Source organism: Gemmatimonadetes bacterium SCN 70-22, from assembly GCA_001724275.1.
GTDB lineage: Bacteria > Gemmatimonadota > Gemmatimonadetes > Gemmatimonadales > Gemmatimonadaceae > SCN-70-22.
This window is the reverse complement of sequence record MEDZ01000025.1, coordinates 1-85,826: the sequence shown is the minus strand read 5'-3', so window position 1 is coordinate 85,826 and position 85,826 is coordinate 1. Positions and strand designations below refer to the sequence as shown.

Genomic DNA, 85,826 nt, shown 5'->3' with positions numbered 1-85,826 from the left:
AGGATCGCGTTGCCGAAGGCGGTGAGCCCGCGCTCGATGGTCTCGGGGTCGAAGCCCTCGGGGTGCTCGGCGTGGCGCGCAATGCTCGCCTTGGCGTCGGCCCAGAGCGACGCACTGAACTGGCGCACGGTGTCGGCGTGCAGCAGGTCCTCCTTGATCTGCTCGGCCTTGAGGATGACCTCGGGCGACGCCTGCAGCTTGACGATGAACTCGTCGATGGCGGCGTCGAAGCGTTGCCGCAGCGGATGGTTGGGGTCCGCGTGGACCGCCTGCATCGTGTTCTCGAGGGCCCGCACGATGCGCCCGGCGATCTTGTCGTCGATGGCCCCCGGAATCCACCACGGACTCTCCTGCTCCACCCGCTCGCGGATCAGGTCCTGGTTCTCGCTGATCCCTCGGGCCAGGAGGCGGATGGCGTCGTCCAGGAGGGCCTGGTGCCGGTTGCCGGCGGTGAGCACCGACAGCGCCTTGCCAAGCAGCGGGGCGACCTGCGTCGTCCGGACGCGATTCACCACCGCCTTGCTGATGAACTCCTGCACGTCCTCGTCGCGCAGCACGTTGGCGGCGGCCGCCAGCGCACGCGCCAGCTGCCGGGCGATGCGGCGCGCGTTCCCCGGCTCCACCATCCACTGCGCCATGCGCTCGGCGGCATTCAGCGTGTGCAGCTTGGCGACGATGACGTCGCGGTTGAGGAAGTTCTTCTGGACGAAGGCGCCGAGCGTCTGCCCCACCCGGTCCTTGCGCGCCGGGATGATGGCCGTGTGCGGGATGGGGATGCCTAACGGGTGACGGAAGAGCGCCGTGACGGCGAACCAGTCGGCCAGCCCGCCGATCATCGACGCCTCGGCGGTGGCGCGCACGATCCCGAGCCACGGGTACTGCGCCTCGTAGTACCGGGCGACGGTGAAGACGACCGTCGCCAGGACGAGCAGGGCCAGCGCCCACGCCTTCATCCGGCGCAGGCGCGCCACCCGCTGCGCCTCGTCCTCGGGGCGCAGCGGCTGCGGGACGGCGAGGGCCGCCGCGTCCGGCACGGGGCGACGGGGCGCCACGGCCACCCCTACTCCTCGAGCGCGACCTTCTTGAGGTCGAGCACGTCGGCCGTGGCCCCCGAGGGGACGTCGACGTAGAGCACCACCGGACGCCCGCCGATGTCGCTCGCGGTCACCGCGATCGTCCGTCCCCCGGCGCTGTACACGCGCGTCGTCTCGGTGGCGCTGGTCGGCTTCACGGCGCCGAAGCGCTTGAGGATCGCCGTGTCCAGCAGGTCGAAGAACTCGGCGGCATCGACCGAGGTGTCCCAGACGGTGACCCAGGCCAGGCCATCGCCCTTCCCGCTCTCGAACAGGACGTATCGGTCACCGTCCCACCCCGCCGCCCCGCGATACGCGGCGTCGCGGTCCTTGAGGTGCTCATACAGGAAGAGCCGCGTCTCGAACTCTCCCAGGTCGTTCTCGTAGATCACCTTCCCGCGCGGCGGGGGGAGGGTCACGACGGTGGGCGCGTCGCGATTGCCGAAGAAGCGGTCGTCGTGCATCACCTGCTCGGTCGACACCGGCATGTCCCCGAACGGGGCCTTCCCCGGGTGCTTCTCCTTGTACAGGCGCATGAACTCCGCCCCCGAGAGGTACGGGAAGAGGAGTGTCTCCTGCACGAGCGTCGGTGCCGTGGAGAAGACCGGCATCGACGCGTTGTTCTCGCGGATCATGGCCCGCACGCGCTCCCACCCGCCCGGGAGGTTGGCGACCATCGTCCCGCCGCCAAGCATGCTGGCCAGCTGCTCGAAGGTGGCCTGCCCCTCCACCACCGCCTGGGCCGCCAGCTGCCGGTCGTTGCGCCGCTTGACCTTCTGCAGCGAGTCGAGGTTGAAGTGCTGGTCCTGCAGTGCGTGCACGAGCTCGTGCGACACCGTGACGCCGACCATTTCGTCGCTGGTCCCCTGCACGATGTACAGGACCTTGGTCGCGGGGTCGTAGTAGCCGGCGACCTGCTCGGTGAGGAGGGCGAGCATGAACTTGCGCAGGTCGAGCGTGTCGGGGAGGAGCCCGAAGCGCTTGTACGAACGTTCGCTCCCCGTGATCTCCTCGTCCGGCATGTCCTCGGCGAAGCGCCGCTCCAGGAACTGCCGCACCTCGTCCTTGCTGCGCATCTCGAACTTCGGGGGCGTCGTGAACTTGAGCCCGGTCGCCTGTTCGATGCGCGGGACGGCGTCGGCCACGCGGGCCGCCACCGGGTCCTTCGGCGTGCGTTCGCCGCAGGCGACGACCGCCAGCAGCAACAGGATCGTGCCAAGTCGTGCCATCACTCGCTCCATTGCACCTGTTGACCGGTGGCCAGCGCCACCACCCGCACCACGTCGAGGCCGCGCACCACGATCCCGTCCGCGATGAGGCGGGTCCGCAACTCCACGTCCAGCACCGCCAGTCCCGGTTCCGGCGTGGCGGCGACGACGGCATCGCCCGCCGCTTGGGCCGGGGGCGCGGCGCGCCCCTCCGGGCCGGCCCCGTGGGGGGCAATGAACATCGCCTCCAATTCGGCCCCGAACCGTTGCAGCGCCGACAACCCGTCGCGCGCCATCGTCCCGAAGTCCTCACCTGATCCTAACGAGTCCCGCCCCGCAGGGCCACCGGGCGCCGCGCGGCCGTGGGGGCCTTGCCCCTGCCGCCGCAGCAGCTCGCGCCGGCGCAGGATCAGCGCCTCGGCGCCGGGGGAGTACCGGGTGACCGCCTGCGCATGGGCGCACGCCTCGTCCAGGACGTCGATGGCCCGGTCCGGGCGCCGCCGGTCGAGCATGTGCCGGTCGGTGAGGACCACGCTGGCCTGCAGCGCATCGTCGGCGATCACCACGTTGTGGTGTCGCTCCAGCCGGTCGACGCGCGCCCGCAAGACGTCCAGCGTCTCCTCCGAGGTCAGCTCGCGCACCACGACGCGCTGGAAGCGGCGCTCCAGCGCCGGGTCGCCACAGATCCAGCGCTCGTATTCCTCGCCGGTGGTGGCCCCGATCACCCGGAAGTCGCCGCGCACCAGCGACGGCTTGAGCATGTTGGCGGCGTCCATCGCCACGCCGATCGCCGTCCCCTGGCCAATGAGGTTGTGCAGCTCGTCGACGAAGAGCACCACCTCGGGGTCGGCCGAGGTCTCGTGGACCAGGGCCCGGATGCGCTCCTCGTACTGCCCGCGGTAGGCGGCGCCGGCGAGGAGGGCGACATGATCGAGGGCGAGCAGGCGCGTGGAGCGGAGCGCGAGCGGGACGTCGCCCCCAACGAGGCGCTGCGCCAGCCCCTCGACGATGGCGGTCTTCCCCACCCCGGCGGGGCCGACGAGGGCCGGGTTGTTCTTCCCGTGGCGCAGGAGGATGTCGATGACCCGTGCGATCTCCTCGTCGCGGCAGCGGACGGGGTCGAGACGCCCCTCCCTGGCCTCGTGGGTGAGGTCTCGCGTGTAGCGCCCCAGCGCTCCCGACATCGGCCGGTCGAGCTCGTCGTCCGTCATGGGCCGGGGAGGAACCGGTCGAGGTACCAGGCCACCATCCGCTCTCCCCAGACCAGGGCGACCACCGCCGCCGGGGCGAGGAAGACGCCGAAGGGGACTTCGGGCAGGGTCCGGACGGGGGCGTCGAGCTCGAGGTCGATCTGCTCCCCCTGCGCCGCCCCCCGCAGCCGCGTATAGGGGTACACCACCAGCAGGAACGTCAGGGCGCCTAACGCGGCACCGACGAAGATGACGAGGAGGGCACGCCCCGGCCCCACGGCGGCGCCGACGACCGCCATCAGCGTCACGTCCCCGAACCCCATGGCCTCGCGCCTGAGGGCGACCTCGCCGAGCCAGCCGACGATGGCGATCGCCCCCGCGCCGGCGCAGGCGCCCACGACGGCGTCCCACGGGGTCGCGAACGGGGCGGCATCGCCAAGGAAGGACGCCACGATGGACGTGACCAGGGTGAAGACGAGCCCGAAGACGGTGAAGCCGTCGGGGATGAGATAGTGCCGGGCGTCGGTGACGGCGATGCCGAGCATGACGGTCGCGAAGACCGCCACCCGCAGCGCCGCGAAGGTGGGGCCGAAATGCCAGGCGACGACGAGCCAGAGCAGGCCCACCACCAGCTCGACCACCGGATACTGGATCGAGATCGGGAGGGCACAGCCGCGGCACTTCCCGCGCAACAGGAGCCAACTCAGGATGGGGATGTTGTCGTACCAGCCGATCGCGTGGCCACACCGCGGGCAGCGCGACCGCGGTGAGACGACCGACTCGTCATGCGGCCACCGCCCGATGCAGACGTTGAGGAAGCTCCCCACGCTGGCGCCAATGACGAAGGCGAAGGTGCCAAGGAAGGCGTCGATCACGGGGCGTCGGGGCGAAGCTTGTAGAGGAGGATCCCGGCGGCGACCGCGACGTTGAGCGACTCGACGACCGGGCTGATGGGGAGCGAGACGCACTGCGCCAGCGCCGCGCGCACCCGCGGCGAGAGCCCGCTCCCCTCGTTCCCGACCGCGAGGGCGCAACGCGCCGGTGCCCGCAGGCTGGCGACGTCGGCTCCCCCCATGTCCGCCCCCCAGAGGGCGAAGTCGCGGCGGGTGCAGAAGTCGCGCAGCGCCTCCCACGACGCGTGCACGACCGGGTAGTGAAAATGGGCCCCCATCGCGCTACGGACGACTTTGGCGTTCCACACGTCAACGGTGCCCGGCAGGGCGACGGTGGCCCACGTGCCGAGCGCCGCCGCGGTGCGGATCAGCGTCCCGACGTTGCCGGGATCCTGCACCGCGTCGAGGACGAGAATGCGGCTGGCGTCCGGCGGCACCGGGTCGAGCGAGTATCCCGGGGCGCGCGCCACGGCGAGGACGCCCTGCGGCGACTCGGTCTGTGCCGCGCTCTGGAACTCGCGATCGGTGACGTCGGTCACCGCGATGCCGCGGCCGGCGAAGGCGCTCCGAAGCCGAGCCCCGCGCTCGCCCTCCGCGAGCTGCGGCGCCGCCAGCACGCCGATCACCTCGAGCGGCGAACGCGCCAGCTCCTCGCCGGCACGCACCCCTTCCACCACGAACAGTCCCTCCCGTTCCCGCGCCTTCCGGCGGGAGAGGTCGCGGGCGAGCGTCAGGAGACGCATCGATTTCCCCGGTGGCGGTGTATCATCGGCCGTACCCATACGGCGCGCCGCGCGCGCCCGTTTCGCCAGACCTCGTCATGAAGCTCCGACCGCTCCTTGCCATTCTCGTGATCCCGCTCGCCAGCTGCATGGTCTCCACGCAGCAGGAGGTCGAGCTGGGCACCGACTACTCGCGTCAGGTCAACGCACAGCTTCCGCTGGTCACCGACCCGGAAGTCGTGCGGTATGTCAACGTGCTCGGCGACTCGATCGCCCGGGTCGCCGATGACCGTAATCTCGACTGGCGCTTCTACATCGTCGATAGCCCCGAGGTGAATGCCTTCGCCATCCCCGGCGGCTTCGTGTACGTGAACCGGGGGCTCATCGAGCGCACCACGCAGATGAATCAACTCGCCGGGGTGCTGGGGCACGAGATCGGGCACGTGGTGAAGCGGCACAGCATCAAGCAGATGCAGGCGGGGCAGCGGCTGAACTTCGGGGCGGTCCTGGCCTGCGTCCTGACGCCGGTCTGCACCAACGGCGGCGACATGGCGGTGGGGCTGGCCGGCCAGGGGATCATGGCCTCGTTCAGCCGGGGTGACGAGGCGGAGTCGGACCAGGAGGGGATCAGATATGTGATGCGGGCAGGGATCGACCCGCGCGGGATCCCCGAGATGTTCCGCCTCCTCATCAAGGAGCGCCAGGAGCGCCCCACGAGTGGAATCGACGCCTGGTTCCGGACCCACCCCATGGAGGAGGACCGGGTGCGGGCCACCGAGGCGACCATCCGGCAGTTCAGCACGGCATCGCTCAATCGCCTCACGCGCGACACGCCGCGCTACCAGGCGTTCAAGGCGCGCCTCGCGCACCTCCCGCGCACGCCGGCGCGGCGGCAATAGGCGGGGGCGGCCGGCGCGTCACAGGGTACGCACCAACTCCTCCACCAGCCGCTCGAAGTCGGCGGCAGCGCGGCGCGTGACCTCGATGACGTCCGCGTGGCTGATGGCGTGGGGCGAGGTGCCGGCCGCGGGATTGGTGATGCAGCTGACGGCAGCACAGCGCATCCCCATCGCCCGGGCGACGATGACTTCGGGGACGGTCGACATGCCGACGGCGTCGGCCCCCAGCCGCTCGAGCATGCGGACCTCGGCGGGGGTCTCGTACGACGGCCCGAGGAGCCCGCCGTAGACCCCTTCCTCCAGGCGGATCCCCCCCTCACGCGCAATGGCGTGCAGCCGGGCGCGCAGTGCCGCGTCATACGGGGCCGACATGTCGGGGAAGCGCTCATCGCCCGCCACCGGCGCCCCGATGAGCGGGTTGCGGAACATCAGGTTCAGGTGATCGGCGATCACCATCAGCTGGCCGGGGGCGAAGGTCCTCCGAATGCCGCCGGCGGCGTTCGAGAGGACGAGGGTGCGCGCGCCTAACGCGTGGAGCACCCGCACGGGGAAGGCCGCGCGATCGGCCGGGTGCCCCTCGTACATGTGAAAGCGCCCGGCGAGGGCGAGCACCTCGCGCCCGCCGAGGACCCCGTGAATCAGCTCGCCGGCGTGCCCGGCGACGCCCGGCTCGGCGAAGCCGGGGATGTCGCGATACGCAATCCGGGTCGCGCGGGCGATGCGGGCCGCGAGCCCGCCGAGCCCCGACCCGAGCACGATCGCGGCGACGGGCGTGGCGACGCTGGCACGCGAGCGGACGAGGGCAACGGCGGCGTCCAGGAGGGCGGGGCGAGCGGCCGCGTCAGCCATCGCGCAGCGCCTCGATGTCGGCCCGCGCGCGCTGCACCAGGCGGTCGCGCTCGACGGGGGAGAGGAACGCCCCCTCGAAGCCGTTGAGGGCGATGCGCGCCAGCTCGTCGAAGGTGAAGTCGAGCGCGCGCGCGGCGTGCTGGTACTCGTCCACGAGCGTCACCCCGCTCATGAGGCGGTTGTCGGTGTTGAGCACGACATGGAGCCCCTGGTCGTAGTAGCGGCGGAGGGGGTGGGCGTCATACGAGGCGGCGGCGCGGGTCTGCACGTTGCTCGTGAGGCAGATCTCGAGTGTGATCCCCGACGCGCGCACCTCGTCGGCGAGTGCCGGGTCCTCGTAGAGCCGGGTGGCGTGACCGATGCGCGTGGCGCCGCACGCATGCATCGCCTGGCGAATCGAGTGCGCCCCGTCCCCTTCCCCGGCGTGGCAGGTGCAGGCGAGGCCATGCGCCAGGGCGTGGCGGAAGGCGTCGGCGTGGTCGGCCGCCGGGTGCCCCGCCTCGCCGCCGGCGAGGTCGAAGCCCACGACACCGTTGCCCTTGAAGTCGACCGCGAGCCGAGCGAGGTCGAGCGACGTGGCAGGGGAGAGGTGGCGCAGGGCGCAGACCAGGACGCGCGCGACGATGCCGTACTCGCGCTCGGCCCTGGCGAGCCCCAGGAGGGGGGCCTCCACCGCCTGGGCCAGGGACAGCCCGCCGCGGGTGTTGAGGATCGGGGCGTAGCGGACCTCCAGGTAGCGCACCCCCTCGCGGGCCGCATCCTCCGCCAGCTCGTAGGCGATGCGCTCGAGCGACTCGCCCGTCTGCATGACGGCGAGCGTGGTGTCGAAGCGCGCCAGGTAGTCCTCGAGGTTCCGGGCGTCGCGCACGAGCATGTAGTCGGCGAGCGCCTCGGCGTCGTCGCGCGGCATCGGCACGTGCACGTCGCGCGCCAGCTCGAGCATCGTCGCCGGGCGCAACGAGCCGTCGAGATGGCAGTGCAGTTCGGCCTTCGGGAGCCGCTCGAGCAGCGTCCGGGTGATGACGGGAGGCATGCCGGTCAGGCGTCGTCGCCGGCGGCGGCGCGCTGCCGGTTGGCCACGACCCGGAAGATGGCGCCGTGGTACAGGGGGACTCCCGCCTCGACGGGGAGGCCGCGGGAGTCGGTGACGAGGCGTTCGCCGGCGACGATCGCATCGGCGAGGGCGGGGTCGGCGACGCGGACGGCGTCGACGGGCGAGCCGCCGGCCGGGGCGTCGACGCCGCGGCCGTTGACGTACACGCGCACGGTGGCGCTCATGGCTTCTGGGGGATGAGGCGCGCGTCGGTCGGCGCGCGCACGGGTGAGGGGCGCGAGCGCAGGTAGTCGGCCAGCGCATCGACGTCCACGGTCGGGAGTTCCTCGACGCCGAGGGCCCGCTCGGTGAGGCCGAGCCCGTAGCCGCCAGCCGCAAGGAAATCGGTCATCACGAGGCGGTAGACGCGCCGGGGATCGTACGGGCGGGCGTCGGCGAATTCCAGCCGGGTGATGCGCGTCCCGGCCGGGCGCGCGGGATCGTAGTGCACGTGCACGCCGCTGAGGTGGAAGTTGACTTCGTCGCGCGCCACCAGGCGCTCGAGGTAGTCCCGCAGGTCGGCCCCCCGGAGCCGGATGCGCACCAGGACGTTCCCGAAGGGCTGCACCTCGAACAGCGCCCCGCGGGTGGCGGTGCCGGCGCCGAGCGGGGCGCGAACCCCGCCGCGGTTCATCACCGCCACGTCGCCGGCGGCCGCGTACCGCTGCGCGTCGGCCACCAGGTTGCCTAACGTTCCCCGCAATCCCGGCTCCATGCGCTCGGCGATGGTCGCCACCGGGGCGCTGAATCGCTCGGCCGTGCGGGCGACGACGGCGGCCGTGAGGGCCGAGGCCACGGAGTCGGCGGCGACGCTCCCGCGTCCCACATCGCGAACCTCCACGGCCGGGGTGCCGGCGCCCCCGACGGGGAGGTCGATGACCCCGATCGCCATCCCGCGCGACCGGGCCTGCACGATCGGGATCCCGCGCACGACCGTGGCCACGCGCGAGTGGGTGTGTCCGCTGACGATCGCGTCGACCTTCTCCGTGACCCGGTTGGCGAGGTCGACGATCTCGCCCTCGCACCCCGTGGCGGTGCCGCGGTCGCAGAAGGCCCCCGCGTGGGCGATCACGACCACCACGTCGGCGCCGCGCGCGCGGAGGGCGCGCGCGTGCGCATCCACCACCGGCACGGGGTCGACGAAGCGGAGCGCGGCCACGTTGCTGGCGCGGGTGACCCGCGGCGTCTCGACCGTCGCGATCCCGATGACGCCCACACGGACTCCGGGCAGCTCGATGAGCGTGTCGTTGCGGATCCACGGGACGTCTCGCCCCGCGGTGTCGCGCACGTTGGCCCCCAGGATGGCGTAGGGGGCCTGGCGCATGCGCGCACGGAGCGAGTCGACGCCCCAGTCGAACTCGTGGTTGCCCAACGCCGAGGCCGAGAGGCCCAGGCGCGAGAAGAGGTCCACCACCGAGGCGCCGAAGGTGAGGTTCGATGCCGGGGTCCCCTGGAACTCGTCGCCCCCGTCGAGCCAGAGGGAGACGCAGGCGGGGGGCGTGCACTCGGCGCGTGCGGCGACGATGGCCCCGGCGAACCAGGGAGCCCCGCCCCACGCCACGCCATTGCCATCGGCGCGCGCCTCGAAGGCCCCGTGGAAGTCGTTGCTGCTGATGATGCGCAGCCAGCGTCCGGCCGCAAGCCGGGCCGGGGCGGCGCGACGTGCGGCCCCGCTGGCGTCGAACGTCGCGCCCTGCATCGCCCGCCAGGCGGCGGCGCCCGCCTCCGCCGGCCGCAACTCCCAGTTCCGCACGGCGAAGTCCTCAGGGCGCAGCGTGCCACGGCGGCGGACCTCGGCGATCAGGAGCTCGCGGATCTCCTCCTGCCGGTCGTACACCACCGGCGCCCCGCGCAGCATGGCGTAGCCACCGCCGCCCGTCTGCCGATAGTTGTTGAGGGCGAGGGTGAAGGTGTCGCCGTCGGCCACCGGCCGCCCCTTGACCTCCAGCCTCGTCACCCGGCTCCCGAGGGGGCGTGAGATGTCGAGGGTGTAGTCGGCGCCGGCGACGATGTCGAAGTTGTAGCCCGGGACCGACGGGTCGACGGGGGAACGGGCGGCCTCGGGGGTCCCGGCGGTACGATAGTAGCGGGCGCTGTACTCCAGGTAGTCGCGCAGTTGCCGCCCCGTGATGCGCACCGCGCGCAGGGTGTTGTCGTACGGGTACAGCCGCGCCACCTCGGCCACCGTGATGGGGCCGGCGTCGAGCGAGGCCCCGATGTCGAAGGCGGCCGTGGAGGCGAGGTCGGCGCCGGCGGCGGCGCGCTGGACCTCGAGCATGAAGTCGATCAGGGGGACGTCGCTCACGCGCGCCGAGTCGGCATGCCAGGCGACGGGCGTGGTGCCTAACGTCTGGTTGACCCAGCGGACGGTCGCCTCGTGGGCGCGCTGCGTGGCGGCGAGGACCACGGGGGACTCGGCGTGGCCGGCGGCAGGGACGATGCGCCCGTTCGTCCCCGCGACGTGCCACCGCCCGTCGCGGCGTGCGAAGCGCAGGGTGGCGAGCGCCACCGACGTCGCCCAGTTGCGCGGCTGCACGATCGTGACGCCATTGACCACGCTGTCGGCCATCTCGCGGTGCGAGTGGCCGATCACGATGAGGTCGACGCCCGGGACCTCGCGCGCCACGCGGGCCCCGACGTTCTCGCTCGGCAGCCCCGTGGCGACGGTGTCGTAGCTCGACGCCTCGCCGAGGCCGGAATGCATGACCACCACCACCGCGTCGGCCCGCTCACGCACGGCGCGCACCTCGCGCGCGACCTCGCTGACGATGTCGCGGACCTGCAGCCGCCCCGCGAGATTGTCGCGGTCCCAGACCATCGCCCCGGGGTTGGTGGCCCCGACGATCGCGATGCGGACGCCCCCCCGCTGCACGATGTGCGAACCGTTCCAGGCGCGTTGGCCATTGGGGAGGTAGGCATTGGCGGCGAGGAAGGGAAAGCGCGCCTGCGCCAGCGCCCGGGTGAGGGTGGGGAGTCCGTAATTGAATTCGTGATTCCCGATGGCCGCGGCGTCGTACTGCATCGCGTTCATGGCGGCCATGACGGGATGCGGCGCCGCGGAATCGACGCGGGCGGCCACGTAGGTGAGCGGGTTCCCCTGCAGGAGGTCGCCGGCATCGACCAGCACGACGTGCCCCGGACGGGACTGGCGCACGGAGTCGATGATGGTCGCGGCACGGGAGAGCCCGCGCAGCGTGTCGGCGGCGTTGGCGTAGTAGTCCCATCCGCGCAGCCGACCGTGCACGTCCGTGGTGGCGGCCACCACGAGTTCGGTCGAGTCGCCGTCGACGGGGGAGGCGGCAGCCGCCCGTCCGGAAGGCGCCGGCGGGGCGCACCCCCAGGCGAGGAGGGCGACGGCCGCGAGGATGGAAATCGTCGGGGAACGCATGGTCAAAAGCTAGCGGCCACGGGAAGTCGGGGGGAACCGCCGACGAGGGTCGATTGACCGGACGGAAGCCCCGCGCAAGCTTCCAGTCGGCGCAAGTGACCGGTGCCGTCGCTCGACGCGACATCCGGGTCGCGCTCCCTGGCCCGCCACCGTTCGATACCAAACCGTGACGCCCTCTTCGCTTCACTTCCGCCCCCGGATGGGTGAACATCCTGTCCGCGAACACATTGCCGTGTTAGTCCCGTGAAGCCGCTCATCATCGGCATTGCGGGGGGGACGGGGTCGGGAAAGTCCACGGTGGCGCGGCGCGTGGCCGAGCAGTTGACGCACGCCTCCGTCGCCTTCATCGACATGGACGCGTACTACCGCAACCACGCGCACCTGCCGATCGAGGAGCGGCGCCAGGTCAACTGGGATCATCCGGACGCCTTCGACACCGAACTCATGGTGGAGCACCTCAGGACGCTCGGGGCGGGACGAGCGATCGAGAAGCCGGTGTACGACTTCGTGACGCACACGAGGAGCAGCACGACGCGGCACGTCCCGGCAGCGGACGTGATCGTGGTGGACGGCATCCTGCTCTTCGCCGACGAGCGCCTGCGGGAGCTGTTCGACGTGAAGGTGTTCGTCGACGCCGACGCCGACATCCGGCTGGTGCGCCGCATTCGACGCGACATGGCCAGGCGGGGGCGCCCGCTGGAGGAGATCCTGGATCAGTACCTCACCACGGTACGACCGATGCACCTGCAGTTCGTGGAGCCCAGCAAGCGCTACGCCGACGTGATCGTCCCGCGCGGCGGGCACAACGCGGTGGCGATCGAGATGATCATCGCCAAGATCCACCGCCGGTTCGAGGCGGTGCGCCCATGACGACCCCGCCTGCCACGGCCGGAGAGCGCATCCTCGTCGTCGACGACGAGCCCGACATCGTCGCCCTCGTGGCCTACCACCTGGTGAAGGCCGGATACCGCGTGTCGACCGCGAGCACGGGACCGGACGCGGTGACGCAGGCCAGGCAGGAGCGCCCCGCCGTCGTGGTCCTCGACCTCATGCTCCCGGGGATGTCCGGCTTCGAGGTCCTCGAGCAGTTGCGCGCCGACGCCTCGACGAAGGATGTGGCCGTGCTGATGCTGACGGCGCGCAAGGACGAACCCGACCGCATCAAGGGGCTGTCGCTGGGCGCCGACGACTACCTCACCAAGCCCTTCTCGCCGCAGGAACTGACGCTGCGAGTGGCCGCGATCCTCCGGCGCATCCAGCAGGGGCAGCAACCGGCGGGCGACGTCCTCCGGGTGGGGCCGATCGCCATCGACCGTGCGGCGCACAAGGTGCAGGTCGACGGGCGGGAGATCGAGCTGACCCCCACGGAGTTTCGCCTCCTCCTCACGCTGGCCGAGCGGCGCGGACGCGTCCAGGCACGCGCTCACCTGCTGGAGACCGTCTGGGAGGCCGCCCCCGACATCCAGACGCGCACCGTCGACATGCACGTGCAACGCTTGCGCACCAAGCTGGGGGCTGCGGGAGACCTGATCGAGACGGTGCGCGGCTTCGGATACCGACTGAAGGCGGCCCAGCCGCGCAGTGCGTGAGGCTCTCCCGACCGCTCTTCGCAGGCTCGCTCCTCGTCATCGCGGTCATGGTGGCGCTGGTCGTCGTGGCGCTCGACTGGCGCCTCGGCGTGCGGCTGCGCGACGAGACCGCCAACGAACTGCTGCGCGAGGCGCGCCTCATCGCGGGTGCATGGCGCGACGGGATCGACCCTGACTCGCTCGCCGACGTCTCGGGCGAGGCGCTCGGCCATCGCGTCACCCTGATCGCCCCGGACGGCGTCGTCATCGGCGACTCCGAGTTCGACCCGCCGGCGCTCGGGACGCTCCAGAACCACGCCACGCGCCCCGAGGTGGCCGCGGCGATGGACAGTGGCCACGGGGCCTCGGTGCGATCGTCGCCATCGGCGGGCGACGAGGAGCTCTACGCCGCCCTGCGCACCCCGTTCGGGGTGGCGCGCGTCTCGCTCTCGATGACCGCGCAGCGGATCATCGTCCGGCGGGTGCAACGCGACGTGCTCTCCGCGGCATTCCTGGCCACCGGCGTCGCCTTGCTCCTGGCGGCCCTGTTCGCGCGGTCGGTCACGCGCCCCATCCTCGAGTTGCGCGACGATGCGCGGGCCATCGCCGCGGGCGACCTGTCCCGCCGCCCCTCCCTGGTCGCCCCCGGCGAGGTGGGGGAGCTGGCCTCGGCCTTCCACCGCCTGGCCGAGCAGCTGACGGCCCGCGTGCGGGCCCTCGAGGACGACGACGCCCTGCTGCGCGCCCTCACCGAGGCGCTCAACGAGGGGATCATCGCCCTCGACCAGCGGCAGCAGGTCCTGCACATGAACGCCGGTGCCCGGCGCCTTCTCGGCGTGAAGGACCCCCTCCCCTTCCCGGCCGACCGCCTCCCGCGCGACCGCGTCCTGCGCGACGCCCTCGCCGCCGCCCTCGCCGGCACGGCGACCGACGCGCTCGAGACGCAGGTCAACGACAGCACGGTGGCACTCACCGCCCGCCCGCTCGAAGGCGGCGGCGCGGTCCTCGCGATCCTCGACGTCACCCCCATCCGGCGCCTCGAGACGGTGCGCCGCGACTTCGTCGCCAACGTCTCCCACGAGCTTCGCACCCCGCTCACGGTGGTGAGCGGCTTCGCCGAAACGCTGCAGGATCCCTCGCTTCCGCCGGAGGAGCGCGCGCGCTTCAGCGCCACGATCCTCACCAACACGCGGCGCATGCAGCGCATCGTCGACGACCTGCTCGACCTGACGCGCATCGAGTCGGGCGGGTGGCGCCCCAATCCCGTCCCCGTCGAGCTGCGGGGCGTCGTCCACGAGATCTTCGGCAGCGCGCGCCCAGTGGCGGACCGCAAGAACATCGCCCTCGTCTCCGCCCTCCCCGACGAGCTTCGCACGGTTCACGCCGACCCGACGGCGCTCCGTCAGGTGCTCTCGAACCTCGTCGACAACGCCCTCCGGCACACCTCCGCCGGGAGCGTCACGATCACCGCGAGGCGCACGGCCGAAGGCGTCACGATCGGCGTGCGCGATACCGGTGCCGGGATCGCGGCCGAGCACCTGCCCCGAATCTTCGAGCGTTTCTACCGCGTGGACGCGGCTCGCTCGCGACAGGAAGGGGGAACGGGGCTCGGACTGGCGATCGTGAAGCACATGGTGGAGGCGCACGGCGGGCGCGTGGGGGCCGAGAGTGCCATGGGCGTCGGGACCACGGTGAGCGTGACCTTTCCCGACGCCGACACCGGTGCCGCCGACGCCACGGACGGCGCGACGCCGCGTCCGTGACGCATTCGTTGCAGCGCCTTCGCTGATCCGAGACCCGGCGTTCGCATTGTAACGGAGCGCCGGGCGCACAGAGCGCCGCGCAGCTCCCTTTCGTGCGATACGCTCATGATCACGATCATCTCCGGACTCCTCGTGCGCTCGCGCCGGCTCGGCCTGGCGCTCGCGGGTTCGCTCTTGTTCACCAGCCCCACGCTCGCGCAGCAGCCCACCGGGCGCATCGTCGGACGCGTCCTCGACGCCGCCTCCGGCCAGGGGCTTTCCGACGTCGGGATCCAGGTCGTCGGCACCACGTTAGGCACGATGTCCGGCGTCGAGGGGCGCTTCACGCTCCCGGCCGTCCCGGCCGGGACGGTGACGATCCAGTTCCGGCGCATCGGGTACACGCCCAAGACGGTCACCGGGATCCTCCTGGATGCCGGCAAGACGCTCGAGCAGGACGTGACGCTCGCGACCGCCACCATCACCCTCACGGCCCAGACGGTCACCGCGTCGGCGGAGCGCGGGTCGGTGGCCGATGCGCTCGATGCGCAGCGCACTGCCACCGGGGTGGTCAACACGATCACCGCGGAGCAGATCGCGAAGAGCCCGGACTCCGACGCGGCGCAGGCCATGCAGCGCGTCAGCGGCGTCACGGTGCAGAACGGCCGCTTCGTCTTCGTGCGCGGGCTGGGCGAGCGCTACACCACCACGCAGCTGAACGGGACCCGCGTCCCGAGCCCCGAGCCCGAGAAGCGGGTGGTCCCGCTCGACATGTTCCCCTCCAGCCTGGTCGAGGCGGTGACGACCTCCAAGACGTTCACTCCCGACCAGCAGGGCGACTTCTCCGGGGCGCAGGTGGAGATCAAGACGCGCGAATTCCCGGCGCGCCTCACCTTCTCGATGCAGTCCACCGTCGGCTACAACAGCGGGGCCACGGGCCGGCAGGTGCTCGCCGGTCGCAACGTCGGCGGCGAGGTGTTCGCCCTGGCCGGCACCGCGCGCAACCTTCCGTACCTCCTTTCGGTCGTGCGCAATTTCCAGGGGATCAACCTCACGCAGGCCGACAAGAACCTCCTCATCTCGCAGTTCCGCAACGCCTGGACGCCTGACTCGCGCACGGGCGCCCCGAACACCTCGACCGCCATCTCGCTCGGCGGCAACGAAGCGCTGTTCGGGCAGCGGATCGGCTTCCTGCTGAGCGGGACCTACGCCCTCACGCAGGACGTCAAGGACAACCAGGTGCGCGCGCTCGCCAACCGTGGGACGACGCCCGGGAGCACGATCGAGACCGACCGCTTCACGGGGACGACCGGGAGCCAAGGGGTGCTCTGGGGGGGGATGGCGAACTTCAGCACGCTGCTCGGCGGTACCTCCCGCATCAGCGTCAACAACACCTACACGCGCACCGCCGACAACGACGCCCGCGTCGAGCGCGGCGAGTTCGAGAACGAGGGGGTCCGGGCGCAGATCGAGCGCATGCAGTACGTGGAGCGCGCGGTGCGCTCGAACCAGCTGGCCGGTGACCACCAGTTCGGGGAGCACAAGCTCGACTGGGCAGTGACCTCGTCGGCGGTGACGCGCAACGAGCCCGACCGCTCGGAGTTCGTCTCGGTCATCGAGCAGGACGCGCCGGGGGGAGCCGAGGTGCTGCGCTGGAACGGCGCCAGCAACGCGGGGGCGGTGCGTACCTTTTCCGCGCTCGAGGAAAAGTCGTTCGAGGGACGCGGCAACTACCAGTGGCGGGTGAGCATGGGCGGGCGCGACCACGCCATCAAGGTCGGCGCGCTCTCGCGCCGCACCGACCGTGACGCCACCACCAGCGCCTACGCCATCTCCGGACAGGCCTCGAACGCCATCCGCGAGCTGCGCCCCGAGCAGCTGTTCGCAGCACCATTCACCGGCGATCGCGCCGGCGTCTTCAACATCTTCCCCCTGTCGCAGGGCGGGTCATATGGCGCCGCCGACCGGCTCACCGCCGGCTTCCTGATGGCCGACATCGCGATCGCGCCGCGCATGCGCCTGATTACCGGCGCCCGCGTGGAGAACGATCGGCTCACCGTGAACGCGCAATCGACGCTGGGCCAGCCGGTCGACGTCTCGCGCGACTGGACCGACGTCCTCCCCTCGCTCGCGCTCAACATGGCGCTGGGCGAGTACACCAACCTGCGCCTCTCTGCCTCGCAGACGCTGGCGCGTCCCGAATACCGCGAGCTCGTCCCGATCAAGAGCCGCGACGTGCTCAATGGCGACGACCTGGAGGGGAATCCCGACCTGCAGCGCACACTGATCCAGAACGTGGACGCGCGCTGGGAGTGGTACCCGAGCGGCGGCGAGGTGCTGAGCGTGGGACTCTTCGCCAAGCGCTTCGACAATCCCATCGAGCGTGTCTATCGCGCCGCGGGCGCCTCGTCGCGATTCATCGGCTACGTGAACGCCGACAAGGCCACCAACTACGGCGTGGAGCTGGAGGCCCGCAAGGGACTGGGATTCCTCGGCGACGCCTTCCAGTCGCTGCTCGCCTTCACGAACGTGACGGTGATGCAGTCGCAGATCACGCTCGGCGCGGGGCAAGCGGCGGCCACGAACGCCAGGCGCCGGATGGTGGGGCAGGCCCCCTACGTCGTGAATGCAGGGGTCACGTACGCCAACACCAATGGCTCGCTCAGCGCCACCGCGCTCTTCAATCGGACGGGTGAGCGGATCGACGCCGCCGGCGACCAGCCGCTCCCCGACGTGGTGCAGCGCCCGCGCAATGCGCTCGACCTGTCGCTTCGCTTCCCGGTGTGGGGGGCGCTGCAGGGGCGCATCGACGCCCGCAACCTCCTCGACGAGCCGTTCCAGACCGTGCAGGGGAGCGTGACGCGCGAGTCGTGGACGACGGGGCGCACGTTCCAGCTCGGCTTCGTGTTCCGACCCTGACCCTTCCCCGTCGCAGCCGCGCCCCCGTCGCCCCCAGGCGGCGGGGGCGCTCGGCATCCACCGCCGCCGCCGGAGGAAACGTCGCGCCCGCCGATGCCCGCCGATGCCCGCCGATGCCCCGGCGGCCGTGACAGGCTCGTGACCGCCGTGACACGTGGCCGCGACGGGCCCCCGTTTGCTTCCACCGTATCGGGGCGTCGCCGAGTGCGAGGGTCCCGCGGGCACCAGCCTCTCCTCATGACCCATCCCGCGATACACATCATGTCATTCTCCAAGCGTTTCCTCACTGCGGTCGTCGCGCTGTCGGCGTTAGGCATCGCCGCCTGCGGCGACGACAACGGCGGCACCACCGCCCCCGTCCTCACGCCGCCCCTCGGCGTGCAGGCCACGGCCACCGGGCTCACGTCGATCCGCGTGCAGTTCAACGGAACCGCCGGCGACAACAGCTACGAGATCGAGCGCGCCGAGGGGGCAACCGGCGCCTTCGCGATTGCCACCACCGTCCAGGCCCCCGCCGCAGGCGGCCCAGTCACGTACGACGACACCGGACTCAAGGTCCAGACGCAGTACCGCTACCGCGTGACCGCGGTGCGCGGGTCGCAACGCAGCTCGGCCTCGGGAGAAACCATCGCCTCGACGCTCGCCTTCGGCGCCGCCGGCCGCATCGACGTCACGACCGACATCACCGCCAACACCACCTGGACGGCCGACAAGGTGTACATCCTCAAGGGCTTCATCCACGTCGCCAATGGCGCGACGCTCACCATCGAGCCCGGGACGCGCATCGAGGGCGACTTCAACACGCTCGGCGCCTCGCTCTTCGTGCTCCGCGGCGCGAAGATCAACGCCGTCGGGCGCGCCGACGCCCCCATCGTCTTCACCTCGTCGCGCCCGGCCGGCCAGCGCCAGCCCGGCGACTGGGGGGGATTGATCATTGTCGGCAACGCGACGCTCAACCGCACCGGGGTCGAGATCGAGCTCGAAGGGACCAACACCGCCGCCGGCACCACGTCGGGGACCAACTACAAGGTCACCTACTCGGGCGGGACGACCGATACAGACAACAGCGGCGAGCTGCGCTACGTGCGCGTCGAGTTCGCCGGCTACGCGCCGTCGCTCAACAACGAGCTCAACAGCTTCACCTTTGCGGCGGTCGGGAGCGGGACCAAGCTCTCGTACCTGCAGTCGATGGCAGGGCTCGACGACTCCTTCGAGTTCTTCGGCGGCGCGGTCGACGCCAGCTACCTGGTGTCGTACGAGGCCGGCGACGACCACTTCGACATGTCCGAAGGCTACCGCGGGCGCCTGCAGAACGTGATCGCGCTGCAGACCACGCAACTCACGCCGCGCACCGGGGCGGGGGCGCCGTCGAGCGACCCGCAGGGGATCGAGAACGACGGCTGCGAGGGGGCCGGGTGCCAGCTGGGACGCAACTCCACCCCCTTCACCACCCCGCTCGTGGCGAACTTCACCCTGGTCGGCACCGGGAACACGGCGACGTCGGGGAGCTCGGGCGGCGTGGGGATGATGCTCCGCCGCGGCGTCGGCGGCTGGTACGTGAACGGGATCGTGGCGCGCTGGGCCCGTGCCGCCGTCTCGCTCCGTGACGCCGAGACGTACGTGCGCGCCGGCTCCACGGCGACTCCGGACCTGGCGACCGCCGACCTGGCCGTGCGCAACATCCTGATGGTGGAGAATGCCGCGACCTTCCAGGCCCAGTCGGGGAGCACCGTGCAGAACGCGCTCGACCTGGCGGCCAACGCGCTCGAGGCCCCGGCCGGGGTGACGACGGCGGCGACCTTCACCGCCTTCCCGGCCACGGTCGATGCCTCGACCACGGCGAGCGCCTTCGACTGGGCGCCGGCCGCAGGATCGGCCGCCGCGTCGGGCGGGCTGGCGACGTTCACCGGGAGGCTGGCGACCGTCGCCGGGGGCGCCGTGAGCGGAACGGCATACCGCGGCGCCGTCAATCCGGCGGGACCGAAGTGGTTCCAGGGATGGACCACCTACGCCCGCAACTAGATCATGACGCGTGAACCGCGGCTGGCGTCCGTGCGCGGGCGCCAGCCGCGGCTCTCGTCCCACTACTCGTGCGCCTCCCCTCCCGCATGCGCCGTGTGCGCCTGATGCGAACCCCGCTCGCCCTCGCGCTTCTCGCCGCGCTCGCCAGTGCGTGCACGCCTCGACCGCAGGACGGCGTCGGCGACGAGGCGAGCGACCCACTCGCGCACGTCGCCACGGCGGCGGCAGCGGCACGAGCGCGGCAGGACTCCATCGATCGCGCGCAACCCGGCTACGTCGTGGACTCGATCCTCCCGCCCGACGAGGAACTGCGCCGCTTCACCGCCGACCTCCGATCACGGCCGACGCGACTTGCCCACGGCCTCCCATCACGCGACGCGCTGGTGCGACGTTGGATCGCCGCGGTCGAGCAGGACGACTCGCTCACGCTCATCCGTCTGGCCGTCAATCGCCCCGAGTTCGCACTCCTCGTCTACCCGTCGTCGCCCTACACGAGGGCGCCGATGCGCCAGCCGCCAGCCATCGTCTGGCAGCAGCTCTCCGACGCCTCGATCCAGGGCTTTCGCCGGACGCTCGGTCGCCTGGGGGGCAAGCCGCTTGGCGTGGTCGGCTGGTCATGCCCTGCACCGGTCGAGCTCCAGGGGAAGAACCGGATCTGGCGGGATTGTGCGGTGCGACGGGTACGCTCGCCGGGCGATACCGCATCGCAGCGGCTGTTCGGCCCCATCATCGAACGAGACGGGGTCTACAAGTTCGTCACGCTGGCGAGCGAGATGTAGCACCAGCCCGGGGAGCGTCAGCGGGCGGACGTTCCCCGTCGCCGCCGGACTCGTCCGTCGCGTCGGGGACAGGGCGCGCGCGAATCAGGCCCCCCCCGATCCCCGCCCGCATCTGTGACCGCGACGTTACACAGCGGCCGCACGCCCCGGAGCCGGAGGATGTGATCTTACAGTCACTACTGCACTTACCCGGAGACACTACCGTGTACGCTCGCGCACTTGCCGCGCTCGCCATTGTAACGATCGCCGCCTGCGGCGGCGGTGAAACGAAGTCCAGCGACTCCGCTGCCGCCCCGGCGATGTCCTCGTCGGTCGACCTCAATGGCGCGGGCGCGACCTTCCCATATCTGATCTACTCGAAGTGGTTCTCCGACTACGCCACCTCGAAGGGGATCAAGATCAACTACCAGTCGATCGGCTCGGGCGGCGGCATCAAGCAGCTGTCGGAGGGGACGGTCGACTTCGGCGCCTCCGACGGCCCGATGACCGACGAGGAGCTGGCCGCGGCAAAGGGAGGCACGATCCTCCACTTCCCCACTGTCCTCGGCGCCGACGTGGTCACCTACAACCTTCCCGAGGTCACCGCCCCGTTGCGTCTGACGGGCGAACTGGTCGCCGACATCTTCCTTGGCAAGGTGACCAAGTGGAACGATCCCCGCATCGCGGCCGAGAACGCGGGGGTGACCCTGCCCGCCAAGGACATCCTGGTGGTGCACCGCTCCGACGGCAGCGGGACGACGTACATCTTCACCGACTACCTCTCCGCGGTCAGCAAGTCGTGGGCGAGCGGCCCCGGCAAGGGGAAGTCGGTCCAGTGGCCGGTCGGGCTGGGAGGCAAGGGGAACGAAGGGGTCGCCGGAACGGTGAAGCAGACCCCGGGCACCATCGGCTACGTGGAGCTGGCCTACGCCAAGCAGAACCGCCTCCCGGTGGCCCACATCAGGAATGCCGCCGGCACGTACGTGGAGCCGACCATCGAGAGCATCACGGCCGCCGCCGAGGGAGCGATGTCGCGGCTGGGACCCGACTCCGACTATCGCATCTCGATCGTGAATGCCGCCGGCGCGAACGCCTATCCGATTTCCTCGTTCACCTGGCTCCTCGTGTACGAGCAGCAGACGGACGCCACCAAGGGGCAGAAGCTGGTCGACTTCATGAAGTGGATGTACGCTGACGGGCAGCAGAGCGCGGCATCGCTGGATTACGCTCCGCTCCCGGCGACCCTCGCCTCGCAGCTGGCGACCCGCGTCGGCACGATCCGGGTCGGCGCCACCCAGTGAGCCAGCCGCTGCAGGACGCCGCGTCGAGGGCCGCCCCGCACGGGGCGGTCCGTGCCGCGGGGGATGACGGGATCGTCGGGGCGTCCGTCGGCGATCGCGTGTACCGGGTGATCACGACCGCATTCGCCTGGGCGGTGCCACTCCTCCTCGGCCTCATCGCCCTGGAGGTCGTGCTGGCCGCCTGGCCCGCGCTCCGCACGTTCGGCGTCGGCTTCCTCACCTCGAGCGATTGGGACGAGGTGCGCGGCGTCTTCGGGGCGGCGCCGATGATCTACGGGACCGTCGTTTCCTCGGTCCTCGCCCTCGTGCTCGCCACGCCGCTCGCGTTAGGCGTGGCCATCTTCCTCTCCGAGTTCGCCCCGGCCTGGCTGCGGCAGCCGGTCGCCTTCCTGGTCGACCTGCTCGCGGCGATTCCCAGCGTCGTCTATGGCCTGTGGGGGATCTTCGTCCTCCTCCCGGTCCTGCGCGGCACGGTGATGCCCTTCCTCGCCGACACGCTGGGGCTCGGGAACACCGCGTTCTTCAGCGGGCCGGCCTACGGGCCGTCGATGCTGGCGGCGGCGGTGATCCTCGCGATCATGATCCTCCCGTACATCTCAGCGGTGTCGCGCGAGGTGCTGTCGGCGGTCCCGCGTTCGCAGCGCGAGGCGGCGCTGGCGCTCGGGGCCACCAAGTGGGAGATGATCCGCGACGCGGTGGTCCCCTACGCCAGGTCGGGGATCGTGGGCGGGATCGTCCTCGGCCTCGGGCGCGCGTTAGGCGAGACGATGGCGGTCACGATGCTCATCGGCAACCGCCACGAGATCTCGTCGTCGCTCTTCGCCCCCGGATACACCTTGGCCTCGGTCATCGCCAACGAATTCGCGGAAGCGACGAGCGCGCTGCACACGTCGGCGCTGATGGCGTGCGGCGCGGTGCTCCTGGCGGTGACCCTGGTGGTGAACATGATCGCCCGCTGGCTCGTCTGGCAGGTCGCGCGGGAGGGGCGATGAGCACGACGGCCCAGCCACGCGTCGCGCGTCCCTCGGGCATCCAGCGGGCGGCCGCCCAGCGCACCGCCCGCTCGCTGGGGCGGCGGCGCGTCGTCAACGCGCTCATGCTCGGCGTCATGTATCTCGCCGCCATCGCGGCCGTCCTTCCGCTGATTTTCATCCTGTGGCACCTGGCGCGCGAGGGGGCCTCGTCGATCTCGCTTGACTTCTTCACCAGGATGCCGAAGCCAGTGGGCGAGGCGGGGGGCGGGATGGGGAACGCGATCGCCGGGACGCTCCTCCTGCTCGCGATCGCCTCGGTCATCGGGCTCCCGATCGGGATCGGGGCCGGGCTCTACCTCGCCGAGCAGCGGACGTCGCGCCTGGCGACGACAGTGCGCTTCCTCTCCGACGTGCTGAACGGCCTCCCGTCCATCGTGATGGGGATCTTCGCCTGGCAGTTCCTGGTCCGCCCCATCGGGCACTTCTCGGCGGCGGCCGGCGGAATTGCGTTAGGCGCGATGATGATCCCCCTCGTCACGCGGACCACCGAAGAGATGATCCGGCTCGTCCCGGTGTCGCTGCGCGAGGCGGCGCTCGCGCTCGGGTACACCCGGTGGCGCACCTCGCTCAGCGTGGTGCTGCGCACGGCGCTCCCCGGGATCGTCACCGGGGCGCTGGTGGCGGTGGCCCGCATCGCCGGCGAGACGGCGCCGCTCCTGTTCACCGCGTTCGGCAACCAGTTCTGGTCGCTGGCGCTCGACCAGCCGGTGTCGGCGCTCCCGCTGCAGATCTTCAACTACGCCATCTCCCCGTACGACGAGTGGCATCGCCTGGCCTGGGCCGGCGCCCTCGTCCTCATCGGGATCGTCCTCGTCATCTCGCTCATCTCTCGCTTTGTTACCCGTTCACGTTTCGGAGGGGGCGGTGACTGACCTCGACTTCATGAGCCCTCGCCCCACGCCTCCGCGCACGATCGTCCCCGCCGCGACGCCGGCAGTGTCGCCTCCCGTGCCGACGACCGCGGTGCCCGCCGACCGGCCGTCGGCGGCGACGACGGCCGTAAATGCTGCGGGAACCGTTCCTGCAACCCTCTCTGGACGCGTCGTGGAAGCCGCGGCGCCAGCGGTCGCGGCGGAGCGCATCGCGGTCCACAACCTCGACGCGTACTACGGCGCCACGCGCAGCGTGCGCGGGGTCGACATCGCCTTCCACGAGGGGACGGTGACGGCGATCATCGGGCCGTCGGGGTGCGGGAAGTCGACGCTGCTCCGCTGCCTCAACCGCATGCACGAGACCGTGCCCGGGGCGCGCACGGAAGGCGAAGTACTCCTCGACGGGCATGACATCTATGCGCGGGGGACCAACCCCATCCAGGTGCGCCGGCGCGTTGGGATGGTCTTCCAGCGCCCCACCCCCTTCCCCACCATGTCGATCCGCGACAACGTCGCGGCCGGCTTCAAGGGATTGGGGGGCGAGGCGCCCGCGCGGCGCGAACTCGACGAGATCGTCGAGCGTTCGTTGCGCGGGGCCGCCCTGTGGGACGAGGTGAAGGACCGACTCAAGGACTCGGCCATTGGCCTCTCGGGCGGGCAGCAGCAGCGCCTGTGCATCGCCCGCGCCCTCGCTACCGGCCCGAGTGTCCTCCTGCTGGACGAACCGACCGCCTCGCTCGACCCCATCAGCACGCAGCGGGTGGAGGAACTCGTGTACGACCTGCGCGGTACGGTGACGGTGGTGATCGTGACCCACAACATGCAGCAGGCCGCCCGCGTCTCGAACCGCACCGCGTTCATGCTGTCGGGCGAGCTGGTGGAGGTCGCGCCGACCAGCGAGCTGTTCACCACCCCGAAGGACCCCCGCACCGAAGCCTACATCACCGGAAGGTTCGGATGACCGCCGAGACGATCGACACCCCCGCCTCCCGTCTCCCGTCTCCCGACTCCACGGGCACCATCGAGGCCAGGCGCTTCTCCTTCTGGTACGGCGAGAAGCAGGCGCTGCACTCCATCGACCTCACGATGCCGGCGCGCTCGGTCACCGCGTTCATCGGCCCGTCGGGGTGCGGGAAGTCGACCTTCCTGCGTTCCATCAACCGGATGAACGCCCTCATCCCCGGGACGCGGCACGAGGGGTCGATCCACCTGGACGGCGAGGAGCTGTACGGGCGCGCGATGGACGTGGTGCAGCTGCGCCAGCGTGTGGGGATGGTGTTCCAGCGCTGGAACCCCTTTCCCAAGTCGATCTACGACAACGTGGCGTACGGCCCGCGCATCAACGGGACCGGGCGGCGGAGCGAGCTCGATGACCTCGTGGAGTCGGCGCTCCGCCGCGCCGCGCTCTGGGACGAGGTGAAGGACCGCCTCAAGCAGAGCGCCCTCGGGCTCTCGGGGGGGCAGCAGCAGCGGCTGTGCATCGCCCGGGCGCTGGCCAACCAGCCCGAGGTGCTCCTCCTGGACGAGCCGGCGTCGGCGCTGGACCCCATCGCGACGCAGAAGATCGAGGAGCTCCTGTACGAGCTCAAGTCGGAATTGACCATCGTCATCGTGACCCACAACCTGCAGCAGGCCGCCCGCGTGTCGGACCAGACGGCATTCTTCTATCTCGGACGTCTTGTCGAGGTGGACGCGACGGAGCGTATTTTCACCAGCCCGCGCCAGGAGCGCACCGAGGCGTACATCACGGGGAGGTTCGGATGAGTCCCGCCGAGACGGCCAGCGGATTCCGCCATTTCCACGAGCAGCTGGCGACGCTCAAGCAGCGCCTGCTCGACATGTCGGCGCGCGCCGAGGAGCTGGTGGACCTCTCGGTCGACGCCCTGCTGACGCAGGACCGGGAGAAGGCAGAGGTCGTGATCGAGGGTGACCGCGAGATCGACCTGCTCGAGAACGAGGTGGAGTCGCTGGCGGTGCAGCTGCTGGCCCTGCAGCAGCCGATGGCGCGCGACCTGCGCTTCATCATCAGCGCCATCAAGGTGTCGAGCGACCTCGAGCGGGTGGGCGACCATGCGGTGAACATCGCCCAGTCGGCCTTGCGCCTGATCGCGCTCCGCTCGCCCATCATCCTCAATCCCGAGATCGAGGACATGGCGCGGCGCGCGCGCCGGATGCTGGGCGAGGCGCTGGACGCATTCATCCGCGGCGACGGGATGCTGGGACGCGAGGTGTGCAAGGCGGACGACGCGGTCGATGCGCTGCACAACTCGCTCTTCCGCATCCTGCTCACGCACATGATGGCCGACGCCCGGACGATCAACCCGTCGCTGGAGCTCCTTCTCGTCAGCCGCAACCTCGAGCGGGTCGCCGACCTGGCCACCAACATCGGCGAGGACGCGGTGTACCTGGCGGAGGGGAAGCAGATCAAGCACCACGCCGAAGCCGGCGAGCGGGCGCCGGCGGCCGCGTCCTGACCGATGAGCGCTCCCGTCCGTCCGCGCGTCCTCCCGCTCCGCGCCGCGGCGCCGCAACCCGGCGAGGGGGTGCGGCTGGCGGCGATCGACGTCGGGAGCAATTCCATCCGGCAGATCATCGCCGACGTCTCGCCCGAGGGACGCATCCGCGTCCTCGACGAGATGAAGGCGGCGCCGCGCCTGGGGACGGGACTCGACCGGGCCGGCCGGCTCGGCGAGGACGCCATGGGGCACGCCCTCGAGGCGCTGCAGCGCATGGCGACGCTCGCGCGCCAGTACGGCGTGGCCAAGGTGGAAGCGGTCGCCACCAGCGCCGTCCGTGACGCCGCGAACGGCCGGACCTTCCTCGACCTCGTCCGGCGCGAGACCGGGCTGCGCATCCGCCTCCTGCACGGCGAGGAGGAGGCGCGCCTGGCGTACCGCTCGGCCCTCGCCCACTTCGACCTGGCGCGGGGGCGTTCGGTCGTGATGGACGTGGGCGGGGGGTCCCTCGAGCTGGCGATGGCCGCCGACGGGCTGGTGGAGCGTCTCGTCTCCCTCCCGTTCGGGGCCATCCGCATGACGGAGCAGTACCTCGGGCTGGCCCCCAGCCGCAAGGACGTGCGCACGCTTCGGCAGGCCGTGCGCGACGAGATCCGCAAGGCGCTCCCGCTGCGCGACTGGCGAGGGGCGCAGCTGATCTGCTCCGGGGGGACCTTCACCAACCTGGCGGGGATCTTCCTGTACCGGCAGGGATCGCCCAGCGCGGCCGGACGCGTGCACGGGACACGCGTCCCGCGCGAGGAGCTGGAGCACATCATCGACCTCCTGCGGGCGTGCTCGCCCGAGGAGCGGGCGCATGTCCGCGGGCTCAACGTCGAGCGATCGGACATCATCCTGGCCGGCCTGGTGGTGGCGGCCGAGGTGATGGCGCGCATCGAGTCCCGCGAGCTGCAAGTCTCCGCCTACGGCATCCGCGAGGGGCTCCTGCTGGAGAGCGCCCACGTCCCCACCATTCCCGCCGACCGGGGCGAGGCGCGCGAGCGCTCGGTGCGCACGTTCGCCGAGCGATGCCACTACGAGGCGCCGCACGCGCAACACGTCCGGCAGCTGGCGTTGCAGCTGTTCGACGCCGTGGGCGCGCGGCTGGGGTGCGGCGCCGGCGACCGGCAGACGCTGGCCGACGCCGCCCTGCTGCACGACGTGGGCTACCACATCAACTACGACAAGCACCACAAGCACTCGTACCACCTCATCCTGCACGCCGATCTCCTGGGGATGTCACCGGTGGAGCAGGTGGTGGTGGCGAACGTCGCCCGGTATCACCGCGGGGCCGCGCCCCGGCGGAAGCACCCCACCTTCGGGCGGCTGGACCGCGCCACGCGCGACCGCATCGCGCGCCTGTCGGCGATCCTGCGGGTGGCGGACGGCTTCGACCGCGGGCACGTGGGCGCGGTGCAACGGGTGAAGGTCCGGTGGACCGACCGTGCGTTGCGCCTCACCGCCGTCCCCGACCCTCGCGCGCGCGTCCTGCGGCTGGAGCTCTGGGGGGCGAGCCGGAAGTCGGCCCTCCTCTCCGAGCTGGCCGGGACCCCGGTGGAGATCGTGTCCCCCGACGGTTCCGTGGTCGAGGCGCGGGACGGCGACGACGGCGAGTGACGCGCGTGCCCCGCGCGCCCCGGGTGCCCCGTGCCCTCCCCGGGGCACCCGGAGCGCCGCGGCCAGGCGCCTAACGCCTGGTGGCCCGCTTTCCCTTGGGGCGAGCGCCCAACGCCGCGTGGCCGTTGCCGTCCGCGTCCAGCGCGGGAGGCGGGGGGACGAGGGCGCGGATCTCGGCCGTCGTGTAGCGCGACTCGGCGCGATCGAGCCCCCACGGGTCACGCAGCAGCTTGCGATGCGTCGCCAGCTCGTCGGCCTCGCCCGGCGCGCTCTGCACGTAGCGCCCGTCGGGATGCAGCTCCCAGGCCTGGCGGTTGTCGGCCAGCCACGTCTCGATCAGGCTGAACATCCGCTGCCGCATCACCGGATCCTCGACCGGGACCACGACCTCCACCCGCCGCTCCAGGTTGCGCGGCATCCAGTCGGCCGACCCCACGTAGTACTCCTCGGCCCCGCCATTGGCGAAGTAGAAGAGCCGCGAGTGCTCGAGGAAGCGCCCGACGATGCTGCGCACGCGGATCCGCTCGCTCACCCCCGGCAGCTGCGGGCGCAAACAGCAGATGCCGCGCACGATCAGGTCGATCTCGACGCCGGCGTCCGATGCGTCGTAGAGCGCCGCGATTATGTCGGGTGACACGAGGGCGTTGATCTTGGCGACGATGCGCGCGCGGCGGCCGGCGCGGGCGTGGGCGGCCTCGCGCCCGATGAGGTCGAGGAAACGCGCCTTCATGTTCGCCGGCGCCACCAGGAGCTTGCGATACTCGCGCTGGCGCGAGAAGCCGGTGAGGAGGTTGAACACCTCGCTGATGTCGGCGCCGATGTCGGGGTTGCAGGTGAAGAAGCCGAAGTCCGTGTAGACGCGCGCCGTCCGGGAGTTGTAGTTCCCCGTCCCGATGTGCACGTAGCGGCGAATGCCGTCGGCCTCGCGGCGCACGACGAGGGCGACCTTCGCGTGCGTCTTGAGCCCCGACAGCCCGTACGCCACGTGGACGCCGAAGTCCTCCAGCGTGCGCGCCCACGAGATGTTGTTGGCCTCGTCGCCGCGCGCCCGCAGCTCCACCAGCACCGCGACCTGCTTGCCCCGCTGTGCCGCGTCGGTCAGCGTGCGCACGATGGTGCTGTCGCCCGACGTGCGGTACAGCGTGGTCTTGATGGCCAGGACGTGCTCGTCCTGCGCCGCCGCCTCGAAGAACCGCTCCACCGAGGTCGCAAACGACTCGAACGGGTGGTGCACGAGCACGTCGCGCTCGCGGATGACGTCGAAGATCGGGCGCGCCGTGTCGCGCAGCTCCGGCGGCGTGAGCGGGGTGAACGGCGGGTCGCGCAACTCGGGAACGTCGAGCGAGGCCAGCGACAGCAGGTCGCCCAGTTCGAGGAGCGGACCCGGCTCGTGCACTTCCCGGTCGGTGAGCGGGAGGACCTCGGGATCGCTCACCTCGCGCAGCTCGTCGAGGAGCAGCTGGCGGATGTGCGGCGGCATCCCGCTCTGCACCTCGAGGCGCACCACCTCGCCGAACCGTCGCGCGAAGACCTGCTCCTCGATGGTCGCCAGGAGATCCTCGGGCTCGTCGGCCGCGGGGACGTCGAGGTCGGAGTAGCGCGTGATCTTGAAGACGTGCCACCCCAGGATCTCCATCCCGGGGAAGAGCGTCCCCAGCTGGGCGCCGATCAGGCGCTCCAGGGGGACGAAGTGATTGGGACGCCCGATGGGAATCCAGCGCGGGAGGCTGCGCGGCACCTTGAGCCGGGCAAAGTGCTCCCCCCCGCGCGCCGGGTCGCGCAACTCCACCGCCAGCGAGATGGACAGGTTGGAGATGTACGGAAAGGGGTGCCCGGGGTCGACCGCGAGCGGCGTGAGCACGGGAAAGACCTCGCGCTCGAAGAAGCCATTGAGCGCCACCGACTCGTCAGGCGTGAGCTCGTGCATCTCGACGAGGCGGATCCCCCGGCGCTCGAGCTCCGGCAGGAGCACCTGATGGAAGCACGCGTGCTGCCGGGCCACGAGCTCGCGCACCTTGCCGTCGATGGCCTCCAGCTGCGCGGCCGGCGACATCCCGTCGGGCGGCGCCTGCTGCACCCCGGCCGCGACCTGGCGCCGGAGCCCTGCCACCCGCACCTGGTAGAACTCGTCCAGGTTGGTGCTGAAGATGGCCAGAAACTTGAGGCGCTCGAGCAGCGGGGTGCGCTCGTCGACCGCCTCGTGCAGCACGCGCGCGTTGAACTCGAGCCAGGAGAGCTCGCGGTTCAGGAAGAGGCCGGGCGCGACGGCGTGTTCGATCATGAAGGCGGGGGCTGCGGCCGCGCGGTCATCGCGCGAAGGGTTCCGTCGTTCAAGCTAACGACGGAACAGCGACCGGCGTGTCACAAAGGTGCCACGCCGGCCGAGGGCGCGTCCAGCCGGGAAGGGCGCGCCCAAGCGCCGGAGTGGTCGCCCGCGAGGCGCCGGGGCGCCCCGAGGGTTCCCCGCGCCGCGCGACCGTCGCGGACTACAGCGGATGCACCCGCTCGAGGAGCACGAGGCACAGCGCCGATATCGCCGCCGCCGCCGGAATGGTCATGATCCACGCCCACACGATGCGGCCGGCGATCCCCCAGCGCACCGCGCTCAGGCGCGAGGTCGCCCCCACCCCCATGATCGCCCCGGTGATGGTGTGCGTGGTGCTCACCGGAATGCCGAACATCGTGGCCAGGAGGATGGTGAACGCGCCCGCCGTCTCCGCCGCGCTCCCCCCCACCGGGCGAAGCCTGGTGATGCGACTCCCCATCGTGGGGACGATCCGCCACCCCCCAAAGAGCGTCCCCAGCGCGATGGCGCTGTAGGCCCCCATCTCCACCCACAGGGGGACGTGGTCGCCGTCGGGGAGGTACAGGTGCCGCAGCCACCCGGTCTCGCCGGCGAAGGCCGCGCTGCTCGAGACGAGGAGCCCCACGATGATTCCCATGGTCTTCTGCGCATCGTTGGCCCCGTGCGACAGCGAGAACAGGGCGGCGCTCCCCAATTGCACCTTGCGGAAGATCGAGTCCACCCGACGCGGCGAGACGTTCCGGAAGGTCCAGTAGATCGCCGTCATCAGCAGGAACCCCGACACCATCCCGATGATCGGCGACAGGAAGATGAAGATGACCGTCTTGGTCCACCCGGCGACGATGATCGCCCCGGACCCCGCCTTGGCCGTCGCCGCCCCGGCGTAGCCGCCCAGGAGGGCGTGCGACGAGCTGCTCGGCAGCCCGAACCACCAGGTGATCAGGTTCCAGACGATCGCCCCCAGCAACCCGCCGAGGATCACGTTCGGCGTGACGACCGAGATGTCGATCATCCCCTTCCCGATCGTCTTGGCCACCGCCGTCCCCACCGTGAAGGCAGCCACGAAGTTGAAGAACGCGGCCCAGACGACGGCCGTCAGCGGACTCAGGACGCGCGTCCCGACGATCGTGGCGATCGAGTTGGCCGAGTCGTGGAAGCCGTTGATGAAGTCGAAAACGAACGCGATCGCGATGATCGCGACGATGTAGGTGACCACGGCCTACGAATTCTTGAGGGAGATGCTCTCGAGCACGATCGCCACCGTCTGGCACCGGTCCAGCGTCTCCTCGATCGTGTCGTAGATCTCCTTCCACTTCATGACGTCGAGCGGGTCGGGGCGCCCCTTGAACAGCTCCCCCATCGCATTGTGGTAGATGGTGTCGCCCTCGGCCTCCAGCCGCTTCACCTCGCGCGTGCTCACCGCCACCGCGCGCGGATTCTTGATCTCCACGACCGCCTTCTCGATCTGGCGCACCGACTCGACCACGAGCTCGCACAGCTTGCGCGCCGGCTCCCGCGTCTCGGTCAGGTGGAACATGCGCGCCCGTCGCGCCGTTCCGTCGATCAGGTCGACGACGTTGTCCAGCTCCTGCGTCAGGCGGTGGATGTCCTCGCGGTCGAGCGGCGTGATGAAGCTCTTGTCGAGGCGGGTGCTGACCTCGTAGGCGATATGGTCGGCCTCGTGCTCCACGTCCTTGATGGCCGCCACGAGCTCGTCGACACGCTCGGGCTGGGTGAACAGGTCGCGGAGGAGCGCCGCGGAAGTGATGAGCTTGGAAGAGAGCTCGTTGAAGAGGTCGAAGAACCCCTCGTCACGGGGAATCAGGCGGAATGCCACGGGAGATCTGTTGCTGGTGACGACACCGTGCGGATGGTCCCCCCATCCGCCATGGCCCGGGTCGTTACGAAGTCCTGCTGCGGCCGTGACAAAAAACTACCCGCCGGTGGATGGCGGCGGCAGGAGCGACTTCGGTCGACGGGGGCGGACATTACCCGACATCGCCGCGGGACCCGACGCCCCCGTCCCCGAGGCGGCGCGGCGCTCAGTAGAGGGCGGGGGCGCCACCGCCCTGCGCACACGTCACGCACCCGGTGGAGTGCTGCGAGGCCAGGGAGAGGAGGTCGTTCAGCGGCAGCGGTCCCTGCCCGAGACACTTGGCCATCGAGACCCCGCTCGACGTCCCGATACGGGTGGCACCGTTCACGATCATCTTCAGCGCGGCCTCGCAGTCGCGTACCCCGCCCGACGCCTTCACCCCCATGCTGTCCCCGACCACGAGGCGCATCAGCGCCACCGCCTCGGCGCTCGCCCCGCCAGCGGCGTGAAAGCCGGTCGAGGTCTTCACGTACTGGGCCCGCATCTCCTTCGCGATCGCGCACGCCTTTATGATCTCGACGGGCGACAGCGCGGCCGATTCGATGATCACCTTCACAAGCGTCCCCGCCGCCCCCTCCACCACCGCGGCGATGTCATCGGCGACGTGGTTCCAGTCGCCGCTCTTGAGCGGCCCGAGGGCGACGACCATGTCGAGCTCGGTCGCGCCATGCGCCACCGCCTGCGCCGCCTCGTAGCGCTTGACCTCCGGCGTGTTCGCCCCCAGCGGGAAGCCGATCACCGTCGCCACCTGCACCGATGTCCCCCCGAGGCGATTGGCGGCGCGGCGCACCCACACCGGGTTGACGCAGACGGCGGCGAACCGGTGCTCCTTGGCCTCGTCGCAGAGCTTGTCGATCTCCCGCGAGGTCGCCTCGGCCTTGAGGAGGGTGTGGTCGATGAAGTCGGCGATGCGTGCGTTCTCGCGCACGAAGGTGACCCCCGGCGGGGGGCCGACCGGTGCCGCAGGACGCGATGCTGCGGAAACGATTCGGTCGGCGATGGAGTGGTGGGGGGTGGAGGAGGGTGATGCGCTATCGTGCTTCGCGGGGGGGGCCCCCCGCGGCGAAGCGCCCCTCGCCGAATCCCCCATCGCCAGTTCCCGCGCGATCTCCCGCGCCAACTCCTGTAGCCTGTCTGTCACCGTCCCTCCTCCGGGACCTCGCCATCTGCCAGATCGACCCGCTCCACCACGCCCACCACCACGGCCTGCGCGGGGATGCGCGCACTCCCGGAGAGCGCACGCGCCGCCCCCCCCTCCTGCACCACCAGTACCCGCTCCCCCACCCCGACCCCAATCACGTCGAGGGCGATCACCTCGCCCCCCTCCTCAGCCCCCTCCGCCGTGAGACGGCGGACCAGGAGGAGCTTCCGCCCCCCCAGCTCGCCATGCCGATGGGTCGCCACCACGTCGCCAACCACGCGGGCCAGGAACACCGCTCCCCCTTATCGTCCCGACAGCGCGCTACGCATCGAGCGTCCGCTCCTGTCCCAGGTTGCACCAGTCCACCTTGGCGACGATCCCGGCGTCGACCGCCGCGAACGGCTCGTCGAGCGTCATCGCCGCCTCGCGCGAGGTGATGTAGACCACCACCTCACCCGGTCCGGCTCCGATGCGGTCCACCGCCACGAGCGCTCTCCCCGCCGCTTCACCGGACGCGGAGATCGGCTGGATCCACTGCAGCGGAATCGCCGCCAGCGTCTCCTGCTTCACGGTCGATACGAGGCGTCCGAGGACGCGCGCGAGATGCATGCGGCAAAGGTGGGGGCGACCGACGCCTCGGGGTAGTGGGGTGAGCCCATCACCCCCAGGTGCCGCGCGCGTCGGCCACCGCACGCCGACGTCGCACCAGCTCGCGGTCCTCGAACAGCCGAATCAGGACCACCCCCGCCACGAAGCCCCCCACGTGCGCCCAGACCGCCACTCCCCCCGACACCTCCCGCCTTAGCGACATCAGCTGCGGGAGTCCGCTCAGGACCTGCAGCCCGAACCACCAGATCAGGACGATCCACGCCCGCATGTGGGTGATCCACGGGTACAGGAAGATCGGGATCAGCATCTTCACGCGCACGTTCGGATAGAGCAGGAGGTACGCCCCCATGATCCCCGAGATGGCCCCCGACGCCCCAACCGTCGGGATCGGGGAGGTCGGGTCGAGGAGGATGTGGGATCCCGCGGCAGCCAGCCCGCACAGCAGGTAGAACGCCAGGAAGCGCAGGTGCCCCATGCTGTCCTCGACGTTGTTCCCGAAGACCCAGAGGTAGAGCGAATTGCCCAGCAGGTGGATCCAGCTCCCGTGCAGGAACATCGAGGTGACGGGGGTGAGGACGTTGATCGGGTAGTCGTCCACGATGCACGCCATCCCCGGGCCGATGGGGATCCCCGACCCCAACGGGGCGCGGTGGGTCAGCTCGCCCGGTACCATCCCGAGATTGCAGACCGTCGCGGCCAGGGTCGCCGAGTCGAGCCCCGCCCCCTGCACCAGCACCCACGTGGCCAGGATCGCCCCGAGGATGACGTAGGTCATGTAGGGCGTGTGGAGCGTCGGGTTCTCGTCGCTGAGCGGGATCATGGCTGCGGAGTGATGGGAGCGCCCGGACGCTCGCGCCCCCGATCGGAATGCGCAAGAACCGACAGTCGCCGTGCTGTTCCGTCAGGGTTCTCTGCCAAAGTGACGCCGTTCTGCGGTCCCGGAATTGCCCTGAGGCAGGAGGGAGCATCAGCGCCCGGTCCATCTACTCATTCGGAATCCATCATGGCAGACAAGGTTATTGGCATCGACCTGGGGACCACCAACTCGGTCGTCGCGGTCATGGAAGGGGGCGACCCGGTCGTGATCCCCAACTCGGAGGGTGGGCGTACCACCCCCTCGGTGGTCGGCTTCACGAAGGACGGCGAGCGCCTCGTTGGCCAGATCGCCAAGCGTCAGGCCGTCACCAATCCCAAGAACACCGTCTTCTCGATCAAGCGCTTCATGGGGCGCAAGGCGAGCGAAGTGACCGAGGAGTCGAAGCGGGTGCCGTACGCGGTCCAATCGGGCCCCAACGACCTCGCGGCCGTGGAAGTGGGGGGCAAGCGCTTCACCCCACCCGAGATCTCGGCGATGATCCTGCAGAAGATGAAGCAGACCGCCGAAGACTACCTGGGGCAGACGGTCACCAAGGCCGTCGTCACCGTCCCGGCCTACTTCAACGACTCGCAGCGCCAGGCCACCAAGGACGCGGGGAAGATCGCGGGGCTCGACGTCCTGCGCATCATCAACGAGCCCACCGCGGCGGCGCTCGCCTACGGCCTCGACAAGAAGAAGGACGAGAAGGTGGCCGTCTTCGACCTCGGCGGCGGGACGTACGACATCTCCGTCCTCGAGCTCTACGACGTCGAGGGGACGCGCCAGTTCGAGGTGAAGTCCACCAACGGCGACACGCACCTGGGGGGCGACGACTTCGACCAGCGCGTCATCGACTGGCTCGTGACGGAGTTCAAGCGCGACCAGGGGATCGACCTGTCCAAGGATCCCATGGCGCTCCAGCGCCTCAAGGAAGCGGCCGAGAAGGCGAAGTGCGAGCTGTCGTCGACCATGTCGACCGACATCAACCTCCCCTTCATCACCGCCGACCAGTCGGGGCCCAAGCACCTCAACTACCAGCTGACGCGCGCCAAGTTCGAGCAGCTGGTGGATGACCTCATCCAGCGGACGCTCGAGCCGATGAAGAAGGCGCTCACCGACGCCGGGCTCAAGCCGTCGGAGATCGACGAGGTCCTGCTCGTCGGCGGCTCGACGCGCATCCCGAAGATCCAGGCCGCGGTGAAGGACTTCTTCGGCAAGGAGCCCAACAAGGGGGTCAACCCGGACGAGGTCGTGGCCATCGGCGCCGCCGTCCAGGGCGCCGTCCTCACCGGCGAGCAGAAGGACGTCCTCCTGCTCGACGTCACCCCGCTCTCGCTCGGCATCGAGACGTTAGGCGGCGTGATGACGGTGCTCATCCCGCGCAACACGACGATCCCGACGCGCAAGACCGACGTCTTCTCCACGGCCGACGACAACCAGACGACGGTCGAGATCCACGTCCTGCAGGGCGAGCGCGAGCTGGCCATCCACAACAAGACGGTCGGAAAGTTCCAGCTCACGGGGATTCCCCCCGCCCCGCGCGGCATGCCGCAGGTCGAGGTCGGCTTCGACATCGACGCCAACGGCATCCTCCACGTCTCGGCCAAGGACAAGGCGACCGGCAAGGAGCAGAAGATCCGCATCGAGGCCTCGAGCGGCATCTCGAAGGACGAGATCGACCGCATGGTGAAGGACGCGGAGAAGAACCAGGCGGAGGACAAGAAGCGCCGCGAGGAGATCGACACGCGGAACCGCCTGGACTCGCTCTCCTACGAGGTGGAGAAGAACTCGAAGGAGTGGGCCGAACGGCTCGCGCCGGAGATGAAGTCGCGCCTGGACGGCGCCGTGGAGCGTGCCCGCAAGGCGCACCGGGGCGACGACATGGCAGAGATCACGGCGGCGCTGGAGGAGCTGTCCACCGCGTACCAGGAGGCCGGCCGCTCGCTCTACGCGCAGCAGCAGGCCGAGGGGGGGGCGGCGGGTGAGCCCGCGGCGGGCGGGGCGGAAGCCGGCACCGGCAAGGCCGAGGACGTCGTCGAGGCCGATTACGAGATCGTCGACGACAGCAAGAAGTCGTAATCGCCCGTTCAGGAAAGGCGCGGCATCATACCACCGCCGCGCCCCCTCGGCGGGCCCAGAAGCACCCGGAGGTCGGGCCCAGTGGAACCGGGTACCGACCTCCGACACTTATTGATAGTGTAGGGGTAGCAACCATCCCGGGCGCGACCGGTGACTAGTGTCGTAGGCCGGCGATGTTCGCGGGCATCCGGCAGCCGATGTCGCGCGTCACGCACCACACCGTCCGGCGTCGTGGCCGCTCACCCCGCGACATCGACCGTCCCCCCCCGCGTCTTCTCGTCTTCTCGTCTTCTCGTCTTCTGCCCCTCTACCATGTCCACTTCGATTGCCTCTCGCCTCAAGCTGGTTGGTGCCGTCGCGATCGCGTTCGCGTGCGGCCTGGTGTTCGCGTCGGGCTTCGATCTCACGCCGTTCGGCTACGCGCAGCAGGCGCGGGGCCTGGTGCGCCCGGCCAGCGACGTCAAGGCATACACGCCGCCGGCCAACGTGGAGTCGCTCAACGCCTCGTTCGTGGGCATCGCCGAGCAGGTGACGCCCGCCGTGGTCTCCATCGAGGCCGAGCGGAGCGAGCCCCGGCGTGTCCAGCGGAGCCCGCAGCGGCGCCAGGCGCCGCCGGGGCTCGAGGACTTCTTCCAGCAGTTCGATCCGCGACAGCAGGAGCCCATGCAGTCCAGCGGATCGGGCTTCATCGTGTCGGCGGACGGCTACATCCTGACCAACAACCACGTGGTGGCCAACTTCGACCGCCTCCGCGTGCGGCTGACGGACAACCGCGAGTTCAAGGCGCGCCTCATCGGGCGTGACTCGACGACCGACGTGGCGGTGATCAAGATCGACGGCGCCTCCGGCCTCCCGGTCGCCGCGTTAGGCAGCGACGACCAGACGCGCGTCGGCGAGTGGGTGCTGGCCATCGGCAACCCGCTGGGCCTGGAGCACACCGTGACCGCGGGGATCATCAGCGCCAAGGGGCGCGGCACCTCGGACATCGACGTCCTCCGCAACCAGTACGCCATCTCCGACTTCATCCAGACCGACGCCGCGATCAACCCCGGCAACTCCGGCGGCCCGCTGGTCAACATCCGCGGCGAGGTGGTCGGGATCAACAGCGCCATCGCCACGCGCACCGGCTACTACCAGGGGTACGGCTTCGCCATTCCGATCTCGCTGGCGCGCGACGTGATGAACGACCTCATCAAGCACGGGCGCATTCGCCGCGCGGTCATCGGCGTGAGCATCAGTGAGGTGACGGCGGCCGTGGCGGCCGCGGCCAAGCTCCCCGAAGTGTCGGGGGTGCTGGTCGGCGGCTATACCTCGGACGACTCGCCCGCCCGCAAGGCGGGGCTGCAGGAGGGCGACATCATCCTCAAGGCCGACGGCAAGCCGGCCGCCCGCGTGGGGGCGCTGCAGCGCATCATCCGCTCGCACGAGCCGGGTGAGGTGGTGGAGCTCGAGGTCTTCCGCTATGGCCAGCGCAAGACGTTCAAGGTCAAGCTGGCCGAGGCGCCGAGCGAGCCGACGCAGCTCGCGAGCGCCGACCGGGGCGATGACGACTCGGCCCCGTCCCGCGGCGGGACGAACGCGAGCAAGCTCGGGATCACGGTGGAGCCCGTCTCGGCGGAGTTCGCACGCCAGGCACGGGTCCCCGAGGAGCGTCGCGGGCTCCGCGTCGTCGACGTCGACCCGCAGGGGACCGCCCGACAGCAGTTCGTCCCCAATGGAATCGACATCATCGTCGAGGTGATCTACCCCGCCCCGCGCAGGGCCATCCGGACGACCGACGACCTGCAGGGCGTCCTGTCCAAGGTGCGCGACGGGGAGTACGTGAGCCTGCTGGTGTACAACGCCCAGACGCAGAGCACGCGGGTCGTGAGCCTGAAGGTGGGGGCGGAGTAGGTCTCGGCAGGGCGTGGGGGCGGCAGCGAGCGAGGCCCGATGCACCGGCGTGCATCGGGCCTCGTGCTGTCGCCCTCCTCCCCCCACCGTTAGCTTCTCGCCGGCTTCCCCGCTGTCGGGGAGGGATGGTGGATGGCGTGTCGCGGGAGTGGCGGAATTGGTAGACGCACTGGACTTAGGATCCAGTGGGGAAACCCGTCCGGGTTCGAGTCCCGGCTCTCGCATCGTCTCGAAGGCCCTCAGGGTATTGGAACGTCGGAGGAGTGCGTGCGTCGAATTGCGCCGGTTGTCGTCCTTGGCCTCAGCGTCGTGACGGGCTGCTACCGCTATGTCGCGACCCCCCTCACGTCGCTGAGCCCGGGCGCGCACGTCGCCGTGGAGGTCACGACCCGCGGCGCCGTGAGCCTGGAGCCGCGCCTGGGGCGAAACGTGAGCCAGGTTGAGGGGACGGTGACCTCGTCCGACGCCACGGGGGTGACGCTGGCCCTCCTCTCCGTGCGCCGGCGCGGCGAGGTGCAGCCCTCGACCTGGGAAGGCGAATCCTTGCACCTGACTGGTGACGACATCGAGCAGCTGCGCTCGCGACAGCTCTCGCGTGGACGGACGATCGTCGCGTCGACCGCGCTCGGTGCAGCGGCGGTGAGCATCATCGTCGCGATTGCCCGCTCGACGGGACAGGCGAGCACCGGAACCGGCCCGCGCCCGACGCCGAACCCCTAGCGCTGCGCGCGCCCGACATGAGGAGAGGGGGTGACCCGGCAGGCGGGCCACCCCCTCTCTTCATCTCATGGTGCCGTTCAGGTCACTGGCACACGGGCGTTCCGGTGATCTCCCGGTTGGCCTCGCGCTCGAGGAGCGGGATGGGGAGGAGGCACCCCGGCTTGCGCACCGCCACCGAGGTGGAAACCCAGCGCGGGTCCTTGATGCCGAAGCGGTACATGTCGTTCAGGCGCCGCCCCTGGAAGATGAGCTGGACGCGCCGTTCCCACTGCAACAGCTGCAACCTGGTGGGGCCCGTTCCCGTGTACGGCACCTTGCCGTCCAGGGCCCGGAGCGCGTTGATGTTGGTGTCGAAGGCCGCGTTGTTCCCCTGCGCCAGCGCCGCCTCGGCGAGGATGAGGTACATCTCGCGCTTCGAGACGACGGTCATGGGCGGGTGATTGATGTCGTCGGCGAAGATGAAGCGACCGAGCTGCTTCACCGCCGCGGCATCGAGCTGCCCGGTGACCGGGTCCTTGGCGATGATGGCCGTCGGCTTCTTGTTCGTGAGGTTGATCGTCACGAACGCGGCCGTGTCGGGGGTGTGCTCCACCCGCGAGTTCATCTCGAACCCGACGCCGCCCGACGCGTCGTCGCCGGAGTTGGAGTTGTCGACCAGGAGGTCGAAGCGGTAGTCGCCCGCCATCGCGGCAATCGCCGCCGCCGCATCGGCGTTGGCGCCGGCGTCGTTGATGAGCGGGTTGGCCGGCGTGGTCCCCGGCGGGTTGAGCTTGAGCCACACGGCGCGGTCGAACTTCACCCGCGCGCGGAGCCCAAGGAGGTCCGCCCGGTTGTCACCGGTGGCGATGGTGGCGCCGGCGTCGAGCCACTTCAGCGCCGAGTCGTACAGCTGCACCATCCCCATCTCGCCGAGGTTCTTCCCCGCCACCGTGCGATCGGAGATCGCGGCGTCGTCGAACATGTTGGCGAGTTCGTCGTAGATGAGCGCGCCCATCATGTACGCCCTCACCAGCAACTGCTGGTCGAGCAGCGTCCCCTCGGCCTTGAACTTGTTGACCTTGGCGATGGCCTGCTCGGACATCCAGCGCGCCCGCATGGCGATCAGGTACGACGCCTGCAGGTACTCGTTGGTGTTGACCTCGATGCCCCCGGTGTCGAGCAGGCGGTAGTCGTCGCGCGACCCCGTCTGGAAGGTCTCGTCCGAGATGATGTTGTAGGCATTGAGGAGCGACGACATCGCGTTGGCGTTGGTGTTGATCGCCCCGTTCACGATGGCGCTGGCCGCCGTCGGCACGTCGAGCGCGCCGGCGGAGACGTTGTTGGGATTGTCGACTTCCAGGATGCTGGTGCAGCCGCCCAGCAGGACGGTGCCCGCCCCCAGCAGGAGCGTCCGCCGAATTCGAGGCGAGACGTCGCGTGCGATGAGCTTGATCATGGGCATCATGCGTATTCGTCTCGGTTAGAAGCCAATGCGGACGGAGAGCCCGAAGCGCCGGGGGAGCGGGAAGCCGAATGCGTCGATGGACTCGACGAAGTTCTCGTCGACCCCCGAGGAGCCACCGCCGCCCGAATAGGTCACTTCCGGGTCCACGCCCTGGTACTTGGTCCAGAGCATGAGGTTGCGTCCGGTGAGCGTCACCGACATTTCGCGCCCGCCGAAGCGTTGTGTCACGCTGGGTGGTGCGGAGTACGTGAGGCTGAGCTCGCGGAAGCGCAGGAAGTCGCCGTCGGAGACCTCGTTGAGTCCCTGGTACGGCGTGAGCGACGCCAGCTCGGTGGCCCAGGTCTTGGCCGCCGCGAGGCGCTGCTGCGCGGTGCTGGCCGGGTTGAGGAGCGTGGCCCGCGTCTTGGCGAAGAGCTCCGAGTTGGTTCCCACCGGCGACGCATTGCGGAAGCCGCAGATGAGGCACCAGTAGGTGTAGTTCCCCCCCTTGTACTCGAAGAGTGTCGACAGGCGCCAGTTGCGCATGAACGAGAGCGTCCCGCCGAACGAGCCGGTGTAGTCGGGGGTGGGCTTGCCCAGGTCGGAATTGAGCCCGTTCTCGGTCATGATGACCGAGCCATTGAACAGCGCCGTGTAGTCGCGCGGCGTCGCGAGGAAGGCGAGCATCTGCGCTTCCGTATCCGGCACGCCGTCCTTGTTGAGGTCGTACGGGAGCGAGCCGGCGGGCACCGTCTTGAGCTTGGCGCCGAAGAACTCGCCCGGGGCATAGCCGGGCTTGATGTAGCCGCGGATACGCGCGTACGACCCGCCGGTCTTGAGCTCGGGCGCCGTACCTAACGAGACGACTTCCTGCTTCAGGAAGGCGACGTTGGCGAAGAGGTCGAGGGAGAGCCCCGGCCGCTGGATGATGAAGCCCTTGACGCCGATCTCGGTGCCATGGGCGTCGAGGACGCCGACGTTGGTCAGCTGGGCGTTGGTGAAGCCGCCGGACGGCGGATACTGCAGGTTGAAGAGCAGGTCGTCGACGCGGCGCTTCCAGTACGTCGCCTCGATGCCGAAGCGGTCGTTGAGGAAGCCGACTTCCGTCCCGCCCTCGATCTCCGTCGCGACCTCGGGCTTGAGATCGGGGTTGCCGAGGTTGTCCGGGCGGAGGCCGGCGCCGGCGGGGCCGGTCTGGGCGGAGAAGGTGGTGAACTTGGCGAAGGCCGAGGGCTGGCGTCCGGACTGTCCCCAGGCGGCGCGCAGGCGCCAGGAGGAGACGGGGCCGAAGCCGTGGCCGACGAAGTCGGTGGGAACGAAGGAGACCGACACCTTCGGGTAGAGGACCCCCGCCGCCGTCTTGCCGAAGGCGCTGGAATAGTCGTAGCGCGCGCCGCCGGTGACGAAGAGGTAGTTCTTGTACCCGACCTGCTCCTGGGCGAAGTAGCCGCCGTTCACCGTCTCGAGGATGCCGTCAGACGCAAACTGGTAGCCGGCGGCGTCGGTGCGGGCAATCCCCGGGCCGGGGAAGTCGTAGCCGAAGCTCCCGGGGTACTTCGCCTTGGTGACGAAGCCCTGCAGGCCGGCGACGAAGGCGGAGTTGAAGTTCCCCCAGTCGCGCGTCCAGTTCGCCTTGACGTCGAGCGTGACCTGCCGGTTGTTGGTGTCGTAGATCCCCTTGTCGCCGAAGACGTCGTCGCCGATCACGCCGTCCACGTTGTAACCGAACGGCTGGAACTGGTTGATCGTCTGGCTGGTGTAGTCGACGCCGAAGGTGGCCGTCAGGTTGAGCGACGGGACGGGGGTGTACAGCACGTCGACCGACGAGATGAAGCGGTCGGCGAAGATCTCGTTGAGCTTCTTGGCCGTCTCGCGCGGCGTGCCGAAGGCGTTGGGCGACCCGGTGGGGTTGCCCGCGATCTTGCAGACGCCGGGCGACTTGACGCCGAGATCGGGATCGGTCCCCGTCGGGTCGGAGTTGCGGCACTCGCCCAGTTCCGGCTTCGAGAACTCGAGGAGGGTGACGGGCGAGTAGATGTTGTTGCCGTATTGCGGGCGATTGGCGTAGGTGTTGACGTAGCTCGCGGTGGCGCCGATGCGGAGCTTGGGGGTCGGGAAGAAGCCGACCGTGGAGCGCCCGCCGCTGCGCCGCACGAGGTCATTGGCGAGGCCCTGGAGGCGCTGCGCGGCCCACGGCCCGTCATCCTTGTTGAAGTTCCCCGAGGCCAGGTAGTTGAGGTTCTGGGTGCCGCCGGTGACCGACACGTTCACGGTCTGCGCCGAGCCGGTCTCGAAGTAGTTGCGCTGGAGCGGCTCGCTGAAGGGGGTGAAGAGCGCGAGGTCGTTGCGCCCCCACAGCTTCTTGAGCGAGTCGAGCTGCCCCTGGCGGGTGGGAACCCCCCAGTTGTCGTCGATGCGGTTGGTGGGATAGCGGGAGAAGTCCTGGCCGATGGTGATGTCCCACTTCGGCGCCCCCGCCGACCCCTTCTTGGTGAAGATCTGGATCACGCCGTTCGACGCCTCGGTCCCGTACAGCGTGGCCGCCGCCGCGCCCTTGAGGATCTCGACCCGCTCGATGGTGTTGGGGTCGATGGCGTCGAGGTTGGAGAGCGTGGCGCCGCCGCCGCTCGTCCCGCCGGAGCTGACGCGGATGCCGTCGACGAAGACGATCGGCTCGTTGGACTGCGTGAGGGAGGCGTTTCCGCGGATGCGGATCTTCATCGCCTCGCCCGTCAGCCCGCTGGACGAGATCCCCACCACGCCGGGCTCACGCCCCTGCAGGAGCTCGGTGGCGGTGCGGATCGGGGCGAACTTGGGCGGGTCGATCGTGGCGACCGTGTTCCCGAGGCGCTTGACCTCGGTCGCGCCGGCGGTGCCGGTGGTGACGACGGCTTGCAGCTGCAACGCGGACTGCGAGATGGCGAAGTCGAGCGTCGCCGAGCCGCCCGCGGTCACCGTGACCGACTTGGCCATCGGGGAGTAGCCGACCATCCGGACCCGCACGTCGAGGGTGCGCGCCGGGACGTTCTGCAGCCGATAGCGCCCTTGCGCGTTGGTGAGCGCGCCGATGCCGACGGCCGTCGCCGCGACCTGCGCTCCCTCGACGGGGCGACCGGTCCCGGCATCGGTGACGGTCCCTTCGATTGTACCGACGCTCGCGCCCTGGGCGAGCAGCGTCGTGGAGTGCACGCTCATCGACGCCACGAGCGCGGCGACGAGCATTCCTCCCCAGCGAACGATTCTTGTCATGCGACCTCCCGCATGCGGTGGTTTGGGGCAACCGATTGAGAGTGGGGTTTTCGCGACGAGCCACGGAACGACGTGGGCCTTCATTGGCATCGCACGACCGGCCTCCCGTTCCGGCGGTCGTTCCAAACCCGGGCGCGAACGCCCTTGAATACGGGCGCCAGGCGTCACTGTCAATGAAGGCGCCAAAGGCCCCGCCGTCCGCACGCCCGGCCGACTCCTCCGCTCTCGTCCTCGGCCCGTAGTGCCGTGGCACGCGGTCCGGAGGCGGGCGGCCCGGCTGGGGGGTGCCTCGGCCACGCCCCACGGGCTTGCTGTTGCGCAAGTGCTTCGACTACAACGGGATAGGCAGGCGGCGTTCGCGCCGTCCGGGGTGGGGGTGCCCCGCTCCAAGGGCCGATCGGAGCCGCGAAATCTCGCGCGGGGGACGAGGCGGCCTTTACGTCTTCTTCACCCTAACCGAATGGCGCATCTCCCACCCGTCCGGGTAGGGAGGGCGATGGTGCCGAACGCCGCACGCGGCACGCCGACGCCGTCGCGCCGGTGTCCCGCGAAACGCGCGTCCGGGTCCCGCGACGCGCGCGTCCGTGTCCTGCGACGCGCACGTCCGTGTCCTGCGACGCGCACGTCCGTGTCCCGCGACGCGCGCGTCGCTCGCAGCTGCAACGCGATCGCCGCCGTGCTCACGGCCGCGCCGAAAGGTGCAGCGCACGCGGCACGCGGGCGGGACGGCGCGACGCCCCGCGCGAGCGACACGGCATCGCGCGCCGCCCCAAACTGCCCCATGCATCCCGCGAAACGGCCGACAGCGGGCGGCGGCGCGCTCCCGCCGCCCGGCCGGTGGCGCTGGTGTCGCACCCGCGGGCGGACCAGCGAAGGGGCTCCCCCTCCCGCGGTGTGCCGGGCGGCGCCTCCACCCCTCCATATGAAAGGCGTGCCCCCCCGCCGGCGGGATACCGGGGGGATCGCTCGCGCCGTTCCCCCTGCCCCGCCCGCCTTCGTGGCACGCAGTTCGCCATGTTTTCGGCACACACGGCCGGAACTCCCGGCCGCGCCGCGCGTTTTCCACGCAGAAGCCGTCCGACTCCCCGTACCAGACCTGCATGCCCGTCGCCGACGCCCAGTACTGCGAACGCATCCTCCGGTCGCACTCGCGGACGTTCCATCTCGCCAGTCGCTTTCTCCCGCCCGAGAAGCGCCGCGGAGCGATGGCGCTCTACGCCTTCTGCCGCCTGGCCGATGACTTCGTCGACGATGTGACGCTGCGGGGGACGGCGCTGGCGCACGCACGGGAGCGGCTCGCCGGGCACCGGCGCGGGCTCGACGCCGCCTACCACGGACGCCCGGCCTCACCGGTCTTTCGCGAAATCGCGTGGACGTCGCATCGATTCGGCGTCCCGCGCACCTCGCTCGACGAGCTGCTCGACGGGGTAGCGCGCGACCTGGACGGCTGCCGCTACGTCTCGTGGCCCGCCCTGGAGCGCTATTGCGAGGGCGTCGCCTCGTCGGTGGGCGAGATGTGCACCTACGTGTGGGGAGTGCGAGGGGACGCGTCGCTGGCGTCGGCCATCGCCTACGCGCGGACGCTGGGAACGGCCATGCAGCTGACGAACATCCTCCGCGACGTGGGAGAGGACGCGCGCCGCCAGCGCTGCTACCTCCCCGAGCAGGAGCTCGCCGACTACGGCTTCACCCCCACGGACGTGCTCGGCCGGCGCGTGCTCGAGCGCCGGGAACGCTGGATCGCCTTCACCCGGATGCAGATCGACCGGGCGCGCTCGCTCTACCAGGCAGCCGCCCCGGGGATTGCCCTCCTCTTGCCCGACGCGCAACGCTGCGCCAACGCCTGCGCCATCGGATACGCCTCGATCCTGGACGCGATCGAGCGCCACGACTGTGACAACATCACCCGGCGTGCGAGCGTCGGGTGGATCGGGCGGGCGGGCGTGCTCGCACGGGCGTGGCTGGGGCCGGTGGCACCGGCCGCCCTCGCGCGCGAGCGCCACACCGCGACTCCGTCCGTTGCCTGACCACCGATGCACTCCGCCATGACTGACTCCCCGTCGCTCCGCTGGGCCCGCCGCGCCGCCCCGGGCTTTCTCGTCGCGCACGTGGCGTTGATCGCCTTCTCCACGATCGCCCTCACCACGTTCCTCAGGGGGCCGATGCCGGCGTGGCTGGCGCAGGAGCCCAACGCCACCGTCTATCGTCTGGCCTGGAAGTTCTCGGGCCCGACGTACGTCGTCCTCGGCGCCATCGCCGCGCTGCTCCACTTGGCGGGGCGCATCGGGTGGCGCCGCTCGCTCCCGATGTTCCTCGTGGCGTCGGGAATCGCCCTCGGCTCCGAACTGCTCGGCACCAGTACCGGGCTTCCGTTCGGGGAATACCAGTACACCGCCCTCCTCGGGACACGCATCCTCGGACTGGTCCCGTTCCCGATCCCGATCTCGTGGTTCTACATGATCATCGGGTCGCTGGCCATCGTCGGGCGACTGATGGCGGCGCGCGACGACCGCATGACCAAGTGGAAGTGGTCGCTGGCCGCGGGGCTCGTCCTCGTGGCGTGGGACGTCTCGATGGACCCGGCGATGGTGAAGACGCTGCACTGGATCTGGGGTGACGGCGACGTGTTCACGCGCAGCGCCCTGCCGGCCCCCATCGTCGCCTTCTTCACGAAGGACGTGTTCTACGGCATGCCGCTCTCCAACTGGGTCGGGTGGTTCGTGACCGGGGTGATCATCGCGCGCCTCATCCTGGCGTTCGCGCCGCCCTCGCTGCTGGCGGCGCGCCTGAGCCCGAGCTCGCTCCCGATCGTGCTGTATGCCGTCAACGGGATCATGCCGGTGGCCATCTGCGCCCGCGACGGGATGGTATGGGCGGCCGTGTTCGGCACGCTCGCCATGCTGGTCCCCGTCGCCCTCGCCGTGCGCGCCGGATCGTTAGGCACCCAGCGCCTCCCCGACCAGCCCGAACCCGCCCTGGCCTGAGTCCGTCTTCCCGCCTTCTCGTCTTCTCGTCTTCTCGTCTTCTCGTTCGTACGTGAACATCCTCGTCATCGGCGCCGGCTTCGGCGGACTGGCCGCCGCCATCCGGCTGCGCGCGCAGGGCCACGACGTCACCATCCTCGAAAAGCGCGACAAGCCGGGCGGGCGCGCCTACGTCTTCGAGCAGGACGGCTTCACCTTCGACGCGGGGCCGACGATCATCACCGCGCCATGGCTCGTCGACGACCTGTACGCCCTGTGCGGGCGGCGCACCGCCGACTACGTGCAGCTGGTCCCGCTCGATCCGTACTACAACGTGCGATTCGAGGACGGCTCCGTCTTTCACTACAGCGGCGACGTGGACGCGCTCGTGCGCCAGGTGCGAGCCTTCGACCCGGGGGACGTCGAGGGCTTCCTGCGCTTCAGCGCGTCGACGGAGCGCATCTTCGAGAAGGGGTTCGAGCTCATCGACCAGCCGTTCCACCGGGTCGGCGCCATGCTCAAGGTGATACCCGACCTGGTGCGGCTGCAGGCGCACAAGTCGGTGGCCTCGTACGTGAACCAGTTCATCCGCGACGAACGGCTGCGGCAGGTCTTCTCCTTCCATCCCCTGCTCATCGGGGGGAACCCGTTCTCCAGCACGTCCATCTACGCGCTCATCCACCACCTCGAGAAGAAGTGGGGCGTCTGGTTCGCGATGGGCGGGACGGGGGCGCTGGTGCGCGGGCTCGCGACGCTCTTCACCGGGATCGGCGGCGACTTGCAGCTGGAGCGCGAAGTGCAGGAGATCGTCGTCGACGATCGCACCGGGCGGGCGACGGGGGTGCGGCTGGCCGGGGGGGAGTTCCTCCCCGCCGACGCCGTGGTGAGCAACGGCGACGTCGCCTTCACGTACATGCGCCTGGTCGCACCGCGGCACCGCCGGGTGAACACCGATGCCAGGCTCTCGCGCAAGCAGTACTCGATGTCGCTCTTCGTCAGCTACTTCGGGACCGACCGGAAGTACGAGGACATCGCACACCACGAGATCCTGATGGGGCCACGGTATCGCGAGCTCCTCCACGACATCTTCGACCGCAAGGTCCTGAGCGACGACTTCTCGCTCTACCTGCACCGCCCGTCGGCCACCGACCCCTCGCTCGCCCCGCCGGGGGGCGACTGCTGGTACGTGCTCTCCCCCGTTCCGCACCTGGGCGGGACGACGGACTGGCGCACGACCGCGAGCGCGTACCGCGAACGGATCTTCCGCTACCTCGAGGAGCGTTACCTCCCGAACCTGCGGCGGCACATCGTGACCGAGCGGCACATCGACCCGCTCTACTTCCGCGACACGCTCAACTCGCACCTCGGGAGCGCCTTCTCGGTGCAGCCGACGCTGCTGCAGTCGGCCTGGATGCGCCCGCACAACGTCAGCGAGGACATCCCCAACCTGTACTTTGCCGGGGCAGGGACGCACCCGGGGGCCGGTCTCCCGGGGGTGCTGTCGTCGGGCAAGATCGTGGCCGACCTCATCGGGGGCGCCGCCGGCCTGGACGTGGCGCAGCCGGCAGCCAACGCGGCGCGCGCCGAGGTGATCGCCGTGGCGCGCGCGGGTCGGCGAGGCGACGGCTAGAACAGGACGCCGACCTGGAAGCGGAGCGTCGGATAGGCGAAGTTGACGTCGCTGAACCCCGCGTCGTCGCCGAAGATGCGCTTGGCCCCGACCCCGGTCCCGACGAGGACGCGCTCGGTCTTGCCGAGCAGCCAGTTGTAGTCGGCGATGACCGCGATCGTGGGAGCCGACTCGGAGCGGTCCTGTGCGTTCGAGAACGACTCCGCCACGCGCGAAATGCCGGCGGCGATGCCGATCGAGAATCCCTTGAACGCCTGCTCGTTGGGGTAGAGCCGGAACTTGGCCTCGAACGACGAATAGGACCCGTCGCCGATGTCGAGGTACGAGGCGGAACCGCCGATCGTGGCGATGGCGCTCACCTTCTGCTCCACCTCTCCCGAGACGTACTTGAACGGGAGGCCAAGGGGATTGAGGGAGACGAGCGTGCGCCCCTCGCGCGGGGCCTGGCCCTGGAGGGTGGTGGCCGCCGGGACGGCGAGCGCGGCGGAAAAGACGAGGGGGAAGACGGCCTGCTGCAGGGTGCGTCGCAGGAAGGTCATGGGCGAGTGGCTGGTGAGTGAGTGGAGGGGGGTGGATGCCTTTGACCCGCCCTCCGCTGAGGTTACCTTTCAGCTTCGATTTCGACTTGTACTCCGCGGCCGGTCGACCGATCCCGAAGGATCGTCCCGGCCGTCACGCACTCTACGATGAACATCGCCATCGAATCCAAGAAGGCCGAGGGGGCCGAGCGCCTGTTGCAGGTGACCATCCCCATCGAAGCAGTGAACGAAGCCAAGGAGCGGGCCGCGCGCAAGCTTGCCGGCCGCGTCTCGATCCCCGGCTTCCGCCCCGGCAAGGCGCCGGTGGGGATGGTGATGAAGCGCTTCGGCGAGGCGATTCGCAGTGAGGCGATCGAAGTCCTCGTGCAGGACGCCTACAAGGAAGTCCTCGAGCGCGAAAAGCTGCAGGTCGCGACGCAGCCGCACATCCACGACCTCAAGTTCGAGGACGACGCCCCGGTCACCTTCGACCTGCACCTCGAGCTCCGCCCCGAGGTCAAGCTCACGGCCACCTCGGGCTTCAAGATCGCCCGGACCGATCGCGTGGTCACCGACGACGACGTGCAGCAGCAGATCGAGCAGATCCGCGAGCAGCGCGCCACCTGGTCGCCGGTGGAAGACAAGCCGATGGAAGGGGACATGGTCACCGTCCTCCTGGCCACCGCGGAAGACAGCGGCGAGATGCCCGAGGGGCGCGAGTACCGCATCGTCCTCGGCGGCGGGCAGGCCATTCCGGGCATCGAGGAAGTGATCATGGAGCTCAAGCCCTCGCAGGCGGAAGAGCGCCCGGTGAAGTGGCCGGAAGACTTCCCCGACGAGGCGCAGCGCGGCAAGACCAAGAAGGTCCGGGTGGAGCTCACGGACGTGAAGCGGAAGACGCTCCCCGACCTCGACGACGCCTTCGCCCGCGAGATGGGCGATTTCGAGTCGCTCGACGCGCTTCGCGCCGCCGTGCGCGAGGACATGGAGGAGGCGGCCAAGCGCGAGTCGGACGCCGAGGTGCGCCAGAAGCTCCTCGACGAGATCATCGGCGCCAACCCGTTCGACGTCCCGCCGAGCTGGGTGGCCCAGCTGGTCCACGGCTACGCCGAGATGTACAAGATCCCCGAGGAGGAGCACGATCGCTTCGCGCAGGGATTCCGCCCCACCGCTGAGCGCCAGGTCCGCCGCGACATGGTCATCGACACCATCTCGGAATCCGAGCAGCTCAAGGCGACCGAGGGCGACATCGACGACAAGGTGACCGAGATGGCCGGGAAGCGCGGGGTCAATCCGGGGCAGCTCTACGCGCAGTTGCAGAAGGCGCAGCGTCTTTCCGAGCTCGAGCGGGGTATCACCGAGGACAAGGTCTTCGCGTGGTTGTTCGAACGAAACACGATCGAGTAGGATAAGTCGGACGGGAGACGGGAGTCGGGAGACGGGAGTGGGATGCCCCGCGGGCATCCCGATTGCCGGATCGGTCGACTCTTCGCCTCCCGCCTGCCAAGTACCTGAGGAAGCACCGGGGTCCGGCGTGCCGCGCAGCGGCGCGCCCTCCCGTCTCCCGTCTCCCCTCTCCCGTCCCATGAGCATCTACCCCCCGTACGTCATCGAGCGCTCCAGCCGCGGCGAGCGCTCGTACGACATCTTCAGCCGCCTGCTGATGGATCGCATCGTCTTCCTGGGGACCCCGGTGAACGACGACGTGGCCAACATCATCATCGCCCAGCTCCTCTTCCTGGATGCCGACAACCCGGGGCGGGACATCAGCCTGTACATCAACTCCCCGGGCGGGAGCGTGTCGGCGGGGCTGGCCATCTACGACACGATGCAGTTCCTGCGGTCGCCGGTCAGCACGATCTGCATGGGAATGGCGGCGAGCATGGGGGCCTTCCTCCTCTCGGCCGGGGCCCCGGGGAAGCGCTCGGCGCTCCCCCACTCGCGCGTCATGATCCACCAGCCGTCCCAGAGCGGTGGCGGGGGGACGGCGTCGGACATCGAGATCCAGGCCAAGGAAATCCTGTACCTTCGCCAGAAGCTCAACGGCTTGATGGCCAAGCACACGGGGCAGCCGATCGAGCAGATCGAGAAGGATACCGATCGTGACCGCTGGATGTCGGCCGAGGACGCCAAGGCGTACGGGCTGATCGACAACATCGTCGCCCACCGCGTCGAGATCGGCGACGGGGCCAAGGGGCCCACGGTCGCCGGCTGACCCGCCGGGCTCCGGATGGGGCCGCTGGTGGCTTACGTCACCAGCGGACCCGCCGCTTTTTGCTTGACCAGCCCGAAACCCGTCTACTACTTATCGGAGGCCCGGATCCCCGGGTCTGGCTCCCCCCGTCTCTTACGCCAGCGCCATGTCGCACGATAAACACCTGCGCTGCTCCTTCTGCGGAAAGTCGAAGGACTCCGTCCGGAAGTTCATTTCCGGGCCGTCCGTCTACATCTGCAACGAGTGCATCGCCCTCTGCAACGAGATCCTTGCCGAGGACGATGAGCGCGAGGTCGCGGAGGCGATCACGCAGGTCCCGACGCCCAGGGAGCTCAAGGACGTCCTGGACCAGTACGTGATCGGGCAGGAGCAGGCGAAGAAGGCGCTGTCGGTGGCGGTCTACAACCACTACAAGCGGATCAACTCGGGAGCGTCGCGCGACTCCGACGTCGAGCTGGACAAGTCGAACATCCTCCTCATCGGCCCCACGGGGGTCGGCAAGACGCTCCTGGCGCAGACGCTGGCCCGCATCCTCGACGTCCCGTTCACCATCGCCGACGCCACCACGCTGACGGAGGCGGGGTACGTGGGGGAGGACGTGGAGAACATCCTGGTCCGCCTGCTGCAGGCCGGTGACTTCAACGTGGCCGAGTGCGAGCGCGGGATCGTCTACCTGGACGAGATCGACAAGATCGCCCGCAAGAGCGAGAACCCGAGCATCACGCGCGACGTCTCGGGCGAGGGGGTGCAGCAGGCGCTCCTCAAGATCCTCGAGGGGACGGTGGCCTCGGTCCCGCCGCAGGGGGGGCGCAAGCACCCGCAGCAGGAGTACATCCAGATCAACACCAAGGACATCCTGTTCATCTGCGGCGGCGCATTCGACGGGCTCGAGAAGATCATCGAGGCCCGCACCGGGCGTCGGCAGATCGGCTTCGGCAACAGCGAGGGTGGAGGGGCGAGCGAGGAGGAGGTCCAGAAGACCCCGTTCGGCGAGGTGGAGCCGGACGACCTCCTGCGCTACGGGCTGATCCCCGAGTTGGTGGGGCGCATGCCGGTGGTCGTCCCCCTCGAGGCGCTGGACGAGGAGGCTCTGGTCAAGATCCTGAAGGAGCCGAAGAACGCGCTCACCAAGCAGTACCACAAGCTCTTCGAGCTGGAGGACGTGAAGATCACGTTCGAGGAGTCGGCGCTGCGTGCGGTGGCGCAGAAGGCGCTCAAGCGTGGGACCGGGGCACGCGGACTTCGGGCGATCCTCGAAGAGACGCTACTCGAGATCATGTTCGACCTCCCGAGCCGCGAGGACGTGGTCGAGGTGAAGGTCACGGAGGCTTGCATCGTGCACGGCGCACCGCCCCTTCTCGAGATCCAGCCGAAGCGGCAGAAGAAGGAAGCGTGAGGCGCCCAACGTGAGGCTCACCCGCGCCTCCGACAGCTACGACGTTCCCGACCGCCTCCCCGTCCTTCCGTTGAAGGACGTGGTGGTCTTCCCGTACGTCGTGATGCCCTTCCTGGTGGGGCGAGCGGGGTCGCTCGGGGCGGTAGAACAGGCGTGGCGCGCCGACCGGTACGTGGTCCTGGTCGCGCAGAAGTCGGCCGACGTGGCCGATCCGGTCGCCGCGGACGTCTATCGCACCGGGGTGGTGGCGCGGATGACGCAGGCGTCGCGCCTCCCGAACGGGACGGTGAAGGTGGTGGTGGAGGGGCTGGCCCGCGTTCGCCTGACGCGCATCACCGCGAAGGACGGGGTGCTCAAGGCCGCGCTCTCCCCCGCGCCGTGGGGGGGCCAATCGCTCCCCGCCGAGCAGCGCGGAGTGGCGCGGCAGGCGCTCGAGCGCTTCGAGGAGTACGTCGCCCTCCAGCGCCGCATCCCGCAGGAGGTGTTGCAGGCGGCGAGCACCCCTGGCGACGACGAGCGCACGGCGTGTGTCGTCGCCGCGCACCTCGCGGTCCGTCACGAGATCCGCCAGCGCCTGCTGGAGTCGCTGACGCTCGCCGAGCTGTACGACGGGCTGCTCGAGGTGATCTCGGGCGAGTTGGAGATTCTCCGCCTCGAGCGGAAGATCGACGACGACGTGCGCGGCTCGATCTTCCGGAACCAGCGCGAGTTCTACCTGCAGGAGCAGCTGCGGGCGATCCATCGCGAGCTGGGGGAAGACGAGGGCGACGACACGGAGGAGCTGGAGGCGAAGGTCGAGGAGAAGGGGCTGCCCGAGGCGGTGAAGGCGCGGGCGCTGCGCGAGGTGCGCAAGCTGCGGCGCATGGCGGCGATGTCGCCCGAGGCGACGGTGGTGCGCAACTACCTGGACTGGGTCCTCGCGCTCCCGTGGGGCGAGCGGACCGACGACGTCCTCGACGTGGCCCATGCCCGGCAGGTGCTCGACGAGGACCACTTCGGGCTGGCCGACGTGAAGGACCGGATCCTCGACTACCTGGCGGTGCTGGGGCTGGTGGGGCGGCTCGAGGGGCCGATCCTCTGCCTGGTGGGGCCGCCGGGGGTGGGGAAGACCTCGATGGGACGGTCGATCGCGCGGGCGATGGGGCGGAAGTTCGTGCGCATGTCGCTGGGCGGGGTGCGCGACGAGGCGGAGATCCGCGGCCACCGGCGCACCTACATCGGGTCGCAGCCGGGGCGCATCCTGCAGGCGATGCGGCGCGCCGAGACGGTGAACCCCGTGCTGTTGCTCGACGAGATCGACAAGCTGGGGCAGGATTATCGCGGCGACCCGGCGGCGGCGCTGCTCGAGGTCCTCGACCCCGAGCAGAACCGGGCGTTCAACGACCACTACCTCGAGGTGGACTACGACCTGTCGCAGGTCCTGTTCATCACGACCGCGAACTCGCTGGCGACCATCCCGGAGCCGTTGCGCGACCGGATGGAGATCCTGCGCATCCCGGGGTACCTGGACCACGAGAAGCACGCGATCGCGCGGCAGTTCCTCTTCCCGCGCCAGCTGCAACGCAACGGGATCGACCCGGCCGCGGTGCACGTCCCGGCGGAGGTGCTGGCCGCCATCGTGCGGCTGTATACCCGCGAGGCGGGGGTGCGGGAGCTGGAGCGCCGCATCTCGCGCGTGGCGCGCAAGCTGGCGCGCCGGCGGGTGGAGCGCGCGGCGGTGGGCGCGGCGGTGGGCGCGGCGGTGGGTGCAGGGGGAGGCGGGGCGGCCGGCGGGGGGGAGCCGGAGGGCGCGCCGCTCCCGCTGACGCTCGCGGACGTGCGCGAGTTCCTCGGGGTGGCCCCGTACGACCCGGAGGACCTGTCGCGCGAGGACAAGGTGGGGGTGGCGACCGGGCTGGCCTACACCAGCGTCGGCGGGGAGGTGCTCGAGATCGAGGTGGCGGTCCTTCCCGGACGCGGGCGTGTGCAGCTGACGGGGGCCCTCGGCGACGTGATGAAGGAGTCGGCCGGCGCCGCCATCAGCTATGCCCGATCCCGTGCCGCGGCGCTCGGGATCGACCGCGACTTCCACAAGACGCGCGACATCCACGTCCACATCCCGGCGGGGGCCACACCCAAGGACGGCCCGTCGGCCGGGATCGCGATCGCCACCGCGATCGTGAGCGCGCTGAGCGGGATCCCCGTCAAGGGGACGGTCGCGATGACGGGAGAGATCACCCTGCGCGGTCGCGTCCTCCCCATCGGCGGGCTGAAGGAGAAGGCCGTCGCGGCGCTGCGCAACGAGCGCACGGACGTGATCATCCCGCACCTCAACGCGCGAGAGCTGGAGGAGCTCCCCGAGGACGTGCGCGCGGGACTCGCCTTCCACCCGGTCGAGGCGATGGACGAGGTGCTGGCGATCGCCCTGACGCGCCCACCGCGCCCCGCGGCCGCCGCCGGCGAGCGCGCCGCGGCGCCGGACGCGGGCGAGGTCGCGCACTGATGGCGCCCGCCGGCGGCGACCGGGCGGCCACGCCGCGCGACCCCCTCGTCATCCGCCACCTGCAATTCCTGGGGGGGATGGCGGTGCGCGGGGGGTGGCGCCCGCCGGAGGCGCTCCCCGAGGTGGCCTTCATCGGGCGGTCGAACGTGGGGAAGTCGTCGTTGCTCAACCTCCTCGTCAGGCGCAAGGCGTTCGCGCGCGTGAGCCGCACGCCCGGGCGCACGCAGGAGGTGAACTTCTTCCAGGTCAACGACGACTTCGTCCTCGTCGACCTCCCGGGGTACGGCTACGCGAGGGTGTCGAAGAGCCGCCGGCACTCGTGGCAGCCGCTCATCGACGGCTACCTGCGCATGACCGGCCAGCTGCGCGGGATCGTCCTCCTGCTCGACGTCCGGCGCGACCCCAACGACGAGGACCTGGCGATGCTCGACTACCTGGCCGAGCTCGGGATCCCCACGCTCGTCGTGATCACCAAGGTCGACAAGCTGGGGGCGGCGGCGCGGCGCGAGCGGGTCCAGGCCATCCTCGAGGCGACGGGGGTGGACGAGGCGCAGGTCATCGCCTCGAGCGCGCACTCGGGGGCCGGGCGCGACGAACTGGCGGAGGCGGTGGTGGCGCTGGTGTCGGAGCCGGCGTGGCGGAAGGAGGGGGGGTGAGGGGGCGGCGGCACGGTGGCGGCCGGCATGGCGGCGGCACGGCGGCGGCGCCGCGGCGGACGGCGCGGCGGACGGCGCGGCGGGCGGTGATGCGGCGGGCGCTGCTGCTGGGGACGGCCGGGCTGGGCGTGGCCGGGCTCGCCGCCTGCGCTCCCGCGCCCCGCCGCGGGGGGATGCCGCCAGCAGCACGCGCGACGCCCGATAGCACGGCGCCGGATAGCGCGGCGGCCGATCGCGCGCCGCCCGAGCGCGGGGCGGGGCGCGACAGCAGCGCGATGCTGGTCCCCCCGGGGTTCGGGACGCTGCGACAGGACGACATTGCCCTGCGGGTGTCGCAGTTCGGCTTGCAGGTGCGGGCGATCCCGCTCGACGAGACGGTGATCCGCGTCCTCTCGCCCGACTCGTACCGGGCACTGCGGGACCTGGTGGCGAGCCAGCGCGAGCGCCTCGAGCAGCTGCAACGCCGCACCGCCCTCCCCCGCCTGAGCCTCTGGTACGTCTCGTTCTTCGCCCTCGAGCAGGGCGAGACGCGCTTCAGCCCCATGGAGGTCAACATCTCCAACGTCGGGCGCGACTTCCAGCCGCTCGACGTCATCCCGCTCTCCCCCGGCTTCGGCGCGCAACGCCTGCGGCAGCGCGAGGTGCAGCACGCGCTGTACGTCTTCGACGGGCAGCTGGACGTGAACCAGCCGCTGGCCATCGTCTACGAGACCGCGCGCAACGACGAGTGGTCGATCCTCCTGCACCGCATCGAGCGCGAACGCGCCCTGGTCCGCTCGCGCGCCGCCGCCCGGCCCTGACCCACGACGAGGACGCCTCCCTTCCCCTCGCCCTTCCCCTCGCCCTTCCCCCCGACGCGAGAGTCCCCATGGCCTGGCTCCCCCTCCGCCAGCTCCCCCCGCGCCCCAGCGCCCCCCTCGCCGACGCCTGGCTCGAGCGCCTCGACGCCGCCCTCGCCGACCCGGCGTGCGACCGCGCCGCCCTGTGCCGCGACACCCTCGCCGAGCTCGCCTGGCCCCAATATGCCCCGCACCTCGACGAGGCCCTCGCCGACCCGGCGGTACCGTTAGGCACCCGCCTCGCCCTCTCCCAGCTGGACCCGCGCCACATCACCCTCGAGCCGGAGTTCTACGCCGACTGCGACGACGCGCGCTTCCAGCCCGTCAAGCCGCTCCTCTGGCTCTGGTACTCCTTCGACCGGTTGCCGCTGGCGGGACAGAACGTGGAGCTGGGCGTCAAGCTGCGCCGCCTCCTGGCGCCGCGCATCTTCCGGCGCTGCGGGAACAACTTCAAGTGCTTCCAGCACGTGGAGTTCTCGTTCGGATACAACATGGAGGTCGGCGACGACGTCGTCGTCCACCGCCACGTCCTCCTCGACGACCGCGGCGGGATCGTGCTCGGCAACAAGGTCTCGATCAGCGACTACGCCAACATCTACTCGCACACGCACAGCATCGTCGAGCAGGCCGACGTCACCAATGCCGTCACGGTGCTCGAGGACGGCGTGCGCGTCACCTACCACGCCACCGTGCTCGCCGGTGTCCGCGTCCGCGAGCAGGCGATGGTCGGGGCCAGCGCCGTCGCCACCAAGGACGTCCGCCCCTACCACGTGAACGTCGGAATCCCCGCCAAGAGCGTGCGCGTCAAGCCCAACGCCCCCAGCGGCTGAGCGCCAGAGCAGCGGAGCGCCTGTCCGAGCCCCGCCCTACTTCACCCGCAGCACATCCTCCACCGGCCCGGCATCGCCGTTGGCCAGGAGCGACTGGATGTCACGAAGCGAGGCCCGCGAACGTGGCCAGGCCAGTCGGGACAGCGCTTCATCCACGCCGACCCACTCCGCCATGTCGTGCTCGCCCCCGAGCACGACTGCCCCCTCGCTGTCGGCGAAGGCGGCGAAGACCACGGCGACCTGCACCACGCCGAAGCGGTGGAGGTAGAACGGGTGGCACGCCACGTTGTACAGGCGGCGGAGCGCGAGTCCCGTCTCCTCGCGCAGCTCCCGCTCGGCCGCCTCCTCGGGGCGTTCCGCGCCCTCGATCCGCCCGTGCACCACCTCCCACGCCCCGGTGCAGCGCGTCCCCTCTGCCCGGCGCAAGACCAGAACCTTCCACCCCTCGGGGCGCGGATCGATCACGAAGAGGTCGATGACCCCCACCTTGAGCTCGGCCATGAAATGCTCCCAAGTAGAAACGGGAGCACCAACCCGTGCTCCCGCCGAACCTCACCACCTCACACCCTAACTCCGGCGTAGCAGGGCGCGCAATCGAGCGGTCAGCGCCCTCGGCCTGAATGGCTTGGTCAGGAAGTCGTCGGCCCCCGATTCGAAGACCCGCACCTCGTTCTCCTCGTCCGCCTTGGCGGTGAGCACCACGATCGGAATCTCCTGCGTCCCCGGGCGGGACCGCAGGCGAGCCAGCACGCCGTAGCCGTCGAGGCGAGGGAGATTGAGGTCGAGGACGATGGCATCCGGGGCAGACCGGTCGATCTCGTCGAGCGCGGCGATCCCGTCGGCGGCCTCGACCACCGTGAAGCCGTCGCGCTCCAGCAGGTCGCGCAGCACCAGGCGCAGCGACTCCTCGTCCTCGACCAGGAGGACCGTCCCCTTCTCCCCACGCCGATGGGCGGGGGCGACGTCATCCACCAACTCCAGGACATCGTCGCCGAAGATGGACGCGGCCCGGGACGAGGGCGGAGGAGGAGCCGGGGCCGGGGTCGGCGGGGCGAGCGGGGCGGGCGCAGCCGGCGTCGGGCGAGACGTTCCGGCCGCCGGGGAGCCCGAGTCGCGCGTGAGGTGACGCGGCTCGGCTCGGTGTTCGCGGCGAACGACGGGCTGGTCGAGCGGGACCTCCACCACGCGCAGGAGCTCCTCGATGTCGGTGGTGCCCGCCGCCACGTGGTCGATCCCCGACTCCCAGAGGGAGCGCATCCCGCCGGTTCGCGCCGCCTCCACGATCTTCTCCGTCGATTCGCCCGCGGCGATGCGCCGCTCCACCTCGCCATCGACCAGGAGCACCTCCATGATGGCCAGGCGCCCGCGATACCCCGTGCCGCCGCATTCGTTGCAGCCGACGGCGCGCTGGAGCTTCGTCTCCGCGGGAAGCCAGCGCTGCACCCGGTCGGGGACGGGGGCGGTCATGGGGGCCCGGCAGGCGGGGCAGAGGCGGCGCACCAGGCGCTGCGCCACCACCCCCTTCAGGGCCGCCCCGATCTTGTAGCTCTCCACGCCGATGTCGACCAGCCGCGCGATGGAGCTGGCCGCGTCGATGGTGTGCAGGGTGGACAGGACGAGGTGCCCCGTGAGCGAGGCCTGGATCGCGATCCCCGCCGTCTCCCGGTCGCGCACCTCGCCGACGAGGACGACGTCGGGATCCTGCCGGAGGATGGACCGGAGCGCCGCGGCGAAGGTGAGCCCCGCCTTCTCGTTCACTTGCACCTGCACGACGCCGGCGAGCTTGTACTCCACCGGGTCCTCGACCGTCACGATGTTGACGCCGCGCGTCTGGATGGTGCGCAGCGCCGCGTACAGCGTGGTCGTCTTCCCCGACCCCGTCGGGCCGGTCACCAGGACGATCCCCTCGCGCAGGTTGACCAGCGACTGGATGCGCTCGAAGTCCACCGCGCACACCCCGAGGCTCTCCAACGACAGGATGTTGTTGCTCGAGTCGAGGATGCGGATCACGACCTTCTCGCCGGCCGAGGCGGGGAGGGTCGAGACGCGCAGGTCCACGCGCTTCCCGTCCACCGAGACCCGGGCGCGCCCGTCCTGCGGGCGAAGGCGATCCGCGATGTCGAGCCCGGAGATGATCTTGATGCGCGAGACGAGCGGGACGCCGACCGCGCGGGGGAGCGTGAGGGCGTGACGCAGGACGCCGTCGACGCGATAGTGCACGCGTACCCCCAGCTCCTGCGTCTCGAGGTGGATGTCGCTGGCCCGCTGCTGGATCCCCTCGGCGATGATGTGGTCGACCAGCCGGATGATGGGGCGCTCCGACGCCTTGTCGGCCGAGAGGTCGAGATCGGCGGAGTCGGCCTGCTCGGTGAGCGACTGGACGTCGTACTGGTGCATCCCCTCCAGGAGCTTCTCCACCGAGCTCTCGGGGCGATACAGCTCGTCGATGCGCTCCACCAGGCGCGACGGGGCGGCCAGGTGCATGCGGATGGTTCGCCCGGTGGCGAAGCCGAGCGTCCGCTCGCAGTCGAGGTCGTGGGGGTCGGCGGTCGCGATGTCGAGCACCGCGTCCGTCACCTGCAACGGGACGATGCGGTACTTGCGCGCCAGCGACTCGGGGACGGCCTCGCACGCCTCGGCGCCCGCGGTCGACAGGTCGGCGATCTTCATCCGGAAGCGCGCCGAGAGCGCCTGGAGGATGGCGTCGTCGGTCGTGAAGCCGCGCCGGGTCGCGGTGTCCCACAGACTCTCGACGTTCGGCTGGCGCAGTTCGGCGAGGGCCTCCGCGTCCACCAGCCCCTCCAGGGTGGGGAGGAGCCAGTCGTCACGAATGATGCGCGGCGGCATGTTCACGCGTTCTCCAACCGAGGACACAGCGGGCAGCGAGGGAAAGGTGGGGAGTGGTCGCGGGGTGATGACCAGCCCCGGCAGGCGACGCACACAGGCGCGCCGTCTCTCTCAGATATCGACCGCCATCCCGGCGATTCGTAACCAGATTCTCTCAGAGAATCGGCCAGAAGTCGCGGCTGACGTCGAGGCTGAAGGTCCAGCGCCCGTCCCTCATTCCCCGCGCGACATCGAGGCGGAGCAGGTCGAAGAAGGAGAGGACGCCGATGCCGGCCGAGGGGTACCATCCGGCGCGATACCGCAGGGCGGCGTCGTTGCTCCCTTCACCCTGGGCGCTGCCCGGCAGCTGCCATGCGTCGAGCCCTGGCGCGGAATGAACGCCGTGGAGATAGGGGGCCAGGCGGGCCTCGCCGGGGATCCGTCCCCACCTGCCGAGCGGAATGGCGATGAACGGGACGGGAAAGCGCCACTCCACGTGCTGCGTGACGAGGGCCCGGCTCTGGAACTGATGGAAGTCGTAACCCGGGGCCGAGAGGGGGCCTCCGGCGAAGAGGAAGAGCTGCGGGGGGAGTGTCCCCTGGGCGTCGGCGCTCCCCCCGGCCATGCGCAGCGCCAGCTCCCCACGTCCCACGGGGCGCGTGAGTTCCGCCGAGGCGAAGAACCGCACGTAGCGCCCAGGCGCCGCGGAGTCGATGGCCGGTGGCTCGGCCGCGGGCCAGGCGCGGAGCCGTCCGGCGCGGATCTCGCCCCGGGCGCGCAGCATCGTTCCGCCCCACCATGGACCGTTGGGGCGCTCCACGCCGATCGAGACGCGCGGACCGCGCCCTCGATAGGCGGCGATGGCCGGCTCGTAGCGTCCCCACGACGGGCGCGCCGCGACCGACACCGCCTGGTGCCACTCATAGCCGCCGTCGAGAGTCCAGCGCAGTCCCGCATGAGCGCCAAGCTGCAGCGTGGCCGCCGCGCCACGCGCATCGAACGGTTGCGTGTAGTCGCTTCCGAATTCCTGGGCGGCGATGGAGTTGCGGATGCGCGAGGTTTCGGCGTCGTCGCCGGCGTCGCGATAGTCGCGGAAGGCGCGCAGGCGGAGGGCGACTCCGTCGGCGCGTTCCCACCCCAGGGAGGCGGTCCCCTTGGCCTGGTGGTCGGAGAGGCCGAAGCGTCCCATGACCGCGGCGTCGAAGCCTGCCCCGAGCCGGCGCCGCAGCCCGGCGCCGAGGGCGAGCCCTTCGGCGCGCGTGACCCGGGCGACGTCGGAAAACGAGCGGACCGACGGGAGGGTGGCCTGCGTGCGCTGCAGCGCCTGCGCGCGGACCAGTCGGCGGGCCTCGTCTTGCACCTGTCGAAGGTCGTCGTCGGTCGCCAGCTGCACGTCGGCGCCGATCGCCGCCGCCAGCGGCGTGTCGGGCCACCGGAAGCGCGCGCGGCGCTGCGGGGGGGCGTAGTCGATCTCGGGGCCGGGCGACATGGCCACCGTCCCCCCCTGGTTCACCTGGTAGTCGCGGATCTCCCAGCGCCCGCGGATGATCCCGCGCGCGGGGAAGTCCATCCAGCTGCCGGTGCGGCGGATCTCGATCTCCTGCCGGCGCGGGAGCCAGTAGCGCCCCTCGATGAGCGAGTTCTCGATCACGATCGAGACGTCCTCGAGCTGGGCGTCCTTGAGGGCGCTCCGCGTGAAGGAGAAGGCCATGCGCACGACCTGGGCGTCGTCGCGCGCGATGTACACGGCCCCCACGGCGGCCGGCTCACGATCATCCCGTGGGCGGACCTTCACCTCGTATACGTCGATGGTGCGCCCGGGGATCTCGAATCGGAGCGAGTCGGCGAGCTGGTAGTCGTAGGTCGCCAGCCCGCGCGCCGAGAGCGGGTGGGCGACGTCGCGCACCTCGTCGCCGTCGCCCAGGCGGATGATGTCGGGGAAGTTGCCCTGGACGATCCCCAGGTGGTCGCGGTGGTAGTTGATGTCGGTGGGGAGGAGGAGCGTATCGCGACGACCCACGATCCATTGCTTGCTGTAGTTCGGCGCGCGCCAATAGACTTCCAGCATCAACTCGTCGCCCTTGACCACCTTGGGCGGGATGGGGAAGCCCTCACCGAGCTGGGCGAGGAAGGTCAGGTAGCCGTGCGCGAGAGCCTGGTAGTCGGTGAGCCCCGAGTCGGCGAGTTGTCGCGCCCGACGCGCGGTGGCCCGTTCGACCAGCTGGCGCGACACCGCGTCGTTCCATGCGCGTTGCCCCCCCGCTGCCGCGGGGAAGGCGGCGGCGGTGGCGGCGGCCAGCAACAGCGACCTCGCAAGCGCGCGCGACATGATGGGCGAATTATCGGCTGGCGTCGTCGGCGCCAGCAAGCGGAGTCAAGACGTGAGCTTTGCCGAATTCGAACGACGCGCCCAGGGCGCGGACCTGGTCCCGGTGTGGCGCGACATCCTCCTTGATACCGACACCCCGGTCTCGGCGTTCGCCAAGCTGCGCCGGGGCCCGTTCGCCTTCCTGCTGGAATCGGCGCCGGCGGGAGGGGAGACGTGGTCGCGTTACACCTTCATCGGGACGGAACCGAGGGGCGCGTGGCGCCTGACGGGGCGCACCGTGGAGCGCTGGACCCCCGCGCGGGGGTGGCACGGCGCCACCGAGGTCGGCGACCCGATCGACGACCTGCAGGCGCGCCTGCGGGAGGAGCGCGCCGCCCGCGTCCCCGAGCTCGGGGAGTTCTGGGCGGGGGCGGTCGGCTACTTCTCGTACGACGTCGTGCGCGCCATCGAGCACCTGCCCACCCCGCCCCCGCGGCGCGTGCCGGCCCCCGACGCCTGCTTCGTCTTCACGCGGTCGCTGGTGATCGTCGACAACCTGCGCGGACAGGCACGGCTCGTGGTCGCCGTCGAGACGGGCGGCGACGGGGGGGAGCCGGGCGGCGCCACGCTGCGCCAGCGCTACGACGAGGCGTTAGGCGAGCTGGACGAGCTGGAGCGACGGCTGCGGGCGCCGTCGCCGTTGCAGGCGGTGAGCTTCGACCCCTCCGCGCCGCGGGCGCACGGGACGTCGTCGTACACGCGCGAGGCGTTCGAGCGCGACGTGGAGCGGATCCGCGAGTACATCCTCGCCGGCGACTGCTTCCAGGCGCTGCTGGCCCGCCGCATCGAGGTCCCGCTCGACTTCGACACGACGACGCTGTACCGCGCGCTCCGCGTCCTGAACCCGTCGCCGTACATGTACCACCTGGCGCTGGACGGGGTGGAGCTGGTGGGATCGTCGCCCGAACTCCTCGTGCGGGTCGTCGATCGCACGGTGACGGTGCGCCCGATCGCGGGGACACGGCCGCGGGGAGGCACCCCGGCCGAGGACGCCCGCATGGCCGACGAGCTTGCAGCCGACGAGAAGGAGCGGGCCGAGCACGTGATGCTGGTGGATCTGGGCCGCAACGACGTGGGGCGCATCGCCGAGTACGGAAGCGTGCGGGTGACGGAGCTGATGACCGTCGAGCGCTATTCCCACGTATTGCACCTGGTGAGCGAGGTGCAGGGGCGCCTGCGCGAGGGGCTGTCGTCGCTGGACGCCTTCCGCGCCACCTTCCCGGCCGGGACGATGACCGGGGCCCCCAAGGTGCGGGCGATGGAGATCATCGACGAGCTGGAGCCGGAGTGTCGCGGCCCGTATGCCGGCGCCGTGGGCTACATCGCCGCCGGCGACTCGCGCATGGACCTCGCCATCACGATCCGCACCTGCGTGGTGGCCGGGGGCGTGGCGAGCGTGCAGGCCGGGGCCGGGATCGTCGCCGACTCCGTCGCCGCCCGGGAGTGGGAGGAGACGGAGAACAAGGCGCGGGCGATGCTCACCGCGATCGGGCGAGCGCGCGCGGCGGGGACGGGGGTGGCGGGGCCGCGCTAGGCGTAGGGCAGCGGGGAGGGCATATTCCCGGGTCGATGCCGTACCGACTCGTCACCAGCGACGGGAACGTCCAGTTCGAGCTTCGTCCCGGGATGCCGATGGTCCTGGGGCGCGCGCTCAACAGCGACCTCCCCGTCCTCGACCCCACCATCTCGCGTCGCCACGCCGAGCTCACGGCCGACGCGACGGGGATCGGCGTGCGCGACCTGGGGTCGAGCAACGGGACCTTCGTGGCGGGCGCCCGCGTGACCACGGCGCGCCTGGCCGGCGGGGACCACATCACCTTCGGGAAGGTGCACTTCGAGGTGCGGGAGCTGAGCCCGATGCTGGTGGACGACGCCAGCGCCGAGAACGTGCGGCGCGCCGCGCGGGCCGGCACGACGATCATCCGGCAGGTCCCGGTCCCCGATGCCGACCAGGCGCTCGAACTGGCGCTGCGTGCCAGCGGGGTGCACGAGGCGATCGGCGAGCGGCGCCCCCCGGCCACCGCGGCCGAGCACGACCGCCTCAAGCTCACGTTGCTGCTGGAGATCTCGAAGGCGCTCACGCGCACCGCCGACGAGGGATCGCTGCTCGAGAAGATGGTGCACTTCACCTTCCGCCTTCTCGACGTGCGGCATGTCTCGATCCTCCTCCTCGACGACGCCGGGGCGCTGGTCCCGCGCATTGCGCGCGCGCGCGACGGCGAGAGCTCGCCGGTCGCGGTGGCCCCGTCGCTCGCCCGGACCGTCATCGCGCAGAAGGTCGCGGTGCTTTCCGACGTCCCCGCCGATGACGCGCGCGCCACGCCGAGCGGGGCGGCGGCGGCGGACGGCCTGTCGCGCCATGCCGCATGCGCGCCGCTCATCGCCGGCGAGGGGCGGGTGCTGGGGGTGCTGTACGTGGACAGCCTGACCCCGGGGGCGCCGGTGAGCGACGAGGACCTGGACTTCCTGGTGTCGTTCGCGGGGATCGGCGCGGTGGCGCTGGACAACATCCGGGCGGCGGCGCGCATCCGGGCGGAGGCGCGCATCCGCGACAACTTCGAGCGCTTCTTCACGCCACAGCTGGCGGCGCGCATCGCCGCGTCGCCGCAGGCGCTGGGGCTGGGGGGAGAACGGCGCACGGTGTCGGTCCTGTTCGCCGACATCCGCGGCTTCACCGAGCTGGCGGCGCGCATGGCGCCCGACGAGACGGCGCGCTTCCTCACCGAGTACTTCTCGGAGATGGTGGAGTGCGTGTTCCGCCACGGCGGGACGCTCGACAAGTTCATCGGCGACGCGGTGATGGCGCAGTGGGGGGCGCCGATCAGCGCCCCCGACGATGCCGACCGGGCGCTCGAGGCGTCGCTGGAGATGCTGCAGGCGGTGGACCGGCTCAACGCCCGCTGGCGCCGCGAGGGGCGTCCCGAGATCAAGGTCGGGATCGGGTTGAGCCACGGAGAGGCGTTCGCCGGGTACCTGGGGTCGGAGCGGCGCCTGGAATACACCGTCATCGGCGACACGATCAACACCGGGAGCCGCCTGTGCGCCTGGGCGGAAGGGGGCGAGATCCTCCTCACGCGGGCGATGCGCGACGCCTTCACGCGTCCGCACGCGTTAGGCGACCGGCCCCCGCTCTCGCTGCGGGGCAAGGCGTCGCCGATCACGGTCTACCGGGCCCTGCGGTGATCGGCGGCGTTCCGCAGGGATACGTGCGGCTCCAGGTGCCGCGGGCGACGGTCGTGGTGCACGAGCGCCTGGCCGACGCGACGCGCTCGGCGCTGGGCGCGGGGACGCTGTACGCCTGGGCGGCGGCGCACCCGGCCCGGCGTCAGCTGCAAGGACGGCTCCCGGCGTGGTCGGCACCGCTCGGCGACGAGGGGCCGCGCGTGGTCGTGCGACACGCCCACCACGGCGGGCTCCTCGCCCCCCTCCTGCGGGACCTCTTCCTCCCCCCGACGCGCGCCCCGCTCGAGCTGGCCACGTCGATCCTGCTGGCGCACGCCGGCGTCCCGACCCCGCCGGTGGCCGGCTATGCCATCTACCGGGCGGGCCCCCTGCTCCGCCGCGTCGACGTGATGACCGTCGAGCTGTCCGGCGAGGACCTGGGGGCCGCGTTGCGTGCCGCGACGAGCGACGAGGCGCGACGCCGCCTCGTCCCGCCCGTCGCCGACCTCCTCGGCGCCCTCACCCAGGCGGGGGCGTGGCACCCCGACCTGAACGTGAAGAACATCCTGCTCGTCCCCGATCCCGCGGGACAGTTGCAGCCGGCGGTGATCGACATCGACCGCGTGCGCTTCGTCCCCCCCGGCGATCCCAACCTCCGCGAGGCCAACCTCCAGCGGCTCACCCGCTCGGTGGCCAAGTGGCGGCGCCTGCACGGCGCCGGCTTCTCCAACGACGACTTGCGCGAGCTGCGCGAGCGCCTCCTGCGCGACGAAGCCGCGCAGGCCGCGCACCGCGCCCTCGCGATGGAAGAGTTCATGCCATGATCGACGCCCGCCTCGACCGCATCGGGATCGTGATGATGAGCGCGGTGGGCGACGCCGTGCACGTCCTCCCCGTCATCAACGCCATCAAGCGCCACAAGCGCGACGCGCACATCACCTGGGTGTTGCAGCCGGGGCCGGCGACGCTCGTCCGCGGCCACCGGAGCGTCGATGAGATCGTCCTCTTCGACCGCGCCCGGGGGAGGCGCGCCTTCCGCGACGTGAAGCGCGAGCTGGCCGGGCGCCCCTTCGACCTCGTCCTCGCCCTCCAGGTCTACTTCAAGGCCGGGCTGGTCACGTCGTTCACCCGGGCCCCCGTCAAGCTCGGCTTCGACAAGGCGCGCGCCCGCGACCTCAACTGGCTCTTCACCACGCACCGGATCCCCCCCCGCGCCGAGGGGCAGCACGTGCAGGACCAGTACTTCGAGTTCCTCGACGCGTTAGGCATCGCCCACGACCCGGTGGAGTGGCACCTGGGACCGACCGACCAGGAGCGCGCCTGGCAGCGCCAGTTCTTCGCCCCCATCGACCGCCCCACGGCCGCCATCGTGGTGGCCACGAGCAAGGCGGAAAAGGACTGGCCCCCCGAGCGCTGGGCCCAGGTGGTGGACGTCCTCCACGCCGACTACGGGCTGCAGCCCGTCCTCGTCGGCGGGCGCTCCGAGCGCGAGCTCGCCGCCGAGGCGGTCATCATGTCGTCGGCGCGCCATCGCCCCGTCTCGGCCCTCGGAAGCGGGCTGCGCAAGCTCGTCTCGATCATCGACGGATCGGCGCTCGTCCTCGCCCCGGACACGGGGCCGCTCCACATGAGCGTCGCCCTCCAGCGCCCGGTGATCTCGCTGATGGGGTACACCAACCCCAAGCGGACGGGCCCCTACCGCGCCTACCACGACCTCCTGATCGATGCCTACGGCGATCCGGGGGAGGACTACCCGATCAGCATGGTGAACCGCCCGGGACGCATGGCGCACATCAGCGTCGACGACGTCCTGACGAAGGTGGAGCACTGGCAGCGGACTTACGCCGGGCAGCTCCCGCACACCCCCTGATCGCCAGCAGCCGGGACGCAGGGCGTTAACACAACGCCCCCGGGCGACGTCTCACCCCGATGCCGCCCCGCGCCCCTGCGCCCCGCTCGCCACCCGCGAGCCGGCGACGGGGGAGGCTCGAGCGGAAGGGCCGCCCCCGCCAGGAGCGGGGGGCCGTGTAGACCTTCTCCTCCATGGAGGAACCGTGAAGCGCTCGTGGATTTCCCTCGCCGCCGCCGTCGTCGTGCTCGCCGTCGCCGCCCCCTCTGCCCACGCACAGGGGGGACCTCCCCAGGGGGGCGGAATGCGCGGCGGCCCCCGCATGATGGAGATGCTCCTCAAGGACATCACGCTCGACGACGCCCAGAAGGCCAAGGTCGATTCGATCCAGCAGAAGTTCGCCAAGGAGATGCCGCCCATGACGCCGGGCGAGCGCCCGACGCCGGAGGCGATGCAGGCGCGGCGTGAGCTGATGGTGAAGCAGCAGGACGAGATTCGCGCCGTCCTCACCCCCGACCAGCAGAAGGTGTTCGACAAGAACCGCGAGGAGATGCGCGCTCGGATGCCGCGCCGAGGTCCGGGGAACTGACGGGGCGGCGCGGCGAGGCTACCGCGCGTCCTCCAACCCGCGGAAGCGGTACACGACCCCCACGTCGCGCAGCAGCTCGACGAGGCGTCCCAGCGCGAGCCCCATGACGGCGAAGTAGTCACCGCGGATCCGTTCGACGAGGACGGAACCGTACCCCTGGATGCCGTAGGCGCCGGCCTTGTCCATCGGCTCGCCGGTGGCGACGTAGTCGTGCGCCTGCTCCGGCGTGAGGGGGCGAAAGGTGACCTCGACGCTCTCCACACCCGAGACGACGCGGGCGCCGCACGCCACCGCCACCGCGGTGTGCACCATGTGCGTGCGCCCGCCGAGCAGCATCAGCATGCGCTCGGCGTCGGCGGCGTCGGCCGGCTTGCCCAGCACCTGCCGGTCGATGACGACGATGGTATCGGCCCCGATCACCAGCGCGTCCGGGTGCTCGGCGGCGAGCTTTCCCGCCTTCTCGCGCGCGAGGCGCTCGGCGTGGGGGGCGGGGAGCTCGTGCGGCAGGTAGGCCTCGTCGATGTCGGCGGGGCGGACTTCGTGGGCGATGCCGATCTGCGCCAGAAGCTCGCGCCGCCGCGGCGACTGCGACGCCAGGATGACGCGCGGCGGGGTCACTTCTCCAGCCACAGCGTCACCGGGCCGTCGTTCACGAGGTCCACCTCCATCATGGCGCCGAACTCCCCGGTCTCGACCGGGGTCCCGGTGTCCCGCAGGAGGGCGACGAACCGCTCGTACAGCGGGATCGCCGTCTCGGGGCGCGCCGCCTCGATGAACGACGGGCGCCGCCCTCGGGAGGCGTCGCCGTAGAGGGTGAACTGCGAGACGACGAGGAGGCTCCCCTGCACCTCGCCTAACGAGAGGTTCATCTTGTCGTCGGCGTCCATGAACAGGCGAAGCCCCACCACCTTCTCGGCCATCCACCGCAGCTGCTCCTCGGTGTCGCCGTGGGTGAAGCCGACCAGGAGGACGAAACCGCGCCCGATGCGCCCGGAGGGGCGCCGCGTGCCGTCGTCCTCGCGGATGCGCACCTCCGCCCGTGAGACGCGCTGGACCAGGACGCGCATCGTCGTCCCTACCGGCTGGCGCGGCGCGGCGCGCCACGCCGCACGTCACGCGCCGCGCCGCCCACGGTACCGCACGCGCGCGCGCGCCGCGGCGCTCCCGGCGTGAACGGGGCGTCCGGGACGCGGGGCGCGAGGCGCCCGGGCGCTGGTGCCGCCTGGGGGAAGAGGCGGAGGGGGTGGAGGAGCGTGTCGGTCATGCGGGCAACGGAGGTGGCGACGCGTGGAATGGTGCCTCCCCGCGCGGCGCAACGCCAGCCTAACGGGTGTCGGACACCCGGGCGAGGAGCTCCCCGACGCGCCGCTCGATCTCGTCGGCCACTGCGTTGAACTCCGCCGGTTCCATGTCGCGCGGATCGGGGAGCGCCCAGTCCTCCCGCCGTGCCGCGGGGATCCACGGACACGCATCGCCGCATCCCATGGTCACCACCGCCGCGTACGGTCCGGGCGGGAGCTGGTCCAGCCCGGACGAGCGGTGCGAGGTGAGGTCGTAGCCGCGTTCACGCATGGCCGCGATCGCCCGCGGGTTGATGGTCCCCGAGGGGCGTGATCCCGCGCTGTACGCCTCGACCCGGCCGGCGCCGTGCATGCGCGCGAAGGCCTCCGCCATCTGGCTGCGGTTGGAGTTCTCCACGCACACGAAGAGGATGCGCGGGAGCGCCGGAGTGGAGCGCCCCGCCGCGCCCGGGCCTCCGGGCGCCATCGCGTCCCCTTCGCTCATCGGGGCGGCTCCGCGCCGCTCACGCGGGCTTCCGCGCGCGGACGAACGCGCTCATCACCTTCCCTTCCACCTGCGGGACCAGGGCATCGCCCTCGAGCCCGGCCGACTCGATGAGCGCGCGCGCATCGTCGGCGCTGTAGATGCGCGTCGGCTCGACGGATGCGTCGGTGAAGCCCGCCCGTTCCAGGAGCGCGCGGTACTCCCCCTCCTCGAGGGCCCCCGACACGCACCCGGTGTACAGGGCCACGCTGCGTTGCACCTCCGGCGGGAGCGCCCCCCGCAACACCACGTCGGACACGGCGAACCGCCCGCCGGGGCGCAGGACGCGGAACGCCTCCCGCAGTACCTGCCCCTTGTCGGCCGAGAGGTTGATCACGCAGTTGGAGATGATCACGTCGACGCTGGCGTCGGGGAGCGGGATCTGCTCGATCTCGCCCTTGAGGAACTCCACGTTGGTGGCGCCGGCCCGGGCCTGGTTCTCCCGGGCGAGGGCGAGCATCTCGTCGGTCATGTCGAGTCCGTAGGCCTTCCCCGCCGGCCCGACCCGCCGGGCCGAGAGGAGGACGTCGATCCCCCCGCCGGAGCCGAGGTCGAGGACCACCTCGCCCGGGGAGAGCTCGGCGAGCGCCGTCGGGTTGCCGCACCCTAACGATGCCAGGAGCGCCTGCGCCGGGATCCCCTCCACCTCCCCCGCCTCGTACAGGTCGCTGGTGATCGGATCCCACACCTCGTCTTCGCTCGCGCAGCAGGACGTGCCGCACCCGCACGTGGGGGCAGCCCCTTCGGCGGCACGGCGCGCCGCGGCGCCGTACTTCTCGCGCACCGTGGCGCGCACCGATTCGCCCTCGCTCGCGCCGTCCGTCGCACCCGTCGCACCCGTCGCGCGCCGGCTCATCGTCGTGACGCTCGCGGCGACGCTGGCGGCCTCTCCGCCGCAGCACGACGGGGCACAGCAGCTCTCGCTCTCGTGGTTCATGATCGTGGTGGTCTCGTGTGATCAGGGAAACGACGCCGCCGTGCCGGCGCGGCGTCGCGTTGGCCGTCAGGTGAGGGAGCGCCGCATGACGACGGCGGAGGCCGGACACGCGTCCGCGAACTCGCGCGAGCGCTGCATCGGAGCGGGCGCCGCGTCGCGCGCCGCCCGCGCGAAGCCGAAGCGGGGGAAGTAGTCGGCCGCGGTCGTCGTCAGGAGCCAGACTTCGCGGAGCCCATGGCGAGCCGCCCACGCCAGGCGATCCCGGGTGAGGGCATCGCCCACGCCCTTGCCGCGCCACGCCGCGTCGACCACCGCCGAGCGCAGCAACCCCGCGTCGCCATGCACCTCGATCCCCTCGGCGCCGATGGCGGCGCCACCGCACTCGGCGATGGCGTATCCGTCGCCGAACTGCTCCTCGAGGCCATCGAGGGGGAGCCGGGCACCCCGCAGGAGGCCCTTCACCGCCTCGAGGTCCGAGGCGGTGGCGGGGCGAATCGAGAATGCGGCGTCAGCCATGGCGCGTCCTGGTGGGCGTGCGGGGCCAGTACACCGTCGGCTCGAGCTGCGGCGCGGTGCGCCGCCCCGCCAGCTGCTCCAGCAGCTTGTCCACGCTGACGCAGACGAGCGGACGGGCGCAGGCCACCGGCGGATTTTCATTGATCATCATCGATACATCTCCCCAAAAAAAACGGTCACGGCAGCAGCGCATCGAGCCGAGCATCGAGGCGCTCCCGCAGCGATTCCAGCGCCTCGCGCCGGATCCGGTAGAACATCCACTGTCCGGACTTCTCGGCATCCACGATCCCCGCCTCGCGCAGGATGCGCAGGTGGTGCGAGACCGTCGGCTGCTTGACGGCGACCGCTGCCTCGAGGTCGCAGACGCAGACACGCCCCTCGTTGCGCGCCAGCACGTCGAGGAGCTGGAGCCGGACCGGGTGCGCCAGGAGCTGCAGGTCCTCGGCCAGGCGCTCGGCATCCCGCTGCGAGATCTGCGGCCGGGCCTCCCGGTCGCAGCAGCGCTCACCCAGCTGGCGTTCGACGATGTCGAGGGTCCGTGTCATGGGTGTATCCTAACCCATACATCGAAGCTTGTCAATGCACTATCCGGTCCGCGGCGATGGGGCTGGCGCGACGAGCGGACGACGGGGCCTCCCCCCGTCCCCTCCCCTGCTATTCCACCGTGACCGACTTGGCCAGGTTGCGGGGCTGGTCCACGTTGGCGCCGCGCTTGACGGCCACGTAGTACGCCAGCAGCTGCAACGGCACCGAGGCCAGGATCGGCATCAGGAGGTCGATCGTCCCGGGGATCCGGAACTCGTAGTCGATCTTGCCGTCCAGCGCCGGCTCGTCGCGCGACGTCACGGCGATGACCCGTCCCTTGCGCGCCTTCACCTCGTGCACGTTGGACGTGATCTTGTCGAACACCGAGTCGTGGGGGGCGATGAAGACGACCGGCATCATCTCGTCGATGAGGGCGATGGGGCCGTGCTTCATCTCGGCCGCCGGGTACCCCTCGGCGTGGATGTAGCTGATCTCCTTCAGCTTGAGCGCCCCCTCGAGCGCGACCGGGAAGTTGTAGCCGCGCCCGAGGTACAGGAAGTTGCTCGCCCGCTTGTACTCCTCGGCGATGTCCTCGATTTCCTGGGCGCGCGCCAGCACCGACTGGATGTGCCCGGGGAGGGCGCGCATCCCGGCGATGATCTCGCGGCCGCGCTCCGCCGACAGGGCGCCGCGCAGGCGCCCCAGCTTGAGCGTGAAGAGGAGGAGCGCCACGACCTGGCTGGTGAACGCCTTGGTCGACGCCACCCCGATTTCCGGGCCGGCGTGGATGTAGATCCCGCCGTCGGCCTCGCGCGCGATGGTCGACCCCACCACGTTCACGACCCCCAGCGTGCGCGCGCCGCGCCGCTTGGCCTCGCGCATCGCGGCCAGCGTATCCGCCGTCTCGCCCGACTGCGAGATCACGATGCAGAGCGTCTTGTCGTCGACGATCGGGTTCCGGTAGCGGAACTCCGACGCGTACTCCACCTCCACCGGGATCCGCGCCAGCTCCTCGAGCATGTGCTCGCCGATGAGCGCCGAGTGCCACGACGTGCCGCAGGCGGTGATGACGATGTTCGTGAACGAGCGCAGCTCGTCGTCGGTGAGGTTCAGCCCGCCGAGCTTGGAGGTCCCTTCCTCATCCAGGAGGCGGCCGCGCATGGTGTTCTCGATGGTCTGCGGCTGCTCGAAGATCTCCTTGAGCATGAAGTGGGCGTACCCACCGCGCTCGATCTGCGCCAGGTCCCAGTCGATGTGCGCCACCTTCTTCTTGATCTCGGTGGCGCTCATGTCGATCACGCGGTACCCGTGGTCGTCGAGGACCGCCATCTCGCCATCCTCGAGGTAGACCACCTGGCGCGTGTGCGCGAGGATGGCCGACACGTCGCTGGCGATGAAGTACTCGTTGTCCCCGAGCCCGACCAGGAGCGGGCTCCCCTTGCGGGCGGCGACGATCTTGTGCGCGTCGACGGACGAGATGACGGCGATTCCGTACGTCCCCTCCACCTGCCAGAGCGCCTCGAGCACGGCGTCCTCGAGGTTGCCGTCGAAGCACTCCTCGATGAGGTGCGCCAGCACCTCGGTGTCGGTGTCGGAGGTGAAGACGTAGCCGCGCCCCTCCAGCATCTGCTTCAGGACCGTCGCGTTCTCGATGATCCCGTTGTGCACGACGGCGATCGTCCCGTCCTTGCTGACGTGCGGATGGGCGTTCACCTGGTTCGGCGGCCCGTGCGTGGCCCAGCGCGTGTGCGCGATCCCGGTGGTCCCCTCGACCGGCGAGGCGACGAGGAGGTTCTCGAGCTTGGCGATCTTCCCCGCCTCCTTCACGGTTTTCACGCCCGCGCCATTCATGATGGCGACGCCCGCCGAGTCGTAGCCCCTATACTCGAGGCGCTTGAGTCCTTCGATCAGGAGCGGCGTGGCGATCCGGGCTCCGACGTATCCGACGATTCCGCACATGGGATGTCCTGGCGTGATTCAGGCCGAGAGCGCGTCGAGTGGCGCGCGACAGCGGCGTACGAGTTCCCGTGCCCCCTCCTCCGTCGGCGCCTCGGCGATCACCCGCACGATGGGCTCCGTCCCCGACGGCCTGACGTGCACCCAGCGATCGGGCCAGGTGAGCCGCAAGCCGTCCTGCGTGTCGGCCTCCGCATCGGGAAATGCCTCGCGCAGCGATCGGTACACGGCGTCGAGCGGTGCGTTCGGACGGTCGAGCTTGTCCTTCACGATCTGATACCGTGGATAGCGGGCGATGACTGCAGACAACGTGCCGTCGAATTCGTGCAGTAGCTGCAGGATGAGGGCGGCGGCCAGCGGAGCATCGCGTCCCAGGTGGAGATCGGGAAGGATGACCCCGCCGTTCCCCTCGCCGCCCACCACCGCCCCCACGCTCCGCATCTTCACCGCGACGTTCACCTCTCCCACCGGGGCCAGGATCACCTCGCACCCCGCCTCGGCGGCGATGTCGGCGACGATCCGTGAGGTGGAGAGGTTCGTCACGACCGGTCCCCGCTTCTGCCGCAGGATGACGCGGGCGGCGAGCGCCAGGGTGTAGTCCTCGCCGATCGCCTTCCCTTCATTCGAGACCAGCGCGAGGCGATCGACATCCGGGTCGGTCGCGAATCCGACGACGGCCCCGCTCTGGCGCACCAGCGCCTCCAGCTCCCCGAGGTTCTCGGCGACGGGCTCCGGAGGGCGGTGAAAGCGTCCGTGCGGCTCCAGGTTGATGGCACTCACCCGGCAGCCGAGCCGTTCGAGGAGCGGCGGAAAGATCGTGACGCCGGCGCCGTGGCAGGTGTCGAGCGCCACGTGGAAGCGACGGCGACGGATTCCCTCGGCGTCGATGAACGGGAGCGCGAGGATCGCATCGATGTGGCGGTCGATGGCCTGCGCGTCGGCGTGGACGTTCCCGAGGGTGTCCCAGGTTGCCCGAGGGACGCCGTCCTCCAGGTAGTGTCGCATCGCCGCCCCCTCGGCGGCGTCGAGAAAGAGCCCCGACGAGCCGATGAACTTGAGGGCGTTCCACTCGACCGGATTGTGGCTGGCGGTGATGGCCAGGCCGCCGGCGGCGTGGTGATGCTCGACGGCCAGCTGGACCGTCGGCGTCGGCGCCATCCCCACGTCGAGGACGTCGGCGCCCACCGACTGGAGGGCGGCCACCACCGCGCGGTGGAACATGGGGCCCGAGACTCGGCTGTCCCGCCCGACGACGACGGTGCGCGACGATGAGCGCGCGAGCGAGAACGCGCCGAACGCGGCGGCGAACTGGCAGGCGATTTCGGGCGTGAGCGCTTCGCCGACGCGCCCCCTCACCCCCGACACGCTGACCATCAACCCCTCAAACGTCATCGACCACTCCGTGCACGGTGCGAGGAAGGTAGCGGCGAACTTGTTGCATTCAAGGCACTTACATCGTGACGCACATCACATGGCCGGGGCCGGAACCTAACGAGCCCCCCACCGCGCGCCCGATGCCCGTTACCTTGTCATCGCGCGGAAAGGGGGCCACGACGCGCCCCTGACGACCTGGCCGGCGTCGCCGATTGGGTGGGAATCGAAGGTGATGTGCCCTGGGCCCCGGCAGAAAGACGCGCCACCGCGACAAAGTTTTCGAGACTTCATGAACCACGCATGAGCGATCCGCTCTCCTACCTCCCCCTCGCCATCGCGGCCGCCAACGGCACGCTCGACGGGGTCGAGGCCCGCCGCCTCGTCGCCTCGGGCGTTGCGCTGCTGCAACGCACCGCCCCGCTCGTGCGCGCCCTCCAGGGGAGACGGACGCTGCTGGTCCTCGACCGCGGGGCACCGCTGCTGGTGGCCCTGGCGGCGAGCGACGGGCATCCGGCGATGCTCCTCGACCCGTCGGACGGGGCCCGGGTGACGCGGGAGGGACCTGGGGCCGCGGCCGCGGGGGCGGCGTTCACGGTGCGCGCGCTCGAGACGCACGTCCCGCCCGGGCTGCCACGCGTGATCCTCGACGAGGCGCCCGCGCGCGCGCGGTGGGAGGTGGCGGGGGAGTCTCGCGCCATCGACCTCGCGATGCACGAGGGGTTGCACCTGGAGGGCGAGGGGGACGTCCCCGGGGCCGACGAGGAGGTGCTGGTGCCGGCGGCCGACGACCCCGACGCCGGGTCGTTAGGCACCCCGGTCACGCACCTGCGGCTGCTGGCGGCCGCGCGCGCCACCGGCGAGCGGCTGCGGCTCGCCGCGCGTGACCGCACGCTCACCCTTGCCCCGTGCACACGCCTCTTCGGGCTGGTGACGGGGGTGGTGGCCCCGCTCCTGGCGGGCGGGCGGGTGACCACGGCCCACGGCGAGGACGCGGCCCGCACCGTGGAGCGGCTCGAGGGCGAGGGGGTGTCGATGCTGGTCGGCGCTCCGGCGCACTTCGCGGCGATCCTCGACGCGGTGGAGCGACGGAGGCGTCCGCTCGATGCCCCGGTGCTGCAGCGCTGCCTGGCCGGCGGCGCCCCGCTCGACGCGGCCTTGCGCGAGCGGTGGTACCAGCAGGCCGGCGTGGAGCTGCTGGCGCCCTAACGAGCGCCGATCGGCGGACGCGCCGCTACCGTGCCGAGCTCGCCGATCGCCGACGTGTCGATGGCCCCCGACGACAGCGCGGTGAGGAAGGCGTCCACCACGTCGGGGTCGAACTGCGCCCCCGCGCACCGCCGCAATTCGGCGGTCGTGGCATGGAGCGGGACCCCCGGGCGGTACGGGCGCTCGCTCGTCATGGCGTCGAAGGTGTCGGCGACCGCCGCGATGCGGGCCTCGATCGGGATGTCCAGCCCGGCCAGCCCGTCGGGGATCCCGCGCCCGTCGAAGCGCTCGTGGTGCGAGCGCACGATGTTGAGCGCCATCGGCATCTCGTCGAGCAGGGGGCTCAGGATGCGCCACCCGACCACGGGGTGGGTCATGATGTGCCGGTACTCCTCGTCGGTGAGGGGGCCGGCCTTGTTCAGCACGCTCTCGCGCACGCCGATCTTCCCGATGTCGTGCACCTTCCCCCCCACCTCGACCTGCCTGACGACTTCGGCGTCGAGCCCCAGGGAGCGGGCGATGACGGACGAGTACTTGGCCACCCGCAGCGAGTGGCCGTGCGTGTAGGGGTCCTTGACTTCGAGCGCCTCGGCCAGCGACTGGATGGAGGCGAGGAAGATCTCCTCGAGGCGCCGCGCCTGCACGGCGACCTTTTCCTCGAGCCGGTCCTGGTAGTCGCGGTTCTCGAGGATGAGGCGGCGCTTCTCGAGCGCCTGCCGCACGCGCGCCCGCACCTCGTCCAGGTGGAACGGCTTGGTGATGTAGTCCATCGCCCCTTCGGCGAGGCAGTTCACCGCCGTGCCGACGTCGGCGACGGCGGTGATGAGCATGACCGCCGTGTCGGGGAAGCGCGCGCGGACCTCGCGGAGGAGCCCCATGCCGTCGAGTTCCGGCATCTGGAGGTCGGTGAGGACGAGGGTGGCGGGGCGACGCGAGAGCACGTCCAGCGCCTCGAGCCCCGAGCCGGCCTCCTCGCAGGTGAAGCCGTCGCTCTGCATGAGGCGCACGAGGACGCGCCGGAGGTGCGGCTCGTCGTCCACCACGAGGCACCGCACCGATTCCGCGATCTCGAACGCCGGGTTGGCGGGGGTCAGGATGCGTGGCATCTCCCCTCCCCCGACCGAGGTGAATCCCCTCCGGCCATCCCGGCCGCGGCAGCGTGTGGTATCTTCACGTCGTTCCCTCTCGCACCCAATCTCATGTCGCGCATCTTCGACGAAGACCTGCAGTTCTCGTGTGGCACCCGAGCCGTCCATGCCGGGCAACGCCCCGACCCGACGACGGGCGCCATCATGACCCCCATCTTCCAGACATCGACCTACGCGCAGGACGCGCTCGGCCACAACAAGGGCTACGAGTACGCGCGGGGCAAGAATCCCACGCGCGAGGCCCTCGAGCGTAACATCGCCGCGCTGGAAGGTGGCACGCATGGCTTCGCCTTCGCCAGCGGGATGGGGACGATCGACTCCATCATGAAGCTGTTCAAATCCGGCGACCGCATCCTCTGCGCCGACAACATGTACGGCGGCACCCCGCGCCTGTTCGACCGCATCCTGGCCAACATGGGGCTCGGCTTCACGTATGTCGACACCCGCGACCCGCAGCGGGTGGCCGACGCGATGACGCCCGACGTGAAGGCGGTGATCGTCGAGACGCCGACCAACCCCCTGATGTGGATCACCGACCTCGCCGCCGTGGGCGAGATCGCCCGGCGGCACGGGGCGCTGTTCATCGTGGACAACACGTTCGCGACCCCCGTCTTCCAGCGCCCGCTGGAACACGGGGCCGACATCGTCTTCCATTCCACCACCAAGTACCTAAATGGCCACAGCGACATGGTGGGCGGGTGCGCGGTGGTGAAGGACGACGACCTGGCGGCGCGGCTGCAGTTCATCCTCAACGCCGCCGGGGCGGTCCCCGGGCCGTTCGACGCCTGGCTGGTCCTCCGCGGGACCAAGACGTTGCACCTGAGGATGGCGGCGCACGACGCCAACGGCCGCCAGGTGGCCGCGTGGCTGGCCGAGCGACTCGGTGACGAGCGCGTGTACTACCCGGGGCTCGCGTCGCACCCGCACCACGCGCTCGCCAGCCGCCAGATGTCGGGCTTCGGGGGGATGATCTCGATCGAGCTGGGGTCGCGCGAGAAGGCGGAACGGGTGGTCAACAACCTGCACCTCTTCACCCTGGCCGAATCGCTGGGCGGGGTGGAGAGCCTCGTGTGCCACCCCGCGACGATGACGCACGCCTCGGTCCCCCCCGAGCGACGCCAGCGCCTGGGGATCGGCGATGGGCTGGTCCGCTTCAGCGTCGGGGTCGAGGACGTGCACGACCTCGTGGCCGACATCGATCACGCCTTCAAGGGCGTGGCGTAGCCGGCGGAGGGAAGAGGGCGACACTTTCCCCACGCGCAGGTCGTAGGTAGGTCCACCCGCCGCCGGGCGGGAGCTTCGTCCCCGAACTCCCGTCCCCCGTCTCCCAAATCCCGTCTCGAGAGCCTCCATGCCCGAGCGCATCGTCCTCACCGACATCTCCTCCGCCGCCTGGGAGCACCCCGCCGATCGCGCGGCGCTCAACACCCTTCGCGCGATCCCGGGCTTCGACCAGGTGGTGCGCAAGGTGGCCGCGTACTTCGGGGAGCGCGGCGTGCGCCAGCTCTTCCTGGCCAATGCGGTCCGGGTGGGCCCCGCCCAGCGTCCCCGGCTCTGGGCGCAGTACCAGGAGGTCCTGGCGACCCTGGACTGGAAGGAGGTGCCCGAGCTCTACGTCACGCAGACGCCGCTGGTCAACGCGGCGGCCGTGGGGTTCGAGAAGCCGTTCATCGTGCTCAACTCGGGGCTCATGGAGCTGCTGGACGACGAGGAGCGACGCGACATCCTCGGGCACGAGCTCGGCCACATCATGAGCGGGCACACGACCTACACGACGATCGCGATCATCATCCTCACCATCGGGATCAACAACCTCCCCTTCCTCGCCGGCCTCGCCCTCCTCCCCTTCCAGCTGGCCCTGATGGAGTGGTACCGGAAGGCAGAGTTCTCGGCCGATCGCGCCGGGCTCCTCGCGACGCAGGACTTCCGGGTCACCGCGAGCACCTTCATGAAGATGGCGGGGGGGAAGGAGCTCGACGATTCGCTCTCGGTGGATGCCTTCCTCGAGCAGGCGTCGCACTACGAGGCACAGGGCGACCTGGCCGACAAGGTCTGGCAGGTGATCAACACCGCGTTCCGCACGCATCCGTTCGGGACGGTGCGGGCGGCGGAGTTGCAGCGCTGGGTGCAGTCCGGGGCGTACGAGCGGATCCTGGCGGGGGACTACCGGCGCCGGAGCGACGCGAGTGCCCCGCCCCTGTCGTCGGACATCGAGGATGCGGTCGGTTATTATGGGGAGCAGGCGCGCGGGGCGATGGACTCGCTGAGCGGAGTCTTCGACCGGGCGCGCGACGCCTTCAACACCGCATTCAAGGGATCGTCGGGGACGTGAAGATTCTCCTCCTGGGGAGTGGCGGGCGTGAGCACGCCATCGCATGGAAGCTCAAGCAGGATGACCCATCGCTCGATCTGGTAGCCGCTCCGGGAAATCCGGGGATCGATTCGCTCGGCCGCTGCGCTCCGGTCACCGTGACCGACCCGGCGGCCGTGGTCGCATTGGCGCGTGCGGAGCACCCGTCGCTGGTGATCATCGGCCCCGAGGCCCCTCTGGCGGCGGGGGTCAGCGACGCGCTGCGCGACGCGGGCTTCAGGGTGTTCGGCCCGTCGAGGGCGGCGGCCCAGCTGGAGGCGTCGAAGCGCTTCGCCAAGGAGGTCATGCTCGCGGCGGGGGTACCGACCGCGCGGGCAACCTGGCACGGCGATGCGGAGTCGGCCAAGCGCGCGGTTCGCGCCGGTGGTGCTCCGGTGGTCATCAAGGCCAGTGGACTGGCGGCGGGAAAGGGGGTGGTCGTCGCTGCCACGATTTCCGAGGCCGAGGAGGCGATAGACCGGATGTTCGGTGGGGCGTTCGGCGCCGCCGGGGCGGAGGTGCTGGTCGAGGAGTTCATGGAGGGTGAGGAGCTCTCCATCTTTGCCATCACGGATGGGGAGCACTTCGTGCTCCTGCCGGGCGCACAGGACCACAAGCGCCTGCTGGAGGGGGATGCCGGCCCCAACACCGGTGGGATGGGTGCATACGCCCCCGTTGCGGTCGCCACCGCGGGCGTGCTGCGGGCGACCAGCGAGCGCATCGTGGCGCCAACGCTCGCCGAGATGCGGCGCCGCGGGACGCCCTTCCGGGGGCTCCTGTACGTCGGGTTGATGCTCACGGGCGATGGTCCCAGGGTGGTCGAGTTCAACTGCCGATTCGGCGACCCCGAGACCCAGGTCGTCCTCCCACTGATCGAGGGCGATCTGCTGCCGCTCCTGATCGGCGCCTCGGTGGAGGGGGGGCTGGCCGATGCTCCCACCGTCACGGTCCGTGGTGGCGCCGCGGTGACGACGGTGGTCGCCTCTCCGGGCTACCCCGAGGCGCCGACGACCGGAGCACCCATCGTGCTCCCACCGCTCCCCGAAGGAGTCGTCGCCTTCCACGCCGCAACCAGGCGCCGAGATGACGGGGCGTTGGTGACCGCTGGCGGGCGGGTCTTCGCGGTGACGGCGGTGGCCTCGACCTTCCGCGAGGCCCAACGGCTCAGCCTGGTAGCAGCCGAGTCCGTCCAATTTGCCGACAAGGTGCTCCGCCGAGATATCGGGTGGCGAGAGTTGGCCCGCCGTGCCGGAGCTTCCTGAGGTCGAGACGATCGCGCGCGAGTTGAACGCGCGACTCTCCGGCAGGAGCATCCTGCATGTTCGCGTCGTCCGTGGCGATGTGCTGCGCGGAGCATTCAAGGACGACCTGGAGCATCAATGTCGGGGGCGGCGGATCGAGCGCGTCTGGCGGCGTGGCAAGACGGCGATAATCTCGCTGTCCGGCGGCTGGCACCTCTTGATCCAGCCGCGATTCACCGGTGCCGTCCTCGTGGACGATGCTCCAGCCTCACGGCGCAGCGAAACGGAACCGGGCGAGAGCATGGAGTTGACCTTGCACGTCGAACCCTATGCTCCGGCCGATCCCTACTCCGTCATCGAGTGGGAGCTGGCCGACGGCGGCCGGTTCCGCTACCGCGACGTGCGACGGCTCGGGACGGTAACGCTGGCCGACGACGCCGCGCTCGCCCACTACTGCGCGCGCATCGGTGTGGAGCCACTTGACCCGGAGTTCGCCCCCGACCGATTATCGGGGCTTCTTCGGGGGTCTCGGTTGGCGATCAAGAAGGCACTGATGGACCAGCGGATCGTGGCGGGAGTCGGCAACATCTACGCGAACGAGGCGCTCTGGCGTGCCGGGATCGACCCCTCGCGCGCGGCGCGGGCGCTACGCCGGGACGAGGTGGAGCGACTGCACGAGGCGCTGGTGACGACGTTGAGGGCGTCGGTGCTGGCGCGCGGGACGACCTTCAGGGATTATCGCGACCCCTCCAATCGCGCCGGGGGGTTCGCGGCGCAGCTGCATGCCTACGGGCGTGGCGGCGAGCCGTGCGAGCGGTGCGGGACGAGGCTCGCCGAGACGCACGCCATCGACGGGCGCACGACGGTCTTCTGTCATCGATGCCAGCACTGACCCCGACCGAGCGGCGAGCGGAGGCGAAGCGCCTGGCCGCGCTGCGCGAGATCGTGCGCGGCTCGGCGGCGGACCGACCGGGGGTGTATCGGATGCTCGGCGAGGGGGGGGAGGTGGTGTACGTCGGAAAGAGCAAGAAGGTGCGGACGCGCCTGCTGAGCTACTTCCGGGCGGCCTACCCGAAGGAGAAGGGGGCGAGGATCGTCCGCGAGGCGGCGACGATCGAGTGGAGCTATGTCCCCAGCGAGTTCGCCGCCCTGTTGGAGGAGCTGCGGCAGATCAAGCGCCTGCGTCCGCGGTTCAACGTGGCGATGAAGCGCGACGCGCGGCACTACGCCTTCGTGCGCATGGGGGGAGGGGTGGCGCCGCGGCTCACCGTGGTGCGGGGGTCGGGGGCCGGGGAGCGGGGGGGGGTCTACTACGGGCCCTTCGTCGGCGCCGAGCGGTTGCGCGACGCGCTTCGGGAACTGGGCGATGCGCTGGGGCTGCGCGACTGCACGCTCGACCATCGAATGCGCTTCGCCGACCAGGGGGAGCTTCTCCCCTTCCCGCCGCGCACGCCGGGGTGCATCCGGCACGAGATCGGGACGTGCCTGGGGCCGTGTGTCGCGGCCGTCCGCGAGGCGGAGTACGACGACCGCGTGCGGCAGGCGCGGGCCTTCCTGGAGTGTGCCAGCGACGAGCCGCTGGAGCGTTTGCGGGCGGCGATGCAGGGGGCGAGCGACGCGCTGGCCTTCGAGCGGGCGGCCGCGCTGCGCGACAAGCTGCAACGCCTGGAGGGGCTGCGCGAGCAGTTCGCCCGCCTGCGCTTCGCCGTGGAGTCGCTGACGTTCGCGTACATCGTCCCGGGGCACGGGGGCGAGGATCGCTTCTACCTGATCCGGCGCGGTGTGGTGCGGGGGGACTTTCCCGCCCCCCGAACGCCTGCCGAGTGGGAGGCGCTGGGCGACGCCTCCCAGCGCGTGTTCGAGGGCGGGACGTCGGAGGCGGTGGCGACGGTTCCCGCGCACGAGATCGACGAGCTCCTGCTCGTGACGTCGTGGTTCAGCACGCGCCCGGAGGAGTTGCAGGCCACGGTCCCGGCCGACGCCATCGGGATGGCCCCGCGGCGTTAGGCACGCGCGCGGTGCGGCGCGATCTCGGTGCGGCGGCGCCGGCGCGCGCCCCCGCGCCCGGGGCGATCAGTTCCGCGCGGCGGCGGCGGGGCAGGCCCGGTCGATCGCCGAGCGCAGTTCGGTGAGTCCGTAGGGCTTGGCCAGGAGCGCCGTCGCCCCGCCGAGGGCCCGGATCTCGCCCGCCGCCTCGGCGGCGTAGCCGCTGACGACGACGGCGGGGAGGTGGGGGCGCGATCCGCGCAGCGAGGCGATGAGCTGCGGCCCCGTGCGGCCGGGCATGCGGTAGTCCGTGATGACGAGGTCGCAGCGCGCCCCGTGATCGCGGAACCACGCCTCGGCGTGGGCCGCCGAGGGGGCAGTGGCGACCGTGTGCCCCATCGCGGCGAGCGCCCGTCGCGTGGACTCCAGCACCGCGGGCTCGTCGTCGACCACGAGGATCGTCCACGGCGTTGCACGTGGCGGAGGGGCGATCCCGGGCGCCGCGGGGGGGCGGGCGGGGAGCGGGCGCCCCTCCGCCGGCGCCGGCGACCGGGCGGCGCCTCCCGCCACCGCGGCGGCGGGTTCGGCGAGCGGGACGCAGACCGTCACGGCCGTCCCGGCCCCGACGGCGCTCTCGAGGCGCACCGTCCCGCCTAACGACCTGACCAGCCCGCGCACCGTGTGCAGCCCCAGCCCGGTCCCTCCGTGCGGGGCCTTGGTGGTGAAGAACGGGTCGAAGGCGCGGGCCAGGGTCTCGGGCGACATTCCCTTCCCCGTGTCACGGACGCGGAGCCGGCAGTTGCGCCGCCCCCACTCGTCCACGAGGTCGACCTCGAGCGTCAGCGTCCCCCCGGCCGGCATCGCCTGCACGGCGTTCATCGCGAGGTTCATGACGACCTGGTGCCACTCGCTCGCGCTCCCGCACGTCGCCCCCGTGGGGGTGGTGTGCACGTCGATCGTCACGAGGGGGCCGGCGTGCGGGCGCACGATGCGCGCCACCTCCCGCGCCACCTCGGCCACGTCGCACGTCCCCGCCTCGGCGAGCCTCCCCTGCGGCAGCACGAGGAGGCGATGCACCAGGTCGCGCCCGCGGTCGGCCGAGGCGCGGATGTCGCCGAGCACCTCGCGCTGCTCGGAGGAGAGCTCCTCCGAAAGGAGCAGCTCGACGTTGGCGACGATGGGCGCGAGGAGGTTGTTGAAGTCGTGCGCGACCCCGCCCACGAGCGTCCCGAGCGCTTCGAGCTTCTGGCTGCTGCGCCGCTCGGACTCCGCGCGCACGCGCGCCTCCGCCTCGCGCTCGAGTCCATTGACCAGGACGGCGACGGAGAGGGTGGCCAGGAGGCCCAGCATCGTCGTGTTGAGCCCGGACATGACCCAGAGGAGCACGGGGTACTCGACGCGCGCCGCCCAGGGAAAAGCACGGGCCGCCACGCCGAACCCGAGTGCGACGAAGAAGGCCGCGTTGGCCAGGACCACGGCCAGCCCGGCGCGCCCGCTGATGAGCATCCCCGCGCAGAGGGCCGCCATGGTCAGCCAGACGGCGCCGGCGGTCCGGAAGCCGGCCAGGGCGAGGGCGAGGGCGCCGATGACCCAGAAGGCCCCGATGAAGGTCCAGGCGCGCGCGCGATACGTGGGGCGCCGGCTGAAGAGGACGTAGGGGACGGTGCCGTACGCCACGAGGTCGACGACGATCATCGCCCACAGCCCGCGATCGACGTAGGTCCAGATGGCGACCAGCAGCGGCGGAATGCCGAACACGAGGGCGGAGCCGAGCATGGACGCGAGGATGCGCCCGCGCCAGTGCTCGAGCGCCGAGGCGCCATGGAGCCCGAAATGGTCGGCGCGACGCCGCGACCAGTCACGGGTCCAGCGGCGAAGCGACGAGAGACGGGAGGGAGTGGGGAACGTCACGCGGGAAGTATCGACGGCGGTGGCGCAAATGCCCAGTGGCACCCGCTACACGCACGACGCCCGGAGGACGTCACCATTGGGAAGTTCCCATGGGCGCGCCGCGACTCGTTAGGCCCGCTCGCCGAACGCGCGGTTACGCGGAGAGCTCCACCAGCTCCACGTCGACGGCGCCGCCGGCGCCGATGGTGAGCCGCGCCACGCTCGGCACGATGTCGAATCGCCGCGGGCCTGCCGCCCCCGGGTTCACGACCAGGCGAGCGCCGGCCCGCGCGAACAGAGGACGGTGCGTGTGGCCATAGACGATGACGTCGGCGTCGTAGGCCGCGAGGAGACGATCCACGGTGGGGACGCCCAGCTCGTGTCCGTGGCTCACGTGGATGCGGACGCCGCGCTCCACGCGCTCGATGGCGCGGACCAGCCGCGGATGGTCGGGGTCGTCGCAGTTTCCGCGCACGGCGATGGTGGGGGCGATGAGGTCCAGCTCCATGAGCACCTCGTCGCCGCACACGTCGCCGGCGTGCAGGATGAAGGCGACGCCGCCCAGGGCGCGGTGCACGTCGGCACGCACCTGCCCATGCGTGTCGGAGATGAGCCCGATGACGAGGGAGGCGTCGCTCACGGGGGCGCCGCTCACGAGGGCGCCCTCCGCTCAGGCATTGAGGGCGTCCGGCTCGCCGCCCCAGCGCCTGACGAGTGCGTGCTCGACGTCCAGGTGATCGAGGATGCGGGCGACCA

71 protein-coding genes, 1 tRNA gene and 1 pseudogene are annotated in these 85,826 nt (G+C 70.8%); 39 read left to right on the top strand and 34 right to left on the bottom strand.

The window, feature by feature from the left end; genetic code table 11:
- The 5 genes from ABS52_13265 to ABS52_13245 form a co-directional block, all read right to left on the bottom strand.
- A partial coding sequence (locus ABS52_13265; GenBank protein ODT02619.1) for a hypothetical protein occupies positions 1-1,058 on the bottom strand: 1,058 nt, incomplete at its 3' end.
- A 2-nt stretch (positions 1,059-1,060) separates the two neighbouring features.
- On the bottom strand, positions 1,061-2,302 hold the full coding sequence (locus tag ABS52_13260; protein ID ODT02618.1) for a hypothetical protein: 1,242 nt from the start codon (positions 2,300-2,302) through the stop codon (positions 1,061-1,063).
- On the bottom strand, positions 2,302-3,492 hold the full coding sequence (locus tag ABS52_13255) for a hypothetical protein (GenBank protein ODT02617.1): 1,191 nt from the start codon (positions 3,490-3,492) through the stop codon (positions 2,302-2,304). Before ABS52_13255 ends, ABS52_13260 begins: the two co-directional genes overlap by 1 nt.
- Positions 3,489-4,346: a hypothetical protein gene (locus tag ABS52_13250; GenBank protein ID ODT02616.1), complete on the bottom strand. Its 858-nt coding sequence runs from the start codon at positions 4,344-4,346 to the stop codon at positions 3,489-3,491. The genes ABS52_13255 and ABS52_13250 overlap by 4 nt, the downstream gene beginning before the upstream one ends.
- A complete protein-coding gene (locus ABS52_13245; GenBank protein ODT02615.1) occupies positions 4,343-5,107 on the bottom strand; it encodes a hypothetical protein in 765 nt (254 codons plus the stop codon). The genes ABS52_13250 and ABS52_13245 overlap by 4 nt, the downstream gene beginning before the upstream one ends.
- A 128-nt stretch (positions 5,108-5,235) precedes the next feature.
- Here ABS52_13245 and ABS52_13240 point away from each other — a divergent pair, with 128 nt between their 5' ends.
- Entirely contained in the window at positions 5,236-5,985 is a 750-nt protein-coding gene (locus ABS52_13240; GenBank protein ODT02629.1) for a hypothetical protein, read from the top strand.
- A gap of 18 nt (positions 5,986-6,003) precedes the next feature.
- Here the strand turns inward: ABS52_13240 and ABS52_13235 are convergent, their stop codons facing one another.
- Genes ABS52_13235 through ABS52_13220 form a run of 4 tightly spaced genes read right to left on the bottom strand, consistent with a single transcriptional unit; the run spans position 6,004 to position 11,315 of the window.
- Complete coding sequence (locus ABS52_13235) at positions 6,004-6,834, bottom strand: purine-nucleoside phosphorylase (GenBank protein ID ODT02614.1); 831 nt, start codon at positions 6,832-6,834, stop codon at positions 6,004-6,006.
- Positions 6,827-7,867 carry an adenosine deaminase gene (locus ABS52_13230; protein ID ODT02613.1) on the bottom strand — a complete coding sequence of 347 codons (1,041 nt, stop codon included), beginning with the start codon at positions 7,865-7,867 and terminating at the stop codon, positions 6,827-6,829. The genes ABS52_13235 and ABS52_13230 overlap by 8 nt, the downstream gene beginning before the upstream one ends.
- Before the next feature lie 5 nt (positions 7,868-7,872).
- Positions 7,873-8,112, bottom strand: coding sequence for a hypothetical protein (locus ABS52_13225; GenBank protein ID ODT02612.1), 240 nt, complete (start codon positions 8,110-8,112; stop codon positions 7,873-7,875).
- Positions 8,109-11,315: a hypothetical protein gene (locus ABS52_13220; GenBank protein ODT02611.1), complete on the bottom strand. Its 3,207-nt coding sequence runs from the start codon at positions 11,313-11,315 to the stop codon at positions 8,109-8,111. Before ABS52_13220 ends, ABS52_13225 begins: the two co-directional genes overlap by 4 nt.
- A gap of 243 nt (positions 11,316-11,558) precedes the next feature.
- On the opposite strand from ABS52_13220, the gene ABS52_13215 reads away from it, so the two are divergent.
- The 13 genes from ABS52_13215 to ABS52_13155 all read left to right on the top strand — a co-directional run bounded on the left by ABS52_13215 (position 11,559) and on the right by ABS52_13155 (position 27,643).
- Positions 11,559-12,185 (top strand): uridine kinase, encoded by a 627-nt coding sequence (locus tag ABS52_13215; GenBank protein ID ODT02610.1) that lies wholly within the window; start codon positions 11,559-11,561, stop codon positions 12,183-12,185.
- The gene (locus ABS52_13210; protein ODT02609.1) at positions 12,182-12,904 is read left to right on the top strand and encodes a DNA-binding response regulator; all 723 of its coding nucleotides are present in this window, start codon (positions 12,182-12,184) and stop codon (positions 12,902-12,904) included. Before ABS52_13215 ends, ABS52_13210 begins: the two co-directional genes overlap by 4 nt.
- Positions 12,901-14,646, top strand: coding sequence for a hypothetical protein (locus ABS52_13205; GenBank protein ID ODT02608.1), 1,746 nt, complete (start codon positions 12,901-12,903; stop codon positions 14,644-14,646). Before ABS52_13210 ends, ABS52_13205 begins: the two co-directional genes overlap by 4 nt.
- A gap of 105 nt (positions 14,647-14,751) precedes the next feature.
- A complete protein-coding gene (locus ABS52_13200; GenBank protein ID ODT02607.1) occupies positions 14,752-17,544 on the top strand; it encodes a hypothetical protein in 2,793 nt (930 codons plus the stop codon).
- Positions 17,545-17,805: 261 nt separating this feature from the next.
- Positions 17,806-19,566 carry a hypothetical protein gene (locus ABS52_13195; protein ID ODT02606.1) on the top strand — a complete coding sequence of 587 codons (1,761 nt, stop codon included), beginning with the start codon at positions 17,806-17,808 and terminating at the stop codon, positions 19,564-19,566.
- A gap of 86 nt (positions 19,567-19,652) precedes the next feature.
- Positions 19,653-20,345, top strand: coding sequence for a hypothetical protein (locus ABS52_13190; GenBank protein ODT02605.1), 693 nt, complete (start codon positions 19,653-19,655; stop codon positions 20,343-20,345).
- 233 nt (positions 20,346-20,578) lie between these two features.
- Positions 20,579-21,625, top strand: a complete 1,047-nt coding sequence (locus ABS52_13185) for a phosphate ABC transporter substrate-binding protein PstS (GenBank protein ODT02628.1) — start codon at positions 20,579-20,581, stop codon at positions 21,623-21,625.
- 71 nt (positions 21,626-21,696) lie between these two features.
- Entirely contained in the window at positions 21,697-22,617 is a 921-nt protein-coding gene (locus ABS52_13180; protein ID ODT02627.1) for a phosphate ABC transporter permease subunit PstC, read from the top strand.
- 104 nt (positions 22,618-22,721) lie between these two features.
- The gene (locus ABS52_13175) at positions 22,722-23,531 is read left to right on the top strand and encodes a phosphate ABC transporter, permease protein PstA (protein ODT02626.1); all 810 of its coding nucleotides are present in this window, start codon (positions 22,722-22,724) and stop codon (positions 23,529-23,531) included.
- 172 nt (positions 23,532-23,703) lie between these two features.
- Complete coding sequence (locus tag ABS52_13170; GenBank protein ODT02604.1) at positions 23,704-24,492, top strand: phosphate ABC transporter ATP-binding protein; 789 nt, start codon at positions 23,704-23,706, stop codon at positions 24,490-24,492.
- A gap of 59 nt (positions 24,493-24,551) precedes the next feature.
- Complete coding sequence (locus tag ABS52_13165) at positions 24,552-25,295, top strand: phosphate ABC transporter ATP-binding protein (protein ID ODT02625.1); 744 nt, start codon at positions 24,552-24,554, stop codon at positions 25,293-25,295.
- On the top strand, positions 25,292-26,005 hold the full coding sequence (locus ABS52_13160; GenBank protein ID ODT02603.1) for a phosphate transport system regulatory protein PhoU: 714 nt from the start codon (positions 25,292-25,294) through the stop codon (positions 26,003-26,005). The genes ABS52_13165 and ABS52_13160 overlap by 4 nt, the downstream gene beginning before the upstream one ends.
- 3 nt (positions 26,006-26,008) lie before the next feature.
- The gene (locus ABS52_13155) at positions 26,009-27,643 is read left to right on the top strand and encodes a hypothetical protein (GenBank protein ODT02602.1); all 1,635 of its coding nucleotides are present in this window, start codon (positions 26,009-26,011) and stop codon (positions 27,641-27,643) included.
- 70 nt (positions 27,644-27,713) lie between these two features.
- On the opposite strand, the gene ABS52_13150 is transcribed toward ABS52_13155, so the two are convergent.
- The 7 genes from ABS52_13150 to ABS52_13120 form a co-directional block, all read right to left on the bottom strand.
- On the bottom strand, positions 27,714-29,924 hold the full coding sequence (locus tag ABS52_13150; GenBank protein ODT02601.1) for an RNA degradosome polyphosphate kinase: 2,211 nt from the start codon (positions 29,922-29,924) through the stop codon (positions 27,714-27,716).
- 205 nt (positions 29,925-30,129) lie between these two features.
- Positions 30,130-31,164, bottom strand: a complete 1,035-nt coding sequence (locus tag ABS52_13145; GenBank protein ID ODT02600.1) for an inorganic phosphate transporter — start codon at positions 31,162-31,164, stop codon at positions 30,130-30,132.
- Between the two features lie 3 nt (positions 31,165-31,167).
- Positions 31,168-31,785 (bottom strand): hypothetical protein, encoded by a 618-nt coding sequence (locus ABS52_13140; protein ID ODT02599.1) that lies wholly within the window; start codon positions 31,783-31,785, stop codon positions 31,168-31,170.
- Positions 31,786-31,990: 205 nt separating this feature from the next.
- A complete protein-coding gene (locus ABS52_13135) occupies positions 31,991-32,752 on the bottom strand; it encodes a deoxyribose-phosphate aldolase (protein ID ODT02598.1) in 762 nt (253 codons plus the stop codon).
- Positions 32,753-32,961: 209 nt separating this feature from the next.
- The gene (locus ABS52_13130; GenBank protein ODT02597.1) at positions 32,962-33,258 is read right to left on the bottom strand and encodes a hypothetical protein; all 297 of its coding nucleotides are present in this window, start codon (positions 33,256-33,258) and stop codon (positions 32,962-32,964) included.
- Between the two features lie 28 nt (positions 33,259-33,286).
- Positions 33,287-33,574, bottom strand: a complete 288-nt coding sequence (locus ABS52_13125) for a hypothetical protein (GenBank protein ID ODT02596.1) — start codon at positions 33,572-33,574, stop codon at positions 33,287-33,289.
- 49 nt (positions 33,575-33,623) lie between these two features.
- Positions 33,624-34,394 carry a rhomboid family intramembrane serine protease gene (locus ABS52_13120; GenBank protein ODT02595.1) on the bottom strand — a complete coding sequence of 257 codons (771 nt, stop codon included), beginning with the start codon at positions 34,392-34,394 and terminating at the stop codon, positions 33,624-33,626.
- 183 nt (positions 34,395-34,577) lie between these two features.
- Between ABS52_13120 and ABS52_13115 the strand changes: the two genes are divergently transcribed.
- From ABS52_13115 to ABS52_13100, 4 genes are all read left to right on the top strand, one after another.
- Entirely contained in the window at positions 34,578-36,509 is a 1,932-nt protein-coding gene (locus tag ABS52_13115; protein ODT02594.1) for a molecular chaperone DnaK, read from the top strand.
- Positions 36,510-36,821: 312 nt separating this feature from the next.
- Complete coding sequence (locus tag ABS52_13110) at positions 36,822-38,402, top strand: hypothetical protein (protein ID ODT02593.1); 1,581 nt, start codon at positions 36,822-36,824, stop codon at positions 38,400-38,402.
- Between the two features lie 142 nt (positions 38,403-38,544).
- Positions 38,545-38,626 (top strand) — tRNA-Leu (locus ABS52_13105).
- A gap of 85 nt (positions 38,627-38,711) precedes the next feature.
- Positions 38,712-39,122, top strand: coding sequence for a hypothetical protein (locus ABS52_13100; GenBank protein ID ODT02592.1), 411 nt, complete (start codon positions 38,712-38,714; stop codon positions 39,120-39,122).
- A gap of 82 nt (positions 39,123-39,204) precedes the next feature.
- Here the strand turns inward: ABS52_13100 and ABS52_13095 are convergent, their stop codons facing one another.
- The 3 genes from ABS52_13095 to ABS52_13085 all read right to left on the bottom strand — a co-directional run bounded on the left by ABS52_13095 (position 39,205) and on the right by ABS52_13085 (position 44,577).
- A complete protein-coding gene (locus ABS52_13095; GenBank protein ODT02591.1) occupies positions 39,205-40,566 on the bottom strand; it encodes a hypothetical protein in 1,362 nt (453 codons plus the stop codon).
- A gap of 15 nt (positions 40,567-40,581) precedes the next feature.
- Positions 40,582-43,767 (bottom strand): hypothetical protein, encoded by a 3,186-nt coding sequence (locus ABS52_13090; protein ID ODT02590.1) that lies wholly within the window; start codon positions 43,765-43,767, stop codon positions 40,582-40,584.
- Positions 43,768-44,241: 474 nt separating this feature from the next.
- Complete coding sequence (locus ABS52_13085; GenBank protein ID ODT02589.1) at positions 44,242-44,577, bottom strand: hypothetical protein; 336 nt, start codon at positions 44,575-44,577, stop codon at positions 44,242-44,244.
- 317 nt (positions 44,578-44,894) lie between these two features.
- On the opposite strand from ABS52_13085, the gene ABS52_13080 reads away from it, so the two are divergent.
- From ABS52_13080 to ABS52_13070, 3 genes and pseudogenes are all read left to right on the top strand, one after another.
- Positions 44,895-45,821 carry a hypothetical protein gene (locus ABS52_13080; protein ID ODT02588.1) on the top strand — a complete coding sequence of 309 codons (927 nt, stop codon included), beginning with the start codon at positions 44,895-44,897 and terminating at the stop codon, positions 45,819-45,821.
- 81 nt (positions 45,822-45,902) lie between these two features.
- A complete protein-coding gene (locus ABS52_13075) occupies positions 45,903-46,778 on the top strand; it encodes a hypothetical protein (protein ID ODT02587.1) in 876 nt (291 codons plus the stop codon).
- A gap of 52 nt (positions 46,779-46,830) precedes the next feature.
- Positions 46,831-48,291: pseudogene (locus tag ABS52_13070) on the top strand (phytoene dehydrogenase).
- Between the two features lie 92 nt (positions 48,292-48,383).
- Here ABS52_13070 and ABS52_13065 read toward each other — a convergent pair.
- Positions 48,384-48,926 (bottom strand): hypothetical protein, encoded by a 543-nt coding sequence (locus ABS52_13065; GenBank protein ODT02586.1) that lies wholly within the window; start codon positions 48,924-48,926, stop codon positions 48,384-48,386.
- A gap of 147 nt (positions 48,927-49,073) precedes the next feature.
- Here ABS52_13065 and ABS52_13060 point away from each other — a divergent pair, with 147 nt between their 5' ends.
- From ABS52_13060 to ABS52_13030, 7 genes are all read left to right on the top strand, one after another.
- Positions 49,074-50,312 carry a trigger factor gene (locus ABS52_13060; protein ID ODT02585.1) on the top strand — a complete coding sequence of 413 codons (1,239 nt, stop codon included), beginning with the start codon at positions 49,074-49,076 and terminating at the stop codon, positions 50,310-50,312.
- Positions 50,313-50,490: 178 nt separating this feature from the next.
- A complete protein-coding gene (locus tag ABS52_13055) occupies positions 50,491-51,120 on the top strand; it encodes an ATP-dependent Clp endopeptidase, proteolytic subunit ClpP (GenBank protein ODT02584.1) in 630 nt (209 codons plus the stop codon).
- 145 nt (positions 51,121-51,265) lie between these two features.
- A complete protein-coding gene (locus tag ABS52_13050) occupies positions 51,266-52,516 on the top strand; it encodes an ATP-dependent protease ATP-binding subunit ClpX (protein ID ODT02583.1) in 1,251 nt (416 codons plus the stop codon).
- A gap of 10 nt (positions 52,517-52,526) precedes the next feature.
- Positions 52,527-54,998: an endopeptidase La gene (locus ABS52_13045; GenBank protein ID ODT02582.1), complete on the top strand. Its 2,472-nt coding sequence runs from the start codon at positions 52,527-52,529 to the stop codon at positions 54,996-54,998.
- Between the two features lie 77 nt (positions 54,999-55,075).
- On the top strand, positions 55,076-55,654 hold the full coding sequence (locus tag ABS52_13040; GenBank protein ODT02624.1) for a hypothetical protein: 579 nt from the start codon (positions 55,076-55,078) through the stop codon (positions 55,652-55,654).
- 89 nt (positions 55,655-55,743) lie between these two features.
- Entirely contained in the window at positions 55,744-56,454 is a 711-nt protein-coding gene (locus tag ABS52_13035; protein ODT02581.1) for a hypothetical protein, read from the top strand.
- Positions 56,455-56,522: 68 nt separating this feature from the next.
- On the top strand, positions 56,523-57,323 hold the full coding sequence (locus ABS52_13030) for a hypothetical protein (GenBank protein ODT02580.1): 801 nt from the start codon (positions 56,523-56,525) through the stop codon (positions 57,321-57,323).
- A gap of 36 nt (positions 57,324-57,359) precedes the next feature.
- Here the strand turns inward: ABS52_13030 and ABS52_13025 are convergent, their stop codons facing one another.
- The 3 genes from ABS52_13025 to ABS52_13015 all read right to left on the bottom strand — a co-directional run bounded on the left by ABS52_13025 (position 57,360) and on the right by ABS52_13015 (position 62,478).
- On the bottom strand, positions 57,360-57,824 hold the full coding sequence (locus ABS52_13025; protein ID ODT02579.1) for a hypothetical protein: 465 nt from the start codon (positions 57,822-57,824) through the stop codon (positions 57,360-57,362).
- Positions 57,825-57,890: 66 nt separating this feature from the next.
- Positions 57,891-60,176: a hypothetical protein gene (locus ABS52_13020; protein ID ODT02578.1), complete on the bottom strand. Its 2,286-nt coding sequence runs from the start codon at positions 60,174-60,176 to the stop codon at positions 57,891-57,893.
- A 148-nt stretch (positions 60,177-60,324) separates the two neighbouring features.
- Positions 60,325-62,478, bottom strand: coding sequence for a hypothetical protein (locus ABS52_13015; GenBank protein ODT02577.1), 2,154 nt, complete (start codon positions 62,476-62,478; stop codon positions 60,325-60,327).
- 52 nt (positions 62,479-62,530) lie between these two features.
- Here ABS52_13015 and ABS52_13010 point away from each other — a divergent pair, with 52 nt between their 5' ends.
- From ABS52_13010 to ABS52_12990, 5 genes are all read left to right on the top strand, one after another.
- Entirely contained in the window at positions 62,531-64,051 is a 1,521-nt protein-coding gene (locus ABS52_13010) for a hypothetical protein (GenBank protein ODT02623.1), read from the top strand.
- Between the two features lie 35 nt (positions 64,052-64,086).
- Entirely contained in the window at positions 64,087-65,700 is a 1,614-nt protein-coding gene (locus ABS52_13005; protein ID ODT02576.1) for a hypothetical protein, read from the top strand.
- Positions 65,697-66,503, top strand: coding sequence for a hypothetical protein (locus tag ABS52_13000; protein ID ODT02575.1), 807 nt, complete (start codon positions 65,697-65,699; stop codon positions 66,501-66,503). The genes ABS52_13005 and ABS52_13000 overlap by 4 nt, the downstream gene beginning before the upstream one ends.
- On the top strand, positions 66,500-67,549 hold the full coding sequence (locus tag ABS52_12995) for a hypothetical protein (protein ODT02574.1): 1,050 nt from the start codon (positions 66,500-66,502) through the stop codon (positions 67,547-67,549). The genes ABS52_13000 and ABS52_12995 overlap by 4 nt, the downstream gene beginning before the upstream one ends.
- 184 nt (positions 67,550-67,733) lie before the next feature.
- Positions 67,734-68,117, top strand: coding sequence for a hypothetical protein (locus tag ABS52_12990; GenBank protein ODT02573.1), 384 nt, complete (start codon positions 67,734-67,736; stop codon positions 68,115-68,117).
- An 18-nt stretch (positions 68,118-68,135) separates the two neighbouring features.
- On the opposite strand, the gene ABS52_12985 is transcribed toward ABS52_12990, so the two are convergent.
- The 8 genes from ABS52_12985 to ABS52_12950 form a co-directional block, all read right to left on the bottom strand.
- Complete coding sequence (locus tag ABS52_12985) at positions 68,136-68,747, bottom strand: septum formation protein Maf (GenBank protein ODT02572.1); 612 nt, start codon at positions 68,745-68,747, stop codon at positions 68,136-68,138.
- On the bottom strand, positions 68,732-69,184 hold the full coding sequence (locus ABS52_12980) for a D-tyrosyl-tRNA(Tyr) deacylase (GenBank protein ODT02571.1): 453 nt from the start codon (positions 69,182-69,184) through the stop codon (positions 68,732-68,734). Before ABS52_12980 ends, ABS52_12985 begins: the two co-directional genes overlap by 16 nt.
- Positions 69,185-69,440: 256 nt before the next feature.
- A complete protein-coding gene (locus tag ABS52_12975) occupies positions 69,441-69,884 on the bottom strand; it encodes a protein tyrosine phosphatase (protein ODT02622.1) in 444 nt (147 codons plus the stop codon).
- Between the two features lie 37 nt (positions 69,885-69,921).
- Positions 69,922-70,797, bottom strand: a complete 876-nt coding sequence (locus ABS52_12970) for an arsenite S-adenosylmethyltransferase (protein ODT02621.1) — start codon at positions 70,795-70,797, stop codon at positions 69,922-69,924.
- A gap of 147 nt (positions 70,798-70,944) precedes the next feature.
- Positions 70,945-71,394 (bottom strand): hypothetical protein, encoded by a 450-nt coding sequence (locus ABS52_12965; protein ODT02570.1) that lies wholly within the window; start codon positions 71,392-71,394, stop codon positions 70,945-70,947.
- A 176-nt stretch (positions 71,395-71,570) separates the two neighbouring features.
- Positions 71,571-71,939 (bottom strand): transcriptional regulator, encoded by a 369-nt coding sequence (locus ABS52_12960; GenBank protein ID ODT02569.1) that lies wholly within the window; start codon positions 71,937-71,939, stop codon positions 71,571-71,573.
- Positions 71,940-72,048: 109 nt separating this feature from the next.
- A complete protein-coding gene (locus ABS52_12955; GenBank protein ID ODT02568.1) occupies positions 72,049-73,878 on the bottom strand; it encodes a glutamine--fructose-6-phosphate aminotransferase in 1,830 nt (609 codons plus the stop codon).
- Positions 73,879-73,896: 18 nt separating this feature from the next.
- Positions 73,897-75,267 (bottom strand): phosphoglucosamine mutase, encoded by a 1,371-nt coding sequence (locus tag ABS52_12950; GenBank protein ODT02567.1) that lies wholly within the window; start codon positions 75,265-75,267, stop codon positions 73,897-73,899.
- A 282-nt stretch (positions 75,268-75,549) separates the two neighbouring features.
- Between ABS52_12950 and ABS52_12945 the strand changes: the two genes are divergently transcribed.
- Entirely contained in the window at positions 75,550-76,455 is a 906-nt protein-coding gene (locus tag ABS52_12945; protein ODT02566.1) for a hypothetical protein, read from the top strand.
- On the opposite strand, the gene ABS52_12940 is transcribed toward ABS52_12945, so the two are convergent.
- Positions 76,452-77,561 carry a hypothetical protein gene (locus ABS52_12940; GenBank protein ID ODT02565.1) on the bottom strand — a complete coding sequence of 370 codons (1,110 nt, stop codon included), beginning with the start codon at positions 77,559-77,561 and terminating at the stop codon, positions 76,452-76,454. The genes ABS52_12945 and ABS52_12940 overlap by 4 nt on opposite strands.
- A gap of 93 nt (positions 77,562-77,654) precedes the next feature.
- Between ABS52_12940 and ABS52_12935 the strand changes: the two genes are divergently transcribed.
- From ABS52_12935 to ABS52_12915, 5 genes are all read left to right on the top strand, one after another.
- Positions 77,655-78,827: a cystathionine gamma-synthase gene (locus ABS52_12935; protein ID ODT02564.1), complete on the top strand. Its 1,173-nt coding sequence runs from the start codon at positions 77,655-77,657 to the stop codon at positions 78,825-78,827.
- A 127-nt stretch (positions 78,828-78,954) separates the two neighbouring features.
- Positions 78,955-79,935, top strand: coding sequence for a hypothetical protein (locus ABS52_12930; protein ID ODT02563.1), 981 nt, complete (start codon positions 78,955-78,957; stop codon positions 79,933-79,935).
- Complete coding sequence (locus ABS52_12925) at positions 79,932-81,215, top strand: phosphoribosylamine--glycine ligase (GenBank protein ODT02562.1); 1,284 nt, start codon at positions 79,932-79,934, stop codon at positions 81,213-81,215. The genes ABS52_12930 and ABS52_12925 overlap by 4 nt, the downstream gene beginning before the upstream one ends.
- On the top strand, positions 81,199-82,086 hold the full coding sequence (locus ABS52_12920) for a DNA-formamidopyrimidine glycosylase (protein ID ODT02561.1): 888 nt from the start codon (positions 81,199-81,201) through the stop codon (positions 82,084-82,086). The genes ABS52_12925 and ABS52_12920 overlap by 17 nt, the downstream gene beginning before the upstream one ends.
- Positions 82,074-83,201, top strand: a complete 1,128-nt coding sequence (locus ABS52_12915; GenBank protein ID ODT02560.1) for a hypothetical protein — start codon at positions 82,074-82,076, stop codon at positions 83,199-83,201. The genes ABS52_12920 and ABS52_12915 overlap by 13 nt, the downstream gene beginning before the upstream one ends.
- A gap of 66 nt (positions 83,202-83,267) precedes the next feature.
- Here ABS52_12915 and ABS52_12910 read toward each other — a convergent pair whose 3' ends face one another.
- Both ABS52_12910 and ABS52_12905 read right to left on the bottom strand, forming a co-directional pair.
- Positions 83,268-85,091, bottom strand: coding sequence for a hypothetical protein (locus tag ABS52_12910; GenBank protein ID ODT02559.1), 1,824 nt, complete (start codon positions 85,089-85,091; stop codon positions 83,268-83,270).
- Between the two features lie 133 nt (positions 85,092-85,224).
- Complete coding sequence (locus ABS52_12905) at positions 85,225-85,710, bottom strand: hypothetical protein (protein ODT02620.1); 486 nt, start codon at positions 85,708-85,710, stop codon at positions 85,225-85,227.
- Positions 85,711-85,826: the final 116 nt, after the last annotated feature.

Bases quoted from the DNA above. Each gene is read 5' to 3' on its own strand.
- ABS52_13260 (ODT02618.1), bottom strand. From the start codon at position 2,302: ATGGCACGACTTGGCACGATCCTGTTGCTGCTGGCGGTCGTCGCCTGC.
- ABS52_13255 (ODT02617.1), bottom strand. From the start codon at position 3,492: ATGACGGACGACGAGCTCGACCGGCCGATGTCGGGAGCGCTGGGGCGC.
- ABS52_13245 (ODT02615.1), bottom strand. From the start codon at position 5,107: ATGCGTCTCCTGACGCTCGCCCGCGACCTCTCCCGCCGGAAGGCGCGG.
- ABS52_13240 (ODT02629.1), top strand. From the start codon at position 5,236: ATGGTCTCCACGCAGCAGGAGGTCGAGCTGGGCACCGACTACTCGCGT.
- ABS52_13235 (ODT02614.1), bottom strand. From the start codon at position 6,834: ATGGCTGACGCGGCCGCTCGCCCCGCCCTCCTGGACGCCGCCGTTGCC.
- ABS52_13230 (ODT02613.1), bottom strand. From the start codon at position 7,867: ATGCCTCCCGTCATCACCCGGACGCTGCTCGAGCGGCTCCCGAAGGCC.
- ABS52_13225 (ODT02612.1), bottom strand. From the start codon at position 8,112: ATGAGCGCCACCGTGCGCGTGTACGTCAACGGCCGCGGCGTCGACGCC.
- ABS52_13220 (ODT02611.1), bottom strand. From the start codon at position 11,315: ATGCGTTCCCCGACGATTTCCATCCTCGCGGCCGTCGCCCTCCTCGCC.
- ABS52_13210 (ODT02609.1), top strand. From the start codon at position 12,182: ATGACGACCCCGCCTGCCACGGCCGGAGAGCGCATCCTCGTCGTCGAC.
- ABS52_13200 (ODT02607.1), top strand. From the start codon at position 14,752: ATGATCACGATCATCTCCGGACTCCTCGTGCGCTCGCGCCGGCTCGGC.
- ABS52_13195 (ODT02606.1), top strand. From the start codon at position 17,806: ATGTCATTCTCCAAGCGTTTCCTCACTGCGGTCGTCGCGCTGTCGGCG.
- ABS52_13190 (ODT02605.1), top strand. From the start codon at position 19,653: ATGCGCCGTGTGCGCCTGATGCGAACCCCGCTCGCCCTCGCGCTTCTC.
- ABS52_13175 (ODT02626.1), top strand. From the start codon at position 22,722: ATGCTCGGCGTCATGTATCTCGCCGCCATCGCGGCCGTCCTTCCGCTG.
- ABS52_13160 (ODT02603.1), top strand. From the start codon at position 25,292: ATGAGTCCCGCCGAGACGGCCAGCGGATTCCGCCATTTCCACGAGCAG.
- ABS52_13155 (ODT02602.1), top strand. From the start codon at position 26,009: ATGAGCGCTCCCGTCCGTCCGCGCGTCCTCCCGCTCCGCGCCGCGGCG.
- ABS52_13150 (ODT02601.1), bottom strand. From the start codon at position 29,924: ATGATCGAACACGCCGTCGCGCCCGGCCTCTTCCTGAACCGCGAGCTC.
- ABS52_13125 (ODT02596.1), bottom strand. From the start codon at position 33,574: ATGCATCTCGCGCGCGTCCTCGGACGCCTCGTATCGACCGTGAAGCAG.
- ABS52_13120 (ODT02595.1), bottom strand. From the start codon at position 34,394: ATGATCCCGCTCAGCGACGAGAACCCGACGCTCCACACGCCCTACATG.
- ABS52_13115 (ODT02594.1), top strand. From the start codon at position 34,578: ATGGCAGACAAGGTTATTGGCATCGACCTGGGGACCACCAACTCGGTC.
- ABS52_13110 (ODT02593.1), top strand. From the start codon at position 36,822: ATGTCCACTTCGATTGCCTCTCGCCTCAAGCTGGTTGGTGCCGTCGCG.
- ABS52_13095 (ODT02591.1), bottom strand. From the start codon at position 40,566: ATGATGCCCATGATCAAGCTCATCGCACGCGACGTCTCGCCTCGAATT.
- ABS52_13090 (ODT02590.1), bottom strand. From the start codon at position 43,767: ATGCTCGTCGCCGCGCTCGTGGCGTCGATGAGCGTGCACTCCACGACG.
- ABS52_13085 (ODT02589.1), bottom strand. From the start codon at position 44,577: ATGGGGCAGTTTGGGGCGGCGCGCGATGCCGTGTCGCTCGCGCGGGGC.
- ABS52_13080 (ODT02588.1), top strand. From the start codon at position 44,895: ATGCCCGTCGCCGACGCCCAGTACTGCGAACGCATCCTCCGGTCGCAC.
- ABS52_13065 (ODT02586.1), bottom strand. From the start codon at position 48,926: ATGACCTTCCTGCGACGCACCCTGCAGCAGGCCGTCTTCCCCCTCGTC.
- ABS52_13060 (ODT02585.1), top strand. From the start codon at position 49,074: ATGAACATCGCCATCGAATCCAAGAAGGCCGAGGGGGCCGAGCGCCTG.
- ABS52_13055 (ODT02584.1), top strand. From the start codon at position 50,491: ATGAGCATCTACCCCCCGTACGTCATCGAGCGCTCCAGCCGCGGCGAG.
- ABS52_13050 (ODT02583.1), top strand. From the start codon at position 51,266: ATGTCGCACGATAAACACCTGCGCTGCTCCTTCTGCGGAAAGTCGAAG.
- ABS52_13040 (ODT02624.1), top strand. From the start codon at position 55,076: ATGGCGGTGCGCGGGGGGTGGCGCCCGCCGGAGGCGCTCCCCGAGGTG.
- ABS52_13035 (ODT02581.1), top strand. From the start codon at position 55,744: ATGCGGCGGGCGCTGCTGCTGGGGACGGCCGGGCTGGGCGTGGCCGGG.
- ABS52_13030 (ODT02580.1), top strand. From the start codon at position 56,523: ATGGCCTGGCTCCCCCTCCGCCAGCTCCCCCCGCGCCCCAGCGCCCCC.
- ABS52_13025 (ODT02579.1), bottom strand. From the start codon at position 57,824: ATGGCCGAGCTCAAGGTGGGGGTCATCGACCTCTTCGTGATCGATCCG.
- ABS52_13015 (ODT02577.1), bottom strand. From the start codon at position 62,478: ATGTCGCGCGCGCTTGCGAGGTCGCTGTTGCTGGCCGCCGCCACCGCC.
- ABS52_13005 (ODT02576.1), top strand. From the start codon at position 64,087: ATGCCGTACCGACTCGTCACCAGCGACGGGAACGTCCAGTTCGAGCTT.
- ABS52_12995 (ODT02574.1), top strand. From the start codon at position 66,500: ATGATCGACGCCCGCCTCGACCGCATCGGGATCGTGATGATGAGCGCG.
- ABS52_12980 (ODT02571.1), bottom strand. From the start codon at position 69,184: ATGCGCGTCCTGGTCCAGCGCGTCTCACGGGCGGAGGTGCGCATCCGC.
- ABS52_12975 (ODT02622.1), bottom strand. From the start codon at position 69,884: ATGGCGCCCGGAGGCCCGGGCGCGGCGGGGCGCTCCACTCCGGCGCTC.
- ABS52_12970 (ODT02621.1), bottom strand. From the start codon at position 70,797: ATGAGCCGGCGCGCGACGGGTGCGACGGGTGCGACGGACGGCGCGAGC.
- ABS52_12965 (ODT02570.1), bottom strand. From the start codon at position 71,394: ATGGCTGACGCCGCATTCTCGATTCGCCCCGCCACCGCCTCGGACCTC.
- ABS52_12960 (ODT02569.1), bottom strand. From the start codon at position 71,939: ATGACACGGACCCTCGACATCGTCGAACGCCAGCTGGGTGAGCGCTGC.
- ABS52_12955 (ODT02568.1), bottom strand. From the start codon at position 73,878: ATGTGCGGAATCGTCGGATACGTCGGAGCCCGGATCGCCACGCCGCTC.
- ABS52_12950 (ODT02567.1), bottom strand. From the start codon at position 75,267: ATGACGTTTGAGGGGTTGATGGTCAGCGTGTCGGGGGTGAGGGGGCGC.
- ABS52_12945 (ODT02566.1), top strand. From the start codon at position 75,550: ATGAGCGATCCGCTCTCCTACCTCCCCCTCGCCATCGCGGCCGCCAAC.
- ABS52_12940 (ODT02565.1), bottom strand. From the start codon at position 77,561: ATGCCACGCATCCTGACCCCCGCCAACCCGGCGTTCGAGATCGCGGAA.
- ABS52_12935 (ODT02564.1), top strand. From the start codon at position 77,655: ATGTCGCGCATCTTCGACGAAGACCTGCAGTTCTCGTGTGGCACCCGA.
- ABS52_12930 (ODT02563.1), top strand. From the start codon at position 78,955: ATGCCCGAGCGCATCGTCCTCACCGACATCTCCTCCGCCGCCTGGGAG.
- ABS52_12915 (ODT02560.1), top strand. From the start codon at position 82,074: ATGCCAGCACTGACCCCGACCGAGCGGCGAGCGGAGGCGAAGCGCCTG.